General features: G+C 70.9%; 93 protein-coding genes and 1 pseudogene (1 of these 94 running past the window's edge). 50 read left to right on the forward strand and 44 right to left on the reverse strand.

Annotation, left to right across the window (positions count from 1 at the left end):
- Nucleotides 1-440 (reverse strand): IS5 family transposase (locus AQJ54_RS43515; RefSeq protein WP_248845369.1); only part of this gene is annotated, 440 nt, incomplete at its 3' end.
- A 109-nt stretch (nt 441-549) separates the two neighbouring features.
- Here AQJ54_RS43515 and AQJ54_RS17235 point away from each other — a divergent pair.
- Together AQJ54_RS17235 and AQJ54_RS17240 are read left to right on the forward strand one after the other, a co-directional pair.
- The gene (locus tag AQJ54_RS17235; protein ID WP_062238279.1) at nt 550-1,374 is read left to right on the forward strand and encodes an IS5 family transposase; all 825 of its coding nucleotides are present in this window, start codon (nt 550-552) and stop codon (nt 1,372-1,374) included.
- 170 nt (nt 1,375-1,544) lie between these two features.
- Nucleotides 1,545-2,015 carry a hypothetical protein gene (locus tag AQJ54_RS17240; protein ID WP_062238281.1) on the forward strand — a complete coding sequence of 157 codons (471 nt, stop codon included), beginning with the start codon at nt 1,545-1,547 and terminating at the stop codon, nt 2,013-2,015.
- Between the two features lie 18 nt (nt 2,016-2,033).
- Here the strand turns inward: AQJ54_RS17240 and AQJ54_RS43520 are convergent.
- Together AQJ54_RS43520 and AQJ54_RS17255 are read right to left on the reverse strand one after the other, a co-directional pair.
- A pseudogene (locus AQJ54_RS43520) lies at nt 2,034-2,908 on the reverse strand (IS5 family transposase).
- Between the two features lie 44 nt (nt 2,909-2,952).
- Nucleotides 2,953-6,261: an AfsR/SARP family transcriptional regulator gene (locus tag AQJ54_RS17255; RefSeq protein ID WP_062238285.1), complete on the reverse strand. Its 3,309-nt coding sequence runs from the start codon at nt 6,259-6,261 to the stop codon at nt 2,953-2,955.
- 422 nt (nt 6,262-6,683) lie between these two features.
- Here AQJ54_RS17255 and AQJ54_RS17260 point away from each other — a divergent pair, with 422 nt between their 5' ends.
- The 4 genes from AQJ54_RS17260 to AQJ54_RS17275 all read left to right on the forward strand — a co-directional run bounded on the left by AQJ54_RS17260 (nt 6,684) and on the right by AQJ54_RS17275 (nt 12,602).
- The gene (locus tag AQJ54_RS17260; protein WP_159055528.1) at nt 6,684-7,622 is read left to right on the forward strand and encodes a hypothetical protein; all 939 of its coding nucleotides are present in this window, start codon (nt 6,684-6,686) and stop codon (nt 7,620-7,622) included.
- Nucleotides 7,623-7,755: 133 nt separating this feature from the next.
- Nucleotides 7,756-8,223 carry a hypothetical protein gene (locus AQJ54_RS17265; protein ID WP_062021945.1) on the forward strand — a complete coding sequence of 156 codons (468 nt, stop codon included), beginning with the start codon at nt 7,756-7,758 and terminating at the stop codon, nt 8,221-8,223.
- A 219-nt stretch (nt 8,224-8,442) separates the two neighbouring features.
- Nucleotides 8,443-9,483, forward strand: a complete 1,041-nt coding sequence (locus AQJ54_RS17270) for a lysylphosphatidylglycerol synthase domain-containing protein (RefSeq protein ID WP_169808235.1) — start codon at nt 8,443-8,445, stop codon at nt 9,481-9,483.
- A 47-nt stretch (nt 9,484-9,530) separates the two neighbouring features.
- Complete coding sequence (locus AQJ54_RS17275) at nt 9,531-12,602, forward strand: beta-N-acetylglucosaminidase domain-containing protein (RefSeq protein ID WP_062238288.1); 3,072 nt, start codon at nt 9,531-9,533, stop codon at nt 12,600-12,602.
- 91 nt (nt 12,603-12,693) lie between these two features.
- On the opposite strand, the gene AQJ54_RS17280 is transcribed toward AQJ54_RS17275, so the two are convergent.
- Nucleotides 12,694-13,458, reverse strand: coding sequence for a sugar isomerase domain-containing protein (locus tag AQJ54_RS17280; protein WP_062238290.1), 765 nt, complete (start codon nt 13,456-13,458; stop codon nt 12,694-12,696).
- A 119-nt stretch (nt 13,459-13,577) separates the two neighbouring features.
- Between AQJ54_RS17280 and AQJ54_RS17285 the strand changes: the two genes are divergently transcribed.
- From AQJ54_RS17285 to AQJ54_RS17310, 6 genes are all read left to right on the forward strand, one after another.
- A complete protein-coding gene (locus AQJ54_RS17285) occupies nt 13,578-14,462 on the forward strand; it encodes a MurR/RpiR family transcriptional regulator (protein WP_062021956.1) in 885 nt (294 codons plus the stop codon).
- 110 nt (nt 14,463-14,572) lie between these two features.
- A complete protein-coding gene (locus AQJ54_RS17290; protein ID WP_062238292.1) occupies nt 14,573-18,784 on the forward strand; it encodes a glycoside hydrolase family 38 N-terminal domain-containing protein in 4,212 nt (1,403 codons plus the stop codon).
- Complete coding sequence (locus tag AQJ54_RS17295) at nt 18,730-19,446, forward strand: hypothetical protein (protein ID WP_062238294.1); 717 nt, start codon at nt 18,730-18,732, stop codon at nt 19,444-19,446. Before AQJ54_RS17290 ends, AQJ54_RS17295 begins: the two co-directional genes overlap by 55 nt.
- A gap of 118 nt (nt 19,447-19,564) precedes the next feature.
- On the forward strand, nt 19,565-20,941 hold the full coding sequence (locus tag AQJ54_RS17300; RefSeq protein ID WP_062238296.1) for an extracellular solute-binding protein: 1,377 nt from the start codon (nt 19,565-19,567) through the stop codon (nt 20,939-20,941).
- Nucleotides 20,942-20,943: 2 nt separating this feature from the next.
- A complete protein-coding gene (locus tag AQJ54_RS17305; RefSeq protein ID WP_107121077.1) occupies nt 20,944-21,957 on the forward strand; it encodes a carbohydrate ABC transporter permease in 1,014 nt (337 codons plus the stop codon).
- Entirely contained in the window at nt 21,954-22,847 is an 894-nt protein-coding gene (locus AQJ54_RS17310; protein WP_062238297.1) for a carbohydrate ABC transporter permease, read from the forward strand. Before AQJ54_RS17305 ends, AQJ54_RS17310 begins: the two co-directional genes overlap by 4 nt.
- Here the strand turns inward: AQJ54_RS17310 and AQJ54_RS17315 are convergent.
- Nucleotides 22,811-25,054, reverse strand: coding sequence for a glycoside hydrolase family 3 N-terminal domain-containing protein (locus AQJ54_RS17315; protein ID WP_062238299.1), 2,244 nt, complete (start codon nt 25,052-25,054; stop codon nt 22,811-22,813). The two genes, AQJ54_RS17310 and AQJ54_RS17315, sit on opposite strands and share 37 nt — an antisense overlap.
- Nucleotides 25,051-26,127, reverse strand: a complete 1,077-nt coding sequence (locus AQJ54_RS17320; protein ID WP_062238302.1) for an N-acetylglucosamine kinase — start codon at nt 26,125-26,127, stop codon at nt 25,051-25,053. Before AQJ54_RS17320 ends, AQJ54_RS17315 begins: the two co-directional genes overlap by 4 nt.
- Before the next feature lie 103 nt (nt 26,128-26,230).
- On the opposite strand from AQJ54_RS17320, the gene AQJ54_RS17325 reads away from it, so the two are divergent.
- On the forward strand, nt 26,231-27,457 hold the full coding sequence (locus AQJ54_RS17325) for a glycoside hydrolase 5 family protein (RefSeq protein ID WP_062238304.1): 1,227 nt from the start codon (nt 26,231-26,233) through the stop codon (nt 27,455-27,457).
- An 82-nt stretch (nt 27,458-27,539) separates the two neighbouring features.
- Here the strand turns inward: AQJ54_RS17325 and nagZ are convergent, their stop codons facing one another.
- From nagZ to AQJ54_RS17350, 5 genes are all read right to left on the reverse strand, one after another.
- Complete coding sequence (nagZ, locus tag AQJ54_RS17330; RefSeq protein ID WP_062238306.1) at nt 27,540-29,012, reverse strand: beta-N-acetylhexosaminidase; 1,473 nt, start codon at nt 29,010-29,012, stop codon at nt 27,540-27,542.
- A 110-nt stretch (nt 29,013-29,122) separates the two neighbouring features.
- Entirely contained in the window at nt 29,123-29,530 is a 408-nt protein-coding gene (gene msrB, locus AQJ54_RS17335) for a peptide-methionine (R)-S-oxide reductase MsrB (RefSeq protein WP_020133748.1), read from the reverse strand.
- Nucleotides 29,531-29,543: 13 nt separating this feature from the next.
- Nucleotides 29,544-30,935: a UDP-N-acetylmuramate--L-alanine ligase gene (murC, locus tag AQJ54_RS17340; protein ID WP_062021982.1), complete on the reverse strand. Its 1,392-nt coding sequence runs from the start codon at nt 30,933-30,935 to the stop codon at nt 29,544-29,546.
- A gap of 59 nt (nt 30,936-30,994) precedes the next feature.
- Nucleotides 30,995-31,468, reverse strand: a complete 474-nt coding sequence (locus tag AQJ54_RS17345) for an indole-3-glycerol phosphate synthase (RefSeq protein ID WP_246091008.1) — start codon at nt 31,466-31,468, stop codon at nt 30,995-30,997.
- A 162-nt stretch (nt 31,469-31,630) separates the two neighbouring features.
- Nucleotides 31,631-32,476 carry a pyrimidine reductase family protein gene (locus AQJ54_RS17350; RefSeq protein WP_062238308.1) on the reverse strand — a complete coding sequence of 282 codons (846 nt, stop codon included), beginning with the start codon at nt 32,474-32,476 and terminating at the stop codon, nt 31,631-31,633.
- Nucleotides 32,477-32,549: 73 nt separating this feature from the next.
- Between AQJ54_RS17350 and zapE the strand changes: the two genes are divergently transcribed.
- The 15 genes from zapE to AQJ54_RS17425 all read left to right on the forward strand — a co-directional run bounded on the left by zapE (nt 32,550) and on the right by AQJ54_RS17425 (nt 48,406).
- A complete protein-coding gene (gene zapE, locus AQJ54_RS17355) occupies nt 32,550-33,626 on the forward strand; it encodes a cell division protein ZapE (protein ID WP_062238310.1) in 1,077 nt (358 codons plus the stop codon).
- A gap of 244 nt (nt 33,627-33,870) precedes the next feature.
- The gene (locus AQJ54_RS17360) at nt 33,871-34,266 is read left to right on the forward strand and encodes a hypothetical protein (RefSeq protein ID WP_062238311.1); all 396 of its coding nucleotides are present in this window, start codon (nt 33,871-33,873) and stop codon (nt 34,264-34,266) included.
- 190 nt (nt 34,267-34,456) lie between these two features.
- The gene (locus AQJ54_RS17365) at nt 34,457-35,035 is read left to right on the forward strand and encodes a carbonic anhydrase (protein WP_020133754.1); all 579 of its coding nucleotides are present in this window, start codon (nt 34,457-34,459) and stop codon (nt 35,033-35,035) included.
- Nucleotides 35,032-36,528, forward strand: coding sequence for a SulP family inorganic anion transporter (locus tag AQJ54_RS17370; protein WP_062238313.1), 1,497 nt, complete (start codon nt 35,032-35,034; stop codon nt 36,526-36,528). The genes AQJ54_RS17365 and AQJ54_RS17370 overlap by 4 nt, the downstream gene beginning before the upstream one ends.
- Nucleotides 36,529-36,664: 136 nt before the next feature.
- Nucleotides 36,665-37,441 (forward strand): slipin family protein, encoded by a 777-nt coding sequence (locus AQJ54_RS17375; protein WP_062021993.1) that lies wholly within the window; start codon nt 36,665-36,667, stop codon nt 37,439-37,441.
- 101 nt (nt 37,442-37,542) lie between these two features.
- Nucleotides 37,543-38,910 (forward strand): PhoX family protein, encoded by a 1,368-nt coding sequence (locus AQJ54_RS17380; protein ID WP_062238315.1) that lies wholly within the window; start codon nt 37,543-37,545, stop codon nt 38,908-38,910.
- Between the two features lie 81 nt (nt 38,911-38,991).
- The gene (locus AQJ54_RS17385) at nt 38,992-39,888 is read left to right on the forward strand and encodes a polyphosphate kinase 2 family protein (RefSeq protein WP_062238318.1); all 897 of its coding nucleotides are present in this window, start codon (nt 38,992-38,994) and stop codon (nt 39,886-39,888) included.
- A gap of 21 nt (nt 39,889-39,909) precedes the next feature.
- Nucleotides 39,910-41,427 (forward strand): FAD-dependent oxidoreductase, encoded by a 1,518-nt coding sequence (locus AQJ54_RS17390; protein ID WP_062238320.1) that lies wholly within the window; start codon nt 39,910-39,912, stop codon nt 41,425-41,427.
- A 61-nt stretch (nt 41,428-41,488) separates the two neighbouring features.
- On the forward strand, nt 41,489-42,310 hold the full coding sequence (locus AQJ54_RS17395) for a polysaccharide deacetylase family protein (protein ID WP_062238322.1): 822 nt from the start codon (nt 41,489-41,491) through the stop codon (nt 42,308-42,310).
- A 57-nt stretch (nt 42,311-42,367) separates the two neighbouring features.
- Complete coding sequence (locus tag AQJ54_RS17400) at nt 42,368-42,547, forward strand: hypothetical protein (RefSeq protein WP_062238324.1); 180 nt, start codon at nt 42,368-42,370, stop codon at nt 42,545-42,547.
- A gap of 17 nt (nt 42,548-42,564) precedes the next feature.
- Nucleotides 42,565-43,281: a peptidyl-tRNA hydrolase gene (locus tag AQJ54_RS17405; RefSeq protein ID WP_062238699.1), complete on the forward strand. Its 717-nt coding sequence runs from the start codon at nt 42,565-42,567 to the stop codon at nt 43,279-43,281.
- Nucleotides 43,282-43,452: 171 nt separating this feature from the next.
- A complete protein-coding gene (locus tag AQJ54_RS17410) occupies nt 43,453-44,784 on the forward strand; it encodes an MbnB/TglH/ChrH family RiPP precursor modification enzyme (protein ID WP_062238327.1) in 1,332 nt (443 codons plus the stop codon).
- A gap of 125 nt (nt 44,785-44,909) precedes the next feature.
- Nucleotides 44,910-45,698 (forward strand): DUF4142 domain-containing protein, encoded by a 789-nt coding sequence (locus tag AQJ54_RS17415; protein WP_062238329.1) that lies wholly within the window; start codon nt 44,910-44,912, stop codon nt 45,696-45,698.
- A 117-nt stretch (nt 45,699-45,815) separates the two neighbouring features.
- Nucleotides 45,816-46,607, forward strand: coding sequence for a TIGR04222 domain-containing membrane protein (locus AQJ54_RS17420; protein ID WP_062238331.1), 792 nt, complete (start codon nt 45,816-45,818; stop codon nt 46,605-46,607).
- Nucleotides 46,608-46,723: 116 nt separating this feature from the next.
- On the forward strand, nt 46,724-48,406 hold the full coding sequence (locus tag AQJ54_RS17425; RefSeq protein ID WP_062238333.1) for an alpha/beta hydrolase: 1,683 nt from the start codon (nt 46,724-46,726) through the stop codon (nt 48,404-48,406).
- Here the strand turns inward: AQJ54_RS17425 and hemQ are convergent, their stop codons facing one another.
- Both hemQ and hemG read right to left on the reverse strand, forming a co-directional pair.
- A complete protein-coding gene (gene hemQ, locus AQJ54_RS17430; protein WP_020133767.1) occupies nt 48,407-49,138 on the reverse strand; it encodes a hydrogen peroxide-dependent heme synthase in 732 nt (243 codons plus the stop codon).
- A gap of 5 nt (nt 49,139-49,143) precedes the next feature.
- Nucleotides 49,144-50,583 (reverse strand): protoporphyrinogen oxidase, encoded by a 1,440-nt coding sequence (hemG, locus tag AQJ54_RS17435; protein WP_062238334.1) that lies wholly within the window; start codon nt 50,581-50,583, stop codon nt 49,144-49,146.
- 157 nt (nt 50,584-50,740) lie between these two features.
- Between hemG and AQJ54_RS17440 the strand changes: the two genes are divergently transcribed.
- Together AQJ54_RS17440 and AQJ54_RS17445 are read left to right on the forward strand one after the other, a co-directional pair.
- Nucleotides 50,741-51,742 (forward strand): DUF4349 domain-containing protein, encoded by a 1,002-nt coding sequence (locus AQJ54_RS17440; RefSeq protein WP_062238336.1) that lies wholly within the window; start codon nt 50,741-50,743, stop codon nt 51,740-51,742.
- A 53-nt stretch (nt 51,743-51,795) separates the two neighbouring features.
- Complete coding sequence (locus tag AQJ54_RS17445; RefSeq protein WP_062238338.1) at nt 51,796-53,190, forward strand: FAD-dependent oxidoreductase; 1,395 nt, start codon at nt 51,796-51,798, stop codon at nt 53,188-53,190.
- Nucleotides 53,191-53,224: 34 nt separating this feature from the next.
- Here the strand turns inward: AQJ54_RS17445 and AQJ54_RS17450 are convergent, their stop codons facing one another.
- Nucleotides 53,225-53,551, reverse strand: coding sequence for a hypothetical protein (locus tag AQJ54_RS17450; RefSeq protein WP_028808988.1), 327 nt, complete (start codon nt 53,549-53,551; stop codon nt 53,225-53,227).
- Nucleotides 53,552-53,686: 135 nt separating this feature from the next.
- Here AQJ54_RS17450 and AQJ54_RS17455 point away from each other — a divergent pair, with 135 nt between their 5' ends.
- Complete coding sequence (locus tag AQJ54_RS17455) at nt 53,687-54,514, forward strand: rhomboid family intramembrane serine protease (RefSeq protein WP_062238340.1); 828 nt, start codon at nt 53,687-53,689, stop codon at nt 54,512-54,514.
- A gap of 6 nt (nt 54,515-54,520) precedes the next feature.
- Here the strand turns inward: AQJ54_RS17455 and hemE are convergent, their stop codons facing one another.
- On the reverse strand, nt 54,521-55,576 hold the full coding sequence (gene hemE, locus AQJ54_RS17460; protein ID WP_062022038.1) for a uroporphyrinogen decarboxylase: 1,056 nt from the start codon (nt 55,574-55,576) through the stop codon (nt 54,521-54,523).
- A 158-nt stretch (nt 55,577-55,734) separates the two neighbouring features.
- Between hemE and AQJ54_RS17465 the strand changes: the two genes are divergently transcribed.
- From AQJ54_RS17465 to AQJ54_RS17475, 3 genes are all read left to right on the forward strand, one after another.
- A complete protein-coding gene (locus tag AQJ54_RS17465; protein WP_062022041.1) occupies nt 55,735-56,361 on the forward strand; it encodes a DUF3000 domain-containing protein in 627 nt (208 codons plus the stop codon).
- A gap of 235 nt (nt 56,362-56,596) precedes the next feature.
- Nucleotides 56,597-57,259 (forward strand): response regulator transcription factor, encoded by a 663-nt coding sequence (locus AQJ54_RS17470; protein ID WP_007385400.1) that lies wholly within the window; start codon nt 56,597-56,599, stop codon nt 57,257-57,259.
- A gap of 156 nt (nt 57,260-57,415) precedes the next feature.
- Nucleotides 57,416-58,696 (forward strand): ribonuclease D, encoded by a 1,281-nt coding sequence (locus AQJ54_RS17475; RefSeq protein WP_078851842.1) that lies wholly within the window; start codon nt 57,416-57,418, stop codon nt 58,694-58,696.
- 109 nt (nt 58,697-58,805) lie between these two features.
- Here the strand turns inward: AQJ54_RS17475 and AQJ54_RS17480 are convergent, their stop codons facing one another.
- The 3 genes from AQJ54_RS17480 to AQJ54_RS17490 are packed head-to-tail and all read right to left on the reverse strand — an operon-like array spanning nt 58,806 to nt 61,893.
- On the reverse strand, nt 58,806-59,636 hold the full coding sequence (locus tag AQJ54_RS17480) for a carbohydrate ABC transporter permease (protein ID WP_062238342.1): 831 nt from the start codon (nt 59,634-59,636) through the stop codon (nt 58,806-58,808).
- Nucleotides 59,633-60,574: a carbohydrate ABC transporter permease gene (locus tag AQJ54_RS17485; RefSeq protein ID WP_062238344.1), complete on the reverse strand. Its 942-nt coding sequence runs from the start codon at nt 60,572-60,574 to the stop codon at nt 59,633-59,635. The genes AQJ54_RS17480 and AQJ54_RS17485 overlap by 4 nt, the downstream gene beginning before the upstream one ends.
- The gene (locus AQJ54_RS17490; protein WP_062238346.1) at nt 60,574-61,893 is read right to left on the reverse strand and encodes an ABC transporter substrate-binding protein; all 1,320 of its coding nucleotides are present in this window, start codon (nt 61,891-61,893) and stop codon (nt 60,574-60,576) included. Before AQJ54_RS17490 ends, AQJ54_RS17485 begins: the two co-directional genes overlap by 1 nt.
- 163 nt (nt 61,894-62,056) lie before the next feature.
- On the opposite strand from AQJ54_RS17490, the gene AQJ54_RS17495 reads away from it, so the two are divergent.
- The 4 genes from AQJ54_RS17495 (at nt 62,057) to AQJ54_RS17510 (ending at nt 68,907) form a co-directional block, all read left to right on the forward strand.
- On the forward strand, nt 62,057-64,414 hold the full coding sequence (locus AQJ54_RS17495) for a glycoside hydrolase family 2 protein (RefSeq protein WP_062238348.1): 2,358 nt from the start codon (nt 62,057-62,059) through the stop codon (nt 64,412-64,414).
- On the forward strand, nt 64,411-65,439 hold the full coding sequence (locus AQJ54_RS17500) for a LacI family DNA-binding transcriptional regulator (protein WP_062238350.1): 1,029 nt from the start codon (nt 64,411-64,413) through the stop codon (nt 65,437-65,439). Before AQJ54_RS17495 ends, AQJ54_RS17500 begins: the two co-directional genes overlap by 4 nt.
- Before the next feature lie 118 nt (nt 65,440-65,557).
- Entirely contained in the window at nt 65,558-66,784 is a 1,227-nt protein-coding gene (locus AQJ54_RS17505; RefSeq protein WP_062022059.1) for a thiolase family protein, read from the forward strand.
- A complete protein-coding gene (locus AQJ54_RS17510; protein ID WP_062238352.1) occupies nt 66,781-68,907 on the forward strand; it encodes a 3-hydroxyacyl-CoA dehydrogenase NAD-binding domain-containing protein in 2,127 nt (708 codons plus the stop codon). Before AQJ54_RS17505 ends, AQJ54_RS17510 begins: the two co-directional genes overlap by 4 nt.
- Before the next feature lie 170 nt (nt 68,908-69,077).
- On the opposite strand, the gene AQJ54_RS17515 is transcribed toward AQJ54_RS17510, so the two are convergent.
- Nucleotides 69,078-70,106, reverse strand: coding sequence for a DUF8189 domain-containing protein (locus tag AQJ54_RS17515; protein ID WP_079069882.1), 1,029 nt, complete (start codon nt 70,104-70,106; stop codon nt 69,078-69,080).
- Nucleotides 70,107-70,176: 70 nt separating this feature from the next.
- Between AQJ54_RS17515 and AQJ54_RS17520 the strand changes: the two genes are divergently transcribed.
- The gene (locus tag AQJ54_RS17520; RefSeq protein WP_062022068.1) at nt 70,177-70,545 is read left to right on the forward strand and encodes a PIN domain-containing protein; all 369 of its coding nucleotides are present in this window, start codon (nt 70,177-70,179) and stop codon (nt 70,543-70,545) included.
- A gap of 158 nt (nt 70,546-70,703) precedes the next feature.
- On the opposite strand, the gene AQJ54_RS17525 is transcribed toward AQJ54_RS17520, so the two are convergent.
- From AQJ54_RS17525 to ngcE, 9 genes are all read right to left on the reverse strand, one after another.
- Entirely contained in the window at nt 70,704-72,197 is a 1,494-nt protein-coding gene (locus AQJ54_RS17525) for an amino acid permease (protein WP_062022071.1), read from the reverse strand.
- A 142-nt stretch (nt 72,198-72,339) separates the two neighbouring features.
- A complete protein-coding gene (gene dxs / locus AQJ54_RS17530) occupies nt 72,340-74,259 on the reverse strand; it encodes a 1-deoxy-D-xylulose-5-phosphate synthase (RefSeq protein WP_062238356.1) in 1,920 nt (639 codons plus the stop codon).
- Between the two features lie 130 nt (nt 74,260-74,389).
- Nucleotides 74,390-75,709: a sugar ABC transporter permease gene (locus AQJ54_RS17535; RefSeq protein WP_062238358.1), complete on the reverse strand. Its 1,320-nt coding sequence runs from the start codon at nt 75,707-75,709 to the stop codon at nt 74,390-74,392.
- Nucleotides 75,706-76,497 carry an ATP-binding cassette domain-containing protein gene (locus AQJ54_RS17540; protein ID WP_030313847.1) on the reverse strand — a complete coding sequence of 264 codons (792 nt, stop codon included), beginning with the start codon at nt 76,495-76,497 and terminating at the stop codon, nt 75,706-75,708. The genes AQJ54_RS17535 and AQJ54_RS17540 overlap by 4 nt, the downstream gene beginning before the upstream one ends.
- Nucleotides 76,498-76,772: 275 nt before the next feature.
- Nucleotides 76,773-77,861, reverse strand: a complete 1,089-nt coding sequence (locus AQJ54_RS17545; RefSeq protein WP_062022871.1) for a sugar ABC transporter substrate-binding protein — start codon at nt 77,859-77,861, stop codon at nt 76,773-76,775.
- A gap of 133 nt (nt 77,862-77,994) precedes the next feature.
- Nucleotides 77,995-79,194: an ROK family transcriptional regulator gene (locus tag AQJ54_RS17550; protein WP_062238360.1), complete on the reverse strand. Its 1,200-nt coding sequence runs from the start codon at nt 79,192-79,194 to the stop codon at nt 77,995-77,997.
- 183 nt (nt 79,195-79,377) lie between these two features.
- Nucleotides 79,378-80,301, reverse strand: coding sequence for a carbohydrate ABC transporter permease (locus tag AQJ54_RS17555; RefSeq protein ID WP_030313859.1), 924 nt, complete (start codon nt 80,299-80,301; stop codon nt 79,378-79,380).
- A gap of 18 nt (nt 80,302-80,319) precedes the next feature.
- Entirely contained in the window at nt 80,320-81,255 is a 936-nt protein-coding gene (locus AQJ54_RS17560; protein ID WP_062022083.1) for a carbohydrate ABC transporter permease, read from the reverse strand.
- Between the two features lie 67 nt (nt 81,256-81,322).
- Complete coding sequence (ngcE, locus tag AQJ54_RS17565) at nt 81,323-82,774, reverse strand: N-acetylglucosamine/diacetylchitobiose ABC transporter substrate-binding protein (protein ID WP_062238362.1); 1,452 nt, start codon at nt 82,772-82,774, stop codon at nt 81,323-81,325.
- Nucleotides 82,775-83,132: 358 nt separating this feature from the next.
- Here ngcE and AQJ54_RS17570 point away from each other — a divergent pair, with 358 nt between their 5' ends.
- The gene (locus tag AQJ54_RS17570; RefSeq protein WP_079069883.1) at nt 83,133-86,921 is read left to right on the forward strand and encodes a GH92 family glycosyl hydrolase; all 3,789 of its coding nucleotides are present in this window, start codon (nt 83,133-83,135) and stop codon (nt 86,919-86,921) included.
- A 20-nt stretch (nt 86,922-86,941) separates the two neighbouring features.
- On the forward strand, nt 86,942-88,888 hold the full coding sequence (locus AQJ54_RS17575) for an alpha-glucuronidase (protein ID WP_062238366.1): 1,947 nt from the start codon (nt 86,942-86,944) through the stop codon (nt 88,886-88,888).
- Between the two features lie 58 nt (nt 88,889-88,946).
- Here AQJ54_RS17575 and AQJ54_RS17580 read toward each other — a convergent pair whose 3' ends face one another.
- The 5 genes from AQJ54_RS17580 to AQJ54_RS17600 are packed head-to-tail and all read right to left on the reverse strand — an operon-like array spanning nt 88,947 to nt 93,670.
- The gene (locus tag AQJ54_RS17580) at nt 88,947-89,624 is read right to left on the reverse strand and encodes a YesL family protein (protein ID WP_062238368.1); all 678 of its coding nucleotides are present in this window, start codon (nt 89,622-89,624) and stop codon (nt 88,947-88,949) included.
- Nucleotides 89,621-90,136, reverse strand: coding sequence for a hypothetical protein (locus tag AQJ54_RS17585; RefSeq protein ID WP_062238370.1), 516 nt, complete (start codon nt 90,134-90,136; stop codon nt 89,621-89,623). The genes AQJ54_RS17580 and AQJ54_RS17585 overlap by 4 nt, the downstream gene beginning before the upstream one ends.
- On the reverse strand, nt 90,133-91,788 hold the full coding sequence (locus AQJ54_RS17590) for an ABC transporter substrate-binding protein (protein WP_062022100.1): 1,656 nt from the start codon (nt 91,786-91,788) through the stop codon (nt 90,133-90,135). The genes AQJ54_RS17585 and AQJ54_RS17590 overlap by 4 nt, the downstream gene beginning before the upstream one ends.
- A 35-nt stretch (nt 91,789-91,823) precedes the next feature.
- Nucleotides 91,824-92,696: a carbohydrate ABC transporter permease gene (locus AQJ54_RS17595; RefSeq protein ID WP_062238372.1), complete on the reverse strand. Its 873-nt coding sequence runs from the start codon at nt 92,694-92,696 to the stop codon at nt 91,824-91,826.
- Nucleotides 92,690-93,670: an ABC transporter permease gene (locus AQJ54_RS17600; RefSeq protein WP_062238374.1), complete on the reverse strand. Its 981-nt coding sequence runs from the start codon at nt 93,668-93,670 to the stop codon at nt 92,690-92,692. Before AQJ54_RS17600 ends, AQJ54_RS17595 begins: the two co-directional genes overlap by 7 nt.
- A 203-nt stretch (nt 93,671-93,873) precedes the next feature.
- Here AQJ54_RS17600 and AQJ54_RS17605 point away from each other — a divergent pair, with 203 nt between their 5' ends.
- The gene (locus tag AQJ54_RS17605; protein WP_062238376.1) at nt 93,874-94,869 is read left to right on the forward strand and encodes an acetylxylan esterase; all 996 of its coding nucleotides are present in this window, start codon (nt 93,874-93,876) and stop codon (nt 94,867-94,869) included.
- A gap of 206 nt (nt 94,870-95,075) precedes the next feature.
- Here AQJ54_RS17605 and AQJ54_RS17610 read toward each other — a convergent pair whose 3' ends face one another.
- Nucleotides 95,076-96,140 carry a lytic polysaccharide monooxygenase auxiliary activity family 9 protein gene (locus AQJ54_RS17610; protein ID WP_211278545.1) on the reverse strand — a complete coding sequence of 355 codons (1,065 nt, stop codon included), beginning with the start codon at nt 96,138-96,140 and terminating at the stop codon, nt 95,076-95,078.
- A 256-nt stretch (nt 96,141-96,396) separates the two neighbouring features.
- Between AQJ54_RS17610 and AQJ54_RS17615 the strand changes: the two genes are divergently transcribed.
- Nucleotides 96,397-96,972 carry a Uma2 family endonuclease gene (locus AQJ54_RS17615; protein ID WP_248844847.1) on the forward strand — a complete coding sequence of 192 codons (576 nt, stop codon included), beginning with the start codon at nt 96,397-96,399 and terminating at the stop codon, nt 96,970-96,972.
- A gap of 19 nt (nt 96,973-96,991) precedes the next feature.
- Here the strand turns inward: AQJ54_RS17615 and AQJ54_RS17620 are convergent, their stop codons facing one another.
- The 3 genes from AQJ54_RS17620 to acnA form a co-directional block, all read right to left on the reverse strand.
- Entirely contained in the window at nt 96,992-97,573 is a 582-nt protein-coding gene (locus AQJ54_RS17620) for an HD domain-containing protein (RefSeq protein ID WP_062238380.1), read from the reverse strand.
- A 137-nt stretch (nt 97,574-97,710) separates the two neighbouring features.
- On the reverse strand, nt 97,711-99,249 hold the full coding sequence (locus tag AQJ54_RS17625; RefSeq protein ID WP_062238382.1) for an ATP-binding protein: 1,539 nt from the start codon (nt 99,247-99,249) through the stop codon (nt 97,711-97,713).
- Between the two features lie 152 nt (nt 99,250-99,401).
- Nucleotides 99,402-102,119 carry an aconitate hydratase AcnA gene (gene acnA, locus AQJ54_RS17630; RefSeq protein ID WP_062022874.1) on the reverse strand — a complete coding sequence of 906 codons (2,718 nt, stop codon included), beginning with the start codon at nt 102,117-102,119 and terminating at the stop codon, nt 99,402-99,404.
- A 262-nt stretch (nt 102,120-102,381) separates the two neighbouring features.
- On the opposite strand from acnA, the gene AQJ54_RS17635 reads away from it, so the two are divergent.
- The 3 genes from AQJ54_RS17635 (at nt 102,382) to AQJ54_RS17645 (ending at nt 105,285) form a co-directional block, all read left to right on the forward strand.
- Entirely contained in the window at nt 102,382-103,227 is an 846-nt protein-coding gene (locus AQJ54_RS17635) for a class I SAM-dependent methyltransferase (protein WP_062238701.1), read from the forward strand.
- Between the two features lie 244 nt (nt 103,228-103,471).
- Nucleotides 103,472-103,672 carry a DUF4236 domain-containing protein gene (locus AQJ54_RS17640; protein ID WP_020133807.1) on the forward strand — a complete coding sequence of 67 codons (201 nt, stop codon included), beginning with the start codon at nt 103,472-103,474 and terminating at the stop codon, nt 103,670-103,672.
- 83 nt (nt 103,673-103,755) lie between these two features.
- The gene (locus AQJ54_RS17645; protein WP_062238384.1) at nt 103,756-105,285 is read left to right on the forward strand and encodes a helix-turn-helix domain-containing protein; all 1,530 of its coding nucleotides are present in this window, start codon (nt 103,756-103,758) and stop codon (nt 105,283-105,285) included.
- A gap of 32 nt (nt 105,286-105,317) precedes the next feature.
- Here AQJ54_RS17645 and AQJ54_RS17650 read toward each other — a convergent pair whose 3' ends face one another.
- Both AQJ54_RS17650 and AQJ54_RS17655 read right to left on the reverse strand, forming a co-directional pair.
- Nucleotides 105,318-105,866: an AMIN-like domain-containing (lipo)protein gene (locus tag AQJ54_RS17650; protein ID WP_062238386.1), complete on the reverse strand. Its 549-nt coding sequence runs from the start codon at nt 105,864-105,866 to the stop codon at nt 105,318-105,320.
- A 125-nt stretch (nt 105,867-105,991) separates the two neighbouring features.
- Nucleotides 105,992-106,651: a class I SAM-dependent methyltransferase gene (locus AQJ54_RS17655; protein ID WP_062238388.1), complete on the reverse strand. Its 660-nt coding sequence runs from the start codon at nt 106,649-106,651 to the stop codon at nt 105,992-105,994.
- A 152-nt stretch (nt 106,652-106,803) separates the two neighbouring features.
- On the opposite strand from AQJ54_RS17655, the gene AQJ54_RS17660 reads away from it, so the two are divergent.
- Nucleotides 106,804-107,199, forward strand: a complete 396-nt coding sequence (locus AQJ54_RS17660) for a TOBE domain-containing protein (protein WP_062022362.1) — start codon at nt 106,804-106,806, stop codon at nt 107,197-107,199.
- A 10-nt stretch (nt 107,200-107,209) separates the two neighbouring features.
- On the opposite strand, the gene AQJ54_RS17665 is transcribed toward AQJ54_RS17660, so the two are convergent.
- Both AQJ54_RS17665 and AQJ54_RS17670 read right to left on the reverse strand, forming a co-directional pair.
- Nucleotides 107,210-107,911 carry a M24 family metallopeptidase gene (locus AQJ54_RS17665; RefSeq protein ID WP_062238390.1) on the reverse strand — a complete coding sequence of 234 codons (702 nt, stop codon included), beginning with the start codon at nt 107,909-107,911 and terminating at the stop codon, nt 107,210-107,212.
- A 521-nt stretch (nt 107,912-108,432) separates the two neighbouring features.
- Complete coding sequence (locus AQJ54_RS17670; protein WP_062238392.1) at nt 108,433-108,858, reverse strand: DUF6299 family protein; 426 nt, start codon at nt 108,856-108,858, stop codon at nt 108,433-108,435.
- Between the two features lie 241 nt (nt 108,859-109,099).
- On the opposite strand from AQJ54_RS17670, the gene AQJ54_RS17675 reads away from it, so the two are divergent.
- A complete protein-coding gene (locus tag AQJ54_RS17675; RefSeq protein WP_020133892.1) occupies nt 109,100-109,294 on the forward strand; it encodes a DUF5999 family protein in 195 nt (64 codons plus the stop codon).
- Between the two features lie 61 nt (nt 109,295-109,355).
- On the opposite strand, the gene AQJ54_RS17680 is transcribed toward AQJ54_RS17675, so the two are convergent.
- Together AQJ54_RS17680 and AQJ54_RS17685 are read right to left on the reverse strand one after the other, a co-directional pair.
- A complete protein-coding gene (locus AQJ54_RS17680; protein WP_062238394.1) occupies nt 109,356-109,754 on the reverse strand; it encodes a RidA family protein in 399 nt (132 codons plus the stop codon).
- The gene (locus AQJ54_RS17685; protein ID WP_062238396.1) at nt 109,751-111,163 is read right to left on the reverse strand and encodes an acyl-CoA dehydrogenase family protein; all 1,413 of its coding nucleotides are present in this window, start codon (nt 111,161-111,163) and stop codon (nt 109,751-109,753) included. Before AQJ54_RS17685 ends, AQJ54_RS17680 begins: the two co-directional genes overlap by 4 nt.
- A 198-nt stretch (nt 111,164-111,361) precedes the next feature.
- Here AQJ54_RS17685 and AQJ54_RS17690 point away from each other — a divergent pair, with 198 nt between their 5' ends.
- Together AQJ54_RS17690 and AQJ54_RS17695 are read left to right on the forward strand one after the other, a co-directional pair.
- The gene (locus AQJ54_RS17690) at nt 111,362-112,954 is read left to right on the forward strand and encodes an AMP-binding protein (protein WP_062238398.1); all 1,593 of its coding nucleotides are present in this window, start codon (nt 111,362-111,364) and stop codon (nt 112,952-112,954) included.
- Between the two features lie 15 nt (nt 112,955-112,969).
- Nucleotides 112,970-113,782 (forward strand): PaaX family transcriptional regulator, encoded by an 813-nt coding sequence (locus tag AQJ54_RS17695; RefSeq protein WP_062238399.1) that lies wholly within the window; start codon nt 112,970-112,972, stop codon nt 113,780-113,782.
- A gap of 30 nt (nt 113,783-113,812) precedes the next feature.
- Here the strand turns inward: AQJ54_RS17695 and AQJ54_RS17700 are convergent, their stop codons facing one another.
- Nucleotides 113,813-115,343 carry the 3' portion of a bifunctional salicylyl-CoA 5-hydroxylase/oxidoreductase gene (locus AQJ54_RS17700; RefSeq protein WP_062238401.1) on the reverse strand. It continues 827 nt past the right edge of the window, so 1,531 of the gene's 2,358 nt are visible here — the last part of the coding sequence; its start codon lies beyond the right edge, outside the window; it ends in the stop codon at nt 113,813-113,815.

Here is a 115,343-nt window from a genome sequence, read left to right on the forward strand (position 1 = left end):
CTGACGATGCTCCGCTTGCGGCCCACGATCTTCTTGCCCGCATCGACGCCCTGGCCGGCTGCGGGAACGTTGGTGGACGTCTTGATGCTCTGCGAGTCGATGACGCATGCGCTGGGTTCGGCCTCACGGCCTTCCTGCCTGCGGACTTGGCGGCGCAGGAGACTGTTGAGCTGGTCGAAGACGCCCTCCTCCTGCCACCGGGCGAAGTAGGCGTAGACGGTGTTCCAGTGCGGATAGTCGTGCGGGAGGTAGCGCCAGGGGATCCCGGTGCGGTTCACGTAAAGGATCGCGTCCAGGAGGCTGCGCAGGTCATGGTCTGGAGGCCGGCCGATGTCCAGTCCACGGCCGCGGCGTTCAGCTCGCCAGGCGGTCAGTACCGGCTCGATCAACTCCCAGCGGGCATCGGACAGATCACTCGGATAACGGCGGCGTTCGGGCACAATTCGAGATTCACCGGTACGCACCGCGTTGAGGACGCGCGCTCCGGTGCCGCCGGCACCCCCCGCACACGCCCTGGCCAGGCCAGCCGCCACCGTATACGCACCCATCATGCAAAGCCCACGGCCCTACCCCAGCGACCTGTCCGACGCCCGCTGGGAACTCATCCGCCCCACCCTCGAAGCCTGGCGCCAGGCCCGCAACGGCATCCGCAAGCCCACCCACGACCTGCGCGCCCTGATGAACGCCATCCTCTACGTCGACCGCACCGGCATTCCCTGGCGCTACCTGCCCCACGACTTCCCGCCCCACCAGAGCGTCTACGGCTACTTCGCCCTCTGGGAAGCCGACGGCATCTTCGACCAGCTCACCGGCCTGCTGCGCGGCAAAGTCCGCCAGGCCGAAGGCCGCTCGAGCGAGCCCACCGCCTGCCTGATCGACAGCCAGAGCATCAAAACCTCCGCCACCGTCCACCTAGACAGCCAAGGCATCGACCCGGCCAAAAAGATCATCGGACGCAAGCGGCACATCGTCACCGACACCCTCGGCCTCCTCCTGGCCGTCACGGTCACCGCCGCGAGCATCCACGACTCCGCCGCCGCTACACAGCTCCTCGCCGGCATCGCCGCACGCCACCCCACCATCACCAAGGCCTGGGCCGACAACGGCTACAAGACCAAAGCCGTCGAACACGCCGCCCACCTCGGCATCGACCTCGAAATCGTCCAACGCGACCCCACCGTCCGCGGCTTCCACGTCCAGCCCCGCCGCTGGGTCATCGAACGCACCCTCGGCTGGCTCATGCACCACCGCCGCCTGGCCCGCGACTACGAAACCCACCCCCACCGATCAGCAGCCATGATCCAACTCGCCGCCATCAACCTCATGACCCGCCGCCTCACCCACGAAGCCACCTCCAACTGGCGTGACAGCTAAGCCAAATGAAACAGACAACCGAGAATCAAACGCTCACTTAGGGGCTGTTGCGAAAGTACTGGTCGCGGCTCAGAGGCGTGATGAGCCAACCGGGCAAGCGTCTGAGTAGATCAGCCATGATTAGGGCTGGAAGCGATCGGCTGGGGGGAGGAGCGCAGTTGAGTAGGGCTGTGCCGGTGATCTCCGGTGAAGCGATGTTCTGGGCCTACGACGTGGCGCTCGGGGTTCTCTTTATCGAGGCGGCACGAGTTGGTGCGGAGATGCCGGCGGATTTGCGGCCCTCGGGTTGGCCAGAGTTGGAGCAGGGGCTCCGCACCCAGGCGTTGGTAGGCAGCAGTTCCGCCGTCCTGCTTGACGACTTCGCCGTCGAGCAGCAAGAGGTACTCCTGAGTTGCATTGTGGAGGCGGCACGCCGGATCGAGGCCCGCGGCGGCGTGAGCCAGGACGAAGTTTCGACCTGGCCCGAGTTGGAGGAGAGTGGGACCAGCTTCCTGCGCGGTGCAGAACACATCGCCGCTGCTCCGCTGGTTGAGCTGGCGCAGGCTCTGGTCGATCTGGCTGCTGGCACGCTCTCCCCAGCTCCAGCTGAGCGCTATTGGTACTACGGAACTCCACAGGGGCGGATCGTGCAGGGCGGATAGGGCTGCTGTGACGATGCGTCATAGCCACTCGTTGATGGCTGCGACCAGCACGGCTGCTTCGTAGCGGACGGCGAGTTTGTCGTACCTCGTGGCGACGGCGCGGTGGCGCTTGAGGCGATTGATCCCGCACTCGTCCGCGTGCCGCTGTTTGTAGTCATCCTTGTCGAACGTCTGTGGCCGCCCGCCACGTGATCCGCGCTTGAGGCGGTTGCGGACACGGTCCGCCGGTACCGGGATGGTGGCCTTGATCCCGCGTCTGCGCAGCTAGGAGCGGTTGCTGCGGGAGTCGTACGCCTTGTCGGCTCGCACCCGGTCCGGCCGCTTGCGCGGCCTGCCGAGTCCCAGCCTCGGGACCCGGATGGCTTCCAGGACCGCTTCGAACTGCGGGGCATCGCCCCGCTGCCCGGCCGTGATCACGATGGACAAGGGCTTCTGACCTTGCTCAACCGCAAGGTGGATTTTGCTGGTCAGTCCGCCCCGAGATCGCCCGAGGCCGTGGTCGGCCGGCTCGACGGAAACGCCGCCAGGCGGTTCCTTCTGGAGATCCCCCTTTTCGCCGCTCCGGCAGCGTGCTGGTGGGCCCGGCAGACGGTGGAGTCGACGTTCACGTCCCAGGTGATCATGCCTTTCGCATCGGCTTCGGCCTGGAGCTGGGTGAGAATCCTGGCCCAGATGCCGTCCCGCTGCCAGCGCCGGAACAGGTCGTAGACCCGGTCCCACGGCCCATAACGTTCCGGCACGTCGCGCCAGGGGGCACCGGTCCGGGTCCGCCACCGTATGCCGTCTATGAGCTGCCGCCGTGTCCACACCTGCGGACGACCTGGCTTGATGCCCCGCGGCAGCAACGGCTCAAGCCGGGCCCACTGACCGCTCGTCAGATCACCACGTCCCACAGCACGTGATCATCAACGAACAAGATCCACTTTCGCAACAGACCCTAGGCGCCAACGCCCCGCTCCCCCGCCTCCCGAGCCCCCAACTCCCGGAAAACACTCATCGCTTCACCCCGCGCATCCGACGCCGCCCCCGTCTCCCCTTCGGCCTCGAACACCTCCGCCAGATCCCACAGGGTCCGCGCCCGCCACAAGGGAAGCCGCAACTTCTCCCACCCCGACAGCGCCCGCTCCAACGGCTCCCGCGCACCCCCGGCGTCACGTGCCGCGAGGTGCCACTCCCCCAGCGTCCGCAACACCAGCGCCTCCCCGAACCGGTCCTGCCGGTCGCGGGCCACCTCCAGGCACCGGTCGAGCCGTTCCCGCGCCTCGTCGAGCCGCCCCTGCCGCAGCTCCACCTTGGCCAGCGACTGTTCCGTGTACATCAGACCCAAGGTGTCCTGGAGTTCCTGGAACCCCCGCAGCGCGTCCCGCAGCAGCTCCTCCGCCGCTGTCCACGCGTCCTCCGCCCGATGGCACAACGCCAGCGACCGCACGGTCAGCGCGGCACCGAACCGGTCGCCCTCCGCCCGGTACAGCTCCAGCGCGCGCGACAGTGCCTCGCGGGCCTCGGGACCCCGCCCCTGCTCGCGGTGCACACAGCCGAGGCCGTACAGCACCTGGGCCCGGGCACCGCGGTCGCCGTCCGGTCCGTACCGCTCCAGCGCGTCGTCGAGCAGCTCCAATGCCTCGCGGAAGCACGCTTGTTCGCGCCGGGCCGTGGCCATGCCGACCAGGGCCTGGGCCGACCCCTGCGGTGCGTCCCCCAGGGCCTCGAACAGCCGCAGGGCGTCCCGGAAGTAGCCGTAGGACTCCTCGAACTCGTCCTGTTCGTAGCGCAGTTGGCCCAGGCCGATGTGCAGCCACGCCTCGCCCTCGCGGTCGCCGCTGCGGCGCACCGCCGCCATCGCCGCGGTGTGCGAGCGGGACCAGGCGTCGAACTGGTTGTACAGGGCGACGGAGCTGGCGATCAGCGCCCCGGCGAGGTCGCGGGCGGCGCGGTCCATGCCGTGGTCGGCGCAGTGGTCCACCGCGGCGAGCAGACCGGCCTGTTCGGCGGCGAACCAGGCGGCGGGCCGGGCGAGCAGGTCCTCCTCGGCGCGCGGGTCCAGCGGGTCGACGGGCCGTACGGCGGCCGGTTCGGGGAAGTAGCGCGCCGCGCCGCCGGGGCCGCGGGCCGCGGCCTTCTCGGCGAGTCCGAGCCAGCACTCCACGAGGCGCAGCACGGCCGCGGAGCGCTCCTCGGGGCTCTCCTCCGACAGACAGCGCTCGCGGGCGTGTTCGCGGGCCAGGTCGTGGATGCGGTAGCGGCTGCGCCCGGTGCCGTCGACGCCGATCACGTCGATGAAGTGGCAGTCCACCAGCCGCTCGACGGCCTCCTCGGCCTCCTCGGTGCCGATGTCCAGCAGGGGTGCGGCGATCCAGGCGGCGAAGTCGGGCAGGTCGAGGAGGGCGAGCCGGCGCAGGGCACGCTGCTGCTGCGGGTCGAGGTCGGCGTAGCCCAGTTCGAGGCTGGTGCGCAACTCCAGGTCTCCGGCACGCAGTTCGTTGAGCCTGAGCCGTTCGTCGCGCAGCCGGGCGGCGAGCCGGCCGGGCACCCAGTGCGGCCGGGCGGCGAGCCGCGCCCCGGCGATACGGACGGCGAGCGGCAGGCGCCCGCACAGGGAGACGATCTCGGCGGCCTGGTCGGGTTCGGCGTCGGTGCGGTCTCCTCCGGCGACGCGTCGGAGGAGTTCGAGGGCTTCGTCCTGGTCCGGCACGGTCAGGTCGAGGTGGGCGGCGCCTTCCAGGGCCACCAGCCGTCGCCTGCTGGTGACGAGCACCGCGGAGCCGGGTCCCGGCGGCAGCAGGGGGCGTACGTGCGCCTCCCCGGCAGCGTTGTCAAGGATCAGCAGGATGCGGCGGTGTCCGGTGACGGTGCGGTACAGGCCGGTGAGTTCCTCGACCGAGCTGGGCAGGGTCTCCGGTTCGGCTCCCATGGCGCGCAGCAGCCGGGCGAGGGCGTCGGCGGGCTCCAGGGGCGCGGTGTCGGCGGCCCTGAGGTCCACGAACAGGCGGCCGTCCGGGAAGAGTTCGGCGGTGCGGTGGCCGACGTGGACGGCGAGGGCGGTCTTGCCGGTGCCCGAACGTCCGGAGATCACCCCGATGGGCGGGGCGGTACGGCCGGGGTCGTCGACTCCGCCGAGCAGCGAGACGGCCCAGTCGATCTGGTCCGCCCGGCCGACGAAGTCGGCGATGTCCGGGGGGAGATGGGAGGGCGCGGGCCTGGTCGGCGTGCCCGCTCCGGTGCCGTCCGCCGCGGTACGGCTCGTGGTCCGCTGCCGGGGCATCCGGGTGGGCTCGGCCTCCGGGACCGGCGGGTGGGAGCCGGGCCCCGACCGTGCGGGGGCGTGCGGCCGGGTGCCGGTGCCGGTGCCGGTGCCGGTGCCGAGGAGTGTGCTCTCGTGCGGCCGCTGTGCGGGGCCGGGTGACGGCTCGTGGGACGGGTGTCCGGGGTGCGGCGAAGGCGGGCGGGAGCCGGGCCCCGACCGCGCGGGCTCGTGCGGCCGGGCGCCGGCGCCGAGCAGGGCGGGGTCGTTGGTCAGGACGGCCTTGTGCAGGGCCCGCAGTTCGGGCCCGGCGTCGATGCCCAGCTCCTCCCGCAGGACCTCGCGGCCCTCCTGATAGGTGCGCAGGGCGTCGGAGACCCGGCCGGTGCGGAACAGCGCGGTCATCAGCTGGCCGCGCGGCCGCTCCCGCAGGGGATGCGCGGCGACATGGGCGAGCAGGGGCGCGATGGTGCGGTCGGCGCGGCCGAGCTCCAGGTGCAGGCCGAAGGACTCCTCCTGGGCGACGAGCCGCAGTTCCGCCAGCCGGGCCGCCTCGATCCGGGCGAACGACTGCGCGAGCCCCTCCAGGGCCTCCTGGCCGCGCCAGAGTCCGAGCGCCTCGGACAGCAGGTCGGCGGCCTCCTCCAGGTGGCCCCCGGTGGCCTCGGACCGGCCGGAGGCGAGGAGTTCCTCGAAGCGGCGGGCGTCGACCTGGTCGGGGTCGAGGTCGACGACGTAGCCCGGCGGCCGGGTCCGGATCACCTCGGCGGCGTCGATGCGGGCGAGGGCGCGGCGGACCGCGGAGACGTGGGTGGCGACGAGGGCGCTGGCGGTCGCGGGGGCCTGCTCGTCCCAGACGGAGTCGACGAGCCGGTCCGTGGAGAGGACCTCGCCGAGGTGTACGACGAGCGCGGACAGCATGGCGAGAGGTCGCACTCCGCCGAGCGGGGCCCGCCGGCCGCCCTGCCACACCTCCACCGGACCCAGCAGTCGTACCTGGAGCATGATCCCCCGATCGCCGCACCACCCCATGGATACGCGTTCGACGATATCGACGGGCACGGACATCACACGGCGCGCGCAGGGCCTGCCTGGCCGGATCCGGACGGCTCCCGACCGCGTCCCGGCCCCCGGACAGGGCCTGCACAAAGGAACAGGCCTTGTGCGAGCCGACTTCCCCGCGGAACGCCGGTTGGCCGGATTTGGACGACGGGCAGAGATCCGGCTCCTCCGAGGGACGGCTGCGCCGAGCCGTTCGTATGACCGCCGGACCAAGAAAAAAATCCGCGATTCGCGGGGCATACGGATGTGCCTCCCGGGGCGTCAACGGCTCGTAGGAACAACCCGGTTCGACCGCACACCCCAGGAGCATGCCGATGAAGCGCGCCGACGCCCCACGCCGGACGGTGGTAGCCAGTGGACGCGGCATGCGGCGAGTGACCACCACGCTGGGCGCGATCGCCGCGCTGTCCTCGCTCGTCCTGACCGGATGCTCGGCGGACTCCGACACGACCCACCGCACCTCACCGGTCGCCCGCGCCGAGGCCGCCGCGACCACCGAGAAGCTCACGTACGACCAGGACCTGCGGATCTCCGACGCCGAGCAGCACCTCGTCACGGTCTGCATGCGCAAGCACGGTTTCGACTACCGCGAGGAGAAGCCACCGAGCCTGGAGGAGAGCAGGCCGGTCGGCTATGTGCAGGACGACGTCGACTGGGCGCGCAGCCACGGCTACGGCAGCCGGATCGAGGCGAAGGAGGACCTCGCCCGGCTGCGCAACCCCAACATCGCCTACCGCAAGTCCCTCTCCCGGTCCCGCCAGAAGGCCTTCGACATCGCGATGGACGGCGGCCGCGACGCGGTGGTGCTGAAGGCGCCGACACCGTCCGGCGGCACGATCAGCAAGCAGTCCGGCGGCTGCGCGGGCCAGGCCGAGAAGGCGCTGTACGGCGATCCGGAGGCGTGGTTCCGATCCGACGTGGCCGTCAGGAACCTGCGTCCCCTGTACGTGGGCAAGCTCCTGGCCGACAAGGAGTTGAAGAACGCCGTGACGGCCTGGTCGCAGTGCATGAACAAGGCGGGCCACCCCTTCCCCGACCCCGACGCGGCACGCCAGTCCACCCGCGATCACAGCGCGCAGCAGACCCCGGCCGAGGAGGCCAGGTCCTTCGCGAACGAGACCCGGATCGCGGTCGCCGACGCCACCTGCGCCCGCTCCGTCTCCCTGCGCTCCATCGGTGAGCGGCGCGAGGCCCATTACATCGGCGAACTCGCCGGCAAGTACGGTCCCGCCCTCACCGCCCACCTGCGGATGCAGCGGCACGCCCTGACCGTCGCCGAACGCACCGTCCCGGCCCGCACCTGACCTGGTACGCGCCGGTCCCAGAACATCCGTGACCCCCGTGTCACGGACAGACCCCGCGACGACGCTCGCGGATCGTCACCTCACCATCCCCACCACGCCTCCCACGAGGCGCGAGCAGAACAGGAAATCCGTCATGCGCAAGCTGACCGTCTCCCTCGCCACCCTGGGCATCGCGGCCCTCGGCATCGCCGTCCCGGTCACCGCCCACGCGGGCCCCGGCTGCAACGCCAACTGGAACGCGCACGGCCGCGACGGCGACGTCCGCGCCTGGGACGGCACCGACTGCGGCGGCACGCTCCTCGGCGTCACCGCGGGCAGCGACCCCTCCTGGGGCGACAACCTCGGCCCCTTCCAGGGCAGTGACGCCAACACCGCCTCGTCCGTGATGAACAGCGGCTTCGTCGGCGGCAAGGACGTCGTGGCCTTCTACTACCTCGACCAGTACAACGACACCGCGTACGGCTGCCTCCTGCCGGGCGAGAAGTACGTGGACGACCTCAGCCGGGACCACTTCACCAACAACAGGACCATGAACAACAACATCCAGTCGCACACCTGGGTGACCTCGTCCGCCTGCGCCCCGGGTTCCTTCATCAGCTAGGAGTCCGCTCGCGGCTCGCCCCGGCACCCCGCCAAGGGTGCCGGGGCGACCCGTTCCCGCGACCGCCGCCGCACCCCGTGTCGCCCACCCGCCCGCACTCCTTCGGTTGCCGGACATTTGAACGTCACACCGAGAGGGAACGTTTCACTCGTCCCCTCTGCATCGCCTTGCCTCCGTCATGCCCCTTGTCCCGTACGGGGCCTGACGCGAAAGGACGACGTGAGCCGTGTCCCTGCTTCCGCTCGAAGGTCCCCCGGGGCCGCTCCCGCTCCCGCCCCGGCCCCGCTCCCGAGCAGCGCCCCCGCCCCCGCCGGTCACCGCCGCTCCCTGTCCCGCCTCACCCGCCGGGCACTGACCCTGCTGCCCGTGCTGCTCATCGGCGTCTGGGCGGTGCTGGACTGGCGCGCCCTGTACGACGGCACCGCGCGGCTGGCCGACGCCGACCCCGGGTGGCTGCTCGTCGCGCTGCTGTGGACCTGTCTCGGCTGGATCTCCGCGTCCGTCGTACGGCAGGGCGCCCTCCCCGAACGGCTGCCCCCGGGGCTCCTGGTGGCCTCGCAGTTCGCTGCCGGTGCCGCCAACCACGTCCTGCCGGCGAGTCTCGGCGCCCACGCGGTCACCCTGCGCTTCCTGCGCGGCCAGGGCGTCCCACTGGCCCGGGCCACCGCCTCGCTCGCCCTGTACTCGCTCGTCAGGCCGATCGCCAAGACGCTGGTGCTGGTCGGCTTCCTGGTCACCCTGCCCGGACTGCTGCGGCTCGGTGAACTCGTCCCGGACCACCGCATGCTGTTCCTGCCCCTGGCGGCCGCGGGGCTCGGCCTCGGCGGCACCCTGCTGCTCCTCGTCCTGGTCCGACCGCTGCGCCGCCCGGCGGTGACGTTCGTGCGCACCGCCCTGACCGACGCCCGCCTGCTGCACACCATGCCCAGCCGGGTCCTGGCCCTGTGGGGCGGTGCGGCCGCCGCGCCCCTGCTCCAGGCCAGCGTGATCCACGCGGTCGGCGCCTCGCTCGGTGTGACGCTGTCCTGGGCGCAGGTCGCGTTCGCGTACCTGGCCGCGAGCACCGCGGTCGGTTCCGTGCCCGCGCCCGGCGGCATCGGCCCGGTGGACGCGGCCATGGTCTTCACCCTCGCCGTCTACGGCGTCCCGGTGAGCGTCGGTACGGCGGCCCTGATCGGCTACCGGGTCCTGACGGTGTGGCTGCCGCTGCTGCCTGGGGTGCTGTGCATGTCGGCGCTGGTGCACCGCAAGGTACTTTGAACGTTCCTCCGATTGAATGCTTCATTCAACATCAATAGCCTCGCAGGGTGGATTCATTCATCAACTTCAGACGCACGGCCGCCGCCCTGCTCCTCACGCTCGGTCTGGCCGCCCCCATGGCTCCCGCCTCGGCGGCGCCCCGGCAGCCGGTGCCGGAGGTGTGGCCGACTCCTCAGCGGATCACCGTCGGACACGGCGAACTGCCCGTCCCCCAGCGGGTCGTGGAGGTCGTCGGCCCCGGCACCGACCCCTCCGCCCGACGGGTCGTGGAAGCCGCCCTCAAGGCGGCGGGAGCCGACCGCATCACCACCGTGCACACCGGCGACCGACCAGGACCGGCCGCCCTCACCGTCCATCTGGGCGGCCCGGGCGAGAACAGCGCAACCGCCCGGGTCCTGGAACAACTGCACGCCGGCTCCCCGAAGGGCCTCCCCTCCGGCGGTTACGTCCTCGCCTCCGGCCGCAGCCACGGCAGGGCCGTCCTGGCCCTCTCCGGCGCCGATCCGACCGGCACCTTCTACGCCGCCCAGACCCTGCGCCAACTCCTGGCCGGACAGCGCGAGTTGCCCACGCTCACGATCCGCGACTGGCCCACCGCCGCACTCCGCGGAGTCATCGAGGGCTTCTACGGCACCCCCTGGACCCACGCCGAACGACTCGCCCAGCTCGACTTCTACGGCCGTACCAAGCAGAACGTGTACGTCTACTCGCCCAAGGACGACGACTATCTGCGGGCCCGCTGGCGGGACGAGTACCCGGCCGCCCAACTGGCCCTGCTGAAGCAGCTGGTGGACCGGGCCGCGGCCGACCACATCCGCTTCACCTACGCCCTGTCCCCCGGCCTCTCCGTCTGCTACTCCTCCGCCGCCGATGTCGACGCCCTCACCGCCAAGTTCGACTCGCTGTACGCCATCGGTGTCCGCTCCTTCGCGATCCCGCTCGACGACATCAGCTACACCAAGTGGAACTGCCCGGCGGACGAGGAGGAGTTCGGCACGGGCGGCGCCGCGGCCGGTGCCGCCCAGGCCCACCTGCTGAACACCGTCTGGAAGCGGTTCTCCGCGAGCCACCCGGACCTCGAACCCCTGGAGATGGTCCCCACCGAGTACTCCGATCTCGCCGACACCCCGTACAAGAAGGCCCTTCGGGAGCAGCTCGACGCGGCCGTGGTCGTCGAGTGGACCGGTGTCGGCGTCATCGCGCCCACCCTCACCACCGACCAGCTGAAGCAGGCCCGCGAGGTCTACGGCCACCCGATCCTGGTCTGGGACAACTACCCGGTCAACGACTACGTCACGAGCCGTCTCCTCCTCGGCCCGTACACCGGGCGCGAGCCGGGCGTGGCCGCGCAGGCGACCGGGGTGACCGCCAACCCGATGGTCCAGGGCGAGGCGAGCCGGATCGCCCTGTTCACCTCCGCCGCCTACCTGTGGAACCCCGACGCGTACGACCCGCACAGGGCGTTCCTCGCCTCGGTCCGTGATCTGGCGGGCCCGAAGGCGGCCAAGTGGCTGCGGATCTTCGCGGAGAACAACTACTCCTCGCAGTTGGACGCGACCGAGTCCCCCACCCTCACCCACCTGATCGCCGCCTTCCGCGAGGCGTTGCGGCAGAACAGCGGAGTCGACCGGGCGGCGGCCCGGCTGAAGTCCTACTTCTCCGACATGGCCGCCACCCCCGCCCAGTTGCGCGCCCACCTCGACAACCCCGGCTTCCTGGACGAGACCTCGCCCTGGCTCGACAAGCTCGGCGCGTACGGGGGCGCCGGCGGGACGGCCGTGGACCTGCTGCTCGCGCACCGGGCCGGGGACACGGCCGCGGTGTCGAAGTACTGGGCCGAACTCCAGGCCGACCGGAAGGAGTTGGACGCCGTTCCGCAGCAGGTCTCACCGGGCGTGATGGACCAGTTCCTCTACACGACGATGCTGGAGAACGCCCCCGACCCCGGAGTGGACGCGACCTTCTCCCCGGCCTCCCTCTCCCTGAAGCCCGGGGCATCGGCGACGGTCACCCTCGACTTCTCCGACGCCCAGACCAAGACGGTCAGTTGGAAGCTCGACGTGCCGCCGGGCGTCACCGCCACCCCCTCCCAGGGCACGGCCACCACGCCGGACAGCAAGGTCACCGTCACCCTCACCGGAAAGACGGAGGGCGTGCACTCGGTCGTCGCCGAGGGCACCGGCATCCTCGACCGGGCCCTCCCCGTCCAGGTCACCGACGGCACCGGTACGACCCGCGCGCTGACCGCGAACTTCAGTGGTGCGTCGGTCAGTTCCCTCGACCTGGGTGCCGGCACGACCAAGAACATCACCGTCGGCGACAACCCCGGCGAGGTCGTGGTGAGCGCGGACGGCCGTACCGCGTACGCGGCCAACCAGGGCTCGAACACGGTCAGCGTGATCGACGTGCCGAGCGGCACGGTCACCGCCACGGTGGCGGTCGGCAAGGTCCCGGCGGGCCTCTCACTCACCCCGGACGGCACCACCCTCTGGGTCGCCAACTACTCGGACGGCACAGTGCAGTCGATCGACACCGCCACTCTGCGGACGGGCACACCGGTACCCGTGGGAGACGGCCCGGAGAACATGGCGATCACCCCCGACGGCCGGACCCTGTACGTGGCCGACATCCACGACAACACGGTCACCCCGGTCGACCTCACCACCGCCACCGCGGGCAAGGCGATCCCGGTGGGCCCGAGCCCCTTCAACGTGGTGGCCGCGCCCGACGGCAGGACGGTGTACGTCTCCAATTCCGGCGGCTCGACGGTGACCCCGATCGACACGGCGACGAACGAGACGGAGCCGACCTTCCTGGTCACCGGCCAGGCCTACGGCCTCGGCCTCTCCCCGGACGGCCGCACCCTCTGGGTCAGCCCGAGCAACGGCGACACGATCACCCCGGTGAACACGGTCACGGGCGCCTCCGGCACCCCGGTGAAGGTGGGCAGGTCGGCCTTCGACGTGGCCCTCGACTGGAACGGCAGGACGGCCTACGTCACGACGGCGGACGGCAACGTGCTGGTCCCGGTGGACACGGCGACCAACACCACCAGGCCCCCTTTGGCAACGGGCGCATATCCGCTGGCGGTCGCCCTGACTCCAGTACCTGTGAACTGAGGGCCGGGTAACTCACCCAGGGGCGCGGGGAACTGCGCGACCAGCCCCCACCGGCCGCAAGTTCCCCGCGATACCCCGGAAGCCCCGAACCTCACGTAGCAGTACGCCGAACCCGCCCCGCATACCGCTTCTCCAACTCCAAGTTCCCCTCAAACCCACCAGGCACGTTGGCCGACACATAAACCGGCGGACGCAAACCCGCGGAGAGCAGCACCGCACACGCCTCGGCGACAGCCATCTGCACCAACATCACCCCGGTCAACGTGGACAGCGCCCCCACCGCCCCACCCCCCGGCAAGGAGACCGTCGCGTCCCCCACCGGCGCCGCGTTGTCCAGCACCACGTCCGCCAGATCCACCAGCTTCTTCCCGCTGACATGCCCCGCGGGCACCGCCCCGGTATGGGTGAGAGAAGTGATCGCGAGGATCTTGTGCCCGCGCGACTTCGCGTGCAGCGCCATCTCCACGATGACGTTGTTGACCCCGGAGTTGGAGATGATCACGAAAAGGTCCTGCGGGGCGGGCGCGGCCAGCTCGTAGAGCCGGACGGCGATCCCCGGCTCCCGCTCCAGGAGCGGATCGTCGAGAACGCTCGGCGCGTCCCCGCCGTAGACGACGAGGTCGGACATCTGCAAGCGGTTCGTCGGCACGAGCCCACCCGCCCGGCCCGCGACCTCCAGCACCATCGCCTGGGAGTGACCGGTGCCGAAGGCCTGGATCACGCCGTCGGCGCGGATGCAGTCGGCGATCAGGCCGGCGGCTCGGCGCACGTCCTCGTGGGCGGACTCGGTGACGTGACGGAGGACGTCCAGGCTCTGTTCGGCGAAGCCCTGGGCACTGACTGACTCGACGGACACGCGACACTCCCCACTGATGGATTGAACCACCATTCAATCACCGATCGATGAATCAATAAATCACAGCACGGTCCTGGTATTCAATCAGTGCCCCATAGGGTGGCTGATACCTTCTTTCCATGCCTCCGACGGACGTCACCACACTGATCCGCACCGAACTGCCCCGGCTGGCCGGTTCCCTGCGGAAGGTCGGCGAGCTGATCCTGGAGGATCCGGCCGCCGTCACCCACTGCTCGGCCGCCGAGCTGGGCCGCCGCACCGGGACCTCGCAGGCCACGGTGACCCGCTTCTGCCGCGCTATCGGGCTCGACTCCTACCAGCACCTGCTGATCGAACTCGCCCAGGAGCGCGGTCGCGGCGAGGTCTCCGACTGGGGCTCGGCCGAGATCGGCCCCGACATCTCGCCGGACGACAGCCTGGAGCGCGTCGTCCAGGTGGTGGGCAGCGCCGATCTGCGGGCGATCCAGCAGACCATCGAGCGCATCGACCTCGACTCCCTGGAGCGCGCGGCGCAGGCGCTGGCCAAGGCGCGCCGGATCGACGTGTACGGCGTCGGCGGCAGCGGCGCGGTCGCCCAGGAGACCGAGACCCGGCTGTTCCGCATCGGCTGCCAGGTCCGCGGCTGGACCGAGGTGCACGGCGCGGCCACCTCGGCGGCCCTGCTCACCCCGGCCGACGTGGCCATAGGGATCTCCCACTCGGGCGCGACCCGGGAGACCCTCGAACCCTTCGAGATGGCCAAGGAGCGGGGCGCGACCACCGTCGCCATCACCACCGACCCGCGCTCCCCGCTGGCCAGGGCCGCCGACATCCGGCTCATCTCGGCGACCTCGGAGACCAGTTTCCGCACCGGCAGCATCGGCGGCCGGCACTCCGTGCTGATGATCGTGGACTGCCTCTACGTCCGGGTCGGCCAGGTCGCCTACCAGCGGGCCAGCGCCTCCCTCGCGCTCACCGACCACATCACGCCGCAGCACGCCGTGAAGGCTCGCCGTACCCGGTGACGGTGACCGATCGTGCATGGATGAACCACCGAGATAACACGAAGATGGTTGTTTGAATCATCCCCTCGGTGCCAGGATGGGGCTCCCCCGAGTCATCTCGTAGGAGCCCCATGCGCGTCACCGCTGTCGAGTCGACCGAGCTGTTCGTCGGCACTCCCGAACAACCGCTCCAGGTGGTGGCGGTCCGGATCGAGCACCTGCCGGGCCGCTCGGTCCGCGTCCGCGTCGAGGGCCGCGGCACCGGAGAGGCCGAGGTCGCCGTCGGCGAGGACGGCACCGTACGGGCCGAGATCCCGGTGACCGGCCCCGGCGGACCGATCAGGGTCACCGCGGCCGACGGGGACGAGAGCGCGAGCGCGACCGGCGAGTTCACGCCCGCCGAGCCCGGCTGGACCATGTTCATGGTCAGTCACTTCCACTACGACCCGGTCTGGTGGAACACCCAGGGCGCCTACACCGAGACCTGGGACGTCGCCGACGACCCGGCCGGCACCGGCCTGCCCGCCCGCACCTTCGACTCGCGCGGCCAGTCGGGGATGAGCCTGGTCCGGGCCCACTCCGATCTGGCCCGGCGCGACCCGGCGTACACCTTCGTGCTCGCCGAGGTCGACTACCTCAAGCCGTACTGGGACGCCTTCCCGGAGGAGCGCGGCTTCCTGCGGGAGCTGATCCGCACCGGCCGCGTCGAGATCATGGGCGGCACGTACAACGAGCCGAACACCAACCTCACCGGCGCCGAGGCGACCGTACGCAACGCCCTGTACGGCGACGGATACCAGCGGGCGATCCTCGGGGCGTCGCCGGAGACGGCCTGGCAGCTGGACGCGTTCGGGCACGACCCGCAGTTCCCCGGCCTGATGGCGGACGCGGGCGTCACGTCCAGCTCCTGGGCGCGCGGGCCCTTCCACCAGTGGGGACCCACCCTCTCCGTGTTCGGTGAGGAGCCGCGGGACCCCAAGCGCATGCAGTTCCCGGCGGAGTTCGACTGGATCGCCCCCTCGGGGCGCGGGATCCTCACCGCGTACATGGTCAACCACTACGGGGCCGGCTGGCGGATCGACAACGCGCCGACGCTGCCCGAGGCGGAGGCCGAGGCGCTCAAGCTGTTCAAGGGGCTCAAGCAGGTCGCGCTCACCCGCAACGTGCTGCTCCCGGTCGGCGGGGACTACGCGCCGCCGTGCCGCTGGGTGATGGACATCCACCGGGACTGGAACGCCCGTTACGTCTGGCCCCGGTTCGTCTCCGGCATCCCCCGGGACTTCTTCGCCGCCGTCCGCGCGGAGCTGGAGGCCGAGGGACGCAGGGCCTCGCCGCAGACGCGGGACATGAACCCGGTCTACACCGGCAAGGACGTCTCCTACATCGACACCAAGCAGGCCCAGCGGTACGGCGAGACGCTCCTCGCCGACGCGGAGGCCTGGGCGACCCTCGCCTCGCTGGTCACCGGGCACCCCTATCCGGACGCGGCCCTCGACAAGGCCTGGCGCCAACTGGTCTACGGCGCCCACCACGACGCCATCACGGGTTCCGAGTCGGACCAGGTGTACATCGATCTCCTCACCGGCTGGCGGGAGTTGGCCGATCTCGCCGAGACCGTGCACGCCGACGCGACGAAGGCGCTGGCCGACCGGGTCGAGCCGGGCACTGGACCCGATCTGGTGGTCTTCAACCCGGCCACCTGGGAACGGCGGGACGTGCTGACCGTCGCCGACCCGGGTCTGGTGCCCGTCGGCGACGACTTCCAGCCGCTGCCGGCCGTCCGCGAACAGGACGGCACCCTCAAGGTCGTCGTCCCGCAGGTGCCCGGCATGGGCCTCAAGGCCCTGCCCCTGACGGCCGGTTCGATCCCCGAGTGGACCACCGGCGAGGGGCTGACCATCCGCAACGAGTTCTACGAGGTGACGGTCGACCCGTCTCGCGGCGGCGCCGTCAGCAGTCTCCGGTCCGTCGTGGAAGACCGGGAACTCCTGCCCGCCGGGGACATCGGCAACGAGCTCGTGGTGCAGGAGGAGTTCGCCCGGCACCCGCGCTTCGGCGAGGGCCCCTGGCACCTCACCCCGACCGGCACGACGGCCGCCCGCAGCCGCGACGTGACCGCCGACATCGATGTCGATCACTCCCCGGCCGGTTCCCGCATCACCGTCCGCGCCGACCTGGGTCTCTTCACGTACACGCAGCGCCTGACCCTGTGGACCGGCGTGAACCGGCTCGATGTCACCACGACCCTCGACGGCTACGACGGCGAGGACCGCCTCGTCCGGGTCCGCTGGCCCTCCGACGTCCGGGGCGGACTGCCCGTGCACGAGGTCGCCGACGCGGTGATCGGGCGCGGCTTCGGGTTCGTGGAGGTCAACAGCGAGGAGTTCCCGTGGACCCTCGACAACCCGGCCAACACCTGGTTCGGGCTGGGGTCCACCGCACGGGTCGCCCTGCACGACGACTCCGGCGCGCACCTCGGCCAACGGGCTTTCGGAGTCGCCGAGTTGGTGTACGCCGACTGGGACGAGGCCGGTGAGCTGGGCGCCCCGCTCGCGGCCGCCCTGGTCCGTGCGGGCGTCACCGCCACCTCGACCGTCGCGGGCGGCCCCCGCTACGGCGACCTGGAGGTGGACTCCAACCTCCCCGACCTGCGGATCGCCGTCGGCGGCCCCGCCCGCAACTCCCTGGTCGCCGAGGCCCTCGCCATGGACCCGGCCGCCGACCGCGAACTGCGCCGCCAGGTCGCCGAGCGGGGCGTGGCGGCCGTCTGGGTCGCGCCGCGTGCCTCCCTGCGCGAGGAGTGGGTGCCCGGCGCCGATCTGCGCGACCTGGAACGGCTGCCGCTGCTGGTGATCGCGGGCGCCGACGCGCCGGGGGACGCCAAGGCCGTCGAGGCGCTGATCACGGACCTGGAGGACTTCACCGTCACGGCCACCGCGGCGGGCGGCGGCGAGGCGCTCCCGCCCGGTGACGCCTGGGACGGGCGCGGCTTCGCCGTCCTGAACCGGGGCACGCCCGGCTGTGTGATCACGAGCTCCGGCGACCTCTGCATGTCGCTGATGCGCTCCTGCACCGGCTGGCCGTCCGGCATCTGGGTCGACCCGCCCCGCCGCACCACCCCCGACGGCTCGGGCTTCCAGCTCCAGCGCTGGTCCCACACCTTCGAGTACGCGGTCGTCGCCGGCGAGGGCGACTGGCGGGACCTCGAACTGCCCGCACGGGGCCATGAGTTCAACCACCCGCTCACCGCCCGGGTGCGCGACGAGGGCGCGACCCCGCTGCTGCCCCGCACCACCTCCCTCCTGGAGGTGGAACCGGCCCGCGCCGTCCTCCTGGACGCCCTCAAGCCGCTGGGTTCACCGCTGGCCAGGGGCGGTTCGACCCCCGCGGACCCCGGACGCGGGGTCGTGGTCCGGATGCACGAGGTGAACGGACGGCCGGTGCGGGCCCGGGTGCGCGGCCCGGTCGCCTGGACGGAGGGCGCCCGCGCGGACGTACTGGAGAGGCCGGGCGAGCCGCTGACCCCGGACGGCGAAGGAGCCCTGCAAACGACGCTCACGGGCTTCGAGGTGGCCACCGTCCTGGCCACGCCCCCACAGGCTCCCGAGCCGACGTCCGACCCCGGAGTCGCCGCCCACGAGCCGGCCCAGCCGGTCCACACCCGCTACTGGCTCCACAACTCCGGACCGGCCCCCCGCGGCAACATGCCGGTGTCCGTCTACCTCTCCCCCACCGCCCTGACCGCCACGGGCCCTGTCACCGCCACAGTCCGGGTCGGCTCGGAACTCACGGACGCCTCGGCGACGGGCACGGTGGCATTCGAGGTACCGCCGGGCTGGTCCGCGCAGCCCGCCGTACTGCCGTACGCACTCGGCCCGGGCGGCTTCTCCCTGTCCGAGGTGACGGTGACCCCGCCCCCGGACCCCGAGCCCGGCCGCCACTGGCTCAGGGCCCGGCTGACGTACGGCGGCCAGACCTACGAGGACGTGCTGGGCCTGGACGTGCCGGGCGGACCGCCCGCCGGCCAGGGCCTGGCGTGCGACCTGGCCGCCGACCGGGTCACCGTGCGCAGAGGTGAGCGGGCTCAGGTTCCGGTGAGCCTGCACAACACCACACGGGGCCCGATCGGCGGCCAGCTCTGGGCGGTCTCCTCCTGGGGCACCTGGCAGGGCGTGACACCGGGCCTCCAGGGCTTCAGGGTGCCGGGCGGAGAACAGACCGAGTCCGTGATCGAACTCGACGGCTCCCTGATCCCCCCGGGCACGTATTGGCTCCTGGCAAAGGCGGCATGGAACGGCCAGGTGGCGTACACGAGAACGATCCCCCTGGAGGTCACCGAGTGAACCCGGAACACGCGGCCCTGATAGACGGCGAACCACTGCCAAGGGAACGTGTGGACTCGTTCCTGGAAAAGGGCCCCTCCAGGGGCGCGGGGAACTGCGCGACCAGCCACGACGGCCCCGCACCCGCCACACGACCTTACGAACCCCCCTCCGTCGCGAGACAAAGACGCCGCTGGGCCACCCAAGTCGTCGTCACCGACGAACTCGCCCGAAGAGCCTGCTCTCAACGCGGCCTCACCGTCCCGGAAGAGGTGTCCCCCGCCTCCGTCCTGGCCGTCGCCGAGACAGACGTCGCAGACCTCGGCAGCATCGTCGCCGCAGCCCTGGCCCACTCACCAGCGGCCCGCACCCTCCTCGCCGCCCTGGAAGCCGAGCAGACGGTCCCGGAATCGGCCGTACGCGACTACTACGACCGCAATCAGGACCGCTACCTCACCCCGGACGCACTGAGGCGAGGCGTCACCCCCTTCGACGGGGCAACCCCTCAGGACATACGCCCCTACGACGAGGTCCGCGACCACATCACCCGCGAGCTCCGCACCGCGGCCGGCCGCCAGGCATTCTTCGGCTGGCTGGACCAGTCGCGCGCGGGCGTGACCTACTCCCACGGGCACGAACACCCCGGTGATCCGTCCCATCCGGACCACGAACACCGTCACTGATCTCCTACGGAACCTAAAAGCAACACGGGAAACCATTGACCTCCGATGAATTCTGGTCCACCTTTTCATCAATCGGAGTCGGAGTTGGTTCAATGAACCAGCCGTGGAGGGGCATCACATGCGTGCAAAGAGACTGACCCGCACCTTGACCTGTATCGCCGTGCTGTCGCTCACGGCCGTCGGCTGCGGCCTGTCCGGCGGCGGGTCCGACAGCGGTGACGCCACCGCCGGCGGCTGCAAGGTCGACAAGGGCAACGTCGGGTCGGGCAAGCTCACCGGCGAGGTCAAGGGCGACATCACCTTCCAGACGACGAACCTGAAGAAAGACTTCGGGAGCTTCTTCAACGGAGTGATCGCCGACTTCGAGAAGGCCCACCCCGGCACCAAGGTGAAGTGGATCGACGACCCCGGTGACAACACCTTCACCAGCCGGACCGTCGCCGACGCCCAGGCCTGCACGATGGCCGACGTCATCAACGTCAACGCGCCGACGGCGACCGCCCTCACCAAGGCCGGTTACCTGCTCGACATCGGCACCAAGGACCCGGCCGCCGCCGAGCCCTTCGTCCCGTCCTTCTGGAAGACCGCCACCTTCCCGGACGCCTCCGGCAAGGCGATCCACACCACGCTGCCCTGGTACACCGGCGGTGTCCTGCTGACGTACAACAAGGACCTGCTGGAGAAGGCCGGCGTCGACCCGGCCAAGCCGCCGACGAGCATCTTCGGCCTCTTCGCCGACTACGAGAAGGTCGCCAAGGCCTCCGGCGGCAAGTTCTTCGCGACGATGGCCAACCCGATCTGGCGCATCCCCGCCGACTTCGACCAGATGGGCATCAAGGTCCTCTCCGCCGACGGCAAGTCCGCCGTCTTCGGCGACGACCCGCGCACCACCCAGTGGGTCGCCTGGATGGCGAAGCTGTACAAGGAGGGCGCGATGCCGAAGGACTCGCTGTCCTCCAGCAACGACCCGTCCACGCTCTACAGCCAGGGCAAGGTGGCCTACGGTTCGACGAACCCGAGCTTCGTGCGGTTCGTGAAGCAGAACAGCCCGTCGATCTACGCCAAGACGGCCGTCGGCCAGCAGCCCTACGACGCGCTCGGCAAGGCGTCCGCCGGCGCCCCGCAGTACATCTCGGTCGCCGCGACCAGCAAGCACGCGCCCGTGGCCCTGTCGTTCGCGGAGTTCCTCACCAACGCCGAGAACCAGACGGCCTGGTGCAAGGACCCCGACGTGGTGATCTTCCCGACCACCACCAAGTCGCTGGACGACCCCTTCTTCCAGAACGTCACGGGCAGCGACCCGTTCTCCCAGGCCCGCAAGCTCGTCGCCGACCAGCTCAAGACGGCCTCCACCAACCAGACCAACCTCTCCCCGGCCGTGCAGAACGCCATCGTGGCCCAGGTGCAGCTCGCCATGCAGGGCAAGAAGAGCGCGGCGGACGCGGTGAAGGACGCCCAGGAGAAGGCGAACGAGCTGCTGAAGCAGGGCAGCTGACGGTGACGGCACAGATCACGCATCCGGTGTCCGGCGTGGAGCCCCTGACCTCCGCGCCGGGCACGGCCCCGTCCCGCCTGCGCCGACTCGCCAGGGCCGCGCTGCCCGGTCCCGCCCCCGGGGCCAACGGAGCGGCGATGTACCGCCGTTGGTGGCTGCCGTGGCTGTGGACCGCCCCGGCGATCGTGTGCGCGGTGGTCTTCGGCGTGTTCCCGTTCCTCAACACGGTCCTGCTGTCGTTCACCAACGCCAAACCCCTTGGCGGCACTGCCAGTTTCGTCGGGCTCGACAACTACACGCGGATGCTCCAGGACGACGACTTCTGGCTCGCCACCCGCAACAGCATCCTGTACGCGGTGATCGTCGTCCCCCTGATGGTGCTGCTGCCGCTGATGCTGGCCGTCCTGGTGGAGAAGAACCTGCCCGGCATCGGGTTCTTCCGATCGGCCTTCTACACCCCGGTGCTGGCCTCCAGCGTGGTCGTGGGTCTGAGCTGGCAGTGGCTGCTCGCCGACGACGGCCTGGTCAACACCTGGCTGGAGAAGGCCCACTTGATCAAGTCCGCGATCCCGTTCCTCTCGGATTCGTGGCTGATCCTGCTCTCCGCGATGGGCCTGACGCTGTGGAAGGGCCTGGGCTGGTACATGGTCTTCTACCTGGCCGCCCTCGGCAACGTGCCCAAGGAGTTGCACGAGGCCGCGCAGATGGACGGCGCCGGCGCGGTCCGCCGGTTCTGGCACATCACGGTCCCCGGCGTCCGGCAGGCCATGATGCTCGTCGGCACCCTCACCGGCATCGGCTCGCTCAGGGTGTTCACCGAGATCTACATGCTCGGCAGCTCCACCGGCGGCCCCGGCGGCGCCGACCGCACCCTGCCCTTCTACATCCGGGACGTCGGCCTGGACCCGATCACCGGCAACGCGGGATACGGCTCGGCCGTCAGCGTGGCCCTGTTCGCGCTGACGCTGGGGCTGACCCTGCTGGCGCAGCGTCTGACCAAGGAGGACGAGTCATGACGACGAGTGTCGTCGATGTCGTCGAGACCAAGGGCCGTCGCCTGATGCCGCGTTGGCGTGACTACGGCCGTCCGCGCGAGCTGGTCGTGCGCTATCTGCTGCTCCTGCTGGTGCTCGGCCTCACCGTGGGCCCGCTGCTGTGGCAGCTCCTCGCCTCCCTGAAGGGCGTGAGCGAGGACGTCTTCGGCACGGACGCCACCCTGCTGCCGCACCATCCGACGCTGCGCGCCTACCGGACCGTCTTCGACCAGGTGCCGGTGTGGTCGTACATCAGGAACAGCCTGATCGTGGTCGCCCTGTCGGTCACCAGCCAGCTGGTCTTCTCCACGACGGCCGGCTACATGCTCTCCAAGCCCGCCTGGAAGGGCCGCAAGGCGGTCTGGGTGGTGCTGGTCGCCTCGATGATGTTCCCCTTCGAGTCGATCATGGTCTCGCTGTTCATCAGCATCCGCGATCTGGGCCTGGTCGACAACCTGGCCGGTGTCTGGCTCCCCGGCTTCGTCGGCGCCATCAACGTCCTGCTCATGCGCGGCGCGTTCCTCGCGGTCCCGCGCGAGATCGAGGACTCGGCGATGCTGGACGGCGCCAACGAGTGGCAGCGCTTCCGTTACCTGTACCTGCCGTCCGCGTGGGGCGCGATCATGGTGGTCGTCATCAACACCTTCATCAGCGCCTGGGACGACTTCCTGTGGCCGCTGATCGTGCTGCGCTCCGAGAGCAACATGACGCTCACCCTGGGGCTTTCCCGCCTCCAGAGCTCCTCGTTCGGCTACGACCAGCGGATGGTCATGGCCGGTTCGGTGATCTCCGTGGTCCCGGTGCTGGTGCTGTTCGTGATCACCCAGCGGTGGTTCTACAAGGGCGTCTCGTCGGGCGCCGTGAAGCTGTGACCCTTCACCGCGAGCGCCTGCGCGGCTGACGCGGCGACCCTGATCTCGACCGTGCCGGTGACGCCTTCGAGAGGCAGCGTCACCGTACGGCGCTCACCCGGAGCAAGGCCCACACCCTCGAACGCGCACAGTTCCAGGGTGCGCGGCCAGGTGGGGGTGATCAGCCGGCGGAGATAGACCTGGACGACACAACGACCGTACCGCTGACCGGTGTTGGTGACGTCGACACTGAGACTCCTGCCGGTGAACGCGGGCTCGGTCCAGTCGAAGTCCGTGTACGACAGCCCGTGCCCGAAGGAGTACGCGGGCTCGGCGCCCAGGTCCGTGTAACCGCCGTACTCGGTGTCCTTGTGGTTGTAGTAGACGGGGAGTTGGGCCGCCGAGCGGGGGACGGAGACTGGCAGGCGGCCGGCCGGTTCGGCGAGTCCGAGCAGCACCTCGGCGATCGCGTCGCCTCCCCAGGGGCCGGGGTACCAGGCCGTGAGCAGCGCGGACGCGGTGTCCGGCACCACGTGCGGACGCCCCTGCACCAGCACCACCGCGGTCGGTGTGCCGGTCGCCAGGACGGCGTCCAGCAACGCGTACTGGGCTGCTCCGAGGCGCAGTTCGGCCAGGTCGGCCCCCTCGCCGCAGGTCATCTCGGAGACGGCCTTGAGCGCGGCCCCGTTGGCGTCGAACTCGGTGTCCGGCGTACGGGCGCTGCTGCCGCCCAGGACCAGTACGGCGAGGTCGGAGGCGGCGGCCGCGGCGATCGCCGCCGGGATGCCGGAGAGGTCCCTGCCGGTGAGGGTGCAGCCGGGGGCGTGCCGGATGTCGAGACCGGGCGGGGCGAGCCGGCGCAGGGCGTCGAGGACGCTGCTGCCGGTGCCGGGGCGCTGCGGGGCCGTGTAGTCGCCGAACTGGTGGGCGGTGGTGGCGGCTTGGGGCCCGAGCACGGCGATTCGTGAGACGTGTGGGCCGACGGGCAGGACGCCGTCGTTGCGCAGGAGGGTGACGGCGGCCCGGGCGAGGTCCCGGCTGAGCTCCGCTCCCCCGGACGGCGGGCGGGCCGTGCCGTCCTGCCGTTCGAACAGCCCCAGCCGGAACTTGAGGCGCAGGACGCGGGCGACGGCCGTGTCGAGGACGGCCTCCGTGACGAGCCCCCGTTCGACCGCCTCCTCCAGGTGGGTGAAGCCCTCGTCCCAAAGGCTCAGATCCACACCGGAGTTGAGGGCGAGGGCGCCCGCCGAGACCTTGTCGCCGGTGATGCGGGCCAGCCGGTCGACGGCGAGGCCGTCCGCCATGACCAGTCCCTCGAAGCCCCACTCCTCGCGGAGCAGCCCGGCGAGCAGGGCCCGGTTGCCGGAACAGGGCATCCCGTCGACCTCGTTGTAGGCGGCCATGACGGCGGCGGCGCCCGCACGGACCCCGGCCCGGGCGGCGGGGAGGTGGATCTCGTGGAGTTCGCGCCAACCGAGTTCGGACTCGGCGGAGTTGCGGCCGCCGACGGTCGCGCCCTGGCCCGCGAAGTGCTTGAGAACGACGGGGGCCTTGTCCTGTGCGAAGACCTCACCGGCCCCCTGCATCCCGCGGACCAGCGCCTCGGTCAGCCGGGCGGCCAGGTACGGGTCCTCGCCGAAACACTCCTCGGTGCGGCCCCAGCGCGGGTCGCGGGCGATGTCCAGTGCCGAGACCAGGGCCACGTGGCCGCCGCGGGCGCGCAGTTCGGCGGCGGCGTGGGCGGCGGCCCGCCGGTACAGGTCCGGGTCCCAGCCGGCGCCCACGGCCAGGTTCACCGGCAGGACCGTGCCGTCCAGGGCCATCAGGCCGTGCGGGACCTCCTCCACGAAGAGGGCGGGGATGCCGAGCCGGCTCCGCCGCACGACGTGCCGCTGCACCAGCTCGGCGAGCGCGGCCCCGTCCTCGGCCCCCGGCCCGCTGCCGTGCTCGACCCCGGACCAGGCGTCGGCCCGCTGGAGGCCGTAGAGGGCACCGAGGCCCTCGAAGCGGTCGGTCTCGGCGTACAGGGCGTCGGTCAGCTCGAAGCCGCCGTCGGGGGTGCGGCGGTAGGCGTCCCAGCCGTACATCCGCTGGTTGAGCTGGCCGGCCTTCTCCCGCAGGGTCATCCGAGCGAGGAGGTCGCGGACGCGGGCGTCGACCGGGGCGGTGGGGTCGCGGTAAAGGGGCTCGGTCGGGGCGGTGGGGTCGCGGTGGAGGGCGTCGCTCATGAGGTGTGGGCCAGTCGTGCGAGGGCGACCGCGCCGGGGCGGCCGTCGGCCACCCAGTCGAGGTTCAGGCCATGGGCGTGGAGTCGGTCGGCCAGGGGGGCGGTGAGGGGGCCCTCGGGACCGAGGAGGCCGCCGGTGGCGACGATCCGCTCACCGGGGCGCGGTTCCAGCGCTCGTACGGTGTCCAGCAGGTGGTCGGCCGCCTCGGCGAGGATCGCCAGGGCCACGGCGTCGTTCTCGGCGGCCGCCTCGGCGACCAGCGGGGCGAAGCGCGCCAGTCGGATCGGGGGGTCGGCCAGCACGGCGGGCAGCAGCTGCCGGCGGAAGTCCTCACGCCGGGCGCGTTCCCAGCCGGGGACGCCGGGGGCGGGGGTGCCGGGGGCGGGGGTCGGGGCGGTGCCGTGACGGTCGTAGGGCTGGATCGGGCCCTTGGGGAGGACGTCCACGGGCAGGCCCAGGGTGTGGCCGACCCAGGCGGCGAGGACCGTGGGGCGGCCGCGGCCGTCGGCCATGCGCAGGGCGGCGCGGACCGCGCTGCGGCCGATCCAGAAGCCGCTGCCCTCGTCGCCGAGGAGCCAGCCGTCGCCGTCGACCGTGGTCGTGGCGTGCCGGGCGGTGATGCGCATGGCGACCGCGCCGGTGCCCGCGACCAGGGCGAGGCCGTCGGAGGGGGTGCCGGGGGCGGCGGCGAAGGCGGCCTCGATGTCGCTGCACACGCCGATCCGGCCGGCCGGGACGCCGAGGCGGTGCAGCGCCTCGGTGAGGGCCGTGCGGGCCTTCACGGTGCCGGGATCCTGCGCGGAGGCGGCCGTGGCGCCCGCGAAACCGCCCGTCACGGCCACGACCCGGCCACGCGCCTCCTCGGGCACCACCCGGGCGAGCGCCTCGGCGAGGTGGTCGGTGAGCTGCGGGGCCGGAACGGTCATGGCGTTGCCCGGGCCGCCGGTGCTCTCCCCGAGCACGCGACCGTCCTCGGCGGCGGCGAGGACCGCGCGGGTGCGGGTGCCACCGGCGTCGAGGCCGATGACCAGGGCGCCGGCGTCGCGCACGTCGTGGTTCAAATAATTACCCATCGATGACTATGGTGATTGATACATTCGCGCAGGACAAGAGCAGAACTCGAGCGGAACACGAGCCGGGCCGAGGTCGGACCGGGCCGAACCCGAGGAGGATCCCATTCCCACGCTCCGCTTCGGCGTCAACTACACGCCCCGCCACGGCTGGTTCCACGCCTGGCACGACTTCGACCCGGCCCGCGCCCGCGCGGACCTCGACCAGATCGCCGGCCTGGGCCTCGACCACGTCCGGATCTTCCACCTGTGGCCGCTCCTCCAGCCCAACCGCACCCTGATCCGCACCTCCGCCGTCGACCAGCTGGCGCGGCTGGTGGACCTGGCGGCCGAGGCGGGCCTGGACGTCCTGGTGGACGGCGTGCAGGGCCATCTGTCGAGCTTCGACTTCTACCCGGAGTGGACCCGCAGCTGGCACCACCGCAACGTCTTCACCGACCCGGACGCCATCGCCGCCCAGGCGGACCTGTTGCGCACCCTCGGCCGCGCCCTGTCCGGTCGCCCGAACCTCATCGGCCTCCAGCTGGGCAACGAGCTCAACAACCTGATCGAGCACAACCCGGCCACGGCGGCGGAGGTCGACCACTACCTGGACACCCTGCTCGCCGCCGCCCGCGACGGGCTCGGCGAGGGCACGGGCCTGGTGACCCACTCCGCGTACGACGCGGCCTGGTACGGCGACGACCATCCCTTCACCCCGGAGGCCTCGGCCCGCAAGGGCGACGTCACCACGGTCCACCCGTGGGTCTTCTCCGGGGGCTGCGCGAGCCTCTACGGCCCCCGCTCCCCGCAGGTCCTGCACCTGGCCGAGTACGGCACGGAACTCGCCAAGGCCTACGCCGAGGACCCCGCCCGCCCGGTCTGGGTCCAGGAGACCGGCGCCCCCGAACCCCACATCCCGGCCGCCGACGCCCCGCACTTCGCCCGCGAGACGATCCTGAACGCCTCCGGCTGCACGGGCCTGTGGGGCGTGACCTGGTGGTGCTCCCACGACGTGGACCGGTCCCTCGCGGACTTCCCCGAACTGGAGTACACGCTGGGCCTGTTCGACGCCCAGGGCCACCCCAAGCCGATAGCGGAGGCGGTGGCGGCGACGGTCGCGGAACTGCGGAGCGGTTCACGGCTTCCCGAGCCCCGCGACACAGCGCTGGTCCTGGACTGCACCCCCTCCACCCGGTCGGTGTCGGGGCCCGGCGGGGCTTACTTCGAGGAGTGGATGCGCTTGCGTCAGGAGGGGGTACGCCCGGCGGTGGTCCTGGCGGAACGGGCGGGGGACGAGAGCCACTTGGAGGCCAGGGGCATCAAGGAGCTGATTCAAGTTCCGCGAAGGTGAGCTGTATTTAGGGGCGCGGGGCTGTATCGATGTGCGGCTCCGCCGCGCGGGCGCGACCAGCCCCCACCGGCCGGCAGCCAAGTCACCACGCCCCCACCACCACTTCAGCCAACGCCCGCAGATTGACCCTGCCCCGCCCGTAAGAACAAACCGCACCCCCGTCCGGCAGCCCCGTGGCGACCTGAACCGCCGCGGGCCGCCGGGCGAGGAGCACATCCCTCAACCGCCCCTGCCACGGATACAGCCCCGCATCACACGTGGCCACGACCAGCGGCGCCCCTCCGGCCTTGGCCAGAATCTCCGCGGCCACGCCCTCCAGATCCGCCGGCTCCCCCGCCACCGCCGTCCCCGTGGCCGTGGGATCGACCGCCAGCACCTGGGTCAGCAGATCCTCCCCGCCCCAGTTCAACGCGGGATGCGGCGCCGGGAACAGATCCACGACATGCGCCCCCCGCACCCCCACCGGAGGTACCCGCACGGCCCGTCGAGCCGCCTCCAGCCCCGCCTCCGCGTCCCACGGGGCGACCTCCGCCGCAGGTGTCGCATACCGCTCGACCAGCCGCTGCACCCGCCCCGCCGCCTCCCGGATCCGCTCCTCGGCCAGCACACCCTCCCGCAGCGCTTCCAGCACGGCGTCCCGGCACTCCAGGGTGACGCGCAGATCGGGTACGGCGACGATGACCTGGTCGGCCCCGGCGGCGAGGGCGATCCGCGCCCCCGCGGCCTCCCCGTACAGGTCGGCGATGGCCTTCATCTCCAGCGCGTCGCTGACCAACACCCCCTCGAACTCGAGCTCGTGCCGCAGCAGATCCCCGAGGATCCGCCGGCTGAGCGTGGCCGGCCGGTTCGCGTCGAGCGCCGGAAAGACGACATGCGCGCTCATCAGCATCGGCACCCCCGCGGCGATCGCGGCCCGGAAGGGTTCGAGGTCGAGTTCCTCGTACGGCCGCGGGTCGACGGCGAGTTCGTGGTGGCTGTCGGTGTGCGTGCCGCCGTGGCCGGGGAAGTGCTTGGCGCAGGAGGCGATGCCGCGCGCCTCGGTCGCGGCGATCCAGGCGCTCAGGTGCCGGGAGACCAGTTCGGGCTCGGAGCCGAAGGCCCGCGTTCGCACGATCGGGTTGTCGGCCCTCCGCTGCACGTCGGCGACGGGGGCGTAGGAGGCGGTGATGCCGAGGGCGGCAAGGTGACCGGCGAGCGCGTCGGCGCAACGGGCGGTCAGGGCCGGGTCGTCGACGACGCCGAGGGCGTAGGAGCCGGGGACCTCCGGGGCGCCCGCGGCCACCAGGTGCCCGATGCCGCCGCCCTCGTTGTCGATGGCGACCAGCAGGTCGGGGCGCAGGGCCCGCAGGGTGTCGGTGAGGCGGCGCACCTGCTCCGCGTCGCGCACGTTGCGGGTGAACAGGATGACCCCGCCGAGGCCGCGGTCGATGAGCCGCTTGAGCGTGTCGGGGACGACGGTGGTCCCCTCGAACCCTGCGACGAGACAGCGGTGGGCGGCCTCGTCGAGGTCGACGGGCAGGGCGGTGCGGACAGACGGGTGCTCGGTGTGGGTCACCCCCGGAATCTTCTGGCTCGATCAGCCGAAAGTCAACAGACCAATGGTTCGGTCATTCACTCCGGGGGTGCCGGCGTCAGCCCTCGTCCGGCATCAGCTCTCGTCTGCCGTCAGCTCTCGTCCGCCGTCAGGCGCAGCGAGATGCTGTTGATGCAGTAGCGCTGGTCGGTGGGGGTCGGATACCCCTCACCCTCGAACACGTGCCCGAGGTGCGAGCCGCAGCGGGCGCAGCGCACCTCGGTGCGGACCATCCCGTGGGAGCGGTCCTCGATGAGCTCGACCGCGTCGGTGTCCTTCGGGTCGTAGAAGGACGGCCAGCCGCAGTGCGACTCGAACTTCGTGGTGGAGGTGAAGAGTTCGGCGCCGCAGGCGCGGCAGGAGTACACACCGGTGGTCTTGGTGTCGGTGTACTCACCGGTGAAGGCCGGCTCGGTCCCGGCCTTGCGGAGTACGGCGTACTCGGCCGGCGTCAGCTCCGCTCGCCACTGCTCGTCCGGCTTTTCGACGTCGTACGACATGAAGCTCAGCCCCTTACTGCGCGAGACGGTCCAGGATCAGCGGGCCCAGGTCGGTGACGTCGCCCGCGCCCATGGTGAGAACGAGATCACCGGCCTTCGCCATTCCCGCGACCACCGACGGCACGTCCGCCTTGTCGTGGACCGGCGTCACGTCCGCGCCCGCGGCCCGGGCCGCCTCGATGATCAGCTCGCTCGTCACCCCGGGGATCGGGTCCTCGCGGGCCGGGTAGATGTCCAGGACGACCGAGGCGTCGGCGAGTGCCAGCGCCTGGCCCATCTCCTTGCCGAGCTCCTGGGTCCGTGAGAACAGGTGGGGCTGGAAGACGACCAGGATGCGGGCCTCGCCGGCCGCCGCGCGCATCGCCTCCAGGTCCGCCGTCATCTCCGTCGGGTGGTGGGCGTAGGAGTCGATGACCTGGACGCCCGCCGCCTCGCCCTTGAGCTGGAGGCGCCGCTTGACGCCGGTGTAGGCGGCGAGGGCGGGTGCCAGTTCGGCGGCGGGGATGCCGAGGGCCACGCCGGCGGCCAGCGCGGCCACCGCGTTGTGCGCGTAGTGGCGGCCGGGGACGGAGACCGCGAAGGTGAGCTCCGCACCGTCGAGGAGCACGGTGACCTCGCTCTTCAGGCCCTGCGGAACCACCGAGAGGACCCGCACGTCCGCGTCCTCGGCGTCGCCGTACGTCACCACGCGCACACCGCTCGCCGTGACACGGCGGGTCAGCTCCCGGGCGCCCTCGTGGTCCGCGTTGACCACCAGCGTGCCGCCCGGGACGACCCGGCCGACGAACGTCTCGAAGGACTCGTAGATCTCGTCCATGGAGGCGTAGTTGGCGTGGTGGTCGAGCTCGACGTTGAGGACGATCGCGACCTCGGGGGCGTACTTGTGGAAGCTGCGGTCGCTTTCGTCCGCCTCGGCGACGAAGATCTCGCCCTCGCCGTGCAGGGCGTTGGAGCCGGGGGCGTCGAGGTCGCCGCCGATCGCGTACGACGGCTTCAGGCCCAGCGTGGACAGGGAGACGGCCAGCATCGAGGTCGTGGTCGTCTTGCCGTGCGTGCCCGCGACGGCGATCGGCCTGAGGCCGTCCATCAGGGAGGCGAGGGCGTCGGACCGGTGGACGACCGGGATGCCGAGTTCGGCGGCCCGGGCGAGCTCGGGGTTGTCGGCCCGGATCGCCGAGGAGACGACCACACAGGTGGCGTCGGAGGCGAGGTGCTCGGCCGCGTGCCCGATGTGCACGGTCGCGCCGAGCGCCCGCAGCGCCTCGGCGGTCGCCGACTCCTTGGCGTCGCTGCCCGCCACCTTGGCCCCGCGCTGCGCGAGGATCTTCGCGATCCCCGACATCCCGGCCCCACCGATCCCGATGAAGTGCGGTCGGTCCATGGCGGTAGGAAGGCCGGGTGCCATGCGTGTGTCTCCCCAGAGTGGTGCGGTACGAAGGGTGCGGTAAGAGTTCGGGGCTCAGCCTATGCCTTGCTGTGCGAGAACAGCTTCAGCACCGGGACGCCCACCTTGTGACGGGCCCGGGACGCCCAGTCGCGGTGGAAGAACTCCTCCACGTAGTGGGGGTCGGTCAGGACGATCACCTCGTCCGCGCCGATCTCGTCGACCAGGGACTTCAGCGCGTCCAGCGGGTGGTCCTCGATGAGCCGCCCCTCGGCCTCGCTGCCGGAGGCTCTGAGCGCCTGGAGGGACACCGCCAGGGCCTGCTCGCCGACCCCCTTGGCGGCCTCGCCCTCGGGCGTCTCGCGCTCCCGCACGGCCTCGTCCAGCTCGCCCAGCGCCACGTCGTCGATGGCCCGCAGCAGCCGGTCCGCCTGATCCCCCCGCGGCTGGAGCAGCACGTGGAACGCGACGGACTCGTCCCCGTGCAAGGTGGTGACGAACTCCACGTCGGCGGACGTCAGGGCCTTCTCGATCATCAAGACGCTTGTGAACACCGGGGCGTCCCCTTCTCTGCGCGTTGCGGAAACCATCCTGCCCCGTGATCGCACGGGTACTGCCGGACTCAGTGTGCCCGCCGGACATCAAACGGAACGACAGATTCCGCCGATGTCGGCGACAGCGGTACCGATCGAACCCCTATACCCATACGCCCGCGGTCAAGGCCGGCGGTACCTGCTGTAGAGGAATCCGTCCTCCTCCAGCAGGGAGGCCAGCGCGAACCGCGCGGGCACCGCGACCGACGGGCCCCCGGCGATGCGCTGCGCGTCCCCCGCGGTGAGCATCGGCGACAGGGTCAGGCAGAGCTCGTCGAGCACCCCGGCGGCCACCAGCTGCCCGAGCAACCGGGGCCCGCCCTCGGTGAGCAGCCGGGTGTGCCCGAGGCCGGCCAGCGCCCGTACGGCCCGCGCGGGCTCCACGCCGACGCCGTCGCCGGCGATCACCACCCGCGCTCCCGCCTTCTCGGCCGCGGCGATCCGGTCCGGTGCCGCCGCCGCGCCGGTGAGGATCAGCGTGGGCACCAGGGGCGAGGTGTACAGCGGCAGGGAGAAGTCCAGGTCCAGGCTCGCGCTGATCACGGCGATCGCCGGGGCCGACCCCTGTCCGGCCGCCTCCCGCAGGGCCGCGAACTCCGCACGCGCGCGGGCCGGCCGGTACCCCTCCTGGCGGACCGTTTCCGCACCGACCACCACGACGTCGGCCAGCGCCCGCAGAGTGCCGAAGATCCGCATGTCGGTCGCGGTGGAGATGGGCTGCGAACGGCCGTCGTGCTGGGCGGCCCCGTCGAGGGTGGAGACCATGTTGGCGCGCAGCCAGACCTCGGGGGCCCCGGGTCCCGCGCCCGGCCCGAGCGCGGGGTAGGCGTAGGCGGCGGCCAGCTCGTCGAGGCTCCACTCGCGGCCGGCCTCCCCCTCGGGGCTACGAGTCCGTGTCGCGGGACTGCGGATCTCCGTCCCGGGGCTACGGAGCTCTGTCTCGTCGGTCACAGGGAACAGGCGTCGCATGTCGTGCAGTCTGGCACGGCGCTTAGCATGGTGAACCGTGTCTACTTCCCCCGCCGCGTCCGGGTCCGGTTCGATGACCGACACCGCCCCGCCATCCCTGTGCGACCGCGCGCCGCACGTCCCCGCGGACCGGCTGGTCGCCGAGATGGTGCCGCCACCGCGGTTCGACTCGGTGCGTTTCGACACCTACATCCCGGACCCGAACCAGCCCAGCCAGACCGAGGCCGTGCGGGTCCTGGAGGGCTTCGCGGCGGGTCTCGGCGGCGCCCACGCGGTCGGCGGCGGCAAGCGCGGCTTCCTCGGCCTCGGCACCGCGTTCGGCAGGGCCAAGGCGACCAAGGCACCGGCCGGCCCCCGCGGCGTCTACCTCGACGGCGGCTACGGCGTCGGCAAGACCCACCTGCTGGCCTCCCTCTGGCACGCCACGCCCGCCGAGCCCTCCCTCAAGGCCTTCGGCACCTTCGTCGAGCTGACCAACCTGGTCGGCGCCCTCGGCTTCCAGCAGACGGTGCAGACCCTCTCCGGCCACCGTCTGCTGTGCATCGACGAGTTCGAGCTGGACGACCCGGGCGACACCGTTCTCGTCTCCACGCTGCTCGGCAAGCTGGTCGACGCGGGTGTGGCGCTCGCCGCCACCTCCAACACCCTGCCGGGCAAGCTCGGCGAGGGCCGGTTCGCGGCCGTCGACTTCCTGCGCGAGATCCAGGGCCTCGCGGCCCAGTTCCGCCCGCTGCGCATCGACGGCGAGGACTACCGCCACCGCGGGCTGCCCGAGGCGCCGGCGCCGTTCACCGACGAGGAGGTCAGGACGGCGGCGTACGCCACCGAGGGCGCCTCGCTGGACGACTTCCCGAGCCTGCTGGCCCACCTCGCCAAGGTCCACCCGAGCCGGTACGGCGCCCTGACCGACGGTCTGAAGGCGGTGTGCCTCACCGATGTCCAGCCGGTGCCGGACCAGTCGACCGCGCTGCGGCTCGTGGTGCTCGCGGACCGTCTCTACGACCGCGAGGTGCCGGTGCTGGCCTCCGGGCTGCCCTTCGACCGGCTGTTCAGCGAGGAGATGCTGAACGGCGGCTACCGCAAGAAGTACTTCCGCGCGATATCCCGACTCACCGCGCTGGCCCGCGACGCCAAGGGTCTCGTCGGCTGACCACAGCCCGCCCGGGCCCAGCTCGCCCGAAGCCGGCTCGCCTGAACCCAGCTTGCCCAACCACAGCGAAACGTCGCACGTCAAGAGCCAGTTCGCGACAGCGACCCGGCGCGCTTCAGCCTCTCTTCAGCTGGAAACGTTAAGTTAACCCAGCAAACAACTTTGCCGGGCTAAGGTGTTTCTTGACCAGCCGTTGACCAGGCGTTGGTCTGGACTAGAGATGCGAACTGCGGGAGGGGGGTGCATGTTTCGAGGTGGAGCGGTACGCACCGCGCTGGCGGCCCTCACAGCCGTCCTGTTCGCCCTCCAGTTCTTCGCACCCACCGAGGGCTTCGCAACCGCGCACACGGTCCGTCATGTCGAGGCCAAAGCTCCTGCCGGATCCCAACCCCCCGGCAGTACGCTGCGCATCGAAGCCGCCACGAAGCGCCACTGCAACCCCGCGGGCGACCCGACCGGTCCCCTGCGCGCACGCGACCGGCACCGCGCCGTCGACTTCGCACCCCAGGGGCCCGACCGCGCGGCACTGACCCAGGAGTCGGCGACGACACCCGGGCACCACTCCGTACCGAGCGGATTCCCCCTGTCGAGACCCTCGACAGCCCACGCTCCGGCGGCACTTCAGGTCTTCCGCTGCTGACAGCGCGCTCTTCTGCCGTCCACTGCTGACAGCCGCGGTCCGCTGCTCTCCGCCGTTCTGGGCTGCTCTCCGCCGCTCTCGGCAGCGAAGTCCCCCACCTCACCTGAATCACTGTCATGCGAGCCGACGCGCAGCCGCGCACTCGGCAAGCCCGACGCGCCCCCCACGGCGCGCCAGGAGGAGTCACCACATGCAGCCCCTCATCGACAACGCCCGTACGTTCGGACAGCGCCCTGAGGAGTTCGCCCCGCTGGCCCAAGGCCAGTCCCCCCAGGTTCTGTTCATCACCTGCTCGGATTCCAGGGTCGTCCCGGCCCTGATCACGGGCGCCCGCCCGGGAGAGCTCTTCGAGCTGCGCACCGCGGGCAACATCGTTCCCCCCTACGCCTCCGAGCACCCCACCAGCGAGGCAGCCACCATCGAGTACGCCGTGGAGGTGCTGGGCGTCCGCGACATCGTGGTCTGCGGGCACTCGCACTGCGGCGCCGTCGGCGCCCTGGTCCGCGGCGACGACCTGGACGCCGTACCGGCCGTCCGCGACTGGCTGCACCACGCCACCCCGCGTCCGGCGGGCGCGGCCGAGGACCCGGAGGTCGCCGAGGGCGTACAGAGCCATGTCCTGGCCCAGATCCTGCGGCTGCGGTCCTACCCGTTCATCGACAAGAAGCTGGCAGAAGAGCAACTGACCCTGCACGCCTGGTACTACGAGGTGCACACCGGCGCCGTCCGCGTCCACCGCACCGAGTCCGACGCGTTCGAGGGTCTGTGATCGCCGTGCTGACCAAATTCCCTCACCTGCGGCAGGACTTCGCCGCGTCCCTGGTCGTCTTCCTGGTCGCGCTCCCGCTCTGCGTGGGTGTGGCCGTCGCCTCCGGCGTCCCGGCCGAACTCGGCCTGGTCACCGGCATAGTCGGCGGGCTGGTCACCGGAGTCATGCGGGGCAGCAGCCTCCAGGTCTCCGGGCCCGCCGCCGGTCTGACCGTGCTCGTCTTCGAGGCGGTGCAGGAGTTCGGGCTGCCCGCGCTCGGAGTGATCGTGCTGGCGGCCGGGCTGATCCAGCTCGCGATGGGCGCCCTGAAGCTGGGGCGCTGGTTCCGGGCGATATCCGTCTCGGTCGTCGAGGGCATGCTGGCCGGCATCGGCCTCGTGCTCATCGCCGGCCAGCTGTACTCCGCGGCCGGCCTGAAGGCGCCCACCACCGGGGTCGACAAGATCCTGGGACTGCCCGGTGCCGTGGTCGACGCGCTCGGCAGCGGCACCGCGCTCACCTCGCTCGCGGTCGGGGCGGGCACCGTCGCGGTGCTGGTCCTGTGGAAGAAGCTGCCCGGGAAGGCACAGACCGTGCCGGGCGCCCTCGCCGCCGTCCTGCTGGCCACCGTGGTCACCCAGGTCTTCGGCCTGTCGATCGCCACCGTCGAGGTGAACGGCCTGCTCGGCTCCATCCAGCCCCCCGGCTCGGAGGCCTTCGGTGAGCTCGCCAACCCGGCGATCTTCGGCACCATCCTCGCGTTCACGCTGATCGCCTCCGCCGAGTCGCTGTTCAGCGCGGCCGCGGTGGACCGGCTGCACGACGGTCCGCGCACCGAGTACGACAAGGAACTGATGGCCCAGGGCGCGGGCAACGCGGTGTGCGGCGCGCTCGGCGCCCTGCCCATGACCGCGGTCATCGTGCGCAGCTCCGCCAACGTCGCGGCGGGCGCGCGGACGAAGGCGTCCCGGGTCATGCACGGTGTGTGGCTGCTGCTGTTCGCGGCCCTGCTGCCCTCCGCGCTCGCCCTGATCCCGCTGCCCGCGCTCGCCGGCATCCTCGTCCACGCGGGCTTCAAGCTGATCCCCTTCAAGGCGATCGGGCCGCTGTGGCGCAGTCACCGCGGTGAGGCGCTGATCCTGGTGGCCACCGCCGTCTCGATCGTCGCGGTCAACATGTTCGAGGGCGTGCTGATCGGTCTGGCGCTGTCCGTCGCCAAGACCGCCTGGGAGGCCTCGCACCTCAAGCTGGAGATCGTCGACAAGGGCGCGGGCCCGATCCAGGCCCACCTGTCGGGCAACGCGACCTTCCTGCGGTTGCCGAAGATCCTCGACAGCCTGGAGTCGCTGCCCCAGGACCGGCCCGTGGAGCTGGACCTCTCGGGTCTGCACCACCTGGACCACGCCTGCCGTACGGCACTGGAGAACTGGGCCGAACGGCACAGCTCGGTCGGCACGGAACCGGTGCGCGTCACCGAGCCGGAGCCGGTGAGGGCCACCGCCTCCCAACCGTGAGGGCTACCGCCCCTCAGCCGTGAGGGCTACCGCCCCGTAGCCCTCACCGCCTGGTCCGAAGCCGTCGTGGCCTCGGGCCAGGCACCGGGCATATCGTGGCAGGAGCAGACAGAAGGACCTCTCTGAGGAGGTCGGCATGCTCCCAGAACTGTTGGCGGCGGCCGCGGCGACCGCCGCCGCCGGGTGCGTCTACCTCGCGGCGGCGGCCCGGGTGGTCAAGCAGTACGAGCGCGGGGTGGTCTTCCGCCTCGGGCGTCTCGCCGGCGGGGTGCGCGAGCCCGGGTTCACGCTGGTCGTGCCGTTCGCGGACCGGCTGCACAAGGTGAACATGCAGATCGTCACGCTGCCGGTGCCGGCCCAGGAGGGCATCACCCGGGACAACGTCACGGTGCGCGTGGACGCGGTGGTCTACTTCCGGGTCGTCGACGCGGCGAGCGCCCTGGTCAAGGTCGAGGACTACAAGTTCGCCGTCTCCCAGATGGCCCAGACCTCGCTGCGTTCGATCATCGGCAAGAGCGAGCTGGACGATCTGCTGTCCAACCGCGAGAAGCTCAACGAAGGCCTGGAGCTGATGATCGACAGCCCGGCCGTCGGCTGGGGTGTGCAGGTGGACCGCGTGGAGATCAAGGACGTGTCGCTGCCGGACACGATGAAGCGGTCGATGGCCCGTCAGGCCGAGGCCGACCGTGAGCGACGGGCCCGGATCATCAACGCCGACGCCGAGCTCCAGGCCTCCAAGAAGCTCGCGGAGGCCGCCAAGGAGATGTCGGAGCAGCCCGCCGCGCTCCAGCTCCGGCTCCTCCAGACGGTCGTCGCGGTGGCCGCCGAGAAGAACTCCACGCTCGTCCTGCCGTTCCCGGTGGAGCTGCTGCGCTTCCTGGAGCGCGCGCAGGAGCACCCGACCGGGCAGTGACGGATGGGGACACGCTACGCGCGTGGTTCCCGAGGGCCGACCCAGGTGATAGACACAGCGGCGTCACAGTTCCTGTCCGCCAGCAGGAAGGTCGCACCGCCATGTCCGCAACACGACGTCAAGTCCTCGCCCGCTCAGGGGCCCTCGGGGTCGGCATCGCCTTCACCGGGGCCCTGTCCGAGCTCTTCGCGGGCACCGCCGCCGCCCAGTCCCTCGGCCACACCGGCTACGGCCCCCTCGTACCCGACCCGAAGGGCCTGCTGGACCTGCCGAAAGGGTTCCGCTACCAGGTCCTCTCCCGCGAGGGCGACCAGCTGCGTTCGGGTGAGGGAAAGGTTCCTTCCAACCACGACGGCATGACCGCGCTGCCCGGCAGACACGGCCGGGTGCACCTGGTCCGCAACCACGAGAACCGCCCCACCGCGCCCCTCCAGGTCCCGACGGTCGAGGGCCTCACCTACGACCCGGCGGGCAAGGGCGGTTGTACGGCCCTCACGCTGGACTCCCGGAACAACGTGCTGTCGGAGCGGGTCGCCATCGCCGGCACCGCCGTCAACTGCGCGGGCGGGCCCACCCCGTGGGGCACCTGGCTGACCTGTGAGGAGACCGAGGACAAGGCCGGCACCAACGGCTACACCAAGGACCACGGCTTCATCTTCGAGGTGGACCCGGTCGACCCGCACCGCTCGGGTGCCGTACCGCTGACCGCGATGGGCCGTTTCCAGCACGAGGCGATCGCGATCGACCCGAAGCGCGGCATCGTCTACGAGACCGAGGACGCCTTCCTCAAGCCCTTCGGCCTGTTCTACCGCTTCCTGCCCAACCGGCCCGAGGGCGGCCCCGGTTCGCTGCGCGCCGGCGGCCGGCTCCAGGCGATGCGGGTGCCCGGCGTGCCCGACCTGTCGGTGATCCAGGAGACCGGGGCCTGCTTCGAGGGCATCGAATGGGTCGACGTACCGGACCCGCTGGCCGTCCAGACCCCCGTCCGGCTCCAGGACTTCGGCCCGAAGGGCATCACGCACGCCCAGAAGCTGGAGGGCTGCTACTGGGGCGGGACGTCCGTCTACTTCGTGTCGTCGTTCGCGCGCAGCTCCGACGGTTCGGCCGCCTCCCACTTCGGGCAGATCTGGCGCTACGACCCCTCGGCGCGCCGGCTCACCCTGGTGATCGTCTTCGGCCCGGACACCGATGTGCAGCTGCCCGGCGAGTCCCCGGACAACATCTGCCTGGCCCCCAGCGGCGGCCTGATGGTGTGCGAGGACGGCAACGGAGCCCAGCACGTCTTCGGCGTGACCCGGCACGGCGAGGTCTACGCGATGGCCCGCAACGCCCAGAACATCGGCACGCCCGAGGCGCCCGAGTGGGGCGAGTTCGCCGGCGTCACCTTCTCGCCCGACGGGCAGACGATGTACGTCAACTGCTACACGCCCGGGACGACCTTCGCGGTGACGGGACCCTGGCGCAGGTAGCCGCCCCTCCGGGACGGCCGGCGCGCCCCGGTCCCCCGGCGCAGGATCGAGGGACCGGACCCGGACCGGAAGGGGTGTCCCATGTCCAGGAAGGGCTCGAAAGCCCGCGCGGAGAAGAAGGGCTCGAAGGCCGGTGCCGACGTCTCCCTGCGCGAGCTGCTGCGCGTGCCGGGCGGCAAGGCGGTGGACCTGGCCTCCTACGACGCCCGGGAGATCCCGGCCGGCCCCGGGGACAAGGAGGCCGGCCGGGCCGCGATGACCGAACTGGCCGACCCGCTGGCCGACCTTCAGGAACGGCTGTGGGCTGCGAGCACGGCGGGCGACCGGCGCCGGATCCTGCTGGTGCTCCAGGGCATGGACACCAGCGGCAAGGGCGGCACGGTCAAGCACGTCATCGGCCTGTTCAACCCCTCCGGCTGCCGTATCCACGCCTTCAAGGCGCCCACGCCGAAGGAACTGGAGCACCCCTTCCTCTGGCGCGTGAAGAAGGCCCTGCCGCAGGCCGGTGAGCTGGGCATCTTCGACCGCTCGCACTACGAGGACGTGCTCATCGCCCGGGTGCGCGAACTCGTCCCGACCGCCGAGATCGAGCGCCGCTACGACGAGATCAACCGCTTCGAGAAGGCACTCGCCGACGACGGCGTCACCGTCGTCAAGTGCTTCCTGCACATCTCCTACGAGGAACAGCGCGACCGCCTCCTCAAGCGTCTCGACCGCCCGGACAAGCACTGGAAGTTCAACGTCTCGGACATCGACGAGCGCGCCCTGTGGCCGGCCTACCAGCGGGCGTACGAGATCGCCCTGGAGCGCTGCTCGACCCGGCACGCGCCCTGGTACCTGGTGCCGGCCGACCGCAAGTGGTACCGCAACTGGGCGGTCAGCCGCCTTCTCCTGGAACACCTGTCCGAGCTGGACCCGCGGTACCCGAAGGCGGACTTCGACGTGGCGGAGGCCCGCAGGCGGCTGCTGGAAGAGTGAATCCCTGGGTACTCGGCCCGCATGACCGAGAACCGACACGTCAAGGGCTCGTACTGGCTGGAGACGGCACCCGGTGGCCCCCTGCCGCCGCTGACCGAGGACCTCGACGTCGACGTGGCCGTGATCGGCGCCGGCATCGCCGGGCTGAGCACGGCCTGGGAGCTGACGCACGCGGGGCTGCGGGTCGCCGTACTGGAGGCCGGGCGGGTGGCGGCCGGGGTCACCGGGCACACCACCGCCAAGCTCACCGCCCTGCACACCCTGGTCTACGACAAGCTGCGCCGCACCCGCGGCCCCGAGGGGGCCCGGCTGTACGCGCGCTCGCAGAGCGAGGCGATCGAACGGGCCGCCGAGATCGCGCGGGAGCTGGGCGTCGACTGCGACTGGGAGCGGCGCAGCGCCTACACCTACGTCGGTGACGAGGGCCGGGTCGAGGAACTGCGGGCCGAGGCGGAGGCCGCCCGGGAGGCGGGGCTGCCGGCGTCGTTCGTGACGGAGACCGGGCTGCCGTTCCCGGTGGCGGGAGCGGTACGGGTCGAGGACCAGGCGCAGTTCCATCCGCGCAAGTACCTGCTGGCCCTGGTCGAGGACCTGGTCGCCTCCGGCGCTGCGGTTCACGAGCACACCGTCGTCGTCGGTCTCGACGAGGGCGAGCCGTGCCGGCTGACGACGGACACCCGGGCGACGGTGACGGCCCGGGACGTCGTGGTCGCCACCCACTACCCGGTCTTCGACCGGGCCCTGCTGTTCACCCGGCTCTCCCCGCGCCGCGAGCTGGTGGTCGCCGGGACGATCGAGCGGGAGCGCGATCCGGACGGCATGTTCATCACGCCGGACGAGGGCACCCGCTCGGTGCGCACGGCTCCCTGGGACGAGGACCGGCGGCTGCTCATCGTCACCGGCGAGCACTTCACGCCCGGCACCGGGGACACCCGGGCCCGCTTCGACGACCTCTCGGCCTGGGCCGCCCGGCACTTTCCCGGGGTCGAGTTCACCCACGCCTGGGCCACCCAGGACAACGACCCCACCGACACGGTGCCGCTCGTCGGCCCGCTGCACCCGGGCGCCCGGCACACCTACGTCGCCACCGGGTTCGGCGGCTGGGGCATGAGCGGCGGCATCATGGCCGGCCGCCTGCTCACGGCGCAGATCACCGGCGAGGAGTGCGCGTGGAGCGAGCTGTACGACCCGCGCCGGCTGCGTTCGCAGGTCCGCGAGGCCCCGTCCTTCCTCAAGCACCAGGCGCAGGTGGCCCGGCACTTCGTCGGTGACCGGCTGCGCCCCTCCCCGCCGCTGGAGTCCCTGCCGCCCGGCGAGGGCGCGGTGGTCCGTGTGAACGGCGACCGGGTCGCGGTCTACCGCGACGACGAGGGCGCCCTGCACGCGGTCTCGCCACGCTGCACGCACATGGGCTGCCTGGTCTCCTTCAACGGCGCCGAGGACGCCTGGGAGTGCCCCTGCCACGGCTCCCGCTTCGACACCGACGGCAAGGTGATCCAGGGCCCGGCGACCAAGCCGCTGGAGCGGCGGGACATCTGAGCGGGTGACGCCCCGGCCGGGGCTGAGATGACAATCGGATGGTTCGCCCTATTTTCGTACGGTGATCACTCTCGTACGACGCGTGACCGCCGTCTGTCTCCTCGGTACCGCCCTCACGGCCTGTGCCGCCACCGTCCAGCCGGCGCCCCGGACGGCCCGCCCGGCCCCCTCGGCGACCAGTGCGCCGCCGACCCTCGCCCCGGGTCCGGGCGGGCTGACCCCGGTCTTCAGGAACGGGTCCCGGGTGCACGGCAGGACGGCCGCGCTCACCTTCGACGCCGACATGACCGCGGACCAGGGGGCGCGGGCGGCGGCGGGTGAGCACTTCGACAATCCGGGGCTGATCTCGGCGCTGCGGGCGCTGAAGGTGCCGGCCACCGTGTTCATGACCGGGCGGTGGGCCGAGGAGTATCCGGACCAGGCCCGTTCGATCGGGCGCGATCCGCTCTTCGAGGTCGCCAACCACTCCTACAGCCACTACGCCTTCACCGACGACTGCTACGGGCTGCCGAGGGTGTCCGCGGACCGGATGCGGGCGGACGTGGAGCGGGCGTACTCGGCGTTCCGGAAGGCCGGGGTGCCGGACGCACGGCCGTACTTCCGCTTCCCCGGCGGCTGCTACGACCGGCAGGCCCTGAGGGAGCTGACCCCGGCCGGGGTGACCGCAGTCCAGTGGGACGTGGTGAGCGGCGACGCGTTCGCGACGGACGCGGAGGCGGTGGCCCGGCAGGTGCTGGAGGGGGTGCGGCCGGGGTCGGTCGTGGTCATGCACTGCACGCGCAGCGCAGCGCCGACGACGGAGCGGGTGGTGCGGACGGTGGTGCCCCGGCTGCGGGCGCGGGGCTTCCGGTTCGTGAAGGTGTCCGAGCTGATCGGTTCCTAGGCCGCTCCGGTCCTGGGCTGATCCGGTCCTAGGCTGATCCGGCCCTAGGCTGGAGGCATGAGCGAGGACTACTGCACGATCGGCAACATGCCCAAGCCGCCGGTCGCCGACGGGCCGCCGTACGCGGACTGCGTCCTGTGCCGGAAGCCCACGGAGTACCCGGAGTCGTACAAGGGGATCACCCTGTGCCCGGTCTGCGAGTGGCAGGAGGCTCAGCGGACGGCCTGCTCCGGCTGAGCTTTAGGGTGGTCCGGGTGAGCAACGACGTGACGCCCTCGACCGACAGCCCCTTCCGCACGGAGCCGACCGCCCGCGACCAGGCACCGCAGTTCGTGCTGCCGCTGGTCGTCCGGATCGAGAAGGCGGCCCCGCCCGCTCGCACCGACGCCCTGGAGACCGCCGCCCGGGCCGTGCTCGTGCTGCTGAGCGACGAGCGTTCCGTCGGCGACGGGGAGTGGGCCGAGGCCGTGCGGGACTGGCAGGACGCCCGGATCCGCAAGGTCGTCCGGCGGGCCCGGGGGGCCGAGTGGCGGCGGGCCGAGGCACTGCCCGGGATCACGGTGACGGGGAAGTCGGCCGAGGTACGGGTGTTCCCGCCGGTGCCGCTCGACGGCTGGCCCAAGGAACTGGCCAGGCTCCAGGTCTCCGGCACCGACCTCGACGACCCCGAGCCCCCGGTGGCGGCGGACCCCGCGGCCCCCGTGCTGTGGCTCAACCCGGATCTCGACATGTCGGCCGGCAAGGCGATGGCCCAGGCCGGTCACGGCGCCCAACTGGCCTGGTGGGAACTGTCGGACGAGGAGAAGGCGAGCTGGCGGGACGCCGGGTTCCCTCTCGCCGTGCGCATCGCTGACGCGGACCGCTGGGGCGAACTCACCCACAGCGGGCTGCCGTTGGTCCGTGACGCCGGTTTCACCGAGATCGCGCCGGGCAGCTGCACGGTGGTCGCCGATCATCCGGCGCTGCGATGACGTACGGGGGCTGCTTCTGCTACGGCGTGACCGCCGAGTTCGGCATGGTTCCCGAACCTCAAATGTTGCTCTGAAGGTCCCCGTGCCACGGTTCGGACCGTGCGCCCGGGGCCATACCTCCGTCACGCCGCCCGGACGGCGGCCGGAGCGGGCGGAGGAGGGGGACAAACCATGGAGCGACTGGGCACGGGGATCGGGTGGCGGCCGGAGATCGCGGACGCCGTGGAGCGCATGCCGGGCATCGACTGGGTCGAGGTCGTGGCCGAGAACGTCTGCCCCGGACACCTCCCCGAGTCGCTGCGGCGGCTGCGTGAGCGCGGGGTGACGGTGGTCCCGCACGGTGTCTCCCTGGGCCTCGGCGGGGCGGAGCGGCCCGACGCTGGGCGGCTGGCCGCGCTCGCCGAACGGGTCGAGGCGCTGAGGGCACCGCTGGTCACCGAGCACATCGCGTTCGTGCGGGCGGGCGGCCCGCTGACCGCCTCCCCGCGCCTGGAGGCCGGACACCTCCTCCCCGTCCCCCGCACCCGGGACGCCCTCGACGTGCTGTGCGAGAACATCCGCATCGCGCAGGACGCGCTGCCGGTGCCGCTCGCGGTGGAGAACATCGCCGCGCTGATCTCCTGGCCCGGCGAGGAGATGACCGAGGGGCAGTTCCTGTACGACCTCGCCGACCGGACCGGGGTGCGTCTGCTGATCGACGTGGCCAACCTGCACACCAACCACGTCAACCGCGCCGAGGACCCGGCCGAGGCGCTCGCCGAACTCCCCCTGGAGGCCCTCGCGTACGTCCATGTCGCGGGCGGGTTCGAGCGGGACGGGGTGTGGCACGACAGCCACGCCCACCCGGTTCCGCAGCCGGTCCTCGACATCCTCACCGACCTCGCGTCCCGGGTCTCGCCTCCGGGGGTGCTGCTGGAACGGGACGAGAACTTCCCCGAACCGGGCGAGCTGGAAGGGGAGTTGAGGTCGATCCGGGACGCCGTGGAGAAGGGGGGCGGCGGTGCCGGGCGGGCGATGATCTCGCAGGGGCCGCCCAGCAGTGCGGGGCGTACGGCATCCTCGGAGAGGTCGGCCGGTGCTCCGGCCGAAGTCACCCGGCAGCGGCTCGCGCTCGCCCAGACCGCGCTGTTGTCCGCGCTGGTGGCGGGGACTCCGGCCCCCGAGGGGTTCGACCGGGTGCGGCTGGGGGTGCAGGCGCGGGCGCTCGCGGGGAAGCGGGCGGACGTGGTGGCGAAGGTGGCGCCGGAACTGCCGTTGATCCTGGGGGCGGGTTACCGGCCGGCGTTCCTGACGTACGCGCAGGGGTCGCCGATGACGGACGGGTACCGGCGGGACGCGTTGACCTTCGCCGAACACCTGCTGCTCGGCGGCGCGTTGACGGAGGCCAGGACGCGGCGCCAGGTGCGGGAGTGGTGGCTGGAGCGGTCGGGGCCCGCGCCCAGGTCCCGCAGGCCCGCGGTCCGGCTGGCCCGGGCCACGCGCAAGGTGTTGCTGCGGCGCTGAGGGGGCCGCCCTGCCTACCGTGGCCGGCGCCCACGGGAGGCCCGGCAGTCGGTGTTGACCCGACGGTAATATGTGCACCCCGCACCTGAAACGTACTAGCGTGCGGTGCCGCAACAGGAGGCACCATGCGAGCGCGACCACGGCCGCCACTCCAGGGCCGAGGCATCTTCACCGGCACCGGAGTCATCATCGCCGGGCTGACGGCGACCCTCGTGGCGATCCTCGTCCCGATCTGGTCGTACGCCGACCGCTCGGACACAGGGCTGAGCCTGCTCAAGGCCGGGACCGTGACGACCCCGTACGGCCCGCTCTCCGCGCTGGACCGGGACTTCGTCACCAAGGTCCGGCTGGCGGGGCTCTGGGAACTGCCCGCGGGTCAGCAGGCGGAGCAGAAGGGCACGACCCAGGCCGTGCGGACGGCCGGTGAGCACCTCGTGGCGGGTCACACCTTCCTGGACGCCCGGGTGCGGGACGTGGCGGCGAAGCTCGGGCTCGCCCTGCCCAACGAACCGAACGACCAGCAGAAGCAGTGGCTCGCGACCCTGAACCAGGCCCAGGGCGTCGACTACGACCGCCAGTTCGCCAACATCCTGCGCCTCGCGCACGGCAGGGTCTTCTCGGTCGTCGCCGAGGTCCGCGCGAGCACCCAGAACTCCCTGGTCCGCGCCCTGGCCGACGACGCCAACACCACCGTCCTCGACCACATCAAGGTCCTGGAGGCCACCGGGTACGTCGACTTCGCGGCCCTGGCCCAGGAACTGGCCGGCGACAGCGCGCCGCCCCTGGTCAACTCCCCGGCGCCGCCCGGTCCGACGACCGACCCGGGCGTGGTCGTGCCGGTCACCCCGTCGCCGTACGCGACGACGTACTCGCTTCCCCCGGCCGCCTCCAGTCCGGCCCCCGTCCCCTCGTAGGCCACTTCCGGCCATGGGCCGTTTCCGGACAAACGGAACGTCACACACCGACAACGCTCCGTCCGGATTGTGAACAGCCCATGGCGCTGTCGCGAGCCTTTGGCATAGAAACGCGGCATGTTCTGGGTTCTTCTCCTGCTGCTGGCCTGGGCCGTCACCGGCACCGCCTGCACGCGGCTGTGCCTGGCCGCGGTGCACGCGGCGGCCGCGGACGCGGATGCCCGGGAGCACGATCTGACGCTGTACGAGGCCGCGTTCCTGTCCGGCGGCCCCCGGCGGGTCGCCGATCTGACGCTGGTCTCGATGGCCCGGCAGCGACGACTGCTGCTGGCCCGCACCGGCTGGGCGACCGTCGTCGATCCGCGGGGCCGGGACGAGATGGAGCGCACGGTCCTCGGGGCCATCGGACCTGAGGGGCAGTCGCGGATCGCGCCGGTGCGCGCCGGTGCGGCCGCGGCGGACGCCGTGCGCGGACTCGGCGACCGTCTGGTGGACGCGGGTCTCGCCGTGCCCGCCGGCGCCCGGTCCGGCATCGCGTCGGGGGTCCGCCAGGTGCAGTCGGCCTCGGTGGCGGTGGTCGCGCTGGGCGTGATCGCCCTGCTGGCGCCCGCCCCGTCGGAGATGCCGCGACACCTGGTCGCCCTCTGGTTCGCGCTGCCGCTCGCGCTGAGTCTGAGCTGCCTTGCCATCGCGAGGATCGAGGTCCACCCGTACTCGCGCTGGGCCTCCCCGGCCGGCCAGCGGCTGCTCGGCGCCCTGAGCCGGGGCACCGGCGGCACGGACGAGCGGACCTATCTCACCTCCGTCGCGGTGCGCGGCATCAACGCGGTCGGCGAACCCGATCTGCGCGCCGCCTTCGCCCACCGTGAGCAGCGGCACGACGGCTGGGACACGGACCCGCGCGACTGAGCGCGCCCGGGGGCGCACGGAGGCATTGGGGCCGACACCGGCGGGGCGGTGCTTGCCTTCCACCACAGCCGAACCAAACATCCCTTTTGTCGCTGCCGCGCACCGAAGGGACACCGATGAGAGCTCCCGCCCTCTACACGGCCGCCGGATCCTTGCTGCTGACCACGCTCGCCGCCGCCCCGGCCGGGAGCGCACCGGCCGCCCCGGGCGCCGCGGAGCTGTACGGGACCACGGTCGCCGCCGCGCGGGCGGAGTCGGCCGGGATCCGCTTCGGCGCCTGCCCGGCGGTGGAGGACCTGCCCGACGGGGTCCAGTGCGGCACGGTCACAGTCCCGCTCGACTACGCGCACCCCGACGGCAAGCAGATCAGGCTGACCGTCAGCCGGGTCCGCGCCACCCACAAGGACCCGCACAACAGCAAGCGCCGGGTGCCCCGGCAGGGCGCCCTGGTCTACAACCCCGGCGGTCCCGGCGCCTCCGGCATGTACTTCCCGCTGATCGGTGCCCTGCCCGAGTGGAAGGGGCTCGCGGCGGCCTACGACCTCGTCGGCTACGCCCCGCGCGGAGTGGGCCGTTCGGCGCCGCTGTCCTGCAAGGACCCGAAGCAGTTCTTCCACGCGCCCACGCAGGCACCGACGCACCCCTCGGAGTCGTACAAGAAGGAGCGGGTCGCGCAGGCGAAGGCGTACGCGCGCGGGTGCGCCCGGCGGACCGGCCCGGCGCTGCGGCACTACACCTCGCTCAACAACGCCCGTGACCTGGACGTGCTGCGGGCCGCGCTGGGCGAGCCGAGGCTGACGTTCATGGGGGCGTCGTACGGGACCTACTTCGGCGCGCTGTACGCGACGCTCTTCCCCTCGCATGTGCGGCGGATGGTGTTCGACGCGGCGGTGAACCCGGACCCGGAACAGGTCTGGTACCGCAACAACCTGGACCAGTCGGCCGCGTTCGAGGACCGCTGGGCCGACTTCCGGGAGTGGACCGCCCGGCACGACGACGTGTACGGGCTCGGGGACACCGCGGAGAAGGTGCTGCTGAGCTACGAGAAGGCGGCCGCGCGACTGGCCGCGGAACCGGCCGGGGGCACGGTGGGCCCGGGGCAGCTCCAGGGGGCGTTCCTGTCGGTCGGGTACTACGACGACTTCTGGCCGCACCGGGCGCAGGCGCTGTCGGCGTATCTCAAGGGCGACCCCAAGCCGCTGATCCAGCAGGCGGGCCCGCACCAGGAGGCGGCGAAGGAGGCGGAGAACTCCAACGCCGTCTACACGGCCGTCGAGTGCAACGACGCGTCCTGGCCGACGGACTGGAAGGTGTGGGACCGGGACAACACCCGGCTGGCCCGGGTGGCGCCGTTCGAGACGTGGGACAACGTCTGGATGAATCTCCCCTGCGCCTACTGGCCGACGGCCCGGCAGGAGCCGCTGGACGTGCGCACCGGGCCCGCGGAGCTGCCGGCGACGCTGATCCTCGCCGCGGAGCGGGATGCCGCCGCGCCCTATGAGGGGGCACTGGAGTTGCACCGGCGGCTGTCGGGGTCGGTGCTGGTGACCGAGCGGGACGCGGGCACGCACGGCATCGCGGGCGGCCCGAACCCCTGCGTCAACGGCTACCTGGACGCCTATCTGCTGGAGGGCCGCCTCCCGGTGCGGCGCGCCGCGTGCGCCCCGCACCCGGAGCCGAAGCCCCGGGCCGCCTCCCCGACGGAAACCGTCGGCGGGAAGGCGGCTACGGGAGGGAAGACGGCGCCCGAAGGGAAGGCGGCTACCGAAAAGAAGGCCGCCGCCCCACCCGCTCGCTGATCAGGCGAGGCCCGCCACGAGGTCGCCGAGGTCCTTGCGGCGGCCCGTGTAGAACGGGACCTCCTCGCGGACGTGCATCCGGGCCTCCGAGGCACGCAGATGGCGCATGAGGTCGACGATGCGGTACAGCTCGTCGGCCTCGAACGCCAGGATCCACTCGTAGTCGCCGAGCGAGAACGACGCGACGGTGTTGGCGCGGACGTCGGGGTAGCCACGGGCCATCTTGCCGTGGTCGGCGAGCATGCGGCGGCGGTCCTCGTCGGGCAGGAGGTACCAGTCGTACGACCGCACGAACGGGTACACGCTGACGTAGTCGCGCGGGTTCTCGTCGGCCAGGAACGCCGGGATGTGGGAGCGGTTGAACTCGGCGGGGCGGTGCAGCGCCATGTTCGACCACACCGGCTCCAGGGCGCGGCCCAGCCGGGTGCGGCGGAAGAGGTTGTACGCCTCCTGCAACTGGTCGCTGGTCTCCGCGTGCCACCAGATCATGACGTCGGCGTCGGCCCGCAGCCCGGACACGTCGTAGGTGCCGCGGATCGTGACGTCCTTGGCGGCGAGCTGGTCGAACAGCTCCTGGACCTCGTCGGCGTAGCCGGTGCGGTCCTCGGGGAGCACGTCCTTCAGCTTGAAGACGGACCAGAGCGTGTAACGGATGACCTCGTTGAGGTCCTTGGCCAGCTTGCCCTTGTTCGGGACCCTGCCGGACTCGGGGGTGGGGGCGTCGTTGCTCATGGGACCTATTCTCCCGCTCCCCCGTGCAGGCTCTGCACCGGGTTGGCGGTGAGCTCCCGTACGGCGGTCAGGTCGCCCTCGATCTGGTCCGCGGCGGCGTGCGCGCTCGCGATGCAGCCCGGGATGCCGACGCCGTCGTACTGCGCGCCGCACACCGCGAGGGAGGGCAGCTTGGCGAGGTGCTCCCGGATGCGGGCCACGCGCGCGTGGTGCCCGACCGGGTACTGGGGCAGGCCGTCGGTCCAGCGGGTGACGCGGGACTCCAGGGGGGTGGCGTCGAGGCCGGTCGCCTCGCGCAGGTCATGGCGGGAGACCTCCACCAGGTCGGCGTCGTCGCGCTCCAGGATCCGCGTCTCGCCGTAGCGGCCGACGGAGGTGCGCAGGACGACCACGTCGGGGTTCTCGTCGGCGATCCAGCCCCACTTCTGGGAGGCGAAGGTGGCCGCCTTGATGGTGCGTCCGTCGACCGGCGGGACCAGGAAGCCGCTGCCCGCGGGCAGGTCGGTGTCGGAGCGGCGGTAGGCGAGGGTGACCAGGGCCATGGAGGCGTACTCGATGGTGCCGAGTTCACCGGCGGCCTCGGGCGCCTCGGCGCGCAGGAGGGCCGCGGCGGCCGGGGCGGGGGCGGCGACGATCACCGCGTCCGCGTGCAGGACATGGTCCTGGGCGACGACCTTCCAGCCGCCGGACGCCTCGCGGCGCAGCTCGGTCACCGGGGCTCCGGTGACGATCTCGCCGCCGCGCGCGCGGACCGCGTCGGCGACGGCGAACGGGAGGGTGCCCACGCCGCCCTGGATGCCCATGAACACGGGCCCGGTCTGCTGGTTGGCGGCCATCCTGGCCTGGATCTCGCGGACGCCCTCGGTGAGCGAGGTGTGGGTCTTCGCGACCTGGAAGAGCTGCGGGACCGCGGAGCGCAGGGAGATGCGGTACGCGTCGCCCGCGTAGACCCCGCCCAGCAGGGGCTCGATGAGACGGTCGACGACCTCACGGCCCAGGCGGGCCGCCACGTACTCCCCGACCGCCACGTCGTCGCCGACCTCGGTGCGGGGCAGTTCGGCGTCCTGCCCGATGCGGGCCAGGCCCTCCTCGGACAGCACTCCGGCGAGGGCGTCGGCGGTGCCGGGGACGCCCATGACATGGCCCTTGGGCATGGGGCGCAGGGCGCCCCGGGTCCAGATGGAGGCGGTCGAGGTGGCCGGGGGCTGGAGGAGGTCGGTGAGGCCCACCTCCTCGGCGAGGGCCACGGCTTCCGGCCTGCGGGCCAGCATCGACTCCGCGCCGAGGTCCACGCGGGCGCCCGCGATCTCTCCGGGCAGCAGCTTGCCGCCCACCCGGTTCGACGCCTCGAGGACGGTGACGCGCGCGCCGCGCCGGGCCAGCCGGTGGGCCGCGGCCAGTCCCGCGATGCCCGCTCCGACGACGACCACCTGTGATCCGTTCATGGCCCCAGCGTCTCAGACCCCACTGACAGTCCGTCGGCGGCCCGGTGTCCTTCACGAGTCCTGACCGTGACCGCATCGGGACCGGTGGAGTCCAACGTTCTCACCCCTTGCGGCGTCGAAGGACCGTCAGCTGTTCACGAACCTCGGGGGGACGCCCATGCGCGCACCACGTTCACGCCGTTCACGAAGCTCCGTCCACCGCGGCCGGGCCCTGGCCGGGGTCCTGCTGGTGGGCGCTCTGGCGCTGGCCGGGTGCAGCGGGGCCGACGACAAGGGCGCCGACACCGCGAGTGCCGAACGGGCCGACGCACCGCAGGCCCAGTCCGACGCCGGCGGCGGGGCCGGCGCCGAGGCCTCCGCGGGCGGCAAGCGGGCCGCCTCCGCGCCCAAGATCGGCGCGAACCACATCATCCGCACCGCCTCGCTGACCGTGCAGGTCAAGAACGTGCCGAAGGCCCTGGACGCGGCCCGGACCACCACCGAGAACGCGGGCGGGTTCGTCGGCAAGGAGACGACCACGCGGGACGAGGAGGGGCACGAGCAGACGCAGGTGGTGCTGCGGGTGCCCGTCGAGAAGTACGACGAGGTCCTCGCCGACCTCCAGGGCGCGGGCAAGCTGCTGGAGCGCACCGCGAACGCGCAGGACGTCACCGACCAGGTCGTCGACGTGAACAGCCGGATCGCGACCCAGCGCGCGAGCGTGGCGCGGATCCGTGAGCTGATGGACAAGGCGACCAAGCTGAGTGACGTGGTCACCCTGGAGGGCGAACTCAGCACCCGCGAGGCCGACCTGGAGTCGCTGCTCGCCCGCCAGGCGTCCCTGAAGGACCGCACCACGCTGGCCACGATCACCCTGTCGCTGGCCGAGAAGCCGGTCGTGAAGGCCGAGAAGGACGACGACCCGGGCGTCGCCGACGCGCTGACGGGTGGCTGGGACGCGTTCGTGACCATGCTGCGCTGGATCGTGATGGCACTGGCCGCGGTGCTGCCGTTCCTGGTGGGCCTCGCGCTGGTCGTGCTCGTCTGGCTGCGGCTGATCCGCCCCCGCCTGCCCCGCCGCCCGGCCCCGGCCGGCGCCGCGACCGCCCTGGGCCCCCTGCCGACGGCCCGCCCGGCCCCGGACCCGGACGGCCCGCGGGAGCGGGGCGGAGAGAACTGACGCCGGGGCGGGCCGCCCGAGCCTGAAATGCCCCGCCCTCGTAGCGTGTTCGCATGGACATGAGTCGTGTGCGGGACGTGAGGGAACGGCTGGTCGTGGTCGGTGGGGACGCCGCGGGGATGTCCGCGGCGTCCCAGGCCCGGCGGATGCAGGGCCCCGACGAGCTGGAGATCGTGGCGTTCGAGCGGGGCCACTTCACCTCCTACTCGGCGTGCGGCATCCCGTACTGGGTGGGCGGGGACGTCGAGGAGCGGGACCGGCTGATCGCCCGTACACCCCAGGAGCACCGGGACCGCGGCATCGACCTGCGGCTGCGCACCGAGGTCGTCGCGATCGACGTGGACCGGCAGCGGGTACGCGCGCGTGACCTCGATTCCGGGGACGAGTCCTGGACGTCGTACGACAAGCTCGTGATCGCGACGGGTGCCCGGCCGATCCGGCCCGACATGCCCGGGGTGGACGCGGAGGGTGTGCACGGGGTGCAGACCCTCGACGACGGCCAGGCGCTCATCGACACGCTGGCACGCACGCGTGGCCGCAGGGCGGTGGTCGTCGGCGCCGGGTACATCGGCGTGGAGATGGCGGAAGCCCTCATCAAGCGCGGCTACGAGGTGACGGTCGTCAACCGGGGCCGCGAGCCGATGTCCACGCTCGACCCGGACATGGGCCGGCTGGTGCACCGGGCGATGGAGGGCCTCGGCATCACCATGGTCAACGACACCGAGGTGACCAAGGTGCTCACCGGCGAGGACGGCCGGGTGCGGGCCGTGGTCACCGAGGACGCCGAGTACCCGGCGGACGTGGTGGTCCTCGGTGTCGGCGTACGCCCCGAGACCTCCCTCGCGAAGGCGGCCGGGCTGCCGCTGGGCGGTCACGGCGGGCTGCTGACCGACCTCGGGATGCGGGTGCGCGGCCACGAGAACATCTGGGCGGGCGGCGACTGCGTGGAGGTCCTCGACCTGGTCTCCGGGCAGGAACGGCACATCCCGCTCGGCACGCACGCCAACAAGCACGGCCAGATCATCGGCATGAACGTGGGCGGCGGCTACGCCACCTTCCCCGGGGTCGTCGGCACCGCCGTCAGCAAGGTCTGCGACCTGGAGATCGCGAGGACCGGGCTGCGCGAGAAGGACGCCCGTCGGGTGGGCCTGCAGTTCGAGTCGGTCACGATCGAGTCCACGAGCCGGGCCGGGTACTACCCGGGCGCCTCCCCCATGACGGTGAAGATGCTCGCCGAGCGCCGCACGGGGCGGCTGCTCGGCGTGCAGATCGTCGGGAGGGAGGGCGCGGGCAAGCGGGTCGACATCGCCGCGGTGGCCCTGACGGCGGGGATGACGGTGGAGCGGATGACGGCCCTGGACCTGGGGTACGCGCCGCCGTTCAGCCCGGTGTGGGACCCGGTGCTGGTGGCGGCCAGGAAGGCCGCCGCGAAGGTGCGGGCCTCCTGAGGGCTGCCTCGGCCTTCCAGGGGCTGCCCGAGGGCTAAGCCGTCCCGTTGATCCGCTCGATGGCCTGCCGGGCCTGGTCGGCGGGCGGCCGGGGCGGCAGCGCCGAGACGGAGGCACTGGTACTGGCGGGCATCGCGGCCGGCTGCTCACCCGCGGGCTTCGCGTGGGCCGCCGGCCGGGTGGTCCTGAGCCGGTTGCTCACCGCCTCGTCGAGCGTCACCGGACGCTGCATCTGGGACGCCAGCCGCCCGGCCTCCTGACCGAGCCTGGCCACGTCCTCCCACGGCAGTCGCACCACCAGGGACAGTTCGGCCTCGCCGTCGGGAAGCGCGTGCATCGGAGGAGTAATACGGTCGTTCATCGCCTGTTCCTCACGTAGTCCCCGCGGCCCGCCTTCCCCGTGCCACGGGCGGTTGAGGAGTCATACGCACGCGTGCGTGCGGGTGTTCACCGGCCCGCCCCGATTCGCCGGACACATCGGGGGCAGTACTTTCTTGTGGTCATCCCCGTCCATGACGTGAACCCCGTGCGCCGCACCCCCGTGGTGACGTATGCGCTCATCGCCGCGAACGTCCTCGTGTTCCTCTTCACGCCCGGCCTGGCCGGTTCCGTGGCGGGCGACAGCAGCGTGGCGCAGCTGTGCCATCTCCAGGCGTTCCTGGACCACTGGGCGGCCGTCCCGCAGGAGTTGATCCACCATCAGATGCCGAGGCTCGTCCCCACGGGTGAGGTCGGCACCAACGCCCAGGGCACGACGGGCTGTGTGGTGGCCCCGGCGGACTACGACAAGTCCCCGGCGCTGTCGGTGCTGACCGCGATGTTCCTGCACGGCGGCTGGCTGCACCTGCTGGGCAACATGCTGTTCCTGCTGATCTTCGGCAACAACGTCGAGGACCGCATGGGACATGTGCGCTTCGCGCTCTTCTACGTCGTCTGCGGCTATGCGGCCGGTTACGGCTTCGCGGTCCTCAACGCGGACTCGTCCGACCCGCTGATCGGCGCCTCGGGGGCCATCGCCGGGGTTCTGGGCGCCTATCTGGTGCTGTATCCGAAGGCCAGGGTGTGGGTCCTGGTGCCCTTCCTGGTCTTCCTGCCGCTGAGACTGCCGGCCTGGCTGGTGCTGGGGTTCTGGTTCGTGCTCCAGGCGTTCTACTCGTCGGGCGAGGGCGTCTCCACCGCGGGCACGGTCGCGTACGCGGCCCACGTGGTGGGTTTCCTCGCCGGGATGCTGTTCGCCTGGCCGCTGAAGGCCGGCACTCCCCCGCCGCCGGAACCGCGCGGCCTGCTGTTCGGCAGGAAGGCGCGGCCCCGGCACACGTGGTGAGGCCGCCTATCGGGCCGTCTGCGTGTGGACGTACTCGACGAGGCGGGTGAGCGCGTCCGGGTCGGTGGACGGCATCACGCCGTGGCCGAGGTTGAAGACGTGGCCCTCCAGGTCCCTGGCCGAGTCCAGGACCTCGCGGGTCTTGGCCTCGACGGCCGCCGTGGAGGCGAACAGGACCGTCGGGTCGAGGTTGCCCTGGAGCGCCTTGCCGGGGCCGACGCGGCGGGCGGCCTCGTCGAGCGGGACCCGCCAGTCGACGCCGACGACGTCCGCGCCGGCCTCGCCGAGGAGCTGGAGGAGTTCGCCGGTGCCGACGCCGAAGTGGATGCGGGGGACGCCGTAGCCCTCGACCGCCTGGAAGACCTTCGCGGAGGCGGGCAGCACCGAGCGGCGGTAGTCGGCGGGGGCGAGGGCGCCGGCCCAGGAGTCGAAGAGCTGGACGGCGGAGGCGCCGGCCTCGATCTGGACCTTCAGGAAGGCGGCGGTGATCTCGGCGAGGCGGTCGAGCAGGTCGGCCCAGAGCTCGGGGTCGCCGTACATCATCGACTTGGCGTTCTCGTAGGTGCGGGACGGGCCGCCCTCCACGAGGTAGCTCGCGAGGGTGAAAGGCGCGCCGGCGAAACCGATCAGCGGGGTGGAGCCGAGCTCGCGGGTCAGCAGGCCGATGGCCTCGGTGACGTAGGGGACGTCCTCGGGGGTGAGGTCGCGCAGCTGGGCCAGGTCGGCGCGGGTGCGGATCGGGTGCTCGACGACCGGTCCGACGCCGGGCTTGATGTCGAGGTCGATGCCGATGGCCTTGAGCGGGACGACGATGTCGCTGTAGTAGATCGCCGCGTCCACGTTGTGCCGGCGCACCGGCTGGAGGGTGATCTCGGTGACCAGCTCGGGCCGGGCGCAGGACTCGAGCATCGGGATGCCCTCGCGGACCTTGCGGTACTCCGGCAGCGAGCGCCCGGCCTGCCGCATGAACCAGACGGGGGTGTGCGGCACGGGTTCGCGCCGGCATGCCTTGAGGAAGGCGGAGTCGTACGTGGCGGGGGGCGGCGTCTCGAGTGCACTCACGACGGAAAGTCTCGCACGGTGCGCCGGGTGCCGAGTGCGCGGTGTCCGTGTGTGCATGACGCCGAGACCGGGTGTCTAGGGCGGCACCACACCGCCCTTCCCCTTAACCTTCCCGCATGGCTGCGGCTCAGGGACGAATGTCGGACGGCGCTGGTGGGATGGACGAGGCGAAGGAAGGGGACCGGGTGGTCAGCGGTGCGGCTCCGCCGGCCTTCCAGGCCGCGGTCCAGGCCCTGCGCGGCAGTCGGCTGAGGCCGCAGATCGAGATGGAGGCGACCCGGGCTCCGCAGCGGCTCGCGCCGCACGCGTACGCGGTGGAGGCCACCGTGGTCGACGGCGACCAGGACCTCGCCGACGGTCGTCTGGTGCTGCTGCACGACCCGGACGGGCACGACGCCTGGCGGGGCACCTTCCGGCTGGTGACGCTGGTGCGCGCGGAGCTGGAGCCGGAGATGGCCGCCGACCCGCTGCTGCCCGAGGTCTGCTGGTCGTGGCTGACCGGGGCGCTCGGGGCGCGCGGGCTGTCGTACGGCGAACCGAGCGGCACCGTCACGCGCGCGAGCTCGCACTACTTCGGCGGGCTGTCGGAGCGCCCGGCGGCCTCGCAGATCGAGATCCGCGCGTCCTGGACGCCCCGTGAGGGGCTGGGCGGGGTGCCGGACGCGGCTGCGCATCTGGCGTCCTGGTGCGATCTGCTGGCCCAGGTCGCCGGTCTGCCGCCGGCCGGCCCGGGTGACGCGTCGGTGGTGACGTTGCCACAGCGCCGGGACCCCCAGGCCCGCTGACCCCCTGCCGACCAGCGGAACCGTCCACCCACATGGCGCATCAATTTGTCGATACGGCCACTTTCAGTCAGGAGTGAGTCATCGAACGACCCGATGTGCTCACCGAACGATCGATCGCACGTCCGAATTGCGCTAATTGTTACTCACTAGATCGTGATCATTCTCTAAAGGACGCCGGGTCCGGTGCCGAAGACGTCTGTGACCTTCCAAGCCGTCCCGCACCCCAGGAGGCCCGGTGTCCGTTCTCCTCGAGCAGCCCGCAAGCCTGGTCGCCTACCGCCCCAACAAGCCCACCGCCATGGTGGTCGTGGCCGACCCGCGTGTCCGCTCCACCGTCACCCGTCACCTCTGGGCGCTCGGTGTGCGCGATGTCATCGAGGCCTCGTCGGTGGCGGAGGCCCGTCCCCGCATCGGCAGCCCCAGAGACATCTGCGTCGCCGACGTCCATCTTCCCGACGGCTCCGGCCTGACGCTGCTGTCCGAGACCCGCGCCGCGGGCTGGCCCAACGGCCTCGCCCTCTCCGCGGCCGACGACATCGGCGCCGTACGCAACGCCCTCGCGGGCGGCGTCAAGGGCTACGTCGTCACCGGCACCCGCACCAACCTCGGGCTCCCCACCCGACCGGGCGCCGCCCCCATCGGCGCCGCCGCCGCCCGTATGCACCGCCGCCCCCCGGGTGCCCCGAGCCACCCGGGCGGCTACCGCGAGCTCTCCGGCCGTGAGGTCGAGGTGCTGCGGCTGGTGGCCGAGGGCCAGTCGAACAAGGCCATCGGCGTCTCGATGGGCCTGTCCGCACTGACCGTCAAGAGCCACCTCGCCCGCATCGCCCGCAAGCTCGGCACGGGCGACCGGGCCGGCATGGTGGCGGTGGCCCTGCGCACCGGCATCATCCACTGAGGCTCTCCCCAGGCCTCGTCCCCGGGGCTGACGAGCCTCGCTGTTCACGGACGTGAACCAGAGCTTTCACCGGGCTGACTGGTTTACGACCCTCAGGCGCCTGCCGACGGAACGTTCCGTCGGCAGGCGCTGTCCATACACGGATACCCTTGACATGTGACCGACGCCCAAGAGACCGCAGCAGACGTTTCACTGCGAACCACCGGAGGCGGCCCTCCGGACGATGGTGGATCCTCTGGCGCGGAGGCGCCGATCCCTTTGCTGGAGCCGCGTGAGGGCATTCCGCCCGTGATCGCCGACGAGGCCGCGCTCGCCGAGGTGATCGCCGCGTTCGCCGCGGGCACCGGGCCCGTCGCCGTCGACGCCGAACGGGCGTCCGGCTACCGCTACGGACAGCGCGCCTACCTCGTCCAGCTGCGCCGCGCCGGCGCGGGCACCGCGCTGATCGACCCCGTGGCCTGTCCCGACCTGTCCGGGCTCGGCGAGGCGCTCTCCGGTGTCGAGTGGGTGCTGCACGCCGCCACCCAGGACCTTCCCTGCCTCCGCGAGATAGGCATGATCCCCTCCCGGCTCTTCGACACCGAGCTGGCCGGGCGGATCGCCGGGTTCCCCCGGGTGGGGCTCGGCGCGATGGTCGAGGGCGTGCTGGGCTTCGTCCTGGAGAAGGGCCACTCCGCCGTCGACTGGTCGACCCGCCCGCTCCCCGAGCCGTGGCTGCGCTACGCCGCCCTCGACGTGGAGCTCCTCGTCGACCTGCGGGACGCCCTGGAGAAGGAGCTCGACCGGCAGGGCAAGCTGGAGTGGGCGCTCCAGGAGTTCGACGCGATCGCCTCCGCTCCGCCGGCCGAGCCGCGCAAGGACCCGTGGCGCCGGACCTCCGGGATGCACAAGGTACGGCGGCGTCGGCAGCTGGCCGTCGTCAAGGAGCTGTGGGAGGCGCGGGACCGGATCGCCCAGCGGCGGGACGTGTCGCCGGGCAAGGTGCTGTCCGACGCGGCGATCGTCGAAGCCGCGCTCGCGCTTCCGGTGAACGTGCACGCGCTCGCCGCGCTGAACGGGTTCGGGCATCGGATGGGGCGGCGGCAGCTGGAGCAGTGGCAGGCCGCGGTGGACCGGGCCAGGGGGCTTGCCGAGGTGCAGTTGCCGCAGCCGGGGCAGCCGGTCACGGGGCCTCCGCCGCCGCGCGCTTGGGCCGACAAGGATCCTGCCGCTGCGGCTCGGTTGTCTGCGGCCCGAGCGGCTGTGTCGGCGCTGGCCGAGTCGCTGAACATGCCTCAGGAGAACCTGATCACTCCGGATACCGTGCGGAGGGTTTGCTGGGAGCCGCCGAGTGTCGTGAGCGCCGAGTCCGTGGGGGCGGCGTTGGCGGGGCTCGGGGCGCGGGCCTGGCAGGTCGAGCAGGTGACTCCTGTGTTGGTGGCTGCGTTGTCCGCGTAGCCGCCGTAGGGGTTCCTCGATGTACGGCGGCTGCGGGTGCGTTGTGGTTGCTCGCGCCCACGCGGCGGAGCCGCACATCGATACAGCCCCGCGCCCCTGAAGGGGCGCTCTACCTGGTCGCTCCTCGCATGAAGCCGTTGTAGATGAACCTCTGCAAGCTCAGGAAGACGATCAGCGTCGGCAGGATGACCAGGACCGTGCCGGCCGAGATGACCTCCCAGTGGGCCGCGTAGGGGCCCTTGAAGCGGAACAACGACGTCGAGATCACGCCAAGATCTTCCGAGGGCATGTAGAGGAAGGGGATGTAGAAGTCGTTGTAGACGGTGATGCCCTTCACGATCACCACGGTCGCGATCGCGGGCTTCAGCAGCGGGAAGATGATCTTGCGGTAGATCGTGAAGGCGTTGGCGCCGTCCAGGCGGGCCGATTCGTCCAGGGAGATCGGGATCGAGCGGACGAACTGAAGGAAGATGTAGATCGAGACGATGTCGGTGCCCATGTAGAGGGCGATCGGGGCCCACAGCGAGTCGAACATGCCGAAGCTGTTGACGATCTGGAACGTGGCCACCTGGGTCGTCACGCCGGGCACCAGGGCGGCCGTCAGGAAGAGCGCCACCACCAGCTTCTTGAACCGGAAGGTGAAGCGGTCGATGGCGTAGGCCGTCATCGAGCCGATCAGGACCGTGCCGGTGACCGAGACCAGCAGGATGATCGTGGTGTTGGTGAAGGCGGAGAGCATCTCCCCGTCCCGGAACGCCGCCACGTAGTTGTGGAAGTTCAGCAGGTCGTGCGGGAGTTCCAGCGCACCGCTCGTGTTCGCCATCTCCTTCTCCGACTTGAGGGAGGTCAGCAGGACGACGACGAGCGGGAGCAGCACGACCAGGGTCGCAGCGATCAGCGACAGGTGGACCAGGGTGCGGGCGATCCCACGGCGTGTCATACGAGGTCCACCTTGTCGTCGGGGACCAGGCGCCGCTGCACCCAGGTCACCAGCAGGATGATCAGCAGCAGGACCACGGCGGCCGCCGAGGCCAGGCCCGTCTTGTTGAAGCGGAAGGCCAGGTTGACCGTCTGGATGACGAAGGTCTCGGTGCCGGTCGCGCCGCCGGTCATGATGTACGGGATCTCGAAGACCGACAGTGAGCCGGAGATCGACAGGATCACCGTCAGGGTCAGGACCGGCTTGATGCCCGGCGCGATGATGTGGCGGAACTGGTGCCAGCGGTTCGCGCCGTCCAGTTCGGCGGCCTCGTACAGCTCGCCCGGGATCGACTGGATCGCGCCCAGGAAGAGCACGAAGTTCAGGCCCAGGTAGCGCCAGACCGAGACGCCGGCCAGCGAGGTGTTCGCGGAGACCGGGGTGCCGAGCCAGGCGTGGTCGGTGTGCGCCCCGAACAGGCCCAGCACCGAGTCGAGGGTGCCGCCGTCCTGGAAGAAGTAGAGGAACACGAAGCCGATGGCGACCCCGTTGATCAGGTACGGGAAGAAGAGCACGCCCTTGAAGAAGTTCCGGAAGCGGACGTCGAAGCTCAGCACGGTCGCGAAGTAGAGCGCCAGCACGATCTGGACCGCGGAGGCGGCGAGGTAGTAGCCGCTCACCCAGAAGACCTCGAAGAGGTCCGGGCGGGTGAGGACCTCCTCGTAGTTGGCCGCCCCCGTGTAGTGCAGGACGGGGCTGACGCCGTCCCAGTCGGTGAAGCTGTAGGCCAGCATGTTGACGATCGGCGCGTAGGTGAACGTGATCAGCAGGGCGAGCGGGGCGATCAGGAACAGCCAGGGGGTGAGGCCCCGCCACGCCCGGGTGCGACGCGAGGCGGGCGCCGGGACGGGGGCGGCCGTGCTCACCTCCACGACCGCCTTCTCGGTGGTGTCCGTCATCAGGACCCCAGGTTCTTCTGGGCGTCCGTCCAGCGCTTGCTGAGGTCGCCGAGGAAGCCGTCGAGGGTGCCCTTGCGTGCGCCGCGGGCGAGGTCGACGAGGTTCTGGCGGTACTCGGGGGCGTAGATGCCGACCTCCGAGTCGCTGTCGAGCTGCTTCACCCGGGCGCCCTGCGCGTCGTCCACCTCGATGAGCTGCACGCCCTGGTCCTCGTACGGCTTGAGGACCGAGGGCATCGGGGCGTCCTTGAGCGGGGAGATGGACAGGTTGTCCTCGACGTAGCCGGACTTGTCGGTGAACCAGTCGATCCAGGCGCGGGCGGCCTCCTTGTGCTGGGAGTGGACGTTGACGGCCTGGTTGTAGTCCGGCGAGACGGTCGCGCAGAACCTGCCGCCGGTCTGCGCCGGGAAGGGCATGAAGCCGATGTCGTCGGGGTCGGCCCCGGCCTTCTTCGCCGCGTCCCGGAACTGGACGATCGCCCAGGTGCCGAGCCACTGGGTGGCGATCTCGCCCTTGGCGGTACGGGGCTTGGACTCCTCCCAGTTGCTGGTCGTGGGGTCCTTCTCGACCAGGCCCTGTTTCACGATGTCGTGGAGCAGGGTGTCGCCGACGCGCAGGTCGGCGCCCTTGGCCCACGGGTCGCCCTCGGCAAGCTCGGTGGTGGCCTGCGGGTCGCAGCTGACGGCGCCGTCGACGTACGTCCAGGAGGTGAGCGTCCAGCCCGCCGCGAAGTTGGTGTAGTACGGGATCGCGTCGGTCTTCGCCTTGATGGCCTTGAGGTCGGCGATGAACTCGGCCGGGGTGGTGGGCCATTCGGTGACCCCGGCCTGCTTCCAGATCCGCTTGTTGTAGACGAACCCGGGGGCCACGCCGACCGGGCTCTGCCCGTAGACCTTGCCGTCGACCGTGGTGTAGTCGGTGAAGCGGTACTTCTTCGCGCGCTCGGTCTGCGTGCCCAGCGAGGCGAAGAACCTCGGGTAGTCGGCCTTCTTGATGACCGCGGGGATCAGCAGGACGTCACCGTAGTTCTCGGTGTTCATCCGGATCTTGACCTCGGCCTCGTAGTTGGTGAGGCCCTCGAACTCGACCTTGACCTTCGGATAGGTCTTGTTGAACTCGGCGGCGTACTTCTTCAGGGTGCCGTCCTGCACGAGGTCGGTGCGGACGGTGAGGACCTTGATGGTGCCGGTGACCTTCGACGGGTCGTCAGGGGCCTTGGCGTCGGCGCCCTTCGCGGATCCTCCGGTTCCGGTGCAGCCCGGGAGCAGCAGGGCGGCACTGGCGGCCACGGCCAGGGAGACGGCTGTACGGCGGTTCATGTGCATCAGCTCCGTTCACGGGACGGACGAGCACGAGCGGGTTGGCTGGTTCGGAACTCTGACAACGTTTTCTTAACCGGTAAAGTCGCTATCTCGCCAACGATGGCAGCCATGGCAAAAGGTGTCCGCAGCAAGGGACTTGATCGGTTTAGGGAGTGTGTACATGCTTCAGGCCACACCGCTCACCGAGGGCTGGATCCTGCGGCACGAGGGCGAGGCGCTGCCCGCCGTCGTGCCGGGCTGTGTGCACACCGATCTGCTGGCGGCCGGGGTGATCCCGGATCCCTTCCTCGGCCTGGGCGAGAGGGAGGTCGCGTGGGTGGGGCGGCGGGAGTGGACCTACGAGACCGACCTCGCGCCCTCCGACGGCCATGAGCAGACCGATCTCGTCTTCGACGGCCTGGACACCGTGGCCGAGATCCGCCTCGACGGCCAACTCCTGGGCCGGACAAGGAACATGCACCGCTCCTACCGCTTCGACGTGACCGGCATGGCCGGGCGGCTGAGCGTGCGGTTCGTCTCCGCCTACGCCGAGGCCGAGGCGGTGCGAGGGCAGCTGGGCGAGCGGCCGGGCGCGTACGCCGAGCCCTATCAGTACCTCCGCAAGATGGCCTGCTCGTTCGGCTGGGACTGGGGGCCCACGCTGGTGACGGCCGGGATCTGGCGGCCGGTGCGGATCGAGCGCTGGTCGACGGCCAGGATCGCCCGGGTACGGCCGCTGGTGAGCGTCGAACAGGGCGTGGGCGTGGTGGAGTTGGCCGTCGAGGTGGAGCGGGCGAGGGTCGAGGCGCCGCTGACCGTGGAGGCCGTGGTGGGCGGGGTGCGGGCGCGCGCGGCGATCGACAAGGCCTCGGGGGCGGTACGGCTGGAAGTCCCGGAAGCGCGCCTGTGGTGGCCGCGAGGCTACGGTGAACAACCGCTCTACGAGGTTGAGTTGACCCTGCTGCACGAGGACGGGCCGCTGGACGTGTGGCGGCGTCGGATCGGCTTCCGGACCGTCGAGCTGGACCGCTCGGCCGACGAGCACGGCACCGGGTTCTGTCTGGTCGTCAACGGTGAGCGGATCTTCGCACGCGGCGTGAACTGGATCCCGGACGACGTGTTCCCCTCCCGGATCACCCGTGAACGGTACCGGGAGCGGCTCGGGCAGGCCGCCGCCGCCGGGGTGGACCTCGTACGGGTCTGGGGCGGCGGGATCTACGAGAGCGAGGACTTCTACGACGCCTGCGACGAGTCGGGGCTGCTGGTGTGGCAGGACTTCCCGTTCGCCTGCGCGGCCTATCCGGAGGAGCAGCCGCTCAGGGGCGAGGTGGAGGCGGAGGCCCGGGAGAACGTCGTACGGCTGATGCCGCATCCCTCGCTGGTGCTGTGGAACGGGAACAACGAGAACCTGTGGGGGTTCCGGGACTGGGGCTGGGAGGGGCGGCTCGCCGGGGACTCCTGGGGTGAGGGGTACTACCTGGGCCTGCTGCCGCGGGTGGTGGCCGAGCTGGACCCGACCCGGCCGTACACGGCGGGTAGTCCCTGGTCCGGGTCCTGGGAGCACCACCCGAACGATCCGGCGCACGGGACGCATCACTCCTGGGAGGTGTGGAACCGGCTCGACTACGCCGCGTACCGCAGTGAAGTGCCGCGTTTCGTGGCCGAGTTCGGCTGGCAGGCACCGCCCGCGCACGCCACGCTGAGGCGGGCGCTGGCCGGGGAGGAGCTCGCGGCGGACTCCCCCGGCATGCTGCACCACCAGAAGGCGGAGGACGGGAACGGGAAGCTGCGGCGCGGTCTGGAGCGGTACTTCGCCTTTCCCGAGGGGGACTTCGACCGCTGGCACTACCTCACGCAGGTCAACCAGGCGCGGGCGGTGGCCGCCGGGATCGAGCACTGGCGGTCGCACTGGCCGGTGTGCGCGGGGACGGTCGTGTGGCAGCTCAACGACTGCTGGCCGGTGACGAGTTGGGCGGCGGTGGACGGTGACGGCCGGGAGAAGCCGCTCTACCACGAGCTGCGGCGACTGTACGCGGACCGGTTGCTGACGGTCCGCGGGCGGGTCGTGGCCGTGGTCAACCAGGCGGGCGAGGAGTGGGCGGGCGTCCTGCGGCTGCGGCGGATGTCGGTCGAGGGGGCGGTGCTCGGCGAGGCGGAGCTGGGGTTCCGGGCGGGACGGCGGGCCGTGGCCGAGGTGCCGGTGCCGGACGAGCTGGAGCCCGCCGGCCCGAAGGAGTTCCTGGTCGCCGACGCGGACGGACTGCGGGCCCTGCACTTCCCCTCGCCCGACCGTGAAATCCCCTACCCCCGGCCCGAGTTCGACGTCACCGTGGCGCCGGGTGCCGTCACCGTGACGGCCCGCACCCTCGTACGGGACCTGCTGCTCCAGGCCGACCGGCTGCACCCGGCCGCGCGGGCCGATCGCGGGCTCGTCACCCTGCTGCCCGGGGAACGGGTGACCATCGGGGTCACCGGGTGGGAGACTCCCGATCCGGACGCCGCCCGGTCCGCCCTGTACTGCATGGAGCCCGCTTCATGACGACCTCCCGCGTCACCATCAAGGAGGTCGCCGCGCGCGCCGGGGTGTCCAAGGGGGCCGTGTCGCTGGCCTTCAACCACAAGCCGGGGCTGTCGGAGGCGACCCGGGACCGGATCTTCCGGGCCGCGCGGGAGCTGGGCTGGGCGCCGAACCCCACGGCACGGACGCTGGCCGGGTCGCGGGTGGACGTGGTGGGGCTCGCGGTCTGCCGGCCGGCCCGGCTGCTGGGCCTCGAACCGTTCTACATGGACTTCGTCTCCGGCGTGGAGAGCGTGCTGATCGAGCGGAACTGCTCGCTGCTGCTGCGGCTCGTGCGGAACGTGGAGGAGGAGGTCGGCCTCCAGGAGGCGTGGTGGCGCGGCCGGCAGATCGGCGGCTCGATCCTCGTCGACTTCCGGGCGGACGATCCGCGGGTCGCCGCCGTGGAGCGGCTGGGGATGCCGGTGGTGGCCGTGGGGCATCCCTCGCTCACCGGCACGCTGACCTCGGTGTGGACCGATGACGCGACCGCCGTGACGGAGGCCGTGCGCTATCTCGCGGCGCTCGGGCACCGGCGGATCGCCCGGGTGGGCGGCGCGGCGGCCCTCGGCCACACGGCCATGCGCACGGCCGCCTTCGACGAGGCCGCGCGGACGCTGGAGCTCGCCGGAGCCTGGCAGGTCACCACCGACTACTCGGGCGAGGCCGGGGCGCGGGCCACCCGGTCCCTGCTGACCGCCGCCCCGCCGGACCGGCCGACGGCGATCGTCTACGACAACGACATCATGGCGGTCGCCGGTCTCTCGGTCGCCGCCGAGATGGGCCTGGGCGTTCCGCACGACGTCTCGCTGCTCGCCTGGGACGACTCCCAGCTGTGCCGGCTCACCCGTCCGACACTCTCCGCGATGAGCCACGACGTGCACGGATTCGGCGCGGAGGCGGCGCGTACGCTGTTCGGGGTGATCACCGGGGAGGGGCCCGGATCGCATCCGGTGCCCACTCCGGTACTGACCCCACGGGGTTCCACGGCGCCGCCCGGGGTGTGACCTTCGCCGCTCCGGCCCCCAGGGGTGGGCAGCCACGTTACTCATAAGTAGCATGGGGCTGAGCGCGCGCTCAGCGCGGCCGCAGCAGTGCAGATCCCGCATCTGGAGGAGAGCCATCGTGCCTCGTACCGTCAGGGACGTCGTCTTCGTCGACGGCGTCCGCACCCCGTTCGGCAAGGCGGGCCCGAAGGGTATCTACCACGAGACCCGCGCCGACGACCTCGTCGTGAAGGCGATCCGGGAGCTGCTGCGCCGCAACCCGGGTCTGGACCCGAAGAAGATCGACGAGGTCGCCATCGCCGCGACCACGCAGATCGGTGACCAGGGCCTGACCATCGGCCGCACCGCGGGCATCCTCGCCGGTCTGCCGCAGTCGGTGCCCGGTTACTCCATCGACCGCATGTGCGCCGGCGCGCTGACCGCCGTCACCACGGTGGCCGGTTCGGTCGCCTTCGGCGCGTACGACATCGCCGTCGCCGGTGGTGTCGAGCACATGGGCCGCCACCCCATGGGCGAGGGCGTGGACCCGAACCCGCGGTTCGTGAGCGAGAAGCTGGTCGACGAGTCCGCGCTGTTCATGGGCATGACCGCCGAGAACCTGCACGACCGGTACCCGACGATCACCAAGCAGCGCGCCGACGAGTACGCCGTGCGCTCCCAGGAGAAGGCCGCCAAGGCGTACGCCAACGGCAAGATCCAGGCCGACCTGGTCCCGATCTCGGTGCGCCGCACCAACCCGGAGGCCGGCGAGACGGGCTGGGGCCTGGTCACCGCCGACGAGCCGATGCGCCCGGGCACCACGCTGGAGAACCTCTCCGGCCTCAAGACCCCGTTCCGCGTGCACGGCCGGGTCACCGCCGGCAACGCGGCCGGTCTGAACGACGGCGCCACCGCCTCCCTGATCGCGTCCGAGGACTTCGCGCGCGAGAACGACCTCCCGGTCAAGATGCGCCTGGTCTCGTACTCCTTCGCGGGTGTCGAGCCGGAGGTCATGGGCTACGGCCCGATCCCGGCCACCGAGAAGGCCCTCGCCCAGGCGGGTCTGTCGATCTCCGACATCGGCCTGTTCGAGATCAACGAGGCCTTCGCGGTCCAGGTCCTGGCCTTCCTGGAGCACTACGGCATCGCGGACGACGACGAGCGCGTCAACCAGTACGGCGGCGCCATCGCCTTCGGTCACCCGCTGGCCTCCTCGGGTGTGCGTCTGATGACGCAGCTCGCCCGTCAGTTCGAGGAGCAGCCCGAGGTCCGCTACGGCCTGACCACCATGTGCGTCGGCTTCGGCATGGGCGCGACGGTCATCTGGGAGAACCCGAACCACAAGGACGCCGGAGGCAGCAAGTGAGCACCACTGAGCTCTTGAAGGGTGCGGCCGAGCTGTTCCCGGACGAGGTCGTCACCCAGGCGCACGTACGCCACCTGGACCTGCCGTTCAACGCGGGGCGCTTCGCGCTCATCACGCTGGACAACGGCTTCGACCACACCAAGCCGACCACCTTCGGCCCGGCGTCGCTGGCGAACCTGAACACCGCCATCGACCAGGTCGAGAAGGAGGCCTCCGCCGGCGAGATCGTCGGTGTCGGCATCACCGGCAAGCCGTTCATCTTCGCCGTCGGCGCCGACCTCAAGGGCGTCGAACTGCTCAAGGAGCACAAGGACGCGCTGGCCATCGGCAAGGGCGGCCACGAGGTCTTCAAGCGCCTCGCGGGCATCGCCGTGCCGACCTTCGCGTACTACAACGGTGCCGCGATGGGCGGTGGCGTCGAGGTCGGTCTGCACTGCCAGTACCGCACGGTGTCCGCGGCCCTGCCCGCCTTCTCGCTCCCCGAGGTCTTCCTCGGTCTGGTCCCCGGCTGGGGCGGCTGCACGCTGCTGCCGAACCTGATCGGCGCCGAGAAGGCCGTCTCGGTCATCATCGAGAACTCCCTCAACCAGAACAAGCAGCTCAAGGGCGCGCAGGTCTACGAACTGGGCATCGCCGACGCCCTGTTCGAGGGCGCTGACTTCCTGGAGCAGTCCCTGCTGTGGACGGCGTCCGTCCTCAAGGGCGAGATCGTCGTCGAGCGTCCGGCGATCGACCGCGGTGAGGCCTGGGACCAGGCCGTCGCCAAGGGCCGCTTCGTCGCGGACTCCAAGGTGCACGGGGCCGCCCCGGCCGCCTACCGCGCCCTGGACATCATCGAGGCCGCCAAGAACGGCGACCTCCAGCAGGGCTACGACGCCGAGGACCAGGCCCTCGCCGACCTCATCATGGGCGGCGAACTGCGCTCCGGCATCTACGCGTTCAACCTGGTGCAGAAGCGCGGCAAGCGTCCCGCGGGTGCCCCGGACAAGAACCTGGCCCGTCCGGTCACCAAGGTGGGCGTCGTCGGCGCCGGTCTGATGGCCTCCCAGCTCGCGCTGCTCTTCCTGCGCCGCCTTGAGGTGCCGGTCGTCCTGACCGACATCGACCAGGAGCGCGTGGACAAGGGTGTGGGCTACGTCCACGCCGAGATCGAGAAGCTGCTCGGCAAGGGCCGTATCAACCAGGACAAGGCCAACCGCCTCAAGGCCCTGGTCACCGGTGTGCTGGACAAGGCGGAGGGTTTCTCCGACGCGGACTTCATCATCGAGGCCGTGTTCGAGGAGATCGGCGTCAAGCAGCAGGTGTTCGCGGAGGTCGAGGCGGTCGCCCCGGCGCACGCGATCCTCGCCACCAACACCTCCTCCCTCTCCGTCACGGAGATGGCGTCGAAGCTGAAGAACCCCGAGCGGGTCGTGGGCTTCCACTTCTTCAACCCGGTCGCGATCCTGCCGCTCCTGGAGATCGTGCGCGGCGAGCAGACGGACGACGCCTCGCTCGCGACCGCCTTCGCGGTGGCCAAGAAGCTGAAGAAGACCGCGGTACTGGTCAAGGACGCCCCGGCGTTCGTCGTGAACCGCATCCTCACCCGCTTCATGGGCGAGATCCAGAACGTCATCGACGAGGGCACCCCGGTGGCCGTGGCGGAGAAGGCGGTGGAGCCGCTCGGCCTGCCGATGTCCCCGCTGGTCCTCCTGGAGCTGGTCGGTCCCGCGATCGGTCTGCACGTCTCGGAGACCCTCCACCGGGCCTTCCCGGACCGCTTCACGGTCTCCCCGAACCTCGCGGCCGTCGTCAAGGCGGGCAAGCGCGGCTTCTACGTCTACGACTCCGGCAAGCCGGAGCTGGACCCCGAGGTCGCCGCGCTCCTCAAGCAGGGCGATGTCGTCCTGTCCGAGGAGCAGGTCCGCGCCCGCGTCCTCGACGCCGTCGCCCAGGAGATCGGGCTCATGCTCGACGAGGGTGTCGTCGCCGAGGCCCAGGACATCGACCTCTGCCTGATCACGGGCGCAGGCTGGCCCTTCCACCTGGGCGGCATCACGCCGTACCTGGACCGCGAGGGCGTCTCCGAGCGCGTGAACGGCAAGAAGTTCCTGGCCCCGGGCCTGGCTTCGGTTCCCGCGTAAGCGAGTTTCGTACGGCCGTGAAGGGGGCCTCCGCTGCGGCGGGGGCCCCTTGTCACGTCCCGGGTCCGGAGGGGCTCCGGTCCCGGGTCCGGGCGGGCTCCGGGAGCGGTGTGCTCCCGCTCGTTCGGAGGGGCTCCGGAACCGATGTGTTCCCGCTCCCCCGTGGGGTGTCAGACCTCCTGCCAGGCTGCCAGGGCCAGCCCCGGCTCGTCCTTCTGCCGGGCGATCCGCAGAACGCCGTCGGGAGTGATCGTCGCCGCGACGACACGGCCGTCCGCGTCCTCGGCGAGGGCCACCTCCGTGCCCACCGGCAGCTGCGGCCCGGACTCCGTCCACCACAGACCCGCCGACTCCTGCTCGGTGGGGCAGGCGGCGAAGGCGACCCGGCCGGAGGCCGAACGCTGGGCCAGCAGCGTGCAGTCGTGGCCCTCCAGCGTGCAGCGCAGCAGGGCGACCGGGCCGGGCCCGGCCGCGGCGAGCAGAGGAACGGGCTCGGTCCCCCGCCGCCAGGCGTGGAGCATGCCCTCGGGGTCCGCGAAGAACAGCGTGACGTGCTCCTTGGACGTGGGCAGCGCGCTCAGGGTGCCCGGTTCGACGCGGACCGGCAGCGGATCGTCCGGTACGGGAGGCGCGCCTGCCTCCTCCTGGGCCCAGCGCAGGATGCCGGTGGGGTTGGTGGCGTACAGCTCCACCCGGCCCGACTCCCCCGTCACGGCGGCCAGTTGCTCATGGACGTCCGATCCCTTCAGATCCGTCCAGGCGTTCCAGCCGCCGCGCTCCTTCTGCACGAGGGCGTGCACGCCGTTGCCGCGGTTGCGGACGAAGACATGGGCCCGGCCCTCCGCGTCGACGGCCACGGCCGGCAGGCCGGTCCGCGCGCCCGTCCTGTCGGGGTGGCCGAGCGGGGTCCAGTCGAGGGGTGCGAGGTGGACGCGGAAGTGGGTGGAGTGGACGAGGCCCGCCTCCGCGGCCTTGGTGGGGCGCCAGGACACGAGGTGTGCGTAGTCGTCGACGCCCTGTCCGACGGCAAGGCCCGGTTGCAGGCGCTGCTCGCCACCGATCCTGCGCCATGGCGACCATGTGTCGCTGCCGGGGCCGCGCTCGGACCGGCACCGGACTTCGTCGTCATGGGTGACGTAGACGCCGAGCCGGCCGTCGCGGGCGCGGATGAGCCAGTTGCCGTTCACTGTACGGACCATTGACACGGGACCACTCTAATCCGGGAGTCGGTCAGGAGTTCGGGCGGGCCGGGCATGGGACGCTGGGGCCATGAGTGACGTGCTGCTGGTGGTCGTGGACGCCGCGAATGTCGTCGGCTCGGTGCCGGACGGGTGGTGGCGGGACCGGCGGGGCGCGGCGGAGCGACTGCGGGACCGGCTGGCGGCGGACGGGGTGCCGGGGCGGGACGGGCCGGTGGAGATCGTGCTGGTGGTGGAGGGGGCGGCTCGGGGGGTGTCCTCGGTGCCGGGGGTGCGGGTGGAGTCGGCGCCGGGGAGCGGGGACGACCACATGGTGGAACTGGTGGCTGAGGCCTGCCGTGAGCGGCCGGTGCTGGTGGTCACGGCGGACCGTGAACTGCGGCGGAGGGTTGGGGAGTTGGGGGCGGAGGTGGCGGGGCCGCGGACCGTTCGTCCTTGAGCGTCGTCGTTCGGCTGCGGGCCGGTGGGGGCCGGTCGCGCAGTTCCCCGCGCCCCTGAGTGGGTTGCAGCTGAGCGTGCCTGGACTGCACCCACCGTCTTTAGGGGCGCGGGGAACTGCGCGACCGGCCACGACGCACCCGCAGCCGACAACGAACCCTACGCAACCTCCTCCGTCTCGGCCCGTCGGTTCAGGCGGCTGTGCGTGCGGCCGTACAGGAAGTACACCGCGAACCCGAGCACCATCCAGATCGCGAACCGCAGCCACGTCTCCGCAGGCAGGTTGAGCATCAGCCAGAGGGAGGCCAGGACCGACAGGATCGGGATGACCGGGACCCACGGGGTGCGGAAGGCGCGCGGCAGGTCGGGGCGGGACTTGCGGAGGATGATCACGCCGATCGCCACCACCACGAACGCGAACAGCGTGCCGATGTTGACCAGTTCGGCGAGTTCGCTGAGCGGGGTGAAGCCGGCGACGATCGCGATGATCACGCCGAGCAGGATGGTCGGGCGGTGCGGGGTGCGGAACTTCGGGTGGACGTGGGAGAAGAACGTCGGCAGCAGTCCGTCGCGGCTCATCGCGAAGAACACCCGGGTCTGGCCGAGGAGCAGGATCATGCAGACGGTCGTCAGGCCGACCGCGGCGCCGAAGCTGATGAAGCCCGCGAACCACGGGTGCCCGGTCGCCTTGAACGCGTCCGCGAGCGGTGCCGTGATGGACAGGTCGGTGTACTTCTGCATGCCGGTCACCACGATCGACACGGCCACGTAGAGGGCCGTGCAGATGAGCAGGGAGCCCAGGATGCCCCGCGGCATGTCCCGCTGCGGGTTGCGGGTCTCCTCCGCGGCCGTGGCGACCACGTCGAAGCCGATGAAGGCGAAGAAGACGACCGAGGCGGCCGTGAAGATGCCCATCACGCCGAAGTTGGAGGGCGCCCAGCCGAACATCAGCTGGATGAGCGGGGACTGGAGACTGCCACCCGCCTCGACCGCCTGGGACTTCGGGATGAACGGCTTGTAGTTGTCGCCCTTGATGAAGAAGGCGCCGGCGACGATCACGGTCAGGACGACCGTCACCTTGATGGCGACGACGATCGAGGTCACCCGCGCGGAGAGCTTCGTGCCGAGCACGAGGATCCCGGTGAGGACCAGGACCAGCAGTGCGGCGAGGATGTCGAAGCCGAAGCCGTGGGCGCCGTCCCGGCCGCTGAGGGCCTCCGGCAGGTGGATGCCCGCGTTGTCGAGCAGCGAGGCGATGTAGCCGGACCAGCCGACGGCGACCACCGCGGTGCCGAGCGCGAACTCCAGGACGAGGTCCCAGCCGATGATCCAGGCGGGCAGTTCGCCGAGGGAGGCGTAGGAGAAGGTGTACGCCGATCCCGCCACCGGGACGGTGGAGGCGAACTCGGCGTAGCAGAGCGCGGCGAGCGCGCAGACGACGCCGGCGACCACGAAGGCCAGGGCGGTCGCCGGACCGGCGTTGTTCTTGGCGACGGTGCCGGTCAGGACGAAGATGCCGGTACCGATGATGACGCCGACACCGAAGACGGTCAGATCCAGCGCGGACAAGGATTTCTTGAGCGCGTGCTCCGGCTCCTCGGTGTCTTGGATGGACTGTTCGACCTTCTTCGTCCGGAAGAGGGTGCTGCTCACGATGACCTCCCACGCTGTGTCGTCCTCGACATGATCGAGAGGGGGCGTAGGTCGTATGCCCCGGCACAGGCGGATTCACGCGAATGGGCCGGTCCCACCACTGTGAAGAGTGGTGCGACCGGCCCATACGGGCGAGCCCTGGTCAGTCGCGGGCGGGCTCCACCTCGGCGCGGGCCTCGTCGTAGCGGCCGTCCAGCTTGGAGACCAGGCCGGTGACCTGGCGGGCGATGTCGGGCGCGGTGAGCCCGATCTCCGCCATGATCTCGTTGCGGGAGGCGTGGTCGAGGAAGCGCGGCGGGATGCCGAAGTCGCGCAGCGGGACGTCCACGCCCGCGTCGCGCAGGGCCTGGGCGATCGCCGAGCCGACGCCGCCGACGCGGGAGTTGTCCTCGACGGTGACGACCACGCGGTGCCGCTCGGCGAGCGGGGCCATGGCCTCGTCCACCGGCTTGACCCAGCGCGGGTCGACGACGGTGGTGGAGATGCCCTGCCGGTCGAGGAGCGAGGCGATCTCCAGGCACATGGGGGCCAGGGCGCCCACCGAGACCAGGAGGACGTCGGGGGTGTCGGTGCCGGGCTCGCGCAGGACGTCCATGCCGCCCACCGTGCCCACGGCGGGTACGGCGGGGCCGACGACGCCCTTGGAGTAGCGCAGCACGGTCGGCGCGTCGTCGACCTGGACGGCCTCGCGGAGCTGGGCGCGCAGCTGCTCGGCGTCGCGCGGGGCGGCGAGCCGGAGCGTGGGGACGACCTGGAGCATCGACATGTCCCACATGCCGTTGTGGGAGGCGCCGTCGTCGCCGGTGACGCCGGCCCGGTCGAGGACGAAGGTCACCCCGCACTTGTGCAGGGCGACGTCCATGAGGACCTGGTCGAAGGCGCGGTTGAGGAAGGTGGCGTAGACGGCGAAGACGGGGTGCACTCCCCCGGTGGCCAGGCCCGCCGCGGAGACGGCCGCGTGCTGCTCGGCGATGCCGACGTCGTAGATGCGGTCCGGGAAGGCGTCCGCGAACTTCTTCAGGCCGACCGGCTGGAGCATGGCCGCGGTGATGGCGACGATGTCCTCCCGCTCCTGGCCGAGCTTGACCATCTCGTCGCCGAAGACGGAGGTCCAGCTGGCGGCGGCGGCCTTGATGGGCAGGCCGGTGTCGGGGTGGATGGGGCCGATGCCGTGGAAGCGGTCGGCCTCGTCCTGCTCGGCGGGCTTGTAGCCGCGGCCCTTCTCGGTGAGGCAGTGCACGATCACCGGGCCGTTGAACCGCTTGGCGCGGGCCAGCGCCGACTCGAGCGCCTCGATGTCGTGGCCGTCGATGGGGCCGACGTACTTCAGACCGAGGTCCTCGAACATGCCCTGGGGCGCGATGAAGTCCTTGAGGCCCTTCTTGGCGCCGTGCAGGGTCTCGTAGAGGGGCCGGCCGACGACCGGGGTGCGCTCCAGGAGGTCCTTGCCGCGGGCCAGGAAGCGCTCGTAGCCGTCGGTGGTGCGCAGGGTCGCCAGGTGGTTGGCGAGGCCGCCGATGGTGGGCGCGTAGGAGCGCTCGTTGTCGTTGACGACGATGACCAGCGGGCGGTCCTTGGCGTCGGCGATGTTGTTCAGCGCCTCCCAGGCCATGCCGCCGGTCAGGGCGCCGTCACCGATGACGGCGACGACGTGGTCGTCCCGTTTCAGCACCTGGTTGGCCTTGGCGAGGCCGTCGGCCCAGCCGAGGACGGTCGAGGCGTGGCTGTTCTCGATGACGTCGTGCTCGGACTCGGCGCGCGAGGGGTAGCCGGAGAGGCCGCCCTTGGAGCGCAGCTTCGAGAAGTCGTGGCGGCCGGTGAGCAGCTTGTGCACGTAGGACTGGTGCCCTGTGTCGAAGAGCACCCGGTCCTTGGGCGAGTCGAAGACCCGGTGCAGCGCGATGGTCAGCTCGACCACACCGAGGTTGGGGCCGAGGTGGCCGCCGGTCTTGGAGACGGCACCGACGAGGAAGCTCCTGATCTCCTCCGCCAGCTGGTCCAGCTCCTCAAGGCTGAGCCGGTCCAGATCGCGCGGTCCCCTGATACGGGTCAGCAGCTGCACCCGTGCCTCCTTGCATTAGAGCTGATCGAGCTTTGCCGGGCGTGTCGAGTCTAATGTTCTCCGACAACGAACTTGCCCGGCACCTTTTGGGTGCCGGGCAAGTGGATCTTTCCCGAAGGATCCTGCGGGGTCAGCCGCGACCCGAGGCCTTCTGGGACCTGCGCGACACGGAGTCGATGACGACCGCGCCGAGCAGCACGCCACCGGTGATCATGTACTGGATCGAGGCGTTCATGTTCAGCAGGTCGAGACCGGTCGTGATGGACTGGATGACCAGCATGCCCAGGAGGGCGGACCACACCGAACCGCGGCCACCGAAGAGGCTGGTACCACCGATGACGGCCGCCGCGATGGCGAGCATCAGGGTGTTGCCGCCGCCGGCGCTGAGCGTGGCGCTCGCGGTCTGGCCGGCGAAGAACATACCGCCGATCGCGGCGAAACCGCCGGAGATGGCGAAGACGGTGATCCGGACCATCGGCACGCTGATACCGGCACGGCGCGCGGCCTCGATGCCGCCGCCCACCGCGAAGACCTGACGGCCGTACGTGGTGCGGCGGAGCACGAAGTCGACGACCACCAGCGCCGCCAGGAAGATCACCAGCGAGTTGGAGACACCCGAGGCGTTGTTCAGCACGGCGGCGGCCACGAACGCCGCGACGGCGAGCGCGCCGACGCGCACCAGGATCTCGGCGGTCGGCCGGAAGGGCACACCCGCGGCCTTGCGGCGCCGCTGCTCGCTGAAGTTGCCGATGAGGGTCAGCACGACGGCGAGGCCGGCCAGCAGGTAGGCGCCGATGATGGCCTGGTCCATGAAGAACGAGCTCTGGCCGAACAGGTGGATCGGACCCGAGTCGGACGGGATGTTGATGGTGCCGCTGGAACCCAGCAGCCACAGCATCAGACCGTTCCAGCCGAGCAGACCCGCCAGGGTGACGACGAACGCCGGTACACCGATCTTGGCGAAGAACCAGCCGTGCAGCGCGCCGATGGCGACACCGGTGACGATCGCCAGGACGAGCGCCAGCCAGACGTTCATGCCGTGGTTGACCACCCACACCGCGAACAGGGTGGAGGCCAGACCGCTGAGGGAACCGACCGACAGGTCGATCTCGCCGAGCAGCAGCACGAACACCAGGCCGATGGCGATCATGCCGGTGGCCGAGAGGTAGTAGCTGATGTTGGAGAGGTTGTCGGCGCTCAGGAAGCGGTCGTTCTTGAACTGGAAGATCGCCCAGATGACGATCAGACCGACGACGACCGGCAGCGAGCCCAGCTCACCGCCCTTGACCTTGCGGGTGAACTCGGTCCAGTAGCCCTTGAAGCCCTCTTCGCGGACCAGCAGCCGGGGGTCGACGACCGAGACCGGCGCGGCGGTGGGGTCGTCGGCGGGAGCGACCGTGGTCTGGTCCTCCGCCGTCTCCGCCTTGGAAACCTTCGACGTGTCGCTCACTTTGCCGCCTCCGCGTTGCGACGTCCCGCACGACGGGTGACGGCGTTGTCCGTGGCACCCGTGATCGCGGAGATGATTTCTTCCTGGCTGGTGTCCTTCACCGAGAAGGAGCCGTTGTTCTTGCCCAGCCGCAGCACGGCGACGGTGTCGGCGACCGCCTTCACGTCGGCCATGTTGTGGCTGATGAGGATCACGGCGAGGTTGCGCTCGCGCAGCCGCTCGACCAGGTCGAGGACCTGCGCGGTCTGCTCGACGCCGAGCGCGGCCGTGGGCTCGTCGAGGATGACGACCTTGGGGTCACCGATCAGGGCGCGCGCGATGGCGACGACCTGACGCTGACCACCGGAGAGGCTCGCGATCGGGATGCGGACGCTCGGGATGCGGATGGAGAGCGTGTTCAGCAGCTCACGCGAGTTCTTCTCCATCGTGACCTCGTCGATGACGCCGCGGCGCAGCAGTTCGCGTCCGAGGTACAGGTTGCCGACCACGTCGAGGTTGTCGCACAGGGCGAGGTCCTGGTAGACCGTCGCGACGCCGAGTCCCTGGGCGTCGTGGGGCTTGTTGATGCTGACCGGCTTGCCGTCCCACTCGATGACGCCCTCATCGATGGGGTGCACGCCTGCGATCGTCTTGACCAGCGTGGACTTTCCTGCGCCGTTGTCGCCGACCAGGGCGACCACTTCTCCGGCGTGGACCTCCAGCTCTACGTCGGTGAGGGCCTGAACCGCACCGAACCGCTTGGAGACTCCGCGCAACGCCAGCACGGGCGTAGCGGACACGTGAACCATCTCCTTCGCCGCCTGACCGGCGGGGATGCCGCGCTTGGGGTAATGCGCGGAAGGTTGTGCTTTCGGCACTCGTGGGACGAGTCGCGCCGTAAGCACCGATTAACAAGTCGAACATGCGCGCGGCCGGTGCCCTTTGGCAACGGCTGCGTCCGCCATGCTTCCGTCCGGTGCCCGCCCCGCAGCGGGGTATGAAGGCGGTGCGGGCACCGGACAGGCTCTGTGCCTGCCGCCGGGGCGCCTCCCGTGCGGGACGCGCCCCGAGGGCTCAGGGCGTCCTACTGAAGGCCGGCCTTCTTGCACGCGGCGGCGTAGTCCGCGGTGCAGATCTGGGCGACGGTGTAGAGACCGTCCTTGACGACCGTGTCCTTGATGTTCTTGACGGTCACGGAGACGGGGGTCAGCAGCTTCGCCTGGACCTTGTCGCCGGAGCCGCTGGTGACCTCGGTGTCGGCCAGGGACTTGATGTCCTTGCCCTGGAGGAGGTTGACCGCGAGCTCGGCGGCGTTGTCGGCCTCGGGCTTGTAGGCCTTGTAGACCGTGGCGGACTGGGTGCCGGCGACGATCCGCTGGATGGCGGCGAGCTCGGCGTCCTGGCCGGTCAGCGGGATGTTGCTGATGCCCGCGCCCTTGAGGGTGTTGGCGATACCACCGGCCATGCCGTCGTTGGCGGCGTAGACGCCCGCGATGTTCTTGGCGCCCAGCTGGGTGATGGCGGCCGACATCTTCTGCGCGGCGACGGTGTCCTTCCACAGGCCGGACTGCTCGTAGGCGATCTTGACCTTGCCGTCGAGGACCTTGTGCGCGCCTTCCTTGAACTGCGCGGCGTTCGGGTCGGCGTCGTCACCGTTGATCATGACGACGTTCGCCTTGGGGGTCGCCTTGGAGCCGAGGGCGTCGAGCAGGGCCTGGCCCTGGAGCTCGCCGACCTTGACGTTGTCGAAGGAGACGTACGCGGAGACCGGGCCCTGGGCCAGACGGTCGTACGCGACGACCTTGACGCCCTTGCTCACCGCGGAGGCGATGGAGGACTTGATGGCGGCGGAGTCCTGCGCCGAGATCACGATCACCTTGACGCCCTTGGTGACCATGCTGCTCATCTGCTGGGCCTGCTTGGCCGGGTCGGCCGCGGCGTTGGCGTAGGAGACGGTGCAGTCGCTGCACAGCTCCTTGACCTTGGCCTCGAAGTACGGCTTGTCGAACTTCTCGTACCGCGCGGTGACGTTGTCGGGCAGGAGCAGACCGATCGACTTGCTGCCGGAGCCCGAGCTGCTGCTGTCGCTGGTCTTGTCGTCGCCGGCCTTGCCACAGGCCGCGGCCGAGACGGCGAGCGCCGAAACGGCGACGGATACGGCCACACGACGCATGAGCGTGTTCACTTGAGAAACCTCCCTGACGAGGCCGCGTCGTTGCGGCCGAGGTGGCTGGAAGTCAACTCGGCCACACGTGCGACGTCAAGAAGTAAATACTTAACGAGATGGCAACGGCGTCCTGCGTTCTCTAAGTGAAGGCAGGTGCCGCTGCGTGCAGCGTGCTGTCCAAAAGGGTCGAATCACCCATCTCGCTGAGTGCGAGGGCGAGTGCTCCGAGCACCTCCGCACGGCCGCCAAGTGCCCCTGGAAGCACGGACAGTTGGCGGGCCGCACTGGGGATCGCATAGCGGCCGACAGACTCCCGGATCGGCCCGAGCACCAGCTCACCGGCCTCGGCGAGATCACCGCCCAGGACCACTCGGCTCGGGTTCAGCAAGTTGCAGAGATTGGCGACTCCACTGCCGATGTGTCGGCCGACGTCGGCGATCACCCGACGGCAACCAGGGTCTCCGTCCCGCGCCAGCCTCACCACGCCCTCCACGGTCAGGTCGGTGCCGTGACTGGACTGGAGGAGCGGGAGCACATAGCGCGCCGCCGCGAAGGTCTCCAGGCAGCCGCGGTTGCCGCAACGGCAGACGGGGCCGGATTCATCAAGAGTAATATGCCCGATTTCTCCCGCTGTGCCACCCGGGCCACGGTAGATCTTGCCGCTGATCACCAGTCCGGCGCCCACACCGCTCGCGACCTTGATGTACGCCAGGTCCCTGACCCCCCGGCCGCTGCCCCACACCAGCTCGCCGAGGGCGCCGAGGTTGGCGTCGTTGTCCACGTGGACGGGCACGCCGAGGCGCCCCTGGAGCTCCTCGGCGGGCTTGGTGCCGATCCAGCCCGGCAGGATGGCCGAGGAGCCCAGGGAGCCGGATTCCAGGTCGATGGGGCCCGGTACGCCTAGGCCCACCCCGGCGATCTTCGTGCGGTCCACGCCGGTCGCCTCGATCAGCCGGTTGACCAGCTGTTCCGCCCGGTCGAAGCCCTGCGGCGCGGAGGCGTCCACGTCCAGCGGTTCGGACTCCTCCGCGAGCACCTGGTGGGCGAGGTTCCCGACCGCGACGCGCAAATGGGTGTGCCCGAAGTCCACCCCTATGACGATGCCGGCGTCCCCGCTCAGGGAGACCGCGCGCGCCCGCCGGCCACCCGCCGACGTGGGCGTGACCTCGACGGTTCCGCCGTCCTTGAGCTCGCGGACGATGTTGGAGACGGTCGCGGCGGACAGCCCCGTGGTCCGGGCGATCTCCGCTTGCGTGAGCGACCCGGCCAGCCGGACGGCCCGCACGACCCGCTCCAGGTTGGCTCGGTGCAGCGACGACTGCGACCCCGGAGTCTCCACGACGACCTCCTGCGCGCGGGACCGCAGCGATGAGGCCCCGTCTATGTCCAACTAGTGAACTCTAAGCTGAGCCGTTCGGGTCGCCTCCCGTCAAGAGGTTGAACAGTTTCCGGGGCGTAGCGCACACCTGAGCACACCGTCACCGAAATCGGGGACGGTGTGCTTGCGGGCGCTTGCGGAGCGCTACTTCAAGGTCGCCGAGGTGAGGCCCGCCTGCACCTGGCGCTGGAAGGACAGGTACACCACCAGCATGGGGATCATCGCGATGGTCACCCCGGCGAAGAGCACCGGAAGGTCCGAGGCGTAGCCCATCTGCTGCTGGAGCTGGATGAGGCCCTGGGTGAGCACGTACCGCTCCGGATCGTCCCCGCTCTGCGGCTGCATCAGCACGGTCGGCAGGATGAACTGGTTCCACTGACCGAGCGTGTTGAAGATGCCGACGCTGATCAGGCCGGGCTTCGCCATCGGCAGCATCACCTGGAAGAACGTCCGGGTGTGCGAGGCGCCGTCGAGGACCGCGGCCTCGAAGACGGCCGTGGGCAGCGTCCGGAAGAACGCGTGCATGAAGAACACCGTGAACGGCATCGAGTAGGCGACGTACACCAGGATCAGCCCCTGGTAGGTGTTCAGCATGTCCAGCCGCTTCACCATGAAGAACAGCGGGACCAGGGCCAGGAACACCGGGAACATCGCGCCCGCGACGAAGAAGAAGTACAGGAACCTGTTGCCCCAGAACTCGTAGCGGGCCAGGACGTAGGCGGCCATGGACCCGAGGAGCATCGTCAGCGGCACCGAGAAGACGAGCACGATGACGGTGTTCAGGAAGTAGTCGCCGATGCCCTTCTCCCAGGCCCGCCCGAAGACGTCCAGGGACCAGTGCTGCGGCCAGCCGAAGGCGGAGCCGCCGATCTGGGCGTCGGTCTTGAAGGAGCTGAGCACCAGCCACAGCAGTGGCAGCACGATCAGCAGGGCCCACAGCGCCAGGAAGCCGTGCGAGAAGGCGTTCAGGACGACGCCCTCGCTGCGCTCGCTGCCGGGGCGGGCCGGGGCCTTGCCGGTGGTCCGCTGGACCGGGACGGCCGCGGTCTCCTTGATGGGTGCGCTCATCGTCGCAATCTCTCCCGCTCAGAACTCGACGCGGTCGCGGCGGGTGGCACGCAGCATGACCACGGACAGGACCAGGGTGAGCAGCAGCATGACGACGCCCATCGCACAGGCGTATCCGCTCTTGCCGAAGTACTGGAAGTTGCGCATCATCACCGTCGACATCACGTCGCTGTGGTGGTCGGGACCGCCGCCGTAGGCGCCCATGTTCTGGGTCATCGACGACACCAGCACGAACATGTCCATCGCCACGATCCCCAGATAGACCCAGGCGGTCTGCACGGTGTCCCACAGCAGGGGCAGGGTGATGCGGAAGAAGGACTGGTTGCGGCCCGCGCCGTCGATGAGCGCGGCCTCGTAGATGTCCCTCGGGATGGACTGCATGGCCGCCGAGAACAGCACGAGATAGAACCCGACCCCGTGCCAGACCACGGCGATGAGCAGCATCCACAGCACCAGGTTGGGCTCGTTGAGCCATTCCACCGGATTCTCGGCGTCGACCAGGCCGAGTTTGATCAGGATGCCGTTGAGCAGGCCGCCGCCGTCACTGCGGTACACCGCGTTGAACAGCACGGCGACGATCGCGAGGGACAGCACCTGGGGAAAGAAGTAGACGACTTTGTAGAACTGCGATCCCGCCACTCCCCCCACTCCGCCGGCCTTGCTGCGCCCGCCCGCGTTCAGCATGAACGCGAAGAACAGGGCGAGCAGAATGGTGATCACCGGAATGAAGATCAGGAACAGGATGTTGTGCCAGACGGCCTGCATGAAGACGTCGTCCTGGAACAGCGCCTTGTAGTTGTCCAGGCCGATGAACTTGAACGTCTGCGACTGCCCTTTCCAGTCGGTCAGCGAATAGCCGAACGTCTGGACGTAGGGCCAGATCACGAAGATCAGGTAGAGCGACACGGGAGCGAAGAGAAATCCCGCGACGAACCTGTACTGCCCTTTGCGCATTGGCGATTCCTGCCCCTGGTGTCCTTTCCCGGGCCGGAGCGCTCCGGCCCGGGAAACGGCGTTGCGGTCAGTCCCGGTGGTTCTTCTTGGACGCCGGGTCCTTGGCCTGCTTGTCGACCGCGGCCTGGGCCCGCTTGAGCCACTCCTTCGGCTGGATGCGCTTGGCCATCAGCTCGTTGGACGCGGCCTCGATCGCCGCTCCCATCTCGCTGTACCACTCGGTGTACAGGTAACGGAAGGTGTCGTCACCGGCCGCCTTCGAGGCCTCGACGGTCGACTGGGTGCCCGGGCGCAGCTTGACGCTGGGGTCGACGCCGTCCTTGAGGATGGTGAGCGAGTTGGCCTCCTTGGCGAAGATCGTCGACCACTCCTTGGAGAGCATGCGGCGCATGAACTCCTTGGCCGCCGGGAGGTTCTTGGCCTTCGCCGGGATGATGAAGGGCTCTCCGGAGCCGGCCCGGATCGCCTGGAAGGGCAGCGCGCTGCCGGGCAGCAGCGGCATCGGCATGAACTTCATGTCGAAGTCCGCCGGCGTCTGCTTGAGCTGCTCGTTCTCCAGCCAGGAACCGCAGGTGATGAAGGCGGCCTTGTACTGGTTCCAGCGGGTCTGGGACTCGGTGTGGGTCAGGCCGTTGGTGCCGGGCATCAACAGGCCCTTCTCGACGACCTCGTAGATCGCCTCGACGCCGGCCTGGGCCGCGTCCGAGCCGACGAAGGCCTTCGGGTCGAGGTTGTCGATCGCCTTCATGGCGTCCAGACCGCCCTTCTTGGCGATCAGGTCCATGATGGCGACGTTGATGTAGTACGGGTACTTGCCCTGGTGGGCGAGGCCGCCGATGCCCTGCTTCTTGGCGTCCTGACAGACGGCGAGGAAGTCGTCCCAGGTCTTGGGCTCCTCCCAGCCCTTCTCCTTGAAGAGCTTGCCGGAGTACCACAGGCCCCAGACGGTGTAGATGTAGTTGAGGGCGACGATCTTGCCCTCCTGGAGACCCGCGTCGAGGGTGCCCGGGATGATCAGGTCGCGGACCTTCTTGCTCGGGTCGTCGACCGCGGGCGCGTCCAGGACCTCGGCGAGGTCGAGCAGCTGCCCGTTCTTGTAGAGGACGTCGACCTTGATCTGCTGGGCGCCGGAGTCGTCGACGATGTCCGGCGGGTTGCCCGCGTTGAAGCGCGGCTGGAGCTTTCCGGTGATCTCCTGGGTGCCGGTGTGGGTGGAGGTGATCCCCAGCTTCTTCTGGAAGTCGGCCTCCCACGCCTTCGCGTAGTCGTCGCCGTAGCCGCCCTTGAAGATCACGACGTCGAGCTTGCTGCCCTTCGCCGCGCCGAAGGGATTCTCCTTCGAGGCGGTGCCCTTGGTGCTGTCGTCACTCGAATCGTCGCCACCGCCGCTGGCGCAGGCGGAGAGAAAACCGGTCGCGGGAACGGCGGCCAGTCCCAGCGCGGCCGACCGCTTGATCACATCGCGGCGGCCGACACCCGCGTTGCCGTTCGTGCTGTTCTCGGCGGAAGTGGATCCCATGCTCAAGTCCTCGCCTTCTCCAGGACTCAGGCGGTGAACCGGATCCTCCCCGGCACCGCGGTCAGGTCAAGCAGGTTCGTGCAAGAGGTTCGTGCGAGTGGGGTGAATCGCCGACAGGTATAGTCCACTTCCCGCCGACGGAGCAAGATCGAATGCAAGGTTGGCCATGGGTGTTTTCGAGTTGAGACCTCGCGGAAATATGAGTGCCCTGTGCGAGACTTGCCGGAAAAATCCGCGACATAGACCCCGAATGCCGCAGCCAACACCCTTGACACCACTGTCCACTTGGGCCCCTACTGATCCTTGCACGGATTGCCTGACAACGTTGTCCATCCTTGTGCAGGGAGGGTACTCGACCATGCCCCGGAACAGAACTCGGCTCAGACGGAGTACGGCGGTCGTCCTCACGGCCGCCTTCTGCGTGACCGTAGGCTCCCAGGGCGCGGCGGTCGCCCTGCCCGAGGCCGCCGGCCCGGCCGACCAGGAGTTCCACTCGTCCTTCGAGGCGGGCGACCCTGCCCCCGACTGGACCAGCACGGTCGACGCCGGCAGGTCCTCTGGTGTCGACGGCGGCTACCGTACCGGCGTCCCCGGCAATGTCACCGACCGCGTCACGGACGTCCGGGCGAGCGCCGAGAACGCCTCCGGCGGCGAGGTGAAGGAGAACCTCGCGGACAGCGAACCGGGCACCAAGTGGCTGGCCTTCGCGTCCACGGGCTGGGCGGAGTTCGACCTGGACACGCCGGTGAAGGCGGTCAGCTACGCGCTGACCTCGGCCAACGACTTCGCCGAGCGCGACCCGAGGGACTGGAACCTGAAGGGCTCCACGGACGGCAAGGACTGGAAGACCCTCGACACCCGTGCCGACCAGACCTTCGGCGAGCGGTTCCAGACCAGGTCGTACGACATCCCCGCCGACGCCGTCGCCGAGTACCGGCACTTCCGGCTGGAGATCACGAGGAACAACGGCGCCTCCGGGATCCTCCAGCTCGCCGACCTCCAGCTCTCCACGGGCGGGAACGAGGGGCCGGTGCCCCCGGACATGCTGTCCCTCGTCGACCGCGGGCCGACCGGATCGCCCACCGCGAAGGCGGCCGCGGGATTCACCGGAAAGAAGGCCCTGCGTTACGCCGGACGGCACACGGCCCAGGGACGGGCGTACTCGTACAACAAGATCTTCGACGTGAACGTGGCGGTCGACCGGCTCACCCGGCTGTCGTACCGGATCTACCCGTCGATGGTGGATGGCGACCGGGACTACGACTCGACGAACGTCTCCGTCGACCTGGCCTTCACCGACGGCACCTTCCTGAGCCGCCTCGGGGCGCGTGACCAGCACGGATTCCCGCTGTCGCCGCAGGGGCAGGGCGCGTCGAAGGCGCTGTACGTCAACCAGTGGAACCACGTGGCCGCGCGGATCGGGTCGGTCGCGGCCGGGAAGACCGTCGACCGGATCCTGGTCGCCTACGACTCCCCCGCCGGGCCGGCGAAGTTCCGGGGCTGGCTGGACGACGTGACGCTGGAGCGGGCCGCGCCGGAGCAGCCGAGGGCGCATCTGTCCGACTACGCGCTCACCACCCGCGGCACACTCTCCAGCGGTGGCTTCTCGCGGGGCAACGACTTCCCGGCCGCGGCCGTGCCGCACGGCTTCAACTTCTGGACGCCGGTGACGAACGCGGGTTCGCTCACCTGGCTCTACGACTACGCACGCGCGAACAACGAGGACAACCTCCCCACGATCCAGGCGTTCAGCGCGAGCCATGAGCCGAGCCCCTGGATGGGCGACCGGCAGACCTTCCAGGTGATGCCGTCGACCGCCGCCGGGACACCGGCCACCGGCCGGGAGGCGCGCGAGCTGGCCTTCCGGCATGAGAACGAGACCGCGCGGCCGTACTACTACGGGGTGCGGTTCGAGAACGGGCTGAAGGCGGAGATGGCGCCGACGGACCACGCGGCGGTGCTGCGCTTCAGCTACCCGGGTGACGACGCGAGCGTCCTCTTCGACAACGTCACGGACCAGGCGGGACTCACGCTCGACAAGGACAGCGGGACCTTCACGGGCTACTCGGACGTGAAGTCCGGCCTGTCCACGGGAGCGACCCGGCTGTTCGTCTACGGCGTGTTCGACAAGCCGGTGGTGGACGGGGCGTCGAGCGGAGTCAAGGGGTACCTGCGCTTCGACGACAGGACCGTCACCCTGCGCATCGCCACCTCCCTCATCAGCCTCGACCAGGCCAAGGACAACATGCGCCAGGAGATCCCGGACGGCACCTCCTTCGACGACGTGAAGGGGGCCGCCCAGCGCGCCTGGGACCGGATCCTCGGCAGGGTCGAGGTGGAGGGCGCCACCGAGGACCAGCTGACCACGCTGTACTCCAGCCTGTACCGGCTGTACCTGTACCCCAACTCCGGCTTCGAGAAAGTGGGTTCGACGTACCAGTACGCCTCGCCCTTCTCCCCGATGCCGTCCCAGGACGCCCCGACGCACACCGGGGCGAAGATCGTGGACGGCAAGGTGTACGTCAACAACGGCTTCTGGGACACCTATCGGACGACCTGGCCGGCGTACTCGTTGCTGACACCCTCTCAGGCGGGCGAGATGGTCGACGGGTTCGTGCAGCAGTACAAGGACGGCGGCTGGACCTCGCGTTGGTCCTCGCCCGGTTACGCGGACCTGATGACCGGCACCTCCTCGGACGTGGCCTTCGCAGATGCGTACGTCAAGGGCGTGGACTTCGACGCGAAGTCGGCGTACGAGGCGGCCCTGAAGAACGCCACGGTCGCGCCCTCGTCCTCCGGTGTGGGCCGCAAGGGCATGCAGACCTCGCCCTTCCTCGGCTACACCAGCACCGACACCCATGAGGGCCTGTCCTGGGCGCTGGAGGGCTACCTCAACGACTACGGCATCGCGCGGATGGGCCGGGCGCTCTACGCGAAGACGGGAGACAAGCGCTACCGCGAGGAGTCGGAGTACTTCCTCAACCGGGCCCAGGACTACGTACGTCTCTTCGACGCGAAGGCCGGCTTCTTCCAGGGCCGGGACGCCAAGGGCGACTGGCGGGTGCCGTCGGAGAGTTACGACCCGCGCGTATGGGGCTACGACTACACCGAGACCAACGGCTGGGGGTACGCATTCACCGCCCCGCAGGACAGCCGGGGGCTCGCCAACCTGTACGGCGGACGTGCGGGGTTGGCCGAGAAGCTGGACACGTACTTCTCGACGCCGGAGACGGCCTCGCCCGAGTTCGTCGGTTCCTACGGCGGTGTCATCCACGAGATGACGGAGGCGCGGGACGTCCGGATGGGCATGTACGGGCACTCCAACCAGGTCGCCCACCACGTCACTTACATGTACGACGCGGCCGGTCAGCCCTGGAAGACGCAGAGGAACGTGCGTGAGGTGCTGTCGCGGCTGTACGTCGGCAGCGAGATCGGGCAGGGCTACCACGGTGACGAGGACAACGGCGAGCAGTCGGCCTGGTACCTCTTCTCGGCGCTGGGCTTCTACCCGCTGGTGATGGGCAGCGGCGAATACGCCGTCGGCTCACCGCTGTTCACCAAGGCGACGGTCCATCTGGAGAACGGCCGGGACCTGGTGGTCAGGGCGCCGGAGAACAGCGCGCGGAACGTGTACGTGCAGGGCCTGAAGGTCAACGGCAAGCCGTGGACGTCGACTTCGCTCCCCCACGCGGTGCTGTCCAAGGGGGCCGTCCTGGACTTCGCCATGGGCCCCCGTCCCTCGAAGTGGGGCACGGGGAAGAACGCGGCGCCGGTGTCGATCACCCAGGACGACGAGGTGCCGACGCCGCGTGCGGACGTGCTGTCCGGTGACGGGGCCCTGTTCGACAACACCTCGGCGACGGAAGCGGCCGTGACCTCGGTCGACCTGCCGGTGTCCGGGGAGGTCGAGGGGGTTCAGTACACGGTGACCTCGTCGTCGGACCGGGCGAAGGCGCCGGCCGGCTGGACGCTCCAGGGCTCGGCCGACGGCAGCACGTGGAAGACCCTCGACCGGCGGTCCGGAGAGTCCTTCGCCTGGGACCGGCAGACACGGGCGTTCACCGTGAGGTCTCCGGGTACGTACGGGAAGTACCGTCTGGTGCTCGACGGCGAGGCGGTCCTGTCGGAGGTCGAACTGCTGGCCTGAGCAACGGCGTTGGGGGTCCCATGCAGGGTGTCGATCCGGCCTGGCTGCCGGACGGTGCGTTCCGGCCGATCGGCACCCGGCGGACCCTGATCCGCGGCACGGGCCCGCTGGTGGACACGGTCCGCGGGGAGGTGACGGAGGCCTGCGCCCGGTTCGGGGGCGCGGTCGTCCAGGACGACCCCGACCTCGTGCTGGAGCTGACCGGTGAGGACGACGGCGGCGAGGCGTTCACCTGCGGTCGCCGTGACGGCTGTACGACCGTCACGGCGACCGGCGCGCGCGGGCTGCTGTACGGCTTCTTCCATGTCGTACGGCTAGGGGAGGCGGCCTTCCTCGGCGAGACCGAACCCCAGCACCACCGGCCCGAGTTGGCGCTGCGGATGCTCGACCACTGGGACAACGTGGCCGTGCACCCCGTCATGGGCCAGGTGGAGCGCGGGTACGCGGGCGGGTCGCTGTTCTGGGCGGACGGACGGGCTCGCGGGGATCTGGAGCGGGTGCGGGCGTACGGCAGGCTGCTGGCGGCCTGCGGGATCAACGCGGTGGCCGTGAACAACGTGAACGTGCACGCGGCGGAGGCCCGGCTGCTGACCGACCGGATCGGTGAAGTGGCGGACATCGCGGGCGCGTTGCGGCCGTACGGCATCCGCACGCATCTGTCGGTGACCTTCGCCGCGCCGGTCGTGCTGGGCGGGCTGGAGACGGCCGACCCCCTCGCCACGGAGGTGCGCGAGTGGTGGGCCGGAGCGGCCGCCCGGGTGTACGCGGCGATCCCCGACTTCGGCGGGTTCGTCGTGAAGGCGGACTCGGAGGGGCAGCCGGGGCCGTTCGCGTACGGGCGCAGTCATGCGGACGGTGCGAACATGCTCGCCGCCGCCCTCGCGCCGCACGGCGGAACCGTTCACTGGCGGGCCTTCGTCTACGACCACCGCCAGGACTGGCGGGACCGCTCGACGGACCGGGCGCGGGCCGCGTACGACCATTTCGTGCCGCTGGACGGGGAGTTCGCGGACAACGCCGTCCTCCAGGTCAAGCACGGCCCGATGGACTTCCAGGTGCGGGAGCCGGTCTCACCGCTGATCGGGGCGATGCCGGGGACCCGGCTCGCGGTGGAGCTCCAGGCCACGCAGGAGTACACCGGGCAGCAGCGGCACGTGTGCTGGCTGGGGCCGATGTGGAGCGAGGTCCTGCGGTGCGAGATCGCCGAGGGGTCCCCGGTGGGCGCACTGGCGCGGGGTGGGCTCGTCGCCGTGTCCAACGTCGGGGACGACCTGTTCTGGACGGGGCATCCGCTGGCCCAGGCGAATCTGTACACGTTCGGGCGGCTGGCCTGGGAGCCGGGCGCCGATCCGCACCGGATCCTCGACGAGTGGATCCGGCTCAGCTTCGGGGCGGGGCCTGGATCGGGTCCCGCGGCGGGCCTGCGCTCGATCCTGGACGGTTCGTGGCGGACGTACGAGAAGTACACGGCTCCGCTCGGGGTGGGCTTCATGGTGCAGCCGGGGCACCACTACGGTCCCAGTGTCGACGGCTACGAGTACAGCCCGTGGGGCACCTACCACTTCGCCGACCGTGACGGGGTCGGCGTGGACCGGAGCGTGGCGAGCGGGACGGGGTACGCCGGGCAGTACGCCAAGCCGTGGGCCGAGTTGTACGAGTCTCCCGAGACCTGTCCGGACGAGCTGCTGCTGTTCTTCCACCACGTGTCGTACGACCACATGCTGAAGAGCGGCAAGACGGTGATCCAGCACATCTACGACACGCACTTCGAGGGCGTGGCGGAGGTGGAGGCGGCCCGGGAGGTGTGGGGTTCGCTGGTGGGGCTCGTGGACCCGGCACGCCATGCGCGGGTGGCGGAGCGGTTCGAGGAGCAGCTCCGGAGTGCCCGCGAGTGGCGCGATCAGGTCAACAGCTACTTCTTCCGGAAGTCGGGGGTCCCGGACGAGCGGGGGCGGAGGATCTACTGAAGGCGCGGGAGGGGCACGCCGAAGGGGTCGAGGTGCGAGGGCTTGGGGCTCGACGCCGTCATGCGGTGAAGTCCTTCCGGGTCTCGGCGATCACCGGGCGGCTGCTGTGCAGCAGGGACAGCAGCACGGGAGCGGCGAGCAGGGCGGGCAGGGCCTCGGTGAGTACGGCGGTCCCGGCGGCGGTCAGGACGAGCAGTGAGGCGGCGCCGAGGGTGGCCCGGGCGTGCCGGACCAGGAAGTAGGCGGCGAGGCGGGCGGTGTCACGGGCCCGGAAGGTGAACAGGGCGGTCAGGACGAGCGCGTGGGCGCCCCACAGGAGGGAGCCGGCGCCGACGGCCGCGAGCAGGACCGCCCACCAGCCGGGCAGGCCGGTGGCCGGGAAGTGGGTGAGCGTGAACGCGATGACCGTGAGCCAGGCCAGCAGCGGGGTCCACAGCTTGAGGGCGGGGACGGCGTTGAGCCGCCAGCCGCGCCAGTAGGTCCGCGCCGGGTGGAGGTCGGTCAGGTCGTGGTCGCGGTGGTGGAGGGCGTACAGGGCGGCGGCGGTCGCCGGGCCGAGGGGCAGCAGGCAGACGGCGGCGAGGGGCAGGTTCGCCGGGTCGGGTCCGACGAGGAGCAGCCCGGCGAGGCCCGGAGAGGCACCGACCAGCAGCAGGGCCTCGACGGTGAGGAGGGTGTGGACGAGGGCGGCGGCCCGGGAGAGTGCGCCTTGCCCGAAGGCGACGGGGGTGCTCATGGGGTCTCCCCGGTCGGCAGGAGGTGCGCGGCTCGGATGCCCTGGCGGTCGGCCCCCGCGCCGCCCCATGGCGGGGGCTCGTTCCCGGTCCGGCTCACCTCGGTCGGGGTGAGCAGGTCGGTCCGGGGCGAGCGGGGGTGGTCCTTCCACGGTCGGGCGGTCTGGGCGCTGCCGTACTCGTCGTCGACCGTGGACCACTGGACGGATGCGTCGACTGTGGACCACTGGACGGATGCGTCGACCGTGGACCACTGGACGGATGCCTCCGGTGCGTCAGGCAGCGGTGGGCACAGGCCCGGCCGGCGCCCGCAGGGGGCCGGTCCCGCGCAGCTCGCGTGGGACTGCGTCCGGGCGAGGGTGGGCACTCGGCCGTCGGGGTACCGGCCGGCCAGGTCGTCGGCATCGCGGGCCGACTGGGCGGCGCCGCCAGGTTCGGTTCGGCCCGTGTCGTCGCGCCCGTGCCGGGCGGCGGGGAGGGGGCCGGGACGCTGCGCGGCGGCGCGGAGGCTCACCCGTTCTCCTTCCTGAAGCGTTCGTGCGCCTTGTTGTGCAGGTCGACGAGTTGCTGCATGTTCTTCGCCTTCAGCTCGGCGAGGTGGGCGTTCCAGTCGGACATCGGGCGTTTGCCGAGCACGAACTGGAGGGTGTTCTGGATGGCGGTGTCCTTGAGCGGGGTGTCCCAGAGGGTGGCCTGTTCCTGCTCGAAGGACTGGAGCGGGTGGGCCGGGTCGACCGGCAGTTGCTTCCGCTGGGACATGACGTCCTGGAACTTCTTCTCGTCGGGGCTGAAGTTGGAGGAGACCAGCTCCCAGCTGCCGCCGTAGGTGAACACGCCGTTGAAGAAGCCGAAGTCCTTCTGGAGGTCCTTCGGGGCGTCCGGGTCGGAGCCCATGAGGGAGATGCCGGGCTTGAGGGTGTACTTGCCGCCGGACTCGGTGTAAGTGACGCCCTTCACGCCCCACTTGGAGAACTTCTGGCCCTCGTCGGAGTACCAGAGCCAGTCCACGAACTGCATCATCGCGACGAAGTCGGAGCTCTTGAGGGCCTTGCTGGAGATCATGACGCCGTTCTCCAGGCGGACGCCGCTCAGCAGGATCGGGCCCGCGGGACCGAGCGGCACGGGGATCATCTCGATCGTCGAGCCCTTTACCTGCTTGCTCAGGTTGTAGCGGTAGTTCTGCACCAGCTCCTGCGAGTTGGCGCTGATCACGTACGACTTCTCGGCCAGCAGCTTCTGGATGGCCTGGTCGTCCTGCTGGGTGAAGCTCTCCGGGTCGAGGAGCTTCTCGGCGACGAGCTTCCTGAGGAATTCGACCATCTGCCGGTAGGCGTCCTGCGCCGCCGTGAACACGAACTTCTGCGCCTTGGTGTCGTAGCTGATGTTGTCGTAGTTCCAGCCGGCCTTGACGCCGTACGCCTGGCCGAGATAGCCGAACAACGCCCCGCAGGGGAAGGGGGTGTTGGTGCTCCAGCGGTCGGACCACGGGTACTTGTCCGGGTACTCCGCCTTGAGCGCCTTGAGGACGTCGTACACCTCGTCCCAGGTCGTGGGCAGGGCGAGACCGTGCCGGCCGAGGACGTCCGTGCGCAAGGAGAGCGAGTAGTTGGACTTGGGCCGCTCGTGCAGGCCGGGCAGCAGGTAGTACTCGCCGTCGGACTGGCGGATGGAGTCGAGCTCCGGCTCCAGCTTCCACTTCCTGACCTTGTCCCGGAAGTTGGGCATCAGATGGACGTATTTGCTGACCGGCAGGATGGCGCCCGAGGACACGAAGGCGACCTCGCCGGGGTGGTACGTCTTGGGGATGATGAACGGGGCGTCGCCCGCGCCGATGAGGACGCTGCGCTTCTTCTCGTAGTCGGCGAGCGGCACGTCCAGGGGCTTGATGGTGACCCCGGTGCGCCGGGTGACCTCCTTCCAGAACAGCCAGCTGTTCTTGAGGGGGTAGACCGGGTTGTCGTTGTGCAGCATCGAGAAGGACAGCGCCTTGGTCGCCTTGAACTGCTGTCCGGCGCGGTAGTTCTTCATCGCGCCGTCCTGCTTCTTCGACAGGTCCTTGGAGTCGCCTCCGCCGTCCCCGCCGCCGCAGCCGGTGAGGGTGGCGAGACCGGCGAATCCGGCGGCGGCCAGGATCTGACGCCGTGACAGCTCTCCTGCGTTCGGCATGGGAACTCCCTTGTTCCGTAGGTGAGTTGCTGGGATCAGCCCTTGACCGCGCCGAGCATCACGCCCGAGACGAAGTAGCGCTGGACGAAGGGGTACACGCAGACGATCGGCAGCGCGGTGAGCACGATGGTGACCGCCTGGATGCTCGCGCCGACCTGGCTGAGCTCGGCGGTGCCCGCGCCCGCGTTGCCGCCTCCGGTGGCGCCCGCAATGAGGTTGCGCAGATAGACGGTGACCGGCATCAGGTCGGCGCGGTCCATGTAGAGGAACGCCCCGAACCACGAGTTCCAGAAGGACACCGTGTAGAAGAGCACCATGGTTGCCACGACCGCCTTGGACAACGGCAGCACGATCCTGAGCAGGATGCCGTAGGTGCTCAGCCCGTCGATCTGCGCGGCCTCCTCCAGCTCGGTCGGCAGGCTCTCGAAGAAGGCCTTCATCACCAGCAGGTTGAAGACGCTGATCGCGTTGGGCAGCGCGATGGCCCAGACGCTGTTCTTCAGCCCGAGCTCGGTGACGAGGATGTAGTGGGGAATCAGGCCGCCGGTGAAGAACATCGTGAACACGGCGATGCCGACGAGCACCCCGCGCCCCTTGAGGTTCTTCTTGGAGAGCACGTAGGCGTAACAGGTCGTCAGCACCATGGCCACCGCGGTCGAGACGACCGTGTAGAAGACGGTGTTGCCGTAGTTCCGCCAGAACATCGAGTCCTGGAAGACGACTTTGTAGGTGGTGAGGTTGAACCCCTTGGGCCACAGGGTGACTTCACCGGCCCGGATCTGGCGTTCCCCGCTGAAGGACCGGGCGACGATGTTGAGGAAGGGGTACAGGGTGACGATCACGACGAGGGTGAGGATCACCCCGTTGACGCCCTGGAAGACCCGGTAGGAACGGCTCGGCTTCACCACAGGCTGGTCCCCACTGTGCGGCGCGAGAGCGTGTTGGCGGACGTGATCAGGACGAGGCCGATGACCGCCTCGAACAGCCCGATGGCGGCCGCGTAGCTGAAGCTGTTGGACTCGACTCCCGTGCGGTACACGTACGTCGAGATCACGTCGGCGGTCGGGTAGGTCAGCGGGTTGTAGAGCAGCAGGACCTTCTCGAAGCCGACCGCCATGAAGGTCCCGACGTTGAGGATCAGCAGCGTGATCATGGTCGGGCGGATACCGGGCAGGGTGACGTGCCAGATCTGCTGCCAGCGGTTGGCCCCGTCGATGCGGGCGGCCTCGTACAGGTCCTCGTCGATGGTGGTGAGCGCGGCGAGGTAGAGGATCGTGCCCCAGCCGGCGGTCTGCCAGATCTCGGAGCCGACGTAGATCGTGCGGAACCATCCGGGTTCCTGGATGAAGCGGATCTCGTCGTGGCCGAGCCAGGCGAGGGCGTGGTTGACCGGGCCGTCGGTGGCGAGCATCTGGAGGGTCAGGCCCGCGACGATCACGATCGACAGAAAGTGCGGGAGGTACGACACCGACTGCACGAACCGTTTCAGCGAGCGTCGGCGGACCTCGTTCAGCAGCAGCGCGAGGACGATCGGGATCGGGAAGCAGAAGACGAGGGTGAGTCCGCCGAGCCACAGGGTGTTGCGGAACACCTGCCAGAAGGTCGGGTCGCTGAGGAACATGCGCACATAGCGCAGGCCCACCCAGTCCTCGCCGAACATCGAGCCACCGGGCTCGAAGCGCCGGAAGGCGATCACGTTGCCGATCATCGGCAGATAGCGGAAGACCAGGAAGAACAGCAGCGGCAGCACGGCCAGCGAGTACAGCTGCCAGTCCCGGCGCAGGGCCCGGCGCCACCCTCCGCGCGGCGCCGGTCGAGGGGTCACGGCGGGCCGGTCCTCGACGCCGGTGGGGGGAGGTGCCGACTTGACGGAGGTGCTCACGCTCGGTCCTCTCAGGCGGGGGACGGAACCGAAACTTTCGAGCTCTTACCGGTAACTCCGCGGCAACTTAGGGCCATTCAGAAAGCGCTGTCAATGGGTCAGGCAGGAGATACCTGGGGCAGGAGTGGGGTAGGAACGGGAAGGCCGCATCCCGTACCCCTCCGCAAGTTTCACTGCTTTGACCGACTCATGCGAGGTGTCCTGTGCCCGCGTTCGACCTTCCGACGAACGAGCTGGAGCGCTACCGCCCCGATGTCCAGGAACCCCCGGATTTCGACGCGTTCTGGCGTGACACCCTGAAAGAGGCGGCCGACCCGGACGTGTTGGTGTCGGTGCGCCCGGCCGAGAACGGACTGCGTCTCACCGACACCTGGGACGTGACCTTCCGGGGCTTCGCCGGCGACCCGGTCCGCGCCTGGTACAGCAGGCCGGCAGGAGTCGCCTCGGCCCTGCCCGCGGTCGTCGAGTACGCCGGGTACGGGCGCGGGCGCGGCCTCCCACACGAGCGGCTGACCTGGGTGAACGCCGGGTACGCCCATCTGCTGATGGACAACCGCGGCCAGGGCGACCAGCACGGCAACGGCGGCGCGACCCCCGATCCGCACGCCCTCGCCCCGGGCGGCCCGGGTCCGGCGGCACGCGGTCTGCTCGATCCGCGCGACTACCACTACCGGCGGCTGATCACGGACGCGGTGCGCGCGGTGGCGGCGGTGCGGGCGCTTCCGGGCGTGGACGCGGAACAGGTCGCGGCCGTCGGAAACAGTCAGGGCGGCGGCCTGGCGCTGGCCGTCGCCGGGCTGGTGCCGGACCTGGCGGCGGTCCTGGTCACCGCGCCGTTCCTGTGCGGCATCCGGCGCGCCCTGGACCTGACCGACGCGAGTCCCTACGGCGAGATCAGCGCCTACCTGTCCGTGCACCGGGGCGCGGAGGAGGCCGCGTACCGCACGCTCTCGTACATGGAGGGCGTCTCCTTCGCCCGCCGCGCCTTCGCCCCGGCCCACTTCGGGGTGGGTCTGCGGGACACGGTGTGCCCGCCGAGCGGGGCGTACGCGGCCTTCAACCGCTACGGCGAACTGACCGGCACTGAGCCCCGCAAGGAGATCCACGCCTATCCGTACAACAGCCACGAGGGCGGCGAGGCGGTACAGGTGCGCCGCCAACTCGACTGGCTGGGTGGGGTGTCGGGGTTCAGCGGGTGAGCGCCGGGCTGATTTGACATCGTTGTCCGCCGCGAGGATAGAGTGATGTATAGACCACTCGATCACGTCATCGCGCGCATCGCGCCGTCACAGCCTTCCCCCTCCGCGTCGGCCACCCACCCCCCTCGCGCCGACCGGCTCGCGGACCCGGTGGCACACAGTCCACCGGGTCCGCCCTGAGCATGTCCACGGGTGCTGACGGGTGCTCAGCCGACCCTGCACGGAAGGGTCGTGGCCGTGTCACCGCCGGAGCCCGTCACGACGTAGCCGAACGTCGCGCTCTGTCCCGGACTCAACGAGCCGTTCCAGTTGGCGTTGTGGACCATCACGCTCTGGCCGGTGTAGGTCGCGTTGCCGTTCCAGAGGCTGTCGACCTTCTGGCCGGACGGCAGGTTCCAGTCGACCATCCAGCCCAGCATCGGCACGTCACCGGAGTTGGTGACGGTGACCTCGGACTGGTAGCCGCCGCTCCAACTGCCCGTCGTCCTACGGGTGGCGGTGCAGGTGCCGGGCACCGGCTCGGTCGGGTTGCCCGGCTCGTGGATGCCGGTGACCTCGCCGTTGCCGCCGTCGAAGACCACGTCGGAGCAGGAGTAGAAGGTCTCCGCGCTGTCCGAGCGCTGCCAGACCATGTAGATGATGTGGCGTCCCGACTTGTTCGCCGGGAGCTGGCCGGTCCAGGAGTAGTTGGCCTCGACCGTGCCCGGACTGCCGTGCAGCGGGGGGTGGTCGACGCTGAGGAAGGGCCGGTCCTCGATGTCATTCCAGGTGAGGGCCTTCGTGGGGTCGAAGCCGTCCTTGGTGACGTAGACGTAGAACCAACCCGGGTGCGCGGCCCAGGCGTTGTAGGAGAAGTCGACCGTCTTGCCCGCGGTGAGGTGGGTGAGCGGCCAGTCGTCGCGGGGGGCGTTGAAGCCGGTGAAGTTGGTGTTGCCGCCGCTGCACAGCTGACCGTCCGGGACGAAGCCGCGGGTGCGGCCGGCGCCGTCGGAGCGCAGCACGGAGAACCAGTTGTAGAACGGCGTGGTGCCGCTGACCTGTTGGGCGTTCTTGCAGGCGGGGTTGACCGGCTTGATCTCACCGGTGTCGGTCAACGCGTCCTGCCAGCACAGGAAGGTGCGGCTGGCGGGCTTCATGGGGGTGCCGTGGGCCTCGGCCCTGCCGCCCGCGGTGAGGACCAGGCTCAGGGCGGGGATGGTGGCGAGCAGGGAGACGAGGACCAGGAAGAGGGCTCTGGGACGGGTCACCCTCGCTAACTTTGTCAGGATCATGACAGTCCAGTCCGTTCCTTGAGGTACGGGCCGTGCGGGTGTGGGGTTGCGGCGGGGTGGGAGCGCGCATGCGGGCGGGTTCCGGTCCGTCCGAATGGGAGCGCTCCCACCCTGCCTTCTGCGGAAGGTAGCGGGAAGGGGCGCAGTTGTAAACGGCTGGCGCTGGTGTCAGTGGTGTGGCGTGGTGTCGCCGGTTCGGGTGGCGGCGTCCTGATCTGCGCGATAACGGTGTGTGACGGTGCCCAGACTGGCCCACGTGAGAGCTGATGACGAGAACGCCTGGATGTTCCCACCGGCCGGGGGCTGGCGATTCGACCAGGTCAAGGGTCTGGAGCTGGACTTCGACTGGGAACTCGTGGACGGTGTGATCGCGCCCCGGGCGCAGGCCGGTCTCTGGCAGAACCATGTCCGCGGCCGGTTGCGAGGCGTGCTGGAGGCCGCGCGGGCCGAGCCGTACCAAGTCGTGGGTGGGCAGTGCGTCATGGTCGACGAGCGCAACGCACCTGAGCCCGACCTGATCGTCTTCGACCACCGGGGCCTGGACTTCTTCGGAACCGAGTGCGTCCCCGTCGAACAGGTCGTCCTCGTCGTAGAGGTCGTCCCGCCTGGTTCCCGCCAGGATCAGCGTCCTCTTTTCGCCCCGTCCGAGGTCCCGTACTACTGGCGCGTCGAACTGGACCGGGAGCAGAAGCTCGCGGTCCACGAGTACTGGCTCAACGCGGACACCCTTTCGTACTTCCCCGCGCCGTCCCACCCCGTGCACCACGACAAGCTGGTCACGGAACTGCCCTTCCCCGTCGAGGTCGACCTGGACGCGCTCGTCGGGTTCTGACGACCGGAGCCGGTGAGCGTCACACCGGGTGGGCCGTCTGGAAGGCCAACCGCTCCTGCGCGGCTTCCCCTACGGCCGTCAGCGCGTCGTCGAGGTCCAGGAACTCCTCCCACACCGTCCGCCCGCTCGCCTCGGCCAGCCTCCTGACCACCAAGTCCTCCAGCTCCGGGACCCGCTTGTTCTTCCAGATCTTGTCGGCGAGGCTGACCAGCAGGTCTTCCAGGCCGATGTCCGGCAGGGTCCAGGTCGCGTGGGTGGCGGCGAAGCGGGCGAGGCCGGGGGCGACCCCCTGTGCCAGGAGGAGCCGCCGACCGGCCTCCTCGTGTGCCGAGCCGGGGCCCAGGAGTTCACCGACGTGCGCGGTCTTGCCGATGTCGTGGGTCGCTGCACCGAACAGCACTGCCTCCCGGTCGACTTGGAGCGAGGGGTGCCGGCGTGCCAGCCAGTCGAGGAGCTCGTGCGCCACGTCGTGCACCAGGCGCAGGTGGGCGGCGAGACGGGGTGGCGCGTCGAGCGACTGGAGGAGATGGACCACGTCGTCGGGGAGGGGGCGGGGGCCGGGGTCGTGCAGCGCGCGGTGCAAGGGGGTGGGGGTGGTCACGGCGCAAGGGTAGGACGGGAGTTGGATGGGGGTGGGGGTGGTCACGGCGCAAGGGTAGGACGGGAGTTGGATGGGGTGGGCCCCCGTGGCGAAGGCGGCTGAGCGTCAACACCACGACCGCGGCGCCCTGCGTGCTCCTACTTCACCAACTGGCCCCGCAGGCGGGGTGGGAGAGCAGCGGCACGGACGTCCGCTTCGCCGCCGCCCCTCTCCGCCCCGGACTCCGTCGCCCTCGGGAGTCGGATCGTGAACTCCGTTCGGCCCGGGGAGCTTTGGACGGTGATGTGGCCTCCGTGTGCTGCGGTGATCGCCAGCGCCAACGACAGGCCCAGACCCGAACCGCCCGCGCTCGCGTCCGACCGGGAGCGGGAGGTGTCCGCGCGGGTGAAGCGTTCGAAGACCGTGGGGAGGAGGGGCGGGGGGATACCGGGACCGTCGTCGCGGACGCTGATCACACAGTGGTCGTCGGAAGGTTCCACCGACGTGACGACCCTCGTTCCCACCGGCGTGTGCGTCCTCGCGTTGGACAGGAAGGCTGCCACCGCCCGCCGCAGGAGGGGCGCGTCTCCGGTCGCCAACGCCGCCGACCCCAAGGGAAGTTCGAGCTGCCAGTCGTGGCCGTTGTCCGCCGACCGCGCTTCCCACACCGCCTCCGCCACCAGTGCCGCCAGATCCACCCGCGCGGTCCGGAGCGGGTTGCCCTCGTCGAGGCGGGCGAGCAGGAGCAGGTCCTCCACCAGGGCCGTCATGCGTGCGGACTCGGCCGAGACGCGACGCCAGGCCAGCACCGGGTCGACGACGCCGGTGCCGCGGTTCACCAGCTCGGCGTATCCGGCGATCGAGGCGAGGGGCGTACGGAGTTCGTGGCTGGCGTCGGCCAGGAAGCGCCGCATGCGTTCCTCGCCGCTGCGCACCAACTCCTCGCTGTGCCGGACCCGTTCGAGGAGGTCATTGAGCGCGGCGCCCACCTGCCCGGCCTCACTGTCCGGGTCGGTGTCGGGCACGGGCACCCTGGTGAGGGTGTCGCCGGGTCCGAGCGGGGCCCGGGCGACCTCGGCCGCGGTGGCGGCGACCCGGCCGAGGGGGCGCAGTTGCCGTCGTACGACCACCGCGCACACGCAGCCGGCGACGGCGAGCCCGGTGGCCGCGACGGCGGACTCGACCAGCACCAGGTGCCCGAGCATGTTCTCCACGTCGGCCGTCGGCAGCCCGGTCAGGACCTGTACGCCGCCGCTGCGCAGCACGGTGACCCGGTAGGCGCCGAGACCCGGGAGGGTCCGGGTGTGCTGCGAGCCGTCGGCGCGCAGACCTGTCAGGGCGGCCTGCTGGGCCGGGTCGAGAGCCCGCGGCGGGGCGTCCTGCTTCACGACGGCCGCGGAAAGGACCTTCCCGTCACCGGACAGCCGGGCCGCCAGCATGCCCGACGGGTTTCCGTCGTTCCGGAGGAAGCCCAAGTAGGTGCTCGACGACGGGTGGAGGGCTGCGCCGCCGAGGCTGCGTTCGGCGGCGTTCACGACCCGGCCGTCGAACTCTCCCATGACGTAGGCGCGTTGGAACAACGCGGTGGCGAGGGCCGTCGCCCCGCAGACGACGACCAGGGTGGCGCCGACGAGGAGGAGCAGCCGGGTGCGCGTCGCGCGCGGGCGTCGTCGCGGCCGGGTCCTGGTGCCAGTCATGTACCGATCGTGTCCCGGTCCGCTGAGGGAACCCTGTGTTCCACCTGAGGGTGGGTGATGACCTGCGCATTCCGCTGCGGAAACGGCGAAAGGGCCGCACCCCCGGTGCCGGGGGTGCGGCCCTTTCGCGACGAACCGTTGTCCGCGAAGGACTACTTGCGGATCAGCGAGCGCAGCACGTACTGCATGATGCCGCCGTTGCGGTAGTAGTCGGCCTCACCGGGGGTGTCGATGCGGACGACCGCGTCGAACTCGACGCCCGTGTCGGTGGTGACCTTGACCGTGCGCGGCGTGGTGCCGTTGTTCAGCTCCTCGACACCGGTGAAGGAGAAGGTCTCCTCGCCGGTCAGGCCGAGCGTCGCGGCGGACTGGCCTTCGGGGAACTGGAGCGGCAGGACGCCCATGCCGATGAGGTTCGAGCGGTGGATGCGCTCGTACGACTCGGCGATGACGGCCTTGACGCCGAGGAGCGCGGTGCCCTTGGCGGCCCAGTCGCGGGACGAGCCGGAGCCGTACTCCTTGCCGGCCAGGATGGCCAGCGGGATGCCCTGCTCGATGTAGTTGCGGGAGGCGTCGTAGATGAACGACACCGGACCGCCGTCCTGGGTGAAGTCGCGGGTGTAGCCGCCCTCGGTGCCCGGCGCGATCTGGTTGCGCAGGCGGATGTTGGCGAACGTGCCGCGGATCATGACCTCGTGGTTGCCTCGGCGGGAGCCGTAGGAGTTGAAGTCACGACGCTCCACACCGTGCTCGGTGAGGTACTTGCCGGCCGGGGTGTCGGCCTTGATGGCACCGGCGGGCGAGATGTGGTCGGTGGTGACCGAGTCGCCCAGCTTGGCGAGGACCCGGGCGCCGGTGATGTCGCTGACCGGCGTGGTCTCCATCGTCATGCCCTCGAAGTACGGGGGCTTGCGGACGTAGGTCGACTCGGCGTCCCACTCGAAGGTGTTGCCGGTCGGGATCGGCAGCGCCTGCCACTGGGCGTCGCCCGCGAAGACGTCGGAGTAGGACTTGTTGAACATGTCCTCGCCGATGGCGTTCGCCACGACGTCGTTGACCTCGGCCTCGGAGGGCCAGATGTCCGCCAGGTAGACCGGCTTGCCCTCCTGGTCCACACCCAGCGCGTCCTTGGTGATGTCCACCTTCATGGAGCCCGCGATGGCGTACGCGACGACCAGCGGCGGGGAGGCCAGGTAGTTCATCTTGACGTCGGGGTTGATCCGGCCCTCGAAGTTCCGGTTGCCGGAGAGGACCGAGGTGACCGCGAGGTCGTGGTCGTTGACGGCCTTGGAGACCTCCTCCGGCAGCGGGCCGGAGTTGCCAATGCAGGTGGTGCAGCCGTAGCCGACGAGGTTGAAGCCGACCTTGTCGAGGTACGGGGTCAGGCCCGCCTTGTCGAAGTAGTCGGTGACGACCTTCGAGCCCGGGGCGAGGGTGGTCTTGACCCACGGCTTGCGGGTCAGGCCCTTCTCGACCGCCTTCTTGGCCACCAGCGCGGCGGCGACCATGACGTACGGGTTCGAGGTGTTGGTGCAGGAGGTGATCGCGGCGACCGTGACGGCACCGTGGTCGAGCTCGTACGTCGAGCCGTCGGGGGCGGTCACGGTGACCGGGTTGGACGGGACGCCGTTCGGGGCGACCGCGGGGGCGTCGGAGGCCGGGAAGGACTCCTTGCCCGCCTCGTCCACGGCGTCGACGTAGTTGAGGACGTCCGACTTGAACTGCTGGGCGGCGTTGGCGAGGACGATACGGTCCTGCGGGCGCTTCGGGCCGGCGATGGAGGGGACGACCGTGGAGAGGTCCAGCTCCAGCTTCTCGGAGAAGTCGGGCTCGGCCTTCGGGTCCAGCCAGAGGCCCTGCTCCTTGGCGTACGCCTCGACGAGCGCGAGCTGCTGCTCGGTGCGGCCGGTGAGCTTGAGGTACTTGATGGTCTCGTCGTCGATCGGGAAGATCGCGGCGGTCGAGCCGAACTCCGGCGACATGTTGCCGATGGTGGCGCGGTTCGCGAGGGAGGTGGCGGCGACGCCCTCGCCGTAGAACTCGACGAACTTGCCGACGACACCGTGCTTGCGGAGCATCTCGGTGATGGTCAGCACGAGGTCGGTGGCGGTGGTGCCGGGCTTGAGCTCACCGGTCAGCTTGAAGCCGACGACGCGCGGGATGAGCATGGAGACCGGCTGGCCGAGCATCGCGGCCTCGGCCTCGATGCCGCCGACGCCCCAGCCCAGCACACCGAGGCCGTTGACCATCGTGGTGTGCGAGTCGGTGCCGACGAGGGTGTCGGGGTACGCCTGGCCGTTGCGGACCATGACCGTGCGGGCCAGGTGCTCGATGTTCACCTGGTGGACGATCCCGGTGCCCGGCGGGACGACCTTGAAGTCGTCGAACGCGGTCTGGCCCCAGCGCAGGAACTGGTAGCGCTCGCGGTTGCGGCCGTACTCCAGCTCGACGTTCTGCGCGAACGCGTCGTGGGTGCCGAACTTGTCCGCGATGACGGAGTGGTCGATGACCAGCTCGGCCGGGGAGAGCGGGTTGACCTTGGCCGGGTCGCCGCCGAGCTCCTTGACGGCCTCACGCATGGTCGCGAGGTCCACGACACAGGGCACGCCGGTGAAGTCCTGCATGATCACGCGGGCCGGCGTGAACTGGATCTCCTGCGACGGCTGGGCCTGGGAGTCCCAGCTGCCGAGGGCGCGGATGTGGTCGGCGGTGATGTTCGCGCCGTCCTCGGTACGGAGCAGGTTCTCCAGGAGAACCTTGAGGCTGTACGGCAGGCGGGCCGAGCCCTCCACCTTGTCCAGCCGGAAGATCTCGTACGACTCGTCACCCACGCTCAGCGTGGCGCGGGCGTCGAAGCTGTTCGCCGACACGACAGTCTCCTTCATTTCTGTGCGCTTACCACCGCATCCTGCCGCCACGCCACCTTGGCCGATCCGCTAAGGTAAGGCTAAGTTAGGCATGCCTTACCGTCAGGTTCGACGGACGCGTGCTGCTGCGGTACGCCTCGGCAGATATCTCGATGTCGAGATAACTCTAGTACATGAGGCCGGGATGGTCATGCCCGGCCCCGCTGTGATGTCCTGACCGGCATGCCCGACGGACGAGAAACCGGGACGCCGGATGGGAACGGTCATGCCTGACGGATGGGAATGGGACCCGACCCTCTTCAAGGGAAGCGCGGTCCACTACACGCGCGGTCGGCTGCCGTACGCCCCGGGTCTCGCCGGGACGGTGGCCAGGGCCCTCGGACTGGACGGCCGGGGCCGGCTCCTCGACGTGGGCTGCGGGCCCGGCACGGTGCTGCTCGCGCTGGCGCGGTACTTCACGGAGGCGGTCGGCCTCGATCCCGACGAGGACATGCTGGCCGAGGCGGAACGGCAGGCCGGGCGGCGCGGGGTCACCAACGCGCGCTGGGTGCCCGGCCGTGCCGAGGACCTGCCGGCCGGCCTCGGGACGTTCCGGGCCGTGGTGTTCGCCCAGTCCTTCCACTGGACGGACCGCGACCGGGTCGCCACGACCGTGCGGGGGATGCTGGAGCCGGGCGGCGCGTTCGTCCACATCGCCGACGACAAGGACGCGCCGACCGCGACCACTCCCCTGCCGTGGCCCGCCTCCCCCTACGCGGAGATCGGCGAGCTGGTGCGCGGGTACCTCGGTCCGGTGCGCCGCGCCGGACAGGGCCGGCTCGTCCACGGCACCCCCGGCCGGGAGGACCTGGTCATGACACGGGCCGGCTTCGAGGAATTCGAACAGCGCGTCGTGCCCGCCGGGCAGGTCGTGGAGCGCGGCGTGAACGACCTGGTGGCGTGGACGTTCTCCCGCTCCGACTCGGCACCCCATCTGTTCGGCGACCGGCTGGCGGAGTTCGAGCGGGACCTGCGCGCCCTGTTGCGGAGCATCTCGCCGGACGGCCACTTCGCGGAACAGCTCCCGGCGACCCGGGTCATGATCTGGCGGCCACCGCGCGGCGAGGGGTGAGGCCCGCCGAAGGAGGCCGACCCGGGTGACGGCTGCCCTGGGTGACGGCCCGAGGGGTGACGAGCGCTGGGGGTGACGGTCCCCGGGGGCGACGGTCCCCGCGGACGACGGTCCCCGGGGGGCGACGACCGCCCCAACTCGCCCACAGGGACGGGGCGGTGCGAAACCTGGCAGCCATCTCTTCGCCGGGCCGGGGTATTCGAACGGCAACGACAGCACGCGCGACCTTCGACAGGAGGCCCCCATGCCGCTCACGTTCCGCAAGAGTTTCCGGATCCTTCCCGGAGTGCGGCTCAACATCAACCGGCGCTCTTGGTCCATCACGACCGGCGGCGGCAGCCACGGCCCGAAGCACACCCACAGCAGCACGGGACGCCGTACGACATCCATGGATCTGCCCGGACCTTTCGGATGGCGCCGGACCCGTACCGCCAAGCGCCACTGACGTCTCCTCGGATCCGCACGGGTCACTCACCCGAACGGACGCCCCGGAATGCGCAATCTCATATCTGAGATAGCCTCAACCCCATGGCAGACGACTACCTCGTACGCATCGGCAAGCTCATCCGTGACGCCCGGCAGCACCGGGGCTGGACACAGTCGCAGCTCGCGGAGGCGCTCGGCACCAGTCAGAGCGCCGTCAATCGCATCGAGCGCGGCAACCAGAACATCAGCCTTGAGATGATCGCCCGTATCGGTGAAGCACTGGACAGCGAGATCGTCTCTCTGGGCTACGCGGGCCCGATGCATCTGCGGGTGGTCGGCGGGCGCCGGCTGTCCGGTGCCATCGACGTCAAGACGAGCAAGAACGCGTGTGTGGCCCTGCTCTGCGCCTCGCTCCTCAACAAGGGGCGCACGGTGCTGCGCAGGGTCGCCCGCATCGAGGAGGTCTACCGCCTGCTGGAGGTGCTGGGCTCCATCGGCGTCCGCACCCGGTGGATCAACGACGGCGTCGACCTGGAGCTGGTCCCGCCGACCGAGCTGAACATGGCGTCGATCGACTCCGACGCCGCCGTGCGCACCCGCTCGATCATCATGTTCCTCGGCCCGCTGCTGCACCGCATGGACCGCTTCAAGCTGCCGTACGCCGGCGGCTGCGACCTCGGCACCCGGACCATCGAGCCGCACATGATCGCGCTGCGCCGGTTCGGTCTGGAGGTCGCGGCGACCGAGGGGCAGTACCACGCGCGGGTGGATCGGGCGGTCCGCCCGGACCGTCCGATCGTGCTGACCGAGCGCGGCGACACCGTGACGGAGAACGCGCTGCTCGCGGCCGCCCGCCACGACGGCGTCACCGTCATCCGCAACGCCTCCTCCAACTACATGGTCCAGGACCTGTGCTTCTTCCTGGAGGCGCTCGGCGTCCGGGTCGAGGGCATCGGCACCACCACGCTCACCGTGCACGGCGTGCCGCGCATCGACGTGGACGTCGACTACTCCCCTTCCGAGGACCCGGTCGAGGCGATGAGCCTGCTGGCCGCGGCGGTGGTCACGGAGTCGGAGCTGACGGTGCGCCGGGTGCCGATCGAGTTCCTGGAGATCGAGCTGGCGGTCCTGGAGGAGATGGGCCTCGACCACGACCGTACGCCGGAGTACTTCGCGGACAACGGCCGCACCCGCCTGGTCGACCTCACGGTCCGGCCCTCCAAGCTGGAGGCGCCGATCGACAAGATCCACCCGATGCCGTTCCCCGGCCTGAACATCGACAACGTCCCGTTCTTCGCGGCGATCGCGGCGGTCGCGCAGGGCCAGACTCTCATCCACGACTGGGTCTACGACAACCGCGCGATCTACCTCACCGACCTGAACCGCCTGGGCGGCCGCCTCCAACTCCTCGACCCGCACAGGGTCCTGGTCGAGGGCCCGACCCGCTGGCGCGCCGCCGAGATGATGTGCCCCCCTGCGCTGCGCCCCGCCGTGGTCGTCCTCCTGGCGATGATGGCGGCGGACGGCACGTCGGTGCTGCGCAACGTGTATGTCATCAACCGGGGTTACGAGGATCTGGCGGAGCGGTTGAACTCGGTGGGGGCGCAGATCGAGATCTTCCGGGACATCTGACCGCTCTTGCGCGGAGGTTGACGGTCGCTCGGCTACCAGGTGTGGGCCACGTCCACCACCAGTCGGTCGGGCAGGACCGTCACCCGGAACGGCAGCGTGGCGCGGACGCCGAGCCCGATGTGGGTCGCTCCGTCGTAGTGGCCTCCGAACTTCGCGTCCCGGAAGGTCCGGTAGCCGCGGAAGTCGAGTCCCGGCAGCGGATCGGCGAGCCTGACGTGGTACCGCGAGTCGTCGACCGGCGCGGTGAACTCGATCTCGATGATCGCCCCTCCCGCGACCGGGATGCCGGTCTGGGACGGGGGGTGGTTGAAGCCGGGGACGTACTGGACCCAGTACCCCGCCGGGTCGGCCGTCGTCATGCCCGGAAGGTCGAGCACCATCCGGTCGTAGCAGGTGTGTTGGCCGGCCCTGACATCCGTCAGGGAAGCGGCCATCGCCAACGACCCGGGCGCGGCCTTCGTGATGCTGCCCCAGCCCTTCTGGCAGGCCTCGGCCTGTGGCGCGGCGGCGACGGCAGGCGTGGCGCCTGCTCCCGTCAGGACCAGCGTCAGTGCTGCCAGCACGGTTGCCCAAGCTTTCATCTGTGAGCATCCCCTCTTGTCTGCGTGCACGGCGAATCCGTGCCATGTCAGACAAAGGGGGAGGCGCAACGGTTGGAGGCGATCAGGGTCCAGTTTCGGACATTCCTCTCGAATGTCAGGGGCCGTCAGCGCAGTCGGCGGGCTCGCAGCACCACGTCGTCGGTGTGGTGTGCGCCGGCCCCGCCGTCGGGGGCCGGCCGGGGTCGCTGTTCGTCCACCTCCAGCTCCCAGTCGTCGTCGAGCAGGGCGGCGACCATCGCGGGCCAGACGTACGCGGCCGGGTCGAACTCGCTGTCGTGCGGGTGCCCGGTGTCCATCCCCGCGTGGTGGACGAGCAGCAGTACGCCACCGGGCGCGACCGCCCCGAGCAGCGCCCGCTCGTTCGCGGCGTCGGAGGTGCGCGGCAGGGCCGGGTACTGCGCGGAGACCAGGTCGAAGGAGCCGGGCGGGAGTGCCGCCTCCGTCAGTTCCGCGTGGACCCAGTGGATGGTGACGCCGGCGTCGCGTGCGTGCCCCGCCGCCCGGTCCAGCGCCACTCCCGAGACCTCCAGCGCGGTCACGTCCCAGCCGCCGCGCGCGAGCCAGACGGCATCGGCGCCCTCGCCGCAGCCGACGTCGAGCACCCGCCCCGGCGTGAGCCCGGCGACCTCGGCCACGAGGGCACCGTTGGGCCGGCCGCTCCACAGCTGCGCCCGGTCGGCGTAGCGGTCGTCCCACTCCGCCCGTACGGCGGGGTCTCCGGCGTATCCGTCGGCGGTCGTCGTTCCTGCGTTGTCGCGAGTCATGGGCTCACCGTCGCCCCTCGCGTCCCGGTCGGGCCAGCGGCGTTGCCGTTCCGGCAAAACTTGCCCTGGTGCTCCGATGCCCCAGTGCCTCGGTGCCCCGGGGATCCGGCTCACGGGCGGCTCGTCGCTGTGGATCGCCTATCTTGGCGCCTATGCAGTCCTACACGATCGGCCAGGCCGCACGGCTGCTCGGCGTGAGCCCGGACACCGCGCGGCGGTGGGCGGACGCCGGGCGGGTTCCCACGCACCGGGACGAGGGCGGGCGTCGCCTCATCGACGGGAAGGACCTGGCCGCCTTCTCCGTGGAGCTCGCCAAGGGCGACGGCGGCGACGAGGAGATCTCCCACACCTCCGTCCGCAACGCCTTCCCCGGCATCGTCACCGCCGTGAAGCTCGGCGACGTCGCGGCGCAGGTGGAGATCCAGGCCGGCCCGCACCGGCTGGTGTCCCTGCTGACGCGGGAGGCCGTGGAGGAACTCGGCCTGGAGGTCGGTGTGGAGGCCACCGCGCGCGTGAAGTCGACCAACGTGCACATCGACCGCACCTGAACAGGCGGGGTCAGAGGGTGAGCAGTTCCTCGTGGAAGCCGCCGAACTCCCGCTCGCCGTCGATGAGATGGATCTCCAGGATCCAGTGGCAACGCCGTCCCGCCCTGTCCGTGCGGCGCAACGGGGTGTCGTTGGCGGGGGCGATGTACGACTCCACGTCGGCGCCCTCGATCCACTCGTGCGGGAACTCGCCGACCAGGTGACCGGCGTGCCAACCGCCCAGCTCCCAGCCGGACTCGGCGGCCAGCCGCGCCACTTCGGCGTACAGGCGCGCGCCGGTGATGTGCGGGTCGGACTCGAAGAAGCTCCGGCCGGCGGCGAAGATCCGCGGCAGGTCGGCGCGGAGGCGGTGCTTGTCCGGGTCGCCGCCGAGCACGAAGGTGCGGCCGAAGTCGGCCTCGTACTCCTCGAAGATCGGGCCGAAGTCGGCGAAGACGATGTCGTCCGCGCCGATCACCCGGTCCGGCGGGTTCTCCCGGTACGGCTTGAGGGTGTTCGGTCCCGATCGCACGACCCGCTTGTGCCAGTGCCGGGTGGTGCCGAACAGCTCGTTCGCCAGGTCCCGGACGCGGTCGCTGACCTCCCGCTCCCCCGCACCCGGCGCGATCAGCCCGCGCGCCCCGATCTCGGCGAAGAGCCGCTCGGCCTTCGCCTGGGCGTCCAGCAGCCTGGCCGCGCGCGTGGGTTCGTCGTCCGCCGTGGGGTCCGCCATGGGACGACCATAATCACCCGAACGGCCGTCCGGGCGAGGCGGGCCTGGCCGCGTGTTCCTAGCGTGGAGGCGGGCCGGGTGGCCGGGATCGCTACGGACCCGGCCGGGTGGGCGGGACCTTCCGGACCCGGCCGGGTGTACGTGACCTCACGACCCAGCCCGAGCCCGGCCGTCGGCTCGCTCGGAGGAGGAGACCATGACCACGGCTGCCCTCGGACGCGTCTCCGGCATACCGGCGGGTGCCTCGTGACCGCCGCGGACGCCACGCCCGTACTGCGGTGCGCCAGCCGGCAATCCGGGCCGCGGGACGGGGAGGAGTGCGGGGCCCGGGCCCGGTTCGAGATCTCCTGCCATGCCCGGCCCCCGCTGGTCGTATGTCCTCAACACCTGGGCCCCGCACTGCTGTTGGCCGACGGGGTGCTGTGGCCTCCGGAGATCAGACTCGTGCGGTGAGCGCGGCTGGACGGCTCTGACCGTCGGGGCCGGGCCGGCCGATTCTTCCCTGCCGGGCCCGGCCGTGCTCAGCTCTTCGTCAGGGTGATGTCCTGCTGCCCGGTCGCGTGGAAGCGCGGCATCGGCAGGCCGCCCTGGGGGCTCAGCTCCATGACGGTGGCCTCGACGTGGGCCGCGCCCGGCTCGAGGGAGCCCGGCGTGGGCTTGCCCGAGTTCTCCCAGACGTGCTCGACGCCGTCGCACACCGCGCGGGTGCCGCCGATGCCCTGCCGGACCGACGGGGAGCGCTGCCCCACGGAGGAGCTGACGAACACGGGGCCCGTGCCGCCGGTGCAGCGGTAGGTGCCGGAGAGCGTGACGGTGCCGTCCGCGGCGATACGGCCCACGGGGTCGACGGTGACGGACTCGTACGGGTCGGCGTGCGCGGGCAGCGCGGGGGCCACGAGCAGGAACAGCGCGGCACCGGCGGCGGCGAGAGCGGGACGGACGGACATGGGGATACCTCCCGGTCGAGTGGAACGGTCCTCCCACTGCTACCGGGAACACCCGCCGACCACCGTGATCGTCACTCCTTCGGTGGCGAGTCCGCATCGAGCGTCGTGGAACGGTCCGAGAGTTGTCCGCGTGTTGTCACGCTTCACGTCGGGCCGTTCCGATGAGTTCGCGGCGGGAGCATGGTCTACACATACGGATACGGACCCCATAGGGGCGGTCCCACCAATGTGGAGGTGCGCCATGTGCTCTCACCGGTCCTCGTGCCCTGCGTCCGACAGCACCGTCCCGCACGTCGTCGCCGCCCACCCCGAGCAGGGCTGGAACCTGCTGTGCAACGGGGCGATCGTCTTCGACGACACCGGGGAGCTGCTGCCCGACGGCCGCGTCGTCGCTCCGCACCGGGTACAGGTCGACCTCCTGACCGTCGCCGCCTGATCCGGTTCCCCGGCCGCGCGGATCTCCGGGCGGCGAGGATCTCCGGGCGGCCCCCGCGAGGCTAGGGCAGTACCGCGAACCCGTCGAGCTCCACCGCCGCCTGGTCGTCCCAGAGCCGTACGACCTCCACTACCGCCATGGCCGGGTAGTCCCGGCCCGCCGACTCACGCCAGATGCGGCCCAGTTCACGGGCATGGGCACGGTAGTCGGCGATGTCGGTGGCGTAGACGGTGACCCGGGCGAGGTCCGCCGGGGTTCCGCCCGCCGCCCTCAGCGCGGTCAGCAGATTCGCGAGCGCGCGCTCGAACTGCTCGGGCAGGGTCTTCCCCACCACCTTGCCGTCGGCGTTCAGGGCCGTCTGCCCCGCCAGGAAGACCACCCGCGACCCGGTGGCCACGACCGCGTGCGAGAAGCCGGTGGGCGGGGACAGCTCGGGCGGGTTGATGCGCTCGGCGCTCACGACAGCTCCACGTCGGCGTACAACTCCTTGGCGATGATGCCCCGTTGGACCTCGCTCGCCCCCTCGTAGATGCGTGGGGCGCGTACCTCCCGGTACAGGTGCTCCAGTAGGTGACCGCGCTGGAGGGCGCGGGCGCCGTGCAGTTGGACCGCGGTGTCCACGACGTACTGCGCGGTCTCGGTCGCGAGCAGTTTCGCCATCGCCGCCCGCTTGGGCACGTCCGGGGCGCCTTCGTCGTACGCCGTCGCCGCCGCGTACACCATCAGGCGGGCCGCGTCCGTGCGCAGGGCCATCTCGGCGACCGTGTGGGCGACGCTCTGAAGGTCCCTCAACTTGCCGCCGAAGGCGTCCCGTCGGGCGGTGTGCGCGAGGGTCGCCTCCAGTGCCGCCTGTGCCATGCCGACCGCGAAGGCGCCGACGCTGGGCCGGAAGAGGTTGAGCGTGCCCATCGCGACCCGGAACCCCCGGTCGACCTCGCCCAGGACGTCGTCGGCGCTCACCGGTACGGCGTCGAAGGCGAGGGCGCCGATGGGGTGCGGGGAGAGCATGTCGAGGGCGGTACCGGTGAGCCCCGGCCGGTCGGCGGGCACGAGGAAGGCGGTCACGCCCCGGGCACCGGCACCGGGCGTGGTCCGCGCGAAGACGGTGTAGAAGTCGGCCTCGGGCGCGTTGGAGATCCAGCACTTCTCACCGGTGAGCCGCCACCGGGAGGCCCCGTCGGGAACGGCGACCGGCCGAGCCGGCGCGCCGGCCGCCGAGCCCGGCTCCCGCCCCGCCGACGGTCCCGCCGCACCCCGCCGGACCGATTCCCACCCCGCCTGCGCCCCCTCCGCCCCCTCCGCACCCTGCCAGACCGACTCCCGCCCCGCCTGCGACCCAGGAGCCGCCGACTCCGACCCGGAACGCTGCGTCTCCGCCCGCGCTCCCGGAGCCTCCGAGTCGGCCCTCCCCCGCTCCCACCGCGCCGCACCCGACCCCTCCGCCGCCCCCCGCCCGACCGGCTCCCCCTCCGCCCGCAACCCCAACGCCGCCGCGTCCGACCCCGCCCCCGGCTCGCTCAGTGCGAACGCGGCCACCGCGCTGCCCTCGCTCACCGCCGGCAGCCAGCGTTCGCGCTGGGCCGGGGTGCCGTGGGCGTGGACGGGGTGGGCGCCCAGGCCCTGGAGGGCGAGGGCGGTCTCGGCCTCCGTGCAGGCCTGGGCGAGGGACTCCCGCATCAGGCAGAGATCCAGCGCACCGGAGGTGAACAGCCGCTCCAGCAGGCCGAGTCGGCCCAGTTCCGCGACCAGCGGTCGGTTCACCCGGCCGGGCTCGCCCTTCTCCGCGAGCGGGCGCAGCCGCTCCTCGGCGAGGGCGCGCAGCTCCGCGCAGCGGGCGGTCTGCGATGGTTCGAGCGAGAATGCGGGCATTGCCGGTCCCCTCTCTCGACAGGGCCCTACGACAGTATCGCGCGCCGTTGACTGTCGTCACCAACACGATACGCTCCTTGTGCGAGCCGCCATCGACGCCCACCGCGCATCGGCGCCACGCAGCACATCGGCGCCGACAGGACATCGGCGCCACGCAGCACAGCTCACCGCAGCCCACAAGGCAGGGGGCGACCCGCCATGAACGTCTCGGCCCACGTCGACACCTTCGCGCGCGACCACCTCCCGCCCCCCGACCAGTGGCCGGAGCTCCGCTTCGACCTGCCGGAGCTGCGCTACCCCGTTCGGCTGAACTGCGCCGCAGAACTGCTGACGGGTCAGCCCGACGACCGCCCCGTCTTCCACACCCCCGCCGGGCCCCCATGGACGTACGGCACACTCCGCGCCCGCGTGGACCGGCTCGCACACCTCCTCACCGGGGACCTCGGGGTCGTCCCCGGCAACCGCGTCCTGCTGCGCGGCCCGACCACGCCCTGGCTCGCGGCCTGCTGGCTGGCGGTCCTGAAGGCGGGCGCGGTCGCCGTGACCGTGCTGGCCCAGCAGCGGCCGCACGAGCTAGCCACGATGTGCGAGATCGCCCGCATAGAGCACGCCCTGTGCGACATACGCGCCGTCGACGACCTCGCCAAGGCCGAGATACCGGGTCTCAGGATCACGACGTACGGTGGCGACGCCCCCGACGACCTCCTGAACCGCGAGGCGCCCGGGACGCCGTACCGCCCCGTGGAGACGGCGGCCGACGACGTGGCGCTGATCGCCTTCACCTCGGGGACCACCGGACGGCCCAAGGGCTGTATGCACTTCCACCGGGATGTGCTCGCGATAGCCGACACCTTCTCCAAGCATGTGCTGCGCCCCCATGTGGACGATGTCTTCGCCGGCAGTCCCCCGCTCGGTTTCACCTTCGGGCTCGGCGGCCTGGTGATCTTCCCGATGCGCGCGGGCGCCAGTTCCCTCCTCCTGGAGCAGGCGGGCCCCAAGCAGCTGTTGCCGGCCGTCGCCGAGCACCGGGTGTCCGTGCTCTTCACCGCCCCGACCGCCTACCGGGCGATGCTGGACGAGCTGGACGCGTACGACGTCTCGTCCCTGCGTCGCTGTGTCTCCGCGGGCGAGAACCTCCCGGCGGCCACCTGGCATGCCTGGCGGGAGCGGACCGGGCTGGAGATCGTCAACGGCATCGGCGCCACCGAGCTGCTGCACATCTTCATCTCCGCGGCCGACGAGCACATCCGGGCCGGGACGACCGGGGTGCCCGTGCCCGGCTGGCACGCGCGCGTGGTCGACGAGACGGGCCGGGAGCGGCCCGACGGGGAGCCCGGGCTGCTCGCCGTGCGCGGTCCCGTGGGCTGTCGCTACCTCGCCGATCCACGGCAGCGCGAGTACGTGCGGGACGGCTGGAACATCACCGGGGACACATACATCCGGGAGAACGACGGGTACTTCCGCTATGTGGCGCGCGCGGACGACATGATCATCTCGGCCGGGTACAACATCGCGGGACCGGAGGTGGAGGACGCGCTCCTGCGGCATCCGGACGTGGTGGAGGCTGCCGTGGTGGGGCGGGCCGACGAGGGGCGCGGTCAGGTGGTCGTGGCGTACGTCGTCCTCAAGGAGGGCGCGGAGCGGGACGCCGAGGCGCTGCGCACGTTCGTCAAGGCCGAACTGGCGCCCTACAAATGCCCGCGCGAGATCGTCTTCATGGACGCGCTGCCGCGCACGGCGACCGGGAAACTCCAGCGGTTCCGGCTGCGCACCGATGGTGACCAGCAGTGATCCACACGACCTAAGATGATCAACGTGTCCGACCAGCATGCACCACGGTCTCTCATCGTCACGCTCTACGGCGCCTACGGCCGCTTCGTCCCGGGCCCCGTGCCCGTCGCCGAACTGATCCGGCTGCTCGCCGCGGTCGGCGTGGACGCCCCTTCCGTACGGTCCTCGGTGTCCCGGCTCAAGCGCCGCGGGCTGCTCCTTCCGGCCCGTACCGCACAGGGCGCGGCCGGCTACGAACTCTCCCCGGACGCCCGCCAGCTGCTCGACGACGGCGACCGGCGCATCTACGCCGTACGGCCCCCCGAGGACGAGGGCTGGGTCCTCGCCGTGTTCTCGGTGCCGGAGTCGGAACGGCAGAAGCGGCACGTGCTGCGCTCACGCCTGGCCGGACTCGGTTTCGGCACGGCGGCCCCCGGGGTGTGGATCGCCCCGGCCCGGCTGTACGAGGAGGCCCGGCACACCCTCCAGCGGCTGCGCCTCGACCCGTACGTGGACTTCTTCCGCGGCGAGCACCTCGGTTTCGCGGCGACCGTGGAGGCCGTCGCCCGCTGGTGGGACCTGGCCGAGATCGCCAAGGAGCACGAGGCGTTCCTGGACCGCCACGCGCCGGTGCTGCACGTCTGGGAGGAGCGGTCCGACACCCCTCCCGAGGAGGCCTACCGCGACTACCTCCTCGCCCTCGACTCCTGGCGCCGGCTCCCCTACGCCGACCCCGGCCTGCCCGCCCCGCTGCTCCCGGCGGACTGGCCGGGCGAGCGCGCGGCGGCGGTCTTCCGCGGGCTGCACGAACGGCTGCGGGACGCGGGGGCCGCGTTCGTGGGGTTGTGACCCCTGCCGCACCACGGGTTCCGGGGTGTCTCAAGTCCCCAGGGTGAGCCGGGGCTTGGGGGCGTCCGTGCGTCCGGTCTGCGGGCGCCGGCTGCCCGCTCGGTAGGGGTCGGGCCAGACGGCCCCCGGGCCGTCGTAGCCCTGTTCGGCGGCCGCGTGCAGCGTCCAGTGCGGGTCGTAGAGGTGCGGCCGGGCCAGCGCGCACAGGTCTGTACGCCCGGCTAGGATCAGCGAGTTGACGTCGTCCCACGAGGAGATCGCGCCGACGGCGATCACGGGGACGCCGATCTCGTGGCGGATCCGGTCGGCGTACGGCGTCTGGTAGGAACGCCCGTACTCCGGTCGCTCCTCGGCCACGACCTGCCCGGTGGACACGTCGATCGCGTCGACGCCGTGCGCGGCGAAGGCGCGGGCGATCTCCACGGCGTCCTCGGCCGTGGTGCCGCCCTCGGCCCAGTCGGTGGCGGAGATGCGCACGGTCATGGGCCGTTCCCGCGGCCACACCTCCCGGACGGCGTCGAAGACCTCCAGCGGGAACCGGAGGCGTCCGGCGAGCGTGCCGCCGTAACCGTCGGTGCGGCGGTTGGTCAGCGGGGACAGGAAGCTGGAGAGCAAGTAGCCGTGCGCGCAGTGCAGTTCGAGCAGGTCGAAGCCGGCGCGGTCGGCGCGGCGGGCGGCCGCGGTGAACTGCTCGCGGATCTCGGTCAGTTGGTTCGGGGTGAGCTCGCGCGGGATCTGGTTGGCGGCCTTGTACGGGATCGGCGACGGGCCCACGACGGGCCAGTTGCCCTCCGGCAAGGGTTCGTCGATGCCCTCCCACATCAGCTTGGTCGAACCCTTGCGGCCGCTGTGGCCGAGCTGCACACCGATCGCGGTGCCGGGCGACCGCGCGTGCACGAAGTCCGTGATCCGCTTCCAGGCCTCGGTCTGAGCGCCGTCGTAGAGGCCGGTGCAGCCGGGGGTGATCCGGCCCTCGGGCGAGACGCACACCATCTCGGTCATCACCAGTCCGGCGCCGCCGAGCGCCCGGGCCCCGAGGTGGACCAGGTGGAAGTCGCCGGGGAGGCCGTCGGTGGCGGAGTACATGTCCATCGGGGAGACGACGACCCGGTTGCGCAGGGTCAGTCCGCGCAGCCGGAACGGGGTGAACATCGGGGGCGTGCCGGGCTCGCAGCCGAACTCGCGCTCCACGGCGGCGGTGAAGCGGGCGTCGCGCAGCCGCAGGTTGTCGTGGGTGACACGGCGGCTGCGGGTGAGCAGGTTGAAGGCGAACTGGCGGGGCGGCTGGTCGAGGTACAGGGCGAGGTTCTCGAACCACTCCAGGCTGGCGAGGGCGGCCCGCTGCGTGGAGGCGACGACAGGTTTGCGCTCGGCCTCGTAGGCCGTCAACGCCCTTTCCACCGAGGGCTGTTCCTCCAGGCAGGCGGCCAGGGCGAGGGCGTCCTCGACGGCGAGCTTGGTGCCGGAGCCGATGGAGAAGTGGGCGGTGTGGGCCGCGTCGCCGAGGAGGACGACGTTGCCGTGGGACCAGCGCTCGTTGACCACCGTGCGGAAGGTGGTC

It is taken from the genome of Streptomyces griseorubiginosus (assembly GCF_001514195.1).
In the GTDB taxonomy this organism is placed as follows: Bacteria; Actinomycetota; Actinomycetes; order Streptomycetales; family Streptomycetaceae; genus Streptomyces; species Streptomyces griseorubiginosus.

Coding starts and splice junctions, on each gene's coding strand:
- AQJ54_RS17310 (WP_062238297.1), top strand. CDS start 21,954: ATGACGACGAGTGTCGTCGATGTCGTCGAGACCAAGGGCCGTCGCCTG.
- AQJ54_RS17260 (WP_159055528.1), top strand. CDS start 6,684: ATGCGGCGAGTGACCACCACGCTGGGCGCGATCGCCGCGCTGTCCTCG.
- AQJ54_RS17465 (WP_062022041.1), top strand. CDS start 55,735: ATGGACGAGGCGAAGGAAGGGGACCGGGTGGTCAGCGGTGCGGCTCCG.
- AQJ54_RS17400 (WP_062238324.1), top strand. CDS start 42,368: ATGAGCGAGGACTACTGCACGATCGGCAACATGCCCAAGCCGCCGGTC.
- AQJ54_RS17545 (WP_062022871.1), bottom strand. CDS start 77,861: ATGCGTCGTGTGGCCGTATCCGTCGCCGTTTCGGCGCTCGCCGTCTCG.
- AQJ54_RS17625 (WP_062238382.1), bottom strand. CDS start 99,249: ATGACTGGCACCAGGACCCGGCCGCGACGACGCCCGCGCGCGACGCGC.
- AQJ54_RS17440 (WP_062238336.1), top strand. CDS start 50,741: ATGCGCGCACCACGTTCACGCCGTTCACGAAGCTCCGTCCACCGCGGC.
- AQJ54_RS17415 (WP_062238329.1), top strand. CDS start 44,910: ATGCGAGCGCGACCACGGCCGCCACTCCAGGGCCGAGGCATCTTCACC.
- AQJ54_RS17580 (WP_062238368.1), bottom strand. CDS start 89,624: ATGAGCACCCCCGTCGCCTTCGGGCAAGGCGCACTCTCCCGGGCCGCC.
- AQJ54_RS17575 (WP_062238366.1), top strand. CDS start 86,942: ATGCAGGGTGTCGATCCGGCCTGGCTGCCGGACGGTGCGTTCCGGCCG.
- AQJ54_RS17665 (WP_062238390.1), bottom strand. CDS start 107,911: ATGGCGGACCCCACGGCGGACGACGAACCCACGCGCGCGGCCAGGCTG.
- AQJ54_RS17360 (WP_062238311.1), top strand. CDS start 33,871: ATGTTTCGAGGTGGAGCGGTACGCACCGCGCTGGCGGCCCTCACAGCC.
- ngcE (WP_062238362.1), bottom strand. CDS start 82,774: ATGGGATCCACTTCCGCCGAGAACAGCACGAACGGCAACGCGGGTGTC.
- AQJ54_RS17410 (WP_062238327.1), top strand. CDS start 43,453: ATGGAGCGACTGGGCACGGGGATCGGGTGGCGGCCGGAGATCGCGGAC.
- AQJ54_RS17480 (WP_062238342.1), bottom strand. CDS start 59,636: ATGACACGCCGTGGGATCGCCCGCACCCTGGTCCACCTGTCGCTGATC.
- AQJ54_RS17380 (WP_062238315.1), top strand. CDS start 37,543: ATGTCCGCAACACGACGTCAAGTCCTCGCCCGCTCAGGGGCCCTCGGG.
- zapE (WP_062238310.1), top strand. CDS start 32,550: ATGACCGACACCGCCCCGCCATCCCTGTGCGACCGCGCGCCGCACGTC.
- AQJ54_RS17350 (WP_062238308.1), bottom strand. CDS start 32,476: ATGCGACGCCTGTTCCCTGTGACCGACGAGACAGAGCTCCGTAGCCCC.
- AQJ54_RS17670 (WP_062238392.1), bottom strand. CDS start 108,858: ATGTCCGTCCGTCCCGCTCTCGCCGCCGCCGGTGCCGCGCTGTTCCTG.
- AQJ54_RS17365 (WP_020133754.1), top strand. CDS start 34,457: ATGCAGCCCCTCATCGACAACGCCCGTACGTTCGGACAGCGCCCTGAG.
- AQJ54_RS17675 (WP_020133892.1), top strand. CDS start 109,100: ATGTGCTCTCACCGGTCCTCGTGCCCTGCGTCCGACAGCACCGTCCCG.
- AQJ54_RS17695 (WP_062238399.1), top strand. CDS start 112,970: ATGATCAACGTGTCCGACCAGCATGCACCACGGTCTCTCATCGTCACG.
- AQJ54_RS17235 (WP_062238279.1), top strand. CDS start 550: ATGCAAAGCCCACGGCCCTACCCCAGCGACCTGTCCGACGCCCGCTGG.
- AQJ54_RS17420 (WP_062238331.1), top strand. CDS start 45,816: ATGTTCTGGGTTCTTCTCCTGCTGCTGGCCTGGGCCGTCACCGGCACC.
- AQJ54_RS17445 (WP_062238338.1), top strand. CDS start 51,796: ATGGACATGAGTCGTGTGCGGGACGTGAGGGAACGGCTGGTCGTGGTC.
- AQJ54_RS17555 (WP_030313859.1), bottom strand. CDS start 80,301: ATGAGCGCACCCATCAAGGAGACCGCGGCCGTCCCGGTCCAGCGGACC.
- AQJ54_RS17255 (WP_062238285.1), bottom strand. CDS start 6,261: ATGCTCCAGGTACGACTGCTGGGTCCGGTGGAGGTGTGGCAGGGCGGC.
- AQJ54_RS17685 (WP_062238396.1), bottom strand. CDS start 111,163: ATGCCCGCATTCTCGCTCGAACCATCGCAGACCGCCCGCTGCGCGGAG.
- AQJ54_RS17640 (WP_020133807.1), top strand. CDS start 103,472: ATGCCGCTCACGTTCCGCAAGAGTTTCCGGATCCTTCCCGGAGTGCGG.
- AQJ54_RS17515 (WP_079069882.1), bottom strand. CDS start 70,106: ATGGTCCGTACAGTGAACGGCAACTGGCTCATCCGCGCCCGCGACGGC.
- AQJ54_RS17570 (WP_079069883.1), top strand. CDS start 83,133: ATGCCCCGGAACAGAACTCGGCTCAGACGGAGTACGGCGGTCGTCCTC.
- AQJ54_RS17485 (WP_062238344.1), bottom strand. CDS start 60,574: ATGACGGACACCACCGAGAAGGCGGTCGTGGAGGTGAGCACGGCCGCC.
- AQJ54_RS17375 (WP_062021993.1), top strand. CDS start 36,665: ATGCTCCCAGAACTGTTGGCGGCGGCCGCGGCGACCGCCGCCGCCGGG.
- AQJ54_RS17315 (WP_062238299.1), bottom strand. CDS start 25,054: ATGAGCGACGCCCTCCACCGCGACCCCACCGCCCCGACCGAGCCCCTT.
- AQJ54_RS17560 (WP_062022083.1), bottom strand. CDS start 81,255: ATGCGCAAAGGGCAGTACAGGTTCGTCGCGGGATTTCTCTTCGCTCCC.
- AQJ54_RS17635 (WP_062238701.1), top strand. CDS start 102,382: ATGCCTGACGGATGGGAATGGGACCCGACCCTCTTCAAGGGAAGCGCG.
- AQJ54_RS17610 (WP_211278545.1), bottom strand. CDS start 96,140: ATGATCCTGACAAAGTTAGCGAGGGTGACCCGTCCCAGAGCCCTCTTC.
- AQJ54_RS17385 (WP_062238318.1), top strand. CDS start 38,992: ATGTCCAGGAAGGGCTCGAAAGCCCGCGCGGAGAAGAAGGGCTCGAAG.
- AQJ54_RS17290 (WP_062238292.1), top strand. CDS start 14,573: ATGCGCGTCACCGCTGTCGAGTCGACCGAGCTGTTCGTCGGCACTCCC.
- AQJ54_RS17490 (WP_062238346.1), bottom strand. CDS start 61,893: ATGAACCGCCGTACAGCCGTCTCCCTGGCCGTGGCCGCCAGTGCCGCC.
- AQJ54_RS17690 (WP_062238398.1), top strand. CDS start 111,362: ATGAACGTCTCGGCCCACGTCGACACCTTCGCGCGCGACCACCTCCCG.
- AQJ54_RS17645 (WP_062238384.1), top strand. CDS start 103,756: ATGGCAGACGACTACCTCGTACGCATCGGCAAGCTCATCCGTGACGCC.
- AQJ54_RS17500 (WP_062238350.1), top strand. CDS start 64,411: ATGACGACCTCCCGCGTCACCATCAAGGAGGTCGCCGCGCGCGCCGGG.
- msrB (WP_020133748.1), bottom strand. CDS start 29,530: ATGTCGTACGACGTCGAAAAGCCGGACGAGCAGTGGCGAGCGGAGCTG.
- AQJ54_RS17265 (WP_062021945.1), top strand. CDS start 7,756: ATGCGCAAGCTGACCGTCTCCCTCGCCACCCTGGGCATCGCGGCCCTC.
- AQJ54_RS17520 (WP_062022068.1), top strand. CDS start 70,177: ATGAGTGACGTGCTGCTGGTGGTCGTGGACGCCGCGAATGTCGTCGGC.
- AQJ54_RS17320 (WP_062238302.1), bottom strand. CDS start 26,127: ATGGGTAATTATTTGAACCACGACGTGCGCGACGCCGGCGCCCTGGTC.
- AQJ54_RS17390 (WP_062238320.1), top strand. CDS start 39,910: ATGACCGAGAACCGACACGTCAAGGGCTCGTACTGGCTGGAGACGGCA.
- AQJ54_RS17495 (WP_062238348.1), top strand. CDS start 62,057: ATGCTTCAGGCCACACCGCTCACCGAGGGCTGGATCCTGCGGCACGAG.
- AQJ54_RS17425 (WP_062238333.1), top strand. CDS start 46,724: ATGAGAGCTCCCGCCCTCTACACGGCCGCCGGATCCTTGCTGCTGACC.
- AQJ54_RS17540 (WP_030313847.1), bottom strand. CDS start 76,497: ATGGTTCACGTGTCCGCTACGCCCGTGCTGGCGTTGCGCGGAGTCTCC.
- murC (WP_062021982.1), bottom strand. CDS start 30,935: ATGGCACCCGGCCTTCCTACCGCCATGGACCGACCGCACTTCATCGGG.
- AQJ54_RS17300 (WP_062238296.1), top strand. CDS start 19,565: ATGCGTGCAAAGAGACTGACCCGCACCTTGACCTGTATCGCCGTGCTG.
- AQJ54_RS17660 (WP_062022362.1), top strand. CDS start 106,804: ATGCAGTCCTACACGATCGGCCAGGCCGCACGGCTGCTCGGCGTGAGC.
- AQJ54_RS17655 (WP_062238388.1), bottom strand. CDS start 106,651: ATGACTCGCGACAACGCAGGAACGACGACCGCCGACGGATACGCCGGA.
- AQJ54_RS17450 (WP_028808988.1), bottom strand. CDS start 53,551: ATGAACGACCGTATTACTCCTCCGATGCACGCGCTTCCCGACGGCGAG.
- AQJ54_RS17285 (WP_062021956.1), top strand. CDS start 13,578: ATGCCTCCGACGGACGTCACCACACTGATCCGCACCGAACTGCCCCGG.
- hemQ (WP_020133767.1), bottom strand. CDS start 49,138: ATGAGCAACGACGCCCCCACCCCCGAGTCCGGCAGGGTCCCGAACAAG.
- AQJ54_RS17295 (WP_062238294.1), top strand. CDS start 18,730: ATGGAACGGCCAGGTGGCGTACACGAGAACGATCCCCCTGGAGGTCAC.
- hemG (WP_062238334.1), bottom strand. CDS start 50,583: ATGAACGGATCACAGGTGGTCGTCGTCGGAGCGGGCATCGCGGGACTG.
- AQJ54_RS17590 (WP_062022100.1), bottom strand. CDS start 91,788: ATGCCGAACGCAGGAGAGCTGTCACGGCGTCAGATCCTGGCCGCCGCC.
- AQJ54_RS17650 (WP_062238386.1), bottom strand. CDS start 105,866: ATGAAAGCTTGGGCAACCGTGCTGGCAGCACTGACGCTGGTCCTGACG.